Here is a 90177-nt window from a genome sequence, read left to right on the forward strand (position 1 = left end):
GGTCGGCGAGGCCCGGGCCAAGGAACTGCTGTTCACCGGTCGTCGGGTGGACGCCACGGAGGCGCTGCGGATCGGGCTGGTCAACCGGGTGGTGGACGAGCCCGCCGAGCTGCTGCCCACCGCGCACGGGCTGCTCGACGAGATCGCGAAGGGCTCCGCCCTGGCGCTGCGGCTGACCAAGCTGGCCGTGGACGCGCCGCCGGCCGCCCACCCGCACCTCGACCTGGTAAGTCAGGCGGTGCTCTTCGAGGACGAGGAGAAGCAGCGGCGGATGACCGAGTTCCTGGAGCGCCGCCGGCCCCGCTGACGGCGCGTCGCAGCCGGACCCGGTGCGCCGAATGCGCGACGGCCGCCCCCGCGAGTCTGCCGGGGCGGCCGTCGGGCGTCGGGCGTCGGATCAGTGCTGGATCTGCACCCCGTTGTCGGCGAGCGCCCGGATCACCTGAGCGGACTCGGCGAAGCCGATGACCAGCACGGCATCCGCGCCGTACTTCTTGATCTCCTGGGCGCCGGCGGTGAAGTCGAGCGGCGGAGCCTTCGCGTCGGCCGGCGGCACGTACGTCAGCAGCTTCACCCGGTCGTTGCCGATGCCGGCCCGCTCCAGCTCGGCGCGGACGTTCTCCTGAAGGCCCTCGCCGTAGGAGTCCTTCCGGGCGACCACCACGATCTTGTGTGGTCCGTCGCGCAGTATCACGTCCGCCAGCGCCCGCCCCTGGAGGCTGTCCGGCGGGGCGGTGCGGAAGTAGAGGCCCTTGTCCTCCACCGAGGTCAGCCCCGCGTCCGTGTTGGACGGTGCGAACAGCACCCGGCCGGCGGCCACCACGTCCGGCAGCACGACGCGGGAGATGCTCGACGCGCCGGCGCCGATGATGACGTGCGCGCCGTCCCGAACGTGCTTGGCCACGGCGGCCTTGGCGACGTCCGGGTTGGTGCCGTCGTCGCCGTCGAGCCAGACCACCGGCTTGCCGAGCACCCCGCCTGCGGCGTTGACATCCTTGACCGCCAGGGCGGCCCCGGCGGCCAGCGGCGGGTACGCCAGTGCCAGGTCGCCGGTGCGCGGCAGCAGGCCGCCGAGGACCAGTGGCGCCGAGGGGACCCTCCCGCCGCGCTGCCGGTACGGCCGGGGCGGGTTCTTGGTGCTCGCGGTCGACTCGTCACCGGCACCGACGAACTCGGTCTTACCGTCGTCGATCTTGCGGTCCCCGAAGGTGAGGGTGGCGTAGCTGGCCGTGGCCGGCTCCCCGGCGTCGGTGAACCCGGCCCGGTTGAGCGACACCCCCCGGTACTCGATGTCCTGGCCGGCACGGGCCAGCCTCAGACACTCCGCCGTCTTCTCGCACCGCTGGCCGTTGTTGGTGACGCCGACGATCTGCCTGGCGATCTCCGCCGGCTTCGTGCTGCCGGCAAGCTGCGTGGCCAGCGCGGTGATGACCACCGCGTCGTACGCCTCGGCCGCGTAGAGGTAGTCGTTGAGCTTCGGGGAGACGGACCGGAGCCGGCTCTTGAAGGCCTCCGGCAGCGGCGTGAGCGGGGTGGTGCCCTTCATGCCGTCGATCAGATCGGCGCGCTCCTTCAGCTCCGCGGCGTACCCATTGATCATGTTGCCGTCGGTGCCGTAGAGGCGGACCTGTGGGGTGGTGGTCGCCTCCTCGGGCTTGCCGGTGCCGCAGGCGGCACCGGCAAGGAGCAACGCCCCGCAGGCCACCAGGGCGGCGGCGCGCGAGCCGTGTGATACGAGCATGGTCGTCCTTCCTCCGGCGAAGGTCCGCTGCGCACATTAGCGTGCCGGGCTGGGCGGCGGGACCGTGGAGCCCGGCCAATTTGCCTGCTAGCCGTGCAGTCGCACGCAGCGTCATCGGGTCGGTGCTCTCGGGTGGTCACGGGTTGACCACCCGTCGTACAGTGCGCCGGGTGACGGACGTACCGCAGCAGACGCTGGACGACGCGACCGCCGTGCTCCACTCGGCCCTGGCCGGAGACGGCGACGCGGTGGTGGGCACCTTCGACGAGGTGGTCGACCGGGCCGGCCTCGCCGGGGCGTACGGGGTGGCCTGGTGCCTGGCGGCCACGATGGTCGGGGACGTGCCCGCTCCCGGCGGCGCGGCGCTGGACTTCCCGGGCATCGACGAGGCCGGCTACGACACCCGCTGGGTGGCCCGCTTCGTCAGCGCGTACGCCAATGCCGACGCCGACACCGGCGAGGCCCTGTTCGGCGCGGCGGCCGCCGACGGCCTGCTGCCGGACTGCCTGCTCACCCTCGCCGGCTCGACGGTGGCCACCCTGCGCAGCCGGGCCGCCTGACGCCCCGGCGCCGGCCCTGGTGGCCGACCGCCGGGGCGCCGCCGCTCAGAACGCGTGGTACGCGGTCAGCGGCTCGTACTCGTAGCGCAGGTTCGAGAAGCGGACCCGGAAGTTCACCCCGTCCCGGACGTTGGTGGCGACCGTGATCCACCCGGACTTCGCCGGGAGGTAGGTCCAGTAGTTGCAGCTGTTGGTCCTGTCGACGAACACCACGCAGGCCTGGGTGCCGAAGCTGCTCGCGTTACGGACGTTGACGTCCGCGCAGCGGCTGGTGGCCCGGTAGGTGCCGGCCTCCCCGCCCCAGCTCCCGGTCTGGAAGTACGAGCGCACCGCGCCGCCGTAGCAGGTGGCATAGGTGCCGGCGAGGTTCACGGCGGGTGCTTCCGCGCCGGGACTGGCGGGCGCGGGGGCCGCCTGGGCGGGGGCACCGAGGGCGAGCAGCGACACCGCTGCCGTCGTCGTGGCCAGCAGGCGGACGACCGGGGATGACATGGGTGCCTCCAAGTGTTGACTGACCGTCCGTACCGGACGGTTGACCAAGGGCAACGATGATACGGGTCGATCGATCTCACCGCTGGCCCGGCGGTGTCCTGGGCGGTGTGATAGCTCTGGTGCATGTCGGAGGTCATGCTCGCCAAGGTGCGAAAGCTGCTGGCGAAGGCCGAGGACCCGGCCTGCACGCCGGAGGAGTCGGCCACGTTCACCGCCAAGGCCACCGAGCTGATCGCCCGCTACGGCGTGGACCGGGCCCTGCTGGCGGCCCGCGACCCGGCCACCGACCCGGTCGGCGACCGGGTGGTCGAGGTCGTGGCCCCGTACGCCCGGGACAAGGCCGGCCTGCTCGCCGCCGTCGCCGACCCGCTGCGCTGCCGCTGCGTCCGTCGCCGGCACGGCAGCGGCTTCGCGATGCACCTGTTCGGCTTCGCCAGCGACCTGGAGCGGGTCGACCTGCTCTTCACCTCGCTGCTGGTGCAGGCGGCGCACGGGTTGGCGGGGGCGGTCGTCCCGGCGGGGGAGCATCCGGCCGCGTTCCGACGCTCCTGGCTCGCCGGCTTCGCCCAGGTGGTCGGCACGCGGCTGGTCGAGGCGGAGGCCGGGGCGGTCGCCGACTCCGGCGGGTCCTCGGTCGCGCTGGTGCTGGCCGACCGCTCGGACCGGGTCCAGCGCCGGGTGGCCGAGGCCTACCCCCGGCTGCGCACCGCCGCGCCGCGCCGGCTCGCCGGCACCGGTTTCGGCTCGGGCGCCGCAGCCGGCCACAGCGCCGACCTGGGCGGCCAACGCCTACCCCCCACCCGAACCCGACAACTCCCCCACTGACCCCGCGCGCTGGCCCCCTTCCCCCGCACTTTCAGTGAAAGCGTGGCCATCCGCCGCCCCATGGGCACTCTTTCTTCGAAAGTGCGTGCGGGAGCGGTCGGGTTGACGGGTCAGGGTCGGGTGACCGAGGTCAGGTAACGGGAGAGCAACTCGTGCCAGCCCGCGGTGAGCGCCTGCCGGTATCCCTCGGCGGCCTCGCCGTGCCGGTCGAAGTGCCGGTGCTCGACCTCCACTCGGGTCCGCTCTGGCCCTTCCGGCAGGAACAGCACCTCCACCTCGCTGGCCTGCGCCGGGTCGGGAACCGGCACCCGGTCCGGGCCGATCTGCCAGATGAACACCAGCCGCCGGGGCGGGTCCCAGGTGAGCACCCGACCCCAGTCGCTCCGGAAGCCGTGCGGGCCGATCTCGTAGAGCATGCCTCCGGCCCGCGGCTCGACGCCCAGCTCCGCCAGCGCCGCCGGGCCGGACCAGGTGTACTCCCGGACCCACCAGTCGGTCAGCCCGCCGGTGAACACGGCGAAGGCGCGCTCGGCGGAGGCGGGGACGAGGAGACTGCTGCGCAGCGAGTACTGTGCGACGTCCTGCCGGACGTCTGCCGGCTCGGTCATCTCCTGTCCCATAGGCCCGGACCATACCGGCTGATGCCCCAGCGTGCAGCTTCGTACGTGCCCTGAATCGGACAAGTCGCGTCCGGATTGCGGACAGTCGCGATCCACGGAAGCAAAGCGACTCCGGCCAGCGGAGGCTAGGGGGATACCGTCGCCGGAGGCACCACGGGCTGGCGGACGTCGCCCCCTTCCTTGTGACGACCATTAGCCCGCCCTCTCCTCCAGCCATCGAGCGGTCGGCCGCTCGCGTCCCCAGGCGGCCAGCGGCTGGAGTGCGTCGTTGAGGCGCATGCCGTCCTTGGTCAGCGAGTACTCGACGCGGGGCGGCACCTCGTCGTAGGAGACGCGGTGCACGACGCCGTCCGCTTCCATCTCGCGCAAGTGGGAGGCGAGCACCTTCTCGGTGATTCCCGGAAGCAGTCGGCGCAGCTCGCCGAAGCGGCGGTAGGGGTGCTCGTGGAGCGCCCAAAGGATCAGCACCTTCCACTTGCCGCCGATCACCTCCATCGCAGTGTCGATCCCGCAGGCGTGTCCGTCTGGTGCGCCCGGCCGGTTCAGCGTCGTCATGCCCCACCCCTCTGACGTGCTCGCTCACCCCGGGGTAACCACTCACTCCGAAGTGCGTACTTGATCATCTCCGGGCTTGCGACCAGCCTAATCGGCATGGCACAGAACACTGTTGAGAAGACCTCCGTCACGCTGTTGGGCCTCGGCACGATGGGCACCGCGCTGGCCCGTACCTGGGTTGCCGCCGGCCACCCGCTCACCGTCTGGAACCGCACCCCGGCCCGCGCCGCGGCGCTCGCCGCTGAGGGGGCGAGGGTCGCGGACAGCGCCGCTGAGGCGGTCGCAGCGAACGCCCTGGTCGTCGTTTGTCTGTTGGACGACGCCTCGGTCGAGGAGGTGCTGGCCGGAACCGACCTGGCCGACAGGGACCTGGTCAACCTGACCACCAGCACCCCTGCCCAGGCCCGCGCCCGCGCCGAGTGGGCCCGCGAGCGCGGCGCCCGTTACCTGGACGGCGGGATCATGGCTGTCCCTCCAATGATCGGTGTCCCAGAGGCCGGCGGCTACATCTTCTACAGCGGCTCACGGGAGCTGTTCGAGCGGCACCAGGAGGCGCTGAGCGTCCCGGCCGGCACCACCTACGTCGGCAAAGATGCGGGTTTCGCGGCCCTGCACGACGTGGCCCTGCTCAGCGCCATGTACGGGATGTTTGCCGGGGCCGCGCACGCCTTCGCCCTGATCCGCAAGGAGGACATCGACCCCGCGTCGCTCGCCCCGCTGCTCGCCGACTGGCTCGTCGCGATGGCCCCGGCAGTTCACCAGACCGCCGACCAGCTGCGCAGCGGCGACTACACCAAGGGTGTCGTCTCCAATCTCGCCATGCAGGTGGCCGGCACGCCGACCTTCCTGAGCACCGCCGAGCAGCAGGGCGTCAGCCCGGAACTGCTCAGCCCTTACTTCGAGCTGATGCGCCGCCGCCTAGCCGAAGGCAGCGGCGAGGAGGACCTGACGGGCGTGATCGACCTGCTGGTGCACTGACCGGTCGCTTGCCGCCCAGAGGCGGCCGTGCTGGTCGCAGTCCTCATTGAGTGGCTGTGACCAGCGCTTTCACACCACGCTCCAGTCCGCGTGCGAGCCCGCATGAGGCGGTACCTCGGAACAGGGATCGTTGACGCGGCGGGACAATCCGGGCTCGGGCCACCTTGTCCTGAGAGTTTCGGGGGCTCATCGGGGATCGTAAAGACCTTCTCGGCAGTTCGCAGGCCTCAAGTGATCGAACCGGCACCTGAGGGACAAGGGGGGCGGGACTACCCTGAGCAGGGCGCCGCGCTACCGAGGAAGCCGCGCCCTGCCGACGTTGGCCTCTCAAGGCTGGCCTCGGGTGTGCACGTCTCGCAGGACCGGCCGGCCCGTCGAACGGAAAGCTCCTAGCCGTCACGCCGTTCGGTTCGCGACCGGGTCGGTGGCATCCGCGAGGCGCGCCTCCCGACGTGCACCCAGGGGTGCACGTCGGGTGCACGAGCAGGAGGGCTCTTGTCGATGAATGCGTCGGATGCAACAAGAGGGCGGTGACCGCGTTTCCGCTGGTCACCGCCCTAATAGCCCGGCGAAAGGCTATGTGGCCAGGGGCGGGGTCGAACCGCCGACCTTCCGATTTTCAGTCGGACGCTCGTACCAACTGAGCTACCTGGCCGTGCCGCTCGGCTCATGGTACCCAAGAGGCGGGATCACCGCCGGCAGGGAACCTGCTCCGATACGCAGAACGCCGCGCATGGTACGCGCGGCGATCAGCGCTTGCGGTCCTGACGGGACTTGAACCCGCGACCTCCGCCTTGACAGGGCGGCGAGCACTCCAACTGCTCCACAGGACCTGGCTGGTGTTGCTCCGGCTTGCGCCGGTCGTGCCCCCAACGGGATTCGAACCCGTGCTACCGCCTTGAAAGGGCGACGTCCTGGGCCGCTAGACGATGAGGGCGGCCCCGCCATCATTGCACACTCGCAACTTCAAGCGGACTTGCTCCCATCCGGCCCCGCCGGAGGCTTCGAAAGCATACGTGACGGGCGGCCCCCGAGCCAAATCGGTATGGCCGAGGGCCCGCTCGCCCGCAAAACCGCAGGTCAGGGACGTTTCAGCTGAGCCGGACCAGCCCGTAGCGCCGCTTCAGGTCGCCGATGAGGTGGGTGCAGGCGGAGATCGTGGCGGCCCGGTTCCCGCCGCCGTCGTGCATCAGCACGATCGCGCCGGGCCGGACGGCACCCGTCACCCGACGGGTGATCGTCTGGGCGGAGGGCTTGGCCCAGTCCTGCGGATCGACGCTCCAGTGCAGCGGTCGCATGCCGAGCTGCCGGCCCGTCGCCACGACCTCCGGGGTCCACTTCCCGCCCGGCTGGCGGTAGAACGGCACCTTGGCGCCCGGCACCGCCGCCTGAATGGCGCGGTTGGTGCGTACCAGGTCGGCCCGGATCTCGGCGACCGGCCGCCGGCCGAGGTCCAGGTCGTGCCGCCAACTGTGGTTGCACAGTTGGTGGCCCTCCCGGACGATCCGCGCGATCAGCTCGGGGTGTGCCCGGGCCCGGGTGCCGATCACGCAGAAGGTGGCCTTCGCCCCGGCCCGGCGCAGCTGGCCCAGGATCTTCGGCGTCCAGACCGGGTCGGGACCGTCGTCGAAGGTCAACGCGACCGCCCGCCCGCCGCTGGTCCGGTGCAGCCCGGCCGGGAGCGTGGTGGGCTGCGGGCGCAGCCGCGGCGGGACGGCCTGGGTCGGCTTGGCCGAGGCGCTCGGCTTCGGCTTCGGTGTCTGTTTCGGCGATGTCGAGGCCGCCGGTGAGGGGGCGGCGGCCTCCGGGGAGCGGCCGGTTGTCTGCTCGCCGCAGCCGGCGAGGAACAGGATCAGGCTGATGCCGAACGCCAGGGCGGCGCGTTCACTCATCGTCACTCCGAGGGGCCGGGTACGCGGGCCACCCGACGCTAGTGGACGAAACGTGAAAACGGCCAGTGCGGTCAGTCTCCTGTCGGCCGGTCCAGGGAGTCGCGTACCGCGAGTGCGAGCGAGACCGCCTCGGCGAGGTCGACCGGGCGGACCATGCCGGCCGGCAGGGAGTCGGCCCACCAGCCCGGGCCGGCGGCCAGCACCAGCAGCGGCCGGCGCGGGCTGGCCAGCAGCACGGCGAGCTGGGCCGGGTCGGCGGTGGCCGGGGTGTGCGACCAGACCACCACGACGGCCGGGCCGGTGCGGTTGACCGCCTCGACCAGGGCCGCCGCCGGCACCCGGGCACCGAGCATCCGGTACGCCATGCCGGCCTCGGCCAGCGCGGCGGCCAGCGCCTCCAGGGGCAGGGTGTGCTGCTCCTCGTCGGCGCAGGAGAGCAGGATCCGGGCCGGACCGGCGGCCGTCCCGACCCGTGGGACAGTGGCGAGCGTCTCGGATATGCATCGGGACACCAGGTGTTCCACCTCGATCAGCCCGGCCGTGGCGGCGTGCCGCTCGCCGATGCCGACGAGCACCGGCCGCAGCAGTTCGTCCCAGGTGGCGACGACGCCGTCGGCGGCCAGGGAACGGGCGATCGCCTCGCCGATCGCCACCGAGTCCAGCCGCATGGCGGCCCGGGCCAGCCCACGGGCCGCCGGGCCGGCTCGACCGACCGGGATGGCCTGGCCACCGCCGTCGCGGACCCCCACGGGGCGGACCTCGGCGAGAGTGCCGGTGGGCACCTTGCCGGCCGGTCCCGGTGTCGGTGCCTGCCGGGCCCAGCGGGCCGCCTCGGCCGGGGTGACCCCCTCCGCGGTCAGCCTGCGCATGGTTTCCAGGCGGGCGAGGTCGACCGCCGTGTACCGCCGGTGGTGACCCGGCACGTGCTGGCTGGGGCCGAGCCCGTAGCGCTGGTGCCAGGTGCGCAGCGTGGTGACCGCGACGCCCAGTCGGCGTGCCACGGCCCCCGCGCTCAGCGCCTCATCGGCCACCCGGCCGCTCCGACGCGTCGTCCGCCGGAAGGCCGGCCGGGGCCGTGCTGGGACCGGAGACGCCCGCCGCCGGCCCGGAGGGACGCAGCAGGCGGTTCACCACCCCGCCCAGCCAGGGCGCGTACGCGCGGGGGTCGACGTCCAGGTCGGTCTCCAGCGTCGCCGGGTCGACCCAGCGCAGCTCGGCCACCTCGTCCGGGTCGGGCCGCAGGGACACGTCGGCCGGCACGTCGGCGCGCAGCACGTGGTCGTACTCGAACTCGACCCGCCCGGTGGTGGGGTCCTCCGCGTAGTAGACGTACACCCCGACCTCGGTGAGGTCGACGGGCCCGGCGCCCAGCTCCTCGCCCAGCCGCCGGTTGGCGGCCTCGACCAGCGACTCGCCCGGCGCCGGGTGGCCGCAGCACGAGTTGGCCCAGCGCAGCGGGAACCGGGTCTTGGCGGCGGCCCGGCGTTGCAGCAGCAGCCGGCCGCCCGGGTCGACCAGCAGCACCGAGAAGGCCCGGTGTAGCCGGCCCGGCGGCTGGTGGGCGGCGGCCACCGAGGCCTCGCCGTGCGCCCGTCCGGCGTCGTCGACCAGCTCGACCAGGTGGCTCTCCCGGCCGCTCACCGGACCGACCCGGTGATGCGGGCGGCGGCCAGCTTGCCGGAGATCAGGACCATCGGCACGCCGACGCCCGGTTGGGTGCCGGAGCCGACGAACACCACGTTGTCGAGCGTCCGGTGCAGGTTCGACGGGCGGAACGGGCCGGTCTGGAAGAGGCTGTGCGCCGACGCGAAGGGGGTGCCGGCCGCCATGCCCTGCTCGGCCCACTCGGCCGGGGTGACCGCGCGCAGCACCTCGACGCCGTCGCCGAAGCCGACGTACCCGCGCTCCTCCAGCGTCCCGACGAGCTGGTCGGTGTAGCGGCGGGTCAGGTCACCGCGCCAGTCGAACGGGGCCCGGTCGAGGTTGGGCACCGGGGCGAGCACGTAGTAGGTGTGGCGGCCGGCGGGGGCGACCGACGGGTCGGTGCGGCTGGGGTTGGTGACCAGCAGCGACGGGTCGGTCATCAGCTCCCCTCGCCGGATCACCTCGTCGAACGTGCCCTTCCAGGACCGTCCGAAGTGGATGTTGTGGTGGGCGATTTTCTCATAACCCTGCCGCGAGCCGACGTGCAGCACCACGCAGGACGGCGAGTAGGTGAGCCGGCGCTGCCGGGCCGGGGGGAGCAGGTCCCGGTAGGCGACCGGCAGGTCGGGGTTGAGCACCACCACGTCGGCCGGGATGAACTCGCCGTCCGTGGTGAGCACGCCGGTGGCCCGGCCGTTCGCGGTCTGCACCCGGGTCACCGTGGTGCCGTACCGGATCTGCACGCCGTGCTTCTCCGCCGCGCCGGCCATCCCCCGGGAGACCGCGTGGATGCCGCCGCGGGGGAAGTAGACCCCGGCCACCGAGTCGAGGTACGCGATGACCGCGTAGATGGCCAGCGCGTCGTGCGGGGCGAGCCCGGCGTACATCGCCTGGAAGGAGAAGATCCGCTGGGTGCGCGGGTCCCGGAAGAACTGGCCGATCTTCGTCTGGAGCCGACGGAACGCGCCGCTGGCCAGCAGCTTCAGCAGGTTGCCGGTGAGCAGGTCGGTCGGGGCGTCGAGGTTGCGCTCGATGAAGTCCGCCCGCTCCAGCCGCCACAGCTCCCGGGCGTAGTCGACGAAGCGCAGGTACCCGTCGGCCTCCCTGGGGCCGCAGACGGAGGCGATCTCGGCCGCCATCCGGGTGGTGTCGGTGATCACGTCCAGCGTCGAGCCGTCCGGGTAGTACGCCCGGTACGCCGGGTCCAGCGGCATCAGCTCGACCCAGTCGCGCAGCTCCTCGCCGACCGCGCCGAGCGCCTCGTCGATCAGTTCGGGCATGGTGAGCACGGTCGGGCCGGTGTCGAACTCGTACCCGTCGACGCCGAGCCGCCCGGCCCGGCCGCCCGGCACCGGCTCCCGCTCGACCACCGTCACCTGCCGACCGCCGCCGGCCAGGTGCAGTGCGCAGGCCAGCCCGCCGAGCCCGGCGCCGACGACCACCACCTGGTCTGTACGTCCCGTCACGGTCCGCACGCGACCACCTCCTTCGAAACGTCGCTCATCATGCCCGCCGGTCGGTGGCGGCGGTGGCGAGGCCCGTCAGCGCGGTGCGCGCGGCCCCGTCGATCGGCGCGGTGTCCAGCGCGGCCAGCGCCTCGCCGACCCGGTCGGAGATCATCCGCTCCACCCGGGCGACCGCCCCGGTGTCGGCGACCACCTGGGCCAGCCGGGACACCTCCCGGGCTCCGGTGACCGCGCCGGCCCGGCCCAGCGCCTGACGCTGCGCCGGGGTGGCGAGCTGCCGGGCCAACATCAGCAGCGCGGTCGGCTTGCCGGTGCGCAGGTCGTCGCCGGCCGGCTTGCCGGTGGCCACCGGGTCGCCGTAGACCCCGAGCAGGTCGTCGCGGAGCTGGAACGCCTCGCCGACGGCCAGGCCGTAGCGGGTGTACGCGGCGGTCAGCGGCGCGTCGGCGCCGACGCCGGCCAGGTGGGCGCCGAAGAGCAGTGGCCGCTGGACGGTGTAGCTGGCCGTCTTGTAGCGGGCCACCCGCAGCGCCCGGTCCACCGACCAGTTCGCCGCGTCGTCCTCGCCCAGGATGTCGAGGTACTGCCCGGCGATCGTCTCGACCCGCATCCGGTCGTAGCAGCGCCGGACGTCGAGCAGCCGCGCCGGCGGCACGGCGGCGCGGGACATCAGCCGGTCGGCCCAGACCATGCAGAGGTCGCCGATGAGCACGGCCACCGCCTCGCCGAACCGGTCGGGGTCGCCGACGTGCCCGGCGGCGATGTGTCGTCCGGCAGCGGCCCGGTGCACGGTCGGCCGGCCGCGCCGGGTGTCGGAGGCGTCCATCACGTCGTCGTGCACGAGTGCGAACGTGTGCAGCAGTTCCAGGGCCGCCAGGGCCGGCAGCACCGTCTGGAGTGGTTCGTCGCCGCCCGCGCCGCCCCGCCACCCCCAGTACGCGAAGGTCGGGCGGACCCGCTTGCCGCCGGCCAGCACGCAGTCGCGCGCGGTCGAGGCGAAGCCGCCCATCGCCGCGTCGATCTCGGTGAGCGAGGCGACCTCGGCGGACAGGAACGCCGCGAGGGTGTCGTCCACCCCCTGGACCAGGTCGTTGGCGAACGCGGCCAGCACGCCGCGGACCGGATCGTCCGTCGCCTCCGGCTGTGCCGGTGCGACGCGGAGCGCGTTATCCGCAACTGCGTCGTTGGCCATGTGGGCGAGCGTACCCTAGGGTTACGAGTTGCGTCGATTCCTGCGTCGATATCCGAGGAGGGCCGGTGGACGTCGACCTCACCGCTGCCTATGACCGCTGCCGTGAGCTGCACAAACGTCATGGCCGCACCTACTATCTCGCCACCCGGCTGCTTCCCGCCTGGAAACGGCGGCATGTGCACGCCCTGTACGGCTTCGCCCGGTACGCCGACGAGATCGTCGACCGCACCGAGGACCTGCCGCCCGCCGAGCGGGCCGCCCGGCTCGACGACTGGTCGGCCCGTTTCCTGACCGGGCTGCACGGCGCCCCGGTCGGCGATCCGCTGCTGCCCGCCGTGCTACACACCATCGCCGTGTTCGACCTCGACCGGGCCGACTTCGCGTCGTTTCTGCGCAGCATGGCGATGGACCTGACGGTCACCGCATACCCGACCTACGACGACCTGCTCGACTACATGGAGGGCTCGGCCGCCGTCATCGGCACCATGATGCTGCCGATCCTCGGCAGCTCCGACCCCGCCGCCGCCCGGGAGCCGGCCCGCCAGCTCGGCCTCGCCTTCCAGCTCACCAACTTCATCCGGGACGTGGCCGAGGACCTGACGCGCGGCCGGACGTACCTGCCGGACGAGGACCTCGCCAAGTTCGACGTCACCCGCGAGGACCTGCGCGCCGCCGCCGCCCGCCGCCACGCCAGCCCGAAGATCCGCGAGCTGATCGAGTACGAGGTGACCCGCGCCCAGGCCCACTACGAGGCCGCCGCCCCGGGCGTCACCCTGCTCTCGCCCGCCTCGCAGGCCTGCATGCGCACCGCGTACATGCTCTACGGCGGCATCCTCGACGAGGTGGCCGCCCAGGCCTACGACGTGTTCACCCGGCGGGCACTGGTGCCCCGGCGGCGACGGATGGCCGTCGCCGGACGCGCCCTGTTCACCCCGGCCGGCACCCCGGTCGTGGTCCCCGGGCCGGGCCGGGCCTGACGGTTGGCGGCACCTGAGCCCGGTGCCTCCTCACAGGCAGGAGTGCAGGGCCTCCACCAGCTCGTCGGCCGGCCGGCCGTCGTACCAGACGGCGAGGCCGGCCCCCGTCTCCCGGCCGGCGGCGAACAGGTCGTGGAAGCAGTCCCGGACCGGGCCGAAGCGTGCGCGCATCCGGCCACGGTAGGGGAACTACGCGGGCGCCGGCACGGCGACATGGTGCGGTGCGGTGGTCGCCGGTCGCGCGGTGCGGAATGCTGGCGGCATGGCGGAACCGGAATCGGAACTGGTGGACGTGGTCGTGGTCGGGCTCGGCGTCGGCGGTGAGGAGGTGGCCGGGCGGCTCGCCGAGGCGGGCCTCGACGTCGTCGGCATCGAGCGGAGCCTGGTCGGCGGGGAGTGCCCGTACTGGGGGTGCATCCCGAGCAAGATGATGATCCGGGCGGCGAACTCGGTCGCCGAGGCCCGGCGGGTCAACGAGTTCGCCGGCACGGCCCAGGTCCAGCCGGACTGGGCGCCGGTGGCGAAGCGGATCCGTGCGGAGGCCACCGACACCTGGGACGACCGGGTCGCCGTGGAACGGTTCACCGGCAAGGGCGGCCGGTTCGTGCGTGGCAGCGGCCGGCTCGACGGCCCCGGCCGGGTACGCGTCGGCGACCAGGTCTTCCAGGCCCGGCACGGGATCGTGCTCGGCACCGGCACCCGGCCCTCCACGCCGCCGATCGCCGGGCTCGCCGACACGCCGTACTGGACGAACCACCAGGCCGTCGAGGTCGAGGAGCTGCCCGGGTCGCTGCTCGTGCTCGGCGGCGGCGCGATCGGGCTGGAGCTGGCCCAGGTCTTCGCCCGGTTCGGGGTGGCCGTGACGGTGGTCGAGGCGGCGGACCGGGTGCTCGCCGTCGAGGAACCCGAGGCGTCCGAGGTGGCCGCCGCCGCGCTGCGCGCGGACGGGGTGCGGATCTCCACCGGGGTGAAGGCCGAGCGGGTCGACCACGACGGGCGGGTGTTCACCCTGGTCGCGGCCGGCGGCGTCGAGTTCACCGCCGAGAAGCTGCTGGTGGTGACCGGCCGGCGGGCGCACCTCGACGAGCTGGGGTTGGACGGCGTCGGAGTGGACCCGTCCCAGCGGTACCTCGCCGTCGACGACCGGATGCGCGCCGCCGAGGGCCTCTGGGCGGTCGGCGACCTGACCGGCGAGGGCGCGTTCACCCACATCGCCATGTACCAGGCGGCCATCGTGGTCGCCGACGTGCTCGACCACGTCCGGCGGGCGCGATCCGGCCCGGACGCCAGCGGCACCGCCAGCGCGGTCGGCGGCGCGGCGAGCGCGGCGAACACTGCGGGGGCCGGGATCGCCGGCGGCGTGCCGCACGCCGACTACAGGGCGCTGCCCCGGGTCACCTTCACCGACCCCGAGGTGGGCGCGGTCGGGCTGACCGAGCGGCAGGCCCGCGAGCGGGGCATCAACGTGCAGGTCGGCGTGAGTCAGCTCGGCTCGTCCACCCGGGGCTGGATCCACCGGGCCGACGGACTGATCAAGCTGATCGCCGACGCCGACCGGGGTGTACTGGTCGGCGCGACCTCGGTCGGCCCGGCCGGCGGCGAGGTGCTGTCGGGCCTGGTCGTGGCGGTGCACGCGGCGGTCCCGCTGCCCCAGCTCCGAAACATGATCTACGCGTACCCGACGTTCCACCGCGCCATCGAGGACGCCCTGCGCAACCTGAGGTAGCGCCGCCGACGGCACACACGGGCGGGGCGTTAGCATCGGCGACGGCACGATCATGTGAGGTGCCCCGCGGCTGCGGGGAGAATCGGGAAGCCGGTGGGAATCCGGCACGGGCCCGCCGCGGTGACCGGGGAGCCGCCGTCCACGCGCGTCACGCGCAGCCACTGGCCACACGGCTGGGAAGGCGGACGGTCGGGCGTCGATCCGGGAGTCCGAAGACCGGCCTCGCGTCGGTGCCCACCACCGTGGTGGGCCGAGCGCAGCGGGAGCCTGCCTGTGGACATCTACGACACCATCCACCGCCGCCGGGACGTCCGGGCCGAGTTCACCGGGGATCCGGTGCCGGCGGACATCCTGCACCGGATCCTCGACGCGGCACACGCCGCGCCCAGCGTCGGATACTCGCAGCCGTGGGACTTCGTCCTGGTCCGGGACGCCAAGACCCGCCGCCGGTTCCACGAGCACGTCCAGGTCGAGCGGGACACGTTCGCCGCGACCCTCGACGGCGAGGCGGCCGAGCGGTTCGCCCGTATCAAGATCGACGGAGTGTTGGAGTCGACCCTGTCGATCGTGGTCACCTACGACCCGGCGCGGGGTGGCCCGGCCGTCCTCGGGCGGCACGCCATCGCCGACGCCGGGCTCTACTCGGTCTGCCTGGCCATCCAGAACCTTTGGCTCGCCGCCACCGCCGAGGGTCTCGGCGTCGGCTGGGTCTCCTTCTACCGGGAGCAGTTCCTGGCCGGGCTGCTCGGCATTCCGGACGGCATCCGGCCGGTGGCGTGGCTCTGCCTCGGACCGGTCACCCACCTGGCAACCGTGCCGGACCTGGAACGGCACGGGTGGCGGCGGAAGCGTCCCCTCGTGGAGGCGGTGCACCGCGACCGTTGGTCGGCAACCGATCGGCGAACGGGTGATTCATGAAGCTCGATTACTGGGATAGCGTGACCATCACCCTCAGTCCTCAACCCGCTACGTTCGGGAGGATCTTCATGCGTGTCACCGTCCGGGTCCTGCTCGCCTCCGCCCTCACCACCCTCGGCCTGACCGTCGCCGTCGCCACCCCGGCCCTGGCCGGCGCCCCCGCGCCCTTCTGCGAGTCCGGCGCGTCGCAGTTCTACTGCGACGCCACCAGCACCGGCACGACGACCTGGACGGTCACCTGGTACTCCGGCAGCGTCGGGACCTTCACGACCGCCGGACCGACCCTCTTCGCCAGCTGCCCCTACTCCAACATCGGCCTGCCGGTGCGGGTCAACTACAGCTACTTCGACGGCAGCGTGACCCAGTACAGCGACACCGGTAGGTTCACCTGCCGCAGCGGCCCTTGGCAATAGCGGCCGGGTCCCGCGCTGCCGGCCGGTCGGCGGCGCGGGAACCCACCGCCGGCCGGTCGGCGCGCGGGACCCACTGCCGGCACCCCGGGCCGGCGACGTGCGGGTACGGGGTCGGCGGTGCCGGCCGCGTCCCCGGACGACCCGTCGACGCGTACGACGACGGGCTCGTCACCGCCGACCGGTTTGCGCCCGCTCCTGCCGGGAAGTCGGGCGGAATGCGGGCAATCTTGACGAGAATCGAACAGAACCCGGCGTTGGACGGGGTCGGGGACCGGTTGCAGCGCGCCGTCCAGGCCACCATCCGCCCGCAGCGGGTGCGCGACCTGCTGCACGGCGTCCTCCTCGGGCATCCGCTGCACCCGGCGCTGGTGCAGGTGCCGGTGGGTGCCTGGATCAGCGCCGCCGTGCTGGACCTCATGCCCGGTCAGCGTCGGGCGGCCACCGCGCTGGTCGGGCTGGGCACGGTCAGCGCACTCCCGGCGGCGATCGCCGGGCTAAACGACTGGGCGGCCCTCACCCGGGACCAGCGCCGGATCGGCCTGGTGCACGCCGCCGCCAACACCGTCGGCCTGGCCCTGTACGCAGGCTCGCTGGCGGCCCGGCTACGCGGGCGGCACGGGACCGGGCGGGCGCTGGCCTACCTCGGGCTGAACGCGGTGAGCGCGGGGGCCTACCTCGGGGGGCACCTGGCATACAAGCAGGGGGCACAGGTCAACCAGAGCGTGCCCGAGCTGCACCGCATCAGCGACGGTTGGCACCCGCTGGCGGACCTGGCCGGGCTGCCGCAGCGGAGGCTGGTCACCCGCGAGATGGACGACGTCTCGGTGATCCTCTACCGGCATGGTGACGAGGTCACCGTGATGCTGGAGCGCTGCCCGCACCAGGGCGGCCCGCTCGGCGAGGGCGAGGTCGCCGAGATCGACGGGCACGCCTGCGTGGTCTGCCCGTGGCACGGCAGCGCGTTCCGGCTCAACGGCGGCGAGGTCATGCACGGGCCGTCCGGGAACGACCAGCAGATCCTGCCGACCCGGGTGGTCGACGGGGTGTTGCAGGCCCGGCTGCCCTGATCGTTCCCGAGCCGGTCATCACCCCGCCCCCGCCGCCCGCCCTGGCGGTCCGCACTTTCACGGAATGTGTGGCCATGGCGAGCTCCGATGCCACACATTCCGTGAAAGTGCGCGCAGGGGAGGGGTGGGTGGCGGGGGCGGCCGGCGTCAGTTCCGGCGGTGCCGGCCGGAGACCAGGGACCGCGCGCCGGCGGCGGCCCGGGCGACACTCGGGCGGCGGCGCAGCCCGAGCACCGCGCCGATCTGCGCCCCGACGATGCTGGCCACGGCGAGCACCGCCGAGACCGCGAGCGGGCGGTTCAACTGGTCCTCCTCGCTCGCCCGGGACGCCCCGGCGGCCATCGCCGGCTGTGACCCGGAGGGCGGCTGGCCCACCTGCTGGGTGTCGCGGGTCGACTCGGCCGACGGCTGGGTGGTCGACGGCGCGGGTGCCGGGCGGGTGGCCCGCGGCGTCGCGGGCGGCGTCGTCGCCGGGGTCGCGGGCGCTTCGGCGGCCGGCGGGGTGGCCGGGGCCGCCGGCGGGGGAGTGACCGCGCCGCCGGGGGCAGGGGTCGTGGGCCGGGCCACCAGCCGGCCGGTGGCGTGCGTACGGGTCCCGGCGTCGCCCGCGCCGTCGGGCAGCCTGATGAGCTGCCCCGGGCGGATCCGGTCGGGGTCGTGCAACCGGTTCAGCCTTGCCACGTCCCGGTACCGGTCGAAGTCGTCGAGGTAGCGCTCGGCGACCTCGCCCAGGTAGTCGCCCTTCGCCACCCGGTACACCACCGGCTCCACCGGCTCGGGGAGCTGGGCCGCCGTGGTGACCACGACCGGCGACGCTGTCCGCGCGTGGGCCGGGAGCGTGGCGCTGACCGGCCGAGCCACCGGGGCCGCCGCGGCGACGGCCGGCTGCGCCACCGTCGGGTACGGGCCGGCCAGCACCGTCGCGGCGCTGGCCGCCGCCGGGCTCGCCGCGATGATCAGGGCCACCGAACCGACCAGCGCAGCCGCGGCCCGCTGCTGCCGGCTGATCCCGGGCAGCCGGGGTGCCGGCCGGCGCAGCGACTGCGCGCCCAGCTCCACGAGCACCGAGAAGGCGAAGGTGGCCCAGCCGAACCAGCCGACCAGGGCCAGCACCCGCAGGAAGAGCTGGCCGTCGTCCCTGCTGGTCAGCGTGGCGCCGATCTCGGCGAGGGTGGGCACGTGGTCGGGGAGCGGGTTGCCGGCGAACGCGAGCAGCGCCACCGGCCCCCCGACCAGCACCGCGATCAGCACGACCAGCGCGCCGAACCCGGTGAGGACCTGTCCGGTCCGCCGTGCGGCGGAGCGACCCGGTACGGCCATGGCGTTCCTTCCCTTCCTACGGGTCCTCGGTGAGGGCCCGCGCGGTGGCCTCACCGGAGACGGTGACGGTGTTGCCGAAGCCGAAGAAGCCGAGCATGTACCGGTCGTAGGTGACCGTGACGCGTACCCGCACGAGGGTCTCCCCGCCGACGACCGGGAACTCGACGGAGGAGGCGGTCACCTCCGTCGCGGCGAGGTAACTGTTCACGGCGGCCCTGGCGGCCACCTGGTCGATCACCTTGGGCCCGCCCTCGATGGCCTTCGCCCGGTCGATGGACTGGCCGCCGGTCCGGGCCGCCTCCGCGGCCAGGTTGTCGGCCCGCTGCATGGACCGCAGCTGACCGGCACCGTCGAAGGCCAGCCCGATGATCGCGAGGACGCCGATCATCCCCGCCGCGAGGAACAGGCTGACCCGGCCGTGGTCGCCACGCAGCCGGCGGGCGACGGCATGAGCAGACCCCGCACCGTCCCGGGTTCGGGAACCGGGCCTGATCGGTGCGCTCATCACACGCCACCCGCACCCGGGTTCGCCGCAGAACCCGCTGCTGTAGTCCCGAACCCGAGAGTTCTGCTCCGGTAGCGGTCCAGCGGGGAGGTGAACGCGGCCGAGACCGTCCGGGTCGCCGGCATCGCCGGCAGCAGCGACAGGTCGATGTCGGCGAAGGAGACCGTGCAGGCCACCCGCACGGTGACGGCGGCGGGCTGGCCGGGATCGCTGGCGAAGGCCGCGTCGAAGCTGACCGTATCCCCGCCAACGGAGCCGCTGAAGGTGAGCGTGGGCTGGCCTGCGCAGTTCGCCCGCTGCCAGTCGAGCTGGTTGCTCGCGGCGGCCCGGGCCTGCCGCCGGGCGGTGGTGGCGTCCCGGGAGATGGAGGCGGCCCGGGCGGCATCGTGCGCCGCCGACTCGATCGCCTCCTGGGCGATCGCCGTACGCCCGGCCACGCCGGCCAGCACGAGCAGCGCGAGAAACGCCGGGGCGAGCACGGCCACCTCGACGGCGACCGAACCGCGATCGTCCCGCCTCGGGCGGTGGGCGGCGTTCGGATCGACGCCGGGGCGGCGTCGGGCGCGGACCGCGTCCCGCGCGTGCCGCAGGAGCCGGGCTACCCGGATTCGGCGCCGGTCGTCGTCCGGCACCTCACGTCTCCGCATGCCGCTCATCCCGCCGTCCACCGTTCGACCGTGCCGTGGGCGGTCTGCCGCACCGGGAAGCTCACCCAGGGGACGACCGAGAGGGCGGTGCCGGTCACCGTGCAGGTCACCTCGGTGGCGCCCGTCACGCAGTCGGGCCCCGGCGAGTCCCAGCCGACCAGCCAGTCGCCGGCCGAGGTGAGGAAGTCGGTCGCCCGCTGTTCCCCGGCCCCATCGGGAGCGCGCAGGACGCGCTGGGCGTTGACCGCGCTCTGCGCGGCGTTCAGCGCGGTGGCCCGGGCGACGAACCAGGCGGCGGCCTGGATCGAGGCGAAGAGCAGCACCAGGATCGCCGGCATCACGACGGCCAGCTCCACCGGGTTGGCGCCCCGCTCGGCCCCGCCGCCGGCGAGTCTCCCCCGGGCCCCGGCCAGCAGCCCCCGGGGCGCCTCCCCGGATGGCCGCCGTACGCCGTCGCGCGCCCGCCCCGGCGCGCGCAGGCCGGTGGGCCGGTCGGCGGGTGCCGACCGGCTCCGGTCCGTGCGTGCGGGGCGACCCGTCACGGCCTCGGCGCCTGCGGGGCGGTGTTGTTCGGGATGGCGCTCATCCAGTCGTTGGCCTTGGCCAGGGCGAGGCCGGTGACCGCCATGGCGACGGCGACCAGGCCGAAGATGATCACGGCGGTCGGCACCGGGCTGTCGCCGCGCTCGCCGTCGCGGCGCAGCTCGGTCAGCCGCGTCGTCAACGCGATGTGCAGATAGGCGATGAGTTGCATGACATGCTCCTTCGAACTGGGGACGGGTTTCACAACCGGGCGAGGAACGGGTAGACGGCGAAGCCGAGCAGCACGAAGACCAGCAGCGAGCCGGGGATGTCCAGCCGGCTGGTGACCCCCTCGGCGCGGGCCAGGTTGTCGGTGCGGATCTGGTCGCGCAGCGAGTCGGCCCTGCTGCGCAGCGTCTCGTGCACCTGCGCCCCCTCGCTGCCCGAGGAGCGCATGATCGCCCCGACGTCGCCCAGCTCCGGGATGCCGATCTTGTCGGCCAGCTCGCGCAGCTCGTCCCAGGGCGAGTGCATCTGCATCTGGGCGATCCGCAGGGACTCCCGGATCCGGTCGAAGACCCAGCCGTCGCAGACCGCCGCGGCCCGCTCCAGGGCCTGCACCGGGCCGTGCGCGGCGGAGAGCTGCAACGCCACCAGGTCCAGGTAGGTGCAGACCGCCTGGCGGAACTCGTCCCGGGCGGCGTCCGCGCGGGCCAGCACGCTGCGGTGCGCCAACAGGGCGGCGACCAGCGCCATCCCCAGGCTCCCCAGCAGCGGTACGAACACCGGCACGGACACCCCGCCGAGGAAGAGCACCGCACCGGCCAGGGTCGGGGTGGCCAGGCCGACCAGCGCGGAGAGCAACAGGGACAGGGCGTACTGCTCCGGGGTGCGGTCGATCAGGGCGAGCTGCCGGTGCGGCGGACGCAGCCAGCGGGCCAGCCCGCCGACCCAGTCGAGGCGCTGCCCACCGTTCGCGGCGGCCCGGCCGGTGCCCGGCGGCTGGTGCAGCCGACGCAGCGCGGGGCCGAGCGCCGGGGCGGCCGGCAGCGCCTCCCGGACCACCAGGAAGACCCCGAGCCCCACCGCCGCGCCGCCGCAGACGGCGATGGTGAGCTGCCAGTTGAGGATCACCGGCGCCTCCTTCCGTTCGCGACTGCGGGGCTCGCAGGCTCACTCACGCGATCGCCTCCGTCGGGTCGGGGGCGGGCAGGAACCGCGCCGGCCGGGGCGGCTGGCTCATCGCCCGCACCCAGGCCAGCAGCCCGATGAACGCCCCGCCGAGCACGGCCATCACGAGCTGCCCCGTCGGAGTGCCGTACGGGCGGATGTACTCGGTGTTGACCAGGCCGTACGCCAGGGTCAGCAGGGTCATCCCGGTGAGGAACCGGACCGCGAACCGTGGCTGGGTGCGCTTGGCCTCGATCTCCCGGCGGGTGGACACCTCGGCGCCGGCCGCGCCCGCGATGGAGCCCAGCACGTCGCCGAGCCGCTCGCCCCGGTCGGTCAGGTGCAGGATCAGCGCCGCCACCACCTGGTCGCAGACCGGGTCCCCGATCTCGTCGGCGAACGCGAGCAGGGCCATCCGGGCCTGCCAGCCGGCCTGGAGCCGGGCGGCGAGCAGCCGAACCTCCTCCGCGATCTCCTCGGGTGCGGTGGCGATGGTGCCGAGGATGGCCTGCTGGAGGCCCTGACCCGTGGACGAGACGTCCTTGAGTCGGCGGGTCCACTCGCCGACCGCCTCGATCCGGGCGATGGCCCGCTGCTCGGCGCGGCCGACCGCGAACAGCCACGGCGTGCCGGGCACCGCCACGGCGACCAGCAGGCCGACCACCGGCAGCCCGGTGAGCAGGAACGCCAGCGCGCCGCCGAGCACCGCGCCGCCGAGCAGCACCTGGTGGTTGCGCTGTTCTCGGACGGTGGTGCCGGAGCCGAGCCAGAGCCGGCGCAGCCCGCCCCCCGGGCCCGCTCCCGGCGCCGGGCCCGCGGGTCGGGTGGTGCCGACCAGCGCCACCACCGCCAGCACCAGGCCGGCGACGCACGCCGCGCCGGACACCACGGCGATCAGCTCGATGTTCGGGGTCACCGGGTCACCGGCCTGCCGCCGAGCCGGCTGTGCCGGGGACGCTGCCACGCCCCGGCCCCGGCCTCGATCCACCGACCCAGCAGCCGGGCGTCATAGCCCACCCGCAGGAGCTGGTCGCGGACGCGTTCGGGCAGGTGACGGGGGACGGCCCGGCCGTCCGGCCCCGGGCCGAAGACGCTGGTGGTGGTGATCCGGCTGCCCTCGCCGACCCCGATCACCTCCTCCACGTGGGAGACGAAGCGGTACTTGCGGCCACCGATCGCGGTCTCGTCCTCGACGGTGACGTAGACGATCAGGTCGAGGGCGTTGCCGGCCATCCGGCGGGCCTGGTCGACGGTCATCTCCCGGCCGTGCGCCAGCGCCAGCTCGACGATCCGCTCGCCCACCCCGCCCGGGCTGCGGGCGTGGATGGTGCACATCGATCCGCGGCTGGTGGTCATCGCCTGGAGCATCGGCACGATCTCCCGGGACCGCACCTCGCCGACGATGATCCGCAGCACGCCCATCCGCAGCGACACCGGGATCAGGTCGGCGATGCTCACCTCGCCGGCCGGGCGGCCGTCCAGCCCGCGCTCGCCGTGCCCCTCCCGGGCCTCGAAGCTCATCACCGCCCGGTGCTTGTGCCCCCGGCGGGCGGGCAGCAGCTCCCGGCTCTCCTCCAGCAGCACGTACGGCTCGTCGGCCGGGATCTCGTCCATCAGCGCCCGGATCACGGTGGTCTTCCCCGCCCCGGCCAGCCCGGCGACCATGATGTTCAGCCCGGCCCGCATGGACGCCCGCAGGAAGTCGCGCAGCAGCGGGTCGATCATCTCGTCCAGGTCGCCCCGGCTGCCGGCGATGTCGTCGAGGCTCACCTCAAGGGTGTTGTGCTTGCGGATCACCGCGTACGGGCGGTGGCTGACCAGGAAAACGGCGGCCAGCCGGCTGCCGTCGGGCAGTTGCAGGTCCAGGGTGGGCTTCGAGGTGGACAGGGACCGCTCGGTCGCCCCGGCCCGGCGGGCCGCCGCCTGGAGGATCTCCACCAGCTCGGCGTCGCTGTCGGCGATCGGGTCGGCCCAGTCGAACCCGCCGCCGTGCCGGGTGATGCGCACCTGGTCGCAGCCGAGGATGTGCACCTCCTCGATGGTGTCGTCGACCAGCAGCGTCTGGAGCCGCCCGAGGCCGACCAGCTCGGCGGTCACCTGGTCGAGCAGCAGCCGCTCCTCCCCGGCGGGCATCGGGGTGCCGGCCCGGCGGACCGCGTCGGCGTACTCGGCGACCACCGCGACGGCGAGGCGGGCCCGCTCGACGTCCTCGGCGTCGGCGTCGAACTCCCGGCCGCGCTGCCACAGCGTGAGCCGTTCACTCAGCTCCCGGCGCAGCTCCCGGACGACGGCGAAGTCGACCCGGGGCCGGGGCGGCGTCGGCGGGACGGGCGGGGTCGCCGCCGGCGTGACGGGCGACGGCGGGGCGGCGCCCACCGGCGGGGCGGGCTGCTGGTGTCGCCCGTTCGGGGCCGGCGGCAGCGGCGGGGCGATGGAGGTCGCGCCCGGCTGCTGCGGGACCCGGGGGTCGTGCGACACCGGCTCAAACCGCATCCGGCACCCCTTGGGCGGCCGGCCAGGCCAGCCGGGCCCGGCGGCGGTCCAGTAGCGCCCGGATCGGCACCTCCAGGGCGCCGGCCGCGCGCATCAGCGGCCGGCCGGCCCGCACGGTGCCGCCGAGGGTGAGCACCTGCGCGGTACGGGGATCCTCCGGCAGCCGCGCGATCACCGGCAGCCGCAGCGCCTTGCTGATCTCGCCGCGCCCGTGTCCGTCGCCGATCGGCAGCAGCCGTAGCGTGCCGGGCGGCACCCGGTGCTCGGTGAAGTCCCGCTCGACCGCCCGGATCATGGACCGGGTGGCGGAGAGATCGGGCAGCTTCGCCCGGGTGACCAGCAGGACCACGGCGGCGGCGCGCAGGATCGGCCACGGCGGGCCGGCCACCTGGAGTCGCCCGCAGTCGACGAGCACGTCGTACGGGGGTTGGCCGCGCTCCAGGTCGAGGAAGAAGTCGGCGAACCGGTGCCAGAGCGGGGTGACGCTACCGGCCTGCGCCGGGTCCACGACGCCGGGCAGCAGCAGCCGCTCCCGGCGGGGCGCGTCGAGGTCGACGAGCTGGGACCAGAACGCGGACTCCAGGCTCCCGTCGCGCAGCTCCCCGACGGCCAGCTCGCCGATGCCCCGGGGGCCGTCCAGCGTCCCGCCGAGGTAGCCGGCGAGGACCGACCCGCCGGACGGGTCGCACTCGGCGAGCACCAGCCGTCGGTGCCAGGTCAGGGCGCAGGCCAGCGCGGTCGTGGTGACGCCCGGTGAGCCCTTGGCCGAGACCAGCGCGATGATCGCCATGGTCAGGCCGCCCCGGTCAGCACGACCGCGATCCGGTCCTGGGCGGCCAGCGCCACGATGGCTGGCACGTCCCGGGCGGTGAGCGCCACGTAGACCACGACGCTGCTGCTGCTCGGCGTGGCCGTGTCGATCACGGTGGCCTCGAACCGGGTGCTGCCGGCGCTCTGCCCGTTGGCGTTGCGGTTCGGGGTGCTGACCAGCAGCACCCGGTCGCCGGGGTGCAGCCGCTTCGCCGGCACCTGGCCCGGGGAGAGGTCGAGGGAGATCTGCTGCTGGCCGGGGCCGAGCAGCGGGTCATCGGTGAGCTGGGCGGGGGTGAGCAGGGTGCCCGGGGCCAGTGCGACGGCCGCCCGCTTGCCGACCACCTCGTTGAGCTGTCCAGCCGGCACCGGCCGCAGCCCCTGTCCGCCGGCCACCTGCACGGTGACCAGGTCGTCGGCGCTGAGCGTCCGGCCCACCTCTACCGGCCGGGCCACCGCGAGGTAGCTGCCGGTGGCCCGGACGGAGGTGACCGCGAACGCCGCGCCGAGGCCGCCGAGGGCGATCAGCAGCACCGCGAGGCCGAGCAGGCCGGGGCGGACCCGGCGCTGCCGGAGCACCTTGGGCGGGGCGATGGGGGCGTCCACCGGCCCCGTGCCGTTGCGCGTCGCCAGACTCACCTGGTCACCACCTGAAGCTCGTCGATCTCGATCTGGACCGTGCCGCTGGTCCGGGTCTGGGGGATGTCGCCGCTCTGGTCACCGCCGACCCAGTGCACGTTCCAGAAGGTGGTGGCGCTGACCTGGTACGTGTCGGCCCTGGTGTAGCCGCTGTGGTAACCGCAGTCGGGGGAGGGGCCGCCGGCCTGCGGGCCGTCCGCCGCGTACGGGGTGCCGGGGCCGTCGCACTCGACCTGCTTGCCGTTGTCCATGTCCCAGACGATCCGGTCCACCCTGGCGGTGATGGTCACCGTCAGCCCTCGGTCGGAGGCCGAGGCGGTCAGCGGGCCGAAGTAGTCGTCACCCGGGCTGGCCCACATCCACACCGGCAGGCCGACCAGGCCGGGGCCCTTGCTCTTGCGCGGGGCGACCGCCGCCCGGGGTGGGAGCAGCGAGATCGAGGCGAGCGCCCGGCGGGCCAACTCCTCCGGGTCGGGCGGGGTGCCGTAGCCGGGCGGCGGGGCGTCCCGCAGTTCCGGGTGCAGGGTGCCGAGGTCCCCGCCTTCGCAGGTGACCTGGTACCACTGCTTGCCCTCGGGGGTGCCCGGCCGCTGCGGCTGCTCCAGCTTGTAGTAGCAGCCGTTGTCGTTGTTGAACCAGCCGAGGATGGCGTCGTAGCAGGGGATGACCTTGCCGCCCCACTGGCACTTGCCGGCCGGCCCGTCGTTGCCGCCCCCGCCGCCGGGGTTCCCGCCGCCACCGCCCGGGGTGCCCGGGTCGTCGTCCCAGATGTTGCAGTCGTTCTGGCCGATGGGGCACTCCACCCCGCCACCCCGGGCCGCCGCCGCGACGGTGGCGGTGGGCGGGGCAGCCGCGACCGCGAGCACGAGGGCCAGGCCGATCCCGGCGAGCAGCCGTCCGGGTCGCGGATCGCGGAGCCGGCGGTGGGCGGACCGTGGACGCTCCGGCGGTGCGCCGGACCCGCCCGGCGCGGCGGCGGTACGCCCGCCCCGGGTCAGCACGGCTGGTCCTCGTGGGCGGCGCCGGAGCTGATCAGCCAGCGGCCGTCCGCATACCGGGTGGCCGTCGCGGTGGCCAGGTGCCGCCCGCCGCCCGAGCCGGGCACCACCTTCTTCGTCTTCGTGTAGACCAGCCGGTAGCCGGTGGCGTCCACACAGTCCTGGATCTCCACTGTGGCCGGGACGCCATCCAGGCTCACGGAGGTGACGGTGGGATCGGAAACGAGCGTTCCGGTACGCATGGCACCGTGCTCCTTCGCGTCGCGAATTGCCAGTCGGACCCGGGTCAGCAATGGATCTGCCAGGAACCTGGTCAATTCCGGGTGGAACGGATCGCTTCGCCGGCTCGCCGCCCGGGACGCCGCGAGATATCCGGAATAGGCGGTGAGCGCCGATTCTCGGGCCGCCCGTTCCTCTGCCGCGGATTGGGCCGGGGTCGTCTTCGGTGGTGCCGACAGGGGCTGCGCTGTGGCCTCGGGTTCCGTGCCGCAGGCGGCGACCGGGCCGGTTGCCAGGGCTGCGACCAGGAAGATCATCCATCGGCCGGGGTGCTGTGCTCGCAACGCCGCGCCTCCTTGCTGGCGACCCGACCGGGCGGCGTGCCGACCGCCCCCGGGCGTGCGGCAACGCGGCCGGATGATGTCAACCGGCCCCTGTTACGTCACCGCGATATTCGCCTGTTCTGATCTTTGAGAAGCCGTTGATCGATGTCCTCGTGTTGCCTCCGACGCGGCTTGCGGGGTTGCGTCGTGCTCAAGGGGCGAGCATAAGCTGACGCCTGCCGATGCAACAGAGGCAATTCATACGAACACTCTCGGTGACAGGTGGATGGTGGTGGGGGATGCCGCGTGCGAAGTCGGACATCGCGGGGCAGGGTCGTCGGCGGGTGGAGCCGTGACGACCGTCACATCGGCCGCGGGTGCGGGGCGCGTGGCCCTTTCGGCCGGTCAACCGGCCCGCTCCGGGAGGGTGGGTCCGAAATGCCCACCGGTCGGGGTGCCCCCCGCGCCCGTCCGGCCGCCCCGCCGGCCCGGCAGGTCGGCCGGGTCGTGGCGGGGTGTGGCCGGGTCGGATTCGGCGTCATCCGATACACGAGGGCGACCCGAAGGTGACTTACCGTGGCCTCCCCGACCAGGCCGCCCGGCCGGCCCGGGAGCCGGCCATGCCCGCTGACCCCCCGCCCCGGCCGCTCGCGGCACCCGTCGAGCCGGTCCTGCCCGTGTCGGTCGAGCCCGAGCTGGTCGAGTCCGTGTCGGTCGTGCCCGTGCCGGTTGAGCCTGGGCCGGTCGTGCCCGTGTCGGTCGAGCCTGGGCCGGTTCCGTCGGTGCCGCTGGCCACGGCCGCGCCGGGGACCCCCGGGTCGCGAGGGCGGCCGTGGGCGCGACTCGCGGCGATCCTGGCCGTCGCCCCGGTGCTCCGCCTCGCGGTCGCCCGGTACGCCGTGCCGCCCGGGGAGCCCGACCGGACGGCCTGCCCGACCTGCGGCACGCCGCTCACGCTCGACCGGCCCTGGCCGGCGCTCGGGCCGGCGGCCCGCTGTCCGGCCTGCCGGTCCCGGGTCGGCGCGCCGCCCGGCACGGTCGAGGTCGCCGTGCTCGCGGCGCTGGCGGTGCTCGTGTCGGCGGGCGGGTCGCCGGCCGAGGGGGCGGCCCTGGCCTGGTGGCTCGGCTGGGCGGTGCCGCTGGTCTTCGTCGACGCGGCCGTGCACCGGCTGCCCGACCGGCTCACCTGGCCGGCGGCCATCGGGGTCCAGGCGCTGCTCGGGGTGGCCGCGCTGGCCGCCGCCGGGCCCGCCCCCTGGCTGCGGGCGGCGGCGGCCGGGGTCGGCCTGGCACTCTGCTTCGCCGCCACCACCCTGGTGCTCGGGCGACGCGGCTTCGGCCTCGGCGACGCCAAACTGGCGCTCGGGGCGGGCGCGCTGCTCGGCTGGTACGGCTGGCCGGTCCTGGTGTTCGGGGTGCTGGTCACGTTCACGCTCTCCGCGCTGACCAGCCTGGCGCTGCTGCTGGCCCGCAAGGTCCGCTGGTCCAGCCACCTGCCCTTCGGCCCGTTCCTGGTGCTCGGCACGGTCGTCACCCTGCTCCTCGCCCGCTGACCAGCGTCCTTCCGTCAGTGGCCCCGGGTGGCGTCGGCCACCGGCCTTTCGGCCCGGCGTTCCCGGCGGCGCAGCACCCCCGCGACCGGCCGGGCCAGCAGCGGGGTGCCGACGGTGACCACCAGCGCACCGAGGAGCAGGCCGGCGACCACGTCGTGCGGGTAGTGCACGCCGACGAAGGTGCGGGAGAACGCGGCCAGCGCGGCCAGCGGGATCGCGTACCAGGCGAGTCGGGGGGAGAGCAGCAGGATCGCGGCGGCCAGCGCGCCGGCGATCGTCGAGTGGTTGCTCGGGAAGGACCAGTCGCCGACGGGTGGGCAGTGCCCGGCGACGATCACCAGGTCGGCCGGGGTGCGGCAGGGGCGCTCCTCGTCCACCACCGTCTTGAGCAGCTCGCTCCCGCCGTACGCGAGGACGACCGCGACCGGCGCGGCCAGGGCGAGCGCGAGGCCGCGCGGCCCGGCACCCAGCCTCGGCAGGGCCGCCGCCACGAACAGGAGCCCGAGCAGGATGATCGACCATTCGGTGAAGTGCCCGGCGAACCACTGCACCGGCTCGGGCGTGCCGTCCGCGAAGTCGACGATGTCGCGGTACCAGTCGACGCTGAACTGCGGAACATCCGACAAGAGGCCCTCAATCATGCCTCAACCTACCAAGTGTTCACCTTCCGTTCACCTGATCACACGCCGCCCGACATCCGCTCGACGACCGCCTCCAGGGCCTCGAACGCGTACGCCCAGTTGTGGCACTTGAAGCTGCGCAGCCCGTCGATGGGCGTCCGGCAGTCGGCGCAGTGCACGCCGGCGATCGCGCCCGGCACCTCCGTGTTGACGTACCTGCGGTCGCCGAGGATCACCCGGGCGATCATCGCCGGGTCGTGCACGCCGTGCAGCGCCGACGAGACGATGTCGAGCCAGGTCATCCGCCGACCGCACTTCGGGCAGTCCGGCTCGTCGCCGCTGACCCACAGCGGTGCCCCGATGCTGCGCGCCGGCATCCCGAGCAGCTTCTCGATCCGGCGGACGTCGTGCTCCGGCGTCACCCAGCGGTGCCGGCCGGGCAGCGAGGCCGGTGAGTCGTACACGGCGCGGAACAGCACGGGGTCGACCTCGACGGTCTCTCGCTGACGGGTCATCGCGTACCTCCTCGACCTGGCGGCGCCGACCCGGCGCCGCAGCCCCACCGTCGCCGCGGGCGGACGACGGACACAACCGGATCAACGACACGCGGGGTCGATAGCGGTCGTACGGGGTGCTAGACATTCAGGACGCGAACCGAGCCGCCCAGTGGAGGGACACCGTGACCAGCGAGCCGGCACCGACCGCACCCGGCGCGGGAGAGAGCGACGCCACCAGCGCCGGGGCGACCGGGGCGGGCGCCGAGAACCGGCCGAACGTCGCCCGGATGTACGACTACTACCTGGGCGGCTGCCACAACTTCGCCGCCGACCGGGCCGCCGCCCGGCAGGTGCTGGAGATCTTCCCGGACACCGGCGTCGCCGCCCAGACCAACCGCGCGTTCCTGCGTCGCGCCGTCAGGTACGCCGCCGAGCGGGGCGTGCGGCAGTTCCTCGACATCGGCGCGGGGCTGCCCACCCAGGGCAACGTGCACGAGGTCGTGCAGTCGGTGGCCCCCGACTCGCGGGTCGTCTACGTCGACTACGACGAGGTCGCCGTCGCGCACGCCCGGCGGCTGCTCGGCGACGCGACCCGTACGGTCGTGGTCCGGGGCGACCTGCGCCGGCCGGACGAGCTGCTGACCCACCCCGACGTGACCGCGTCGATCGACCTCACCCGCCCGGTCGCCGTACTGCTGGTGGCGGTGCTGCACTTCGTGCCGGACGCCGAGGACCCGTACGCGGCGGTTGCCCGGCTGCGGGACGCCACCGCCCCCGGCAGCCAACTCGTGCTGTCCCACCTGACGCTCGACGGCGCACCGCCGCTGCCCGCGCAGCGGAGCCGGGCCGTCTACCAGCAGAGCACCGCCCCGCTGGTGCCCCGCACCCGCGCCGACATCCTCCGCTTCTTCGACGGGTACGACCTGGTCGAGCCGGGCCTGGCCTGGCTGGCCGACTGGCGGCCCGACGGCGAGCCACGGGACGGGGTGTCGCACGGCTTCGGCGGGGTGGGCGTCCGCGCCTGAGGCCCCACGGGCCGGGACCCGACACACCGGCGGGTCAGTGGCGGCGGGTCAGTGGCGCCGGGTCAGGGCGTGGCCGACTGCTGGCCGGGCAAGCCGCGGCGCACCGCCTCGCTGGCCAGCCGCGACCGACGCCGGTCCTCGTTGGAGGTCAGGTCGAACTTGTCGTACAGCCGGGACAGGTGCTTCTTCACCGCGCTCTCCGTGACGTGCAGGGCGGTCGCGATCGTGCGCACCGAGGGCGGCTCGGGGAACGGCTGGCCGCCGGAGACGTACGGGCGGCAGAGCACCGTGAGCACCTCCTGCTCGCGCGGGGTCAGGGCTGGCGGCGCGGGCGGCGGCTCGACGTGCAGGGTCCGGGTGCCGGGGTGCTCCGACGGGGCATGGAAGAGCAGCCGGGCCGGGCCGATCTCCACCCGGTCCCCGTCCCGCAGGATCTGCGCCTGACGCACCGGGCTGCCGTTGACCGTGGTGCCGTTGGTGCTGCCCAGATCCCGGATCGACCAGCCGGACGGGTAGCGCTCGACCAGGGCGTGCAGGCGGGAGACGAGCCTGCTGTCGATGGGCAGCTCGTTGGTCTTCGCCCGTCCGATGGTCAGCGCGTCGGCGGTCAGCGGCACCAACCGGACGCCGCCCGGGCCGTACACCTCGAAGTACCCCTCCGCCACCCGCGCCTCCGAACGGTCAGTCGCCGCAGTACGGCTCGGTCGTCGCGCTGGTCGGCACCCCGGTCCGCACGCTCGTCACGGTGGCGGTCGCCGTGGTGCAGCCGCCCTCCACCGGGAGCGGCTCGGTCCACAGCTCGAACGGCTGCCCCGTCGCCCGCTGCCGCACCCCGACCGGCCCGAGCGCGTCGGCCGCCCCGGGGCGGACCGTGAGGTCGACGTCCCAGGTGCCGCCGTTGGTCCCCGCGTTGTCCCGGTACTGCTTCCACACCCAGATGTACGCCATCGCGGCCCGGCAGGCAGGCGACCAGTACTGCTTCACGGAGATCGCGCGCAGGCCGCCGGCGTACCCGTACGACGACGTGCCCACCTGGTAGGCGTCGTCGTAGCAGCGGCCCGGCGGCGCGTCGTCCCGGCTCGCCCGGCGCGGGTGGCCGGTCCCGACCATCCGGACGGTCACCGGGTCCGGCGACCCGGCCACGGTCAGCGCCAGCACCGGCCGGCGCGGCCCCGGCGCGCGGGGGGCGAAGACCAGCCGCACCTCGCAGGCCAGCCCGGGTGCCAGCGGCCGGGCCGTGCATCCCTCGGCGGCGACCCGGAGGTCCCCACCGTCCGCCCCGGCCCCCGCCACCCGCGTCACCCGCACCGCCCGGTCGCCCGGGTTGCGCACGGTCAGCGTCTGCTCGGCGGAGTCCACGTTGACCTCCTGGTCACCGAAGGTCAGCTCTACCGGCACCTCGATGGGAGCCGGTGCCGGCAGGGCCGCCGACCAGCCGGTGGCCAGCACCGACACCAGTGCGACCAGCAACCCGACGGCACGGGCCAGCGTGCGCCGGGGCACCCCGGGCGGCTGCCGGCCCTGCATGGTGGCGGTGAGGTCCAGGTCGAGGGCCGCCCGGCGGCGCGCGCTGAGCGAGAACCGGGGCCGGGGCGGCGCATGGTCGTCGTCGGTGGACGGGGCGTCGTCCGGGCGCGGGCCGGCGACCCCGTCGTCCCCGCCGCCGGGCACGAGCGGGGTGACCGGCTGGCCGGCGGCGTGCTGTGCCCGCTGGAGGTCCTCGGCGAACGCCACCGCCGTCGGATGGCGCAGCGCCGGGTCCTTCGCCATCGCCCGCTCCAGCACCACGCACACCGCATCGGGTACGCCGTCCGGCCGCAGGTCGGGCACCGGGTCGGCGGCGACCCGCCGGAGCAGCCTCGCCAGCGGCTCCGCCTCGCCCGACGGTGCCTCGGCGAAGGCGGGCGTGCCCCGGATCCAGTGCAGCACCGACGACGCCAGCGCGTACACGTCCGAGGCGACCGAGGCCGGCTCGCCGCGCAGGATCTCCGGCGCGGCGTGCAGCACGCTCGTGGTCACCCGGCGTCGCCCGGGGGCAGGCTCCGCCGCCCGGGGCCGGGCCAGCCCGAAGTCGGCCAGCTTCGGCTCGCCGTACCGGGAGATAAGGATGTTCTCCGGCTTCACGTCGCGGTGCAGCACGCCGGCCCGGTGTGCGGTCTCCAGCGCCCCCGCCACCGTGATCCCGCCGGCCACCGCCGCCGGCCATCGCTGCGTCGCCGACTCCGCGTCGGGTGCGCCGCCCGCACCGGCGGCGGCCAGCCGGTCGGTCAGCGAGCCACCCTCCTCGTACGCCATCAGCAGGTACGGGTTGCCGGCCGCCGTCCGACCGGCCTGGTGCAGGGTGACGATGTGCGGGTGGTCGGAGAGCCGCCCCAGCACCTTCAGCTCGCGCTCGAAGCGGGCCCGGGACGGGCCGTGCCAGTCGGCGGCGAGCACCTTGACCGCCACCCAGCGGGAGAAGTCGGGCTGCCAGGCGCGGTAGACCACGCCGAAGCCGCCGCGACCGATCTCCACCGCGTCCGTGCAGCCGGCCACGCCGAGGTCGAGCCCCGGGACTGCGTCAGCCTCCCCGGGGCGATGGGGTGCCGACTGCTCTGTGTGGACCATGGCGGCTCATTATGACCGAGGGGTGTGCCAGGATTTTCGTCCGCTACCGACCGGTCACCTGGGCCGGGTCGTGTCGCGCGCCGGGAGGCGCCAATCGGATGGGGCCCGGTCGAGGCCGAGCCCCATCCGGCCGTTACGGCAGGTTCGGGGGGCAGGTCGTCCGGTGCCAGGTGGAGTAGCGGGTACGGACGCCGTACTGGAAGTCCTCCAGGCAGTTGCCGTACACGTACATCCCGACCTCTACGGTCTTGCTGGCGTCGGAGTAGTAGATGAAGGTGATGCTCTCGTTGTCATTGGGGTATGGCAGGGCCATGGCCGGGCTGGCCACGACCGCCGTGGTGCCGGCGACGGTCAGCAGGGTGGCCAGGACGGCGTTCCGCACGAACTTCTTCAACTTGGGGCCTCTCGATCGGGCGGACGGGATGGATGAATGATAGTCGTCGATCTATCGCCCGCCCAGAGGTTCCCACCTCGCTCCGAATTCCTAAAGGGCTCGCCGATCCGGCAAACTGGGTGGATGGGGCCACCACGGGTCGGATCGGAATGACCGGCCTGCCACTGCGGGCCACGGACGGGCAGGAGTGAACCGGCTGGCATGACCGATCCAGACGACGGAGCACGGCTGGCCGCGTCGATGGCCGGCCGACTCGCCTGCCTGACCTTCGTGGACCGCACCACCGAACAGGTCACGGAACTGCTCATCGACGTGATCGCCGACTGGGGCACGGCGCAGGGCTGGCGGGTCTACCGGCGGGCGGCCAGCGTGGTGCCGCTTCCGCCGCCGATGTCCGGGCAGCAATCCGTCATCGACATCGCCTGCGCCCGGCCCGCCGCGCCGCCCGTGGTGATCGAGGTCGACCACACCGACCGGCGTCGTACGGTCGAGAAGCTCCTCGCCGAGGCCGACGCCGGGCGGGTGCCGATCTGGGTCCGGTGGGGCTCCCGTGGCTTCGTCGAGCCCCCGGAACCGGTCCGGATGGTCACCGTCCCGGTCACCGCGCGGCGCGGCGAGGCCGGCGCGCGGCTGCACTCCCGCCAGCCGGCGCGGCAGCTCCCACCGCCGGAGCACCGCGCCGGGCCGGTCACCGCCGGCCCGCCGGACTCCCTCTTCGACCCCGCTGGCGAGAGCTGACGCGGCTGCGTGGTGCCCCGGGCGGTCGCCGGTCGCGGAGGAGCCCCGGCCGGAACGGGCTGCCCGGCGGCTTCAGTCGGCAGGCGGGTGACGGTGGGCAGGGGCGATCCTTCAGCGATCGGCTTGCGGGGGGCGGGACGGGCGCGGGTCGACGTCGTGGGCGGGGGCGAAGGCCCGCAGGGTGGCCTCGACGAGCGCGTCGGCGTACGCCTCGTCGAGTGGCCCGGCCCGGTGCAGCCAACGTTGGGTGAATGGGGCGTAGAGGAAGTCGAGGCAGAGGGCGAGATCCGCATCGGGGTGGAGCTGTCCGGCGCGTTGTCCGGAGCGCAGCCGGGCGAGCTTGGCCTCGGTGAGCGGGTGGTCGACCTTCTCCCGGTAGAGCGTGGCCAGCTCGGGATCGACGGCGATCTCGGCGTACAGGGCGCGGAGCAGGGCCGACAGTGCCGGGTCGGTGAATTCGGCGGCGGTGGCCCGTAGCACCGTCTTCAGGTCGGCTTCCAGGTCGCCGGTGTCGGGCAGGGTGATGGCGCCGCCCTCGCCCTCGCTCAGAGCGCGCACCGCGTCGAGCGCCACGGCGCCCTTCGACGGCCACCAGCGGTAGATCGTCTGCTTGCCGACGCCGGCCCGGCGGGCGATCGCCTCGATCGACACGCGGGGATATCCGACCTCGGCGACAAGGTCGCGGGCTGCGGCCAGGACCGCCAGGCGGGACCGGTCGCTGCGGCGGGCTGCGTCAGGTGGCATGGGGCGAGCATATATCGAGACGAGACGGTCCGTCTTGACATGACTCGGGGCGCGGGTGAGAATTGATGCGAGACGGAACGGTCCGTCTCGTTAAGGAGAATGATCATGCGAACCTGGTTCATCACCGGAGCCTCCCGTGGCCTCGGGCGGGCGTTCACCGAGGCCGCACTCGCCGCCGGAGACCGAGTGGTCGGCGTCGCGCGGGATGTCGGCCCACTCGACGACCTGATCGCCGAAGCGGACGGGCGGCTCGTCGCGTACCCGCTCGACGTCGCCGACCGTGCCGCCGTCGTGGCCGGCGTGCGACGGGCGACCGACGAACTCGGACGGATCGACGTCGTCGTCAACAACGCCGGCGGCGCGCTGCTCGGGATGGTCGAGGAGGTCACCGAGGAACAGGCCCGAGCACACTTCGACGTCAACTTCTTCGGCGCGCTCTGGGTCAGCCAGGCCGTGCTTCCGGTGCTGCGCGAACAGGGCAGCGGGCACCTGTTGCAGGTGTCGTCGATGGGCTCATCCGGGGGATTCGCCTCGACGGGCCTGTACGGCGCGGGCAAGGCGGCACTCGACGCCGTCAGCGAGGCCCTCGCGATGGAGGCCGAGTCGTTCGGGGTCCGGGTCACGATCCTCAACCCCGGCGGGTACGAGACCGGGCTGTTCACCAAGGGGCTGACCCAGACCACACCCCACCCGGCGTACGACCCGCTACGCGCGAAGCTGAACGAGATGTGGAGCGCCGCCGAGGACTCCGACCCGGCACTCGCCGCCGACGTGGTGATGCGGGTGGTGGCGCTGCCCGACCCGCCGAAGCGGATCGTGCTGGGCGGGGCGGCGTTCGACATGGTCCGCGAGTTGGACGCGGCACGCGCCGCCGAGTACGCGCGCTGGGAGGACCTCAGCCGGCTCGGCGACCGACCTACCGCCGCCCAGGGGCGGTAGCCCGTGCCTACGGAACGCCTGGCCGGGCACCTTCATCATCAACCCGTCCCCGCAACTCGGCGGCCCACCGGCTAGCCGGGTGGCGGCGGTGGTGAGCGGTAGCCGGGCGGGGATGGCGGTGGCCCGTAGCCGGGTGGCGGCTGTGGTGGGCGGTAGCCGGGCGGTGGTGGCGGTGGCCCGTAGCCGGGTGGCGGGGGCGGTAGGGCGGCCCGAGGGCGCCGAGCCTGCCGGGCCAGTCGTGCGGTCCGGAAGTACCGATGCGAGGCCGGCAGCCCGAGCAGAATGGTCGAACCCACCGTCAGTGCCAGCGACACGATCGTCAGGACCCGGGTCATGTACGCGTACCAGGGCACGGATTCGTATCCGCCGACCGCTAGCAGCGCGACGTTGAAGCAGACGGCCACCATGCCCACGAGCCAGGTCAGCACCCGGGCGGGGTTCATCCCCTGCCCGTCGAGGATGGCCAGCAGCAGGCAGACGACGCCGAATACGATCGCCAGCAGTGCGTACCCGAGCAGACCGAACGCGGCGAGCGAACCCGCCGCACCGTCGCCGGCACGTTCGCTGTGATAGGCGCTGAACTCCGGAATGGCGAAGAAGGTGCCGATCGCGGCGACCAGAGCGAGCGCGGCCACCCCGGCGAACAGGTAGCTCGCCGCGAACACGACACCCGGAACCGCCGGTGACGGTTGCACCCTCATCGTGGTCACCGGTCAGGCCCTGCTCGGCTCGACCTGCGCCCGGCGTCGGCGGAGCAGCAGGCCGCCCGTCAGGAGCCAGGCGATGAGGGGCAGGGCCGCGAGCGGGTACAACAGGGGATTCGAGGTCGCCGACGCGGGTCTGGCGAAGGCCTCGGACAGCGGCTTGGAGGTGGTCAGGCCGCCCAGCCAGACCTCACTGCCCTGGCCGACGGGTCCGTACAACGCATCGCTCACGGAGCCGGCCAGTGTGGGGTGTTCCTTGGCGAACGCGTCGGCGCTGACCGGGTTGCGGTTGATGCGGCTGAAGTCCACCCCGCCGTAGACGAAGGTGCTGGTGTAGATGAAGTTGCCCCTGGTCGTGGTGCGCTTGACCTTGAATTCGCCGTTCTTGTACGACTTGACGTAGCGATCGAAGACCTCTCGCGGGCTCCATGACTCACGCGATGTCCAGCGACTGATGTCACCCGTGTCGATCAGGTCCGAGTAGGCGGTGTGCTTGGTGGCGCTGCGCTGACGGAACCACTCGGCGGCTACCCGGCTTGCGTAGACCCGGCGCAGGTCGGCGTACTCGGGTGCGTGGTTCACCGCGTCCTGGACCTGGGGCAGGATCATCGTGCGATACACGGACTCGTTGTGTTTGATGGTGGCCTGGCTCTCCTGGCCGCATCCGGCGGTGCCCCCGACTCCCTGGGCCTTGACGACGTCGGACTCCATCTTCACCTGTAGCGGGGCGCTCAGGATGTACAGCTCGTTGCCATTGTCGCGGACGGTCGCCGTGTCGGGCACGATCCACTGCCTCATGGACACGCATTTGGTCTCGCCGCGTAGGGCGTCCCAGTACTTCTGGCCGCCGCGGGTGTCCGGGTGAATGAACTTCGCGACCGACTTCTTCATTGTCAGGTCGGCCTCGAGCAGCACACGCCCGGCGTCGGTCCTGCCGAACTGGGCGTCGAGGATCCGGTCGGGCTCGTCCGGGTTGAGGTTCACGGTGAAGCTGGACGGTCGCAGTGACAGCCATACGAAGAACGAGTCCGAGGCGAGTTGGGCCGCGTGCCGGCCGCCGAAGGACTGCTGGTCGGCGGCGGGCAGTTCGTCTGCCTTGAAGGCGTACTGCACGCCGGAACCGTTGTGGTAGGTGTCGGAGACGTAGCGCAGCTCCAGGGTGGAGAAGTCGACTCCACCCAGGTCCTGCGCCAGCTCGGGGTGGCCGGACTCCGCAGCGAGCTGCGCGTCGACCCGCGCCAGCTCGGCCGCCTCCTCGGGCGTGTCCGGTGAATCGGCGAACCCATCGAGCGCCGCGCCCTGGCTGCCGCGCTGGTCCGGGGCGCGCAGGATGTCCGAGGCCGCGCCCGTCGGGCCGCCGTCCTTGGGGCCGCCGTCCTTCGGACCGCCGGTACCGGCGCCGCCACCGCCCGAATCGCCGCCACTGGTGATGAGGTTCTTCAACGCGGGCACCACGAAGTACGACACGCCGGCGTCACGCAGCTTCGCCTTGGCGCCCTTGGTCGGCTCCTCAGCGAAGAGGTACACCAGCCTGCGAGGGTTGGGCTTCGCCCTCTCCAACTCGATGAGCTTCTTGTCTCTCGCCAGTTCGGAGTCGTCGACGCCCCTGCCGGATTTGATCTCGTAGAACAGGCCGAGCTCTTCGTTACCCAGGTCGTACCACCGGTTGACCTCCGGGACGTGGACCTCGGAGCGCCAGCCGTGGTTGGCGCCGAGCCGGAGCCGCTGCGCGACGTGCAGCACGAAGGCCTTGCCCTGGTTGTCGTTGCCCTGGTTGGGGATGTACCTCCGGAGCCAGGTCCTCCAGGGCAGCGGTGGGCTGGTCTTTTTACCCGCCGCCCTCTCGGCGGCCTTCTTCTCCTGGTACTCCAGCCAGCGCTTCTGGCAGTGCTCCCAGGTGCCCGCCTTCTCGGCCTCCGGGCTCAGCGCTGCGATCTGTGCTGCCCCGTCATCGGGCGCTGGCTCGTTCTCATGCGTTCGGAGCGCTTCGGCCGGATTCTCGTAGTCGTAGCGCTGGCGCTTCCCGGGGTCGGTCGGGTTGCTACCGCCCGGCAGGGTGTCCGGGTCCGGCGAAGATCCCTTGATGTTGGGCAGCGGAATCGGTTTCGGCGCCGCCAGAGCCGGGCTCGGCCAGCCGATCGAACCGGCCGGTGTCGCCAACAGAAAGACGATCAGTGCTACGAACACCAGACGAAGCCTGTTCACACCCGGCTCCCCTCGGAGGGCACTTTCTGGCGTCAATGTATCTACATACGCCAGATGTGAGAGGGCATTGCCAGATATGGGACAGAATTTAGGTCAGCCGCTCGGCCACTTTGCGGAGCAGGCCCGGCTCCCGCCTGGCAAGCACGCCCTTGAGCAGCACGAACGGCACGACCGTCCGCCCGTTCGGCACCGGCTGCTTTAGGAACGGCCGGCCGATGAACATGTTCTCCCCGTCCGGATCGCCGGGGAAGTAGCACCAGTGCGCGGACAGCACCGGCCGAAGCACCTCGCCGAGGTACCAGGCAGCGCCCTCGGAGAGCTCCGCTCGCGCCGCCAACTCCTCCGGAGCGGACACCAGCCGGAGCAGCAGCGCCTCCAGTTCGTCCAGCGAGGCCACGGAGAAGTCCCAGCGCTCCGGCCGCTCTCCGTACTCAGCCAGCCAGGCCGCCCAGGTCTCCCTCCGGACGGCCAGCCAGGTGTCGAGCTCCGCCGACGGCATGGCACCCGGGACCTCGTCCAGGCCCGGGGTCGGCTCCTTGTGCGGTTCCCAGCCTGGCTCCGCCGCCCGCCGCTCGGCCACCGCAAGTTCCAGCGCCCGGTACGCCCGGCCGAACTCGCCACCGTCGGCCGCCGCGAGGGCCCGCTCGACCAGGTCGGCCGGGCAGATGGGCGGCAGAGCCAGGGCCTCGTCGGGAAGCACGAGAGGCAGGCCACGCTCCGGTTCCCAGGCCCAGCGTCCCCCGCCCGCCGTCAGCAGTGCCTCGCCGAGATAGCCGGACACCCGCTCCAGGAAGTCGGGCGTCGGTACGAAGCGGGACAGCATCTCCGCCTCCAGCCGGGCGAGCGAGGCCGCCGAGTAGTCCCAGGCGTCCCCCTCGGACAGCTCGAAGTCCAGCAGCCCGGTGAGCCGGGGCTGCATGCCCTCCAGCCAGTCCTCCAGCGGATTCACGGCTTCCTCCTACACGCCCAAGACCCCGACGACCCCGACCTTTGCGGATTGTCCCATTGCGCTCAATGACCCAGCATCGCGTCGCACCCAACGGTGCTCGCACCCAACGACGCTCGCGGATGATTTCACGACCTCGATGAGGAGACCGTGATGGGACAGAAGGGCGGTACCCGCGCCGCGGGCCTGTCCACCGCCGAGGCGCTCCCTGCTCACCGGGCCGATCGTTGGTAGGAGCAGTTAGAACCGTCCTCTGCCGTGTGCCGTCCGAACCCCGGAACGGTGGTGACGGGCGGGACCAGGGAAGACGGCCGGACGGAGAGCTTGAGATGGTGCGTCAGGGCTACCTCGCGACGCTGATCGCGTTCGGTGTGCTGCTCGCTGGATGCGGTAGGCAAACCGGTTCGGGGTCGGTAGACCCAGGGCCGGTCCCGGGTGCCACCGAGGCTTCGCGGCCGCTGGCACCGGAGAAGCTGGTCGGCTCTTGGACGATCGCCGACGTCGACGACCCGGGCGCGGGCAAGAATCTGCGCCTCGCACCTTCTGAACTGCACCTGATCGGCAGCCGCTGCGGCACCTTGGGCGGGTCCTGGCGGGCCGACGTCGACGGTGTCTTTCTCGCGGACATCGACTCTGCTTCCAGCCTCGTCGTGGAGGGCATTCCGGGCTGTGAGAGCGCCGGCCAGGACGTTCCCGGCTGGCTGCGGCGTGTGACGGCGTACCGGCTCGACGGAAGAGGGCTGCCCGTGCTTCTGGATGATCTGGCGCGGCCGGTTGCCCGGTTGATCCCCGGCGCGACGCCGACGGCCGGGCCGGACACGGCGGCCTCCGAGCTGGCGCCGCCGGTGGTCACCGACGCGGCCCGGCGGGCCCTCGCGCCGGCCGCCCCGCTACCGGCGGCGCTGACTCCCGTCGATCGGCGCCGGCTGGTCGGTCGCTGGGCGCCCACCGACGGGCACAAGGAGGCGTACGTGGAGTTCACGGCGGACGGTGAGTGGCGCGGGTCCGACGGCTGCAACGACGATAGCGGCCGGTGGATCACCGCGGCCGGGGGTACGCTGCTCGCCACCGCCGGGGCCGTCACGCTGGCGTACTGCGCTGCCAGCGTGCCGGTCGGGGCCTGGCTCTGGACGGCCAGGCGAGCAGGCTTTGAAGGCGATGTCCTGGTGCTGCTCGACGCTCAGCGCAAGGAGGCAGGCCGGTTACGCGCCGCCGACTGAGGGCGCTGGAGGCGGTACGGCCGAGGGGCTGTCTCCCGGGCCGCTGAGTTCGTAGCGATGTCGTCCTACTCACGGCGGACGATCAGGAACTCTCTGCACGGCGTGAACGACTGCCGGTGTCTGCGCAAGCGCTGCACGCCGTGGCATCCGCCGTCCGCCGCGGGATCGGCGGCGGTTAGTCGGTGTGAACGCCGCTCAGGATCTGCATGGCGTGGCGTTCCCTGTTCGCGAGTTCGGTGAGGACTACCGAGGCGCGGGTCAGGTGGTCTGGGTCGCCGGTTTCTCCGGCGGCCGTGAGGTGGTGGGAGACCTCGGTCCATAGCGGGGCGATCTCGTCGTACAGCCGGTGACCGAGGCGGACGTTGTCGTCGTCGACGATCGTGGCGCATTCGGCGAGGAAGTCGCGGTACATGGCGCGGAACAGGGCGCCGCCGGTCCCGCCGCGCTCCATCAGCATCGCAGCCAGCGGGAGGTCGCGGGACGGGTCGCTTGAGCGGTCGAGCCACCGCGCCACCTGCCGGGCCGCCTTGTCGATGCCGCGGTGGCCGAGGTTGGCGATGGGCGGGTTGAGAAAGGCGTGTGCGTTGTTGCGGATGGCTGCCCGGACGGCGTCGCCTAGGTCGGGCCGGACGGTGGGGCCGGCGATGGTGTAGGAGAGGTTGCGGGCGGTCATCGGGCCGCGTTCGTTGCGGGCCCGTTCCAAGCTCGTCAGCGTGGTTGTCACGGTGCCGCCCTGCTGGGCGGTGTCGATCAGGTAGGCGTGGGTGTCGTCGTGGCCGTACATCGCGACGAGGTGGCCCCCGAAGTGGACTCTCGTGGTGAAGTAGTCCAGGTGGTAGGAGTCCAGTTGCAGGCCGACCGGGCGTCCGGCGGTGAGGGCGTCGGCGACGTTCTGCCAGGCCCTACGGGGCGAGGCGGTCTCCTGGACGCGCAGCGTCAGGCCCAGCCGGTCGGCCACGGTCCGGGTGATCGTGGTCGGCTTGGTGCGGCCGCCGAGGAACGGGAAGTCCATGCTCTTGGCATCCCAGTAGACGAAGGCCAGACCTTCGCCGAGGCCGAACAGCATGGGCTCGGACAGGTCGAGGCCCTCGTGGCGCAGCAGGGCGCCGAGCGTGGTGGTCTCGCAGTGCTGACCGGCTGGGAACGCCACATTTTCGATGATCATTCGGCTTCCTGATTCGCTGGTTGAGGCGGGCCGGACCGGGGTCGGACCGGCCAGGCGATCTCCGTACGGAGCGCGGCCATGGGTACGCCGGGCGCGGGCGGGACGAGGTAACGCTCCTCGGCCGGGCCCGCCAGCACCCGGTCCTGCTCGGCGATCCAGCGCCCCAGTGACCGGTAGGCGGTCTCGATGTCGTCGTAGCCGCCCTCGTGGACGGTCGCGGCGAGCAGACAGCCCGCCCGTTCCCCGGCTGCGATCGTCGCGGTCGGCCGGGGTGGGCGGGCCACCGGCACGAACAACTCCACCTCCAACTCCGCCGCGTCGAGGTCGTCGCTGAGGTAGCGGGTGCCGGCCGGCCCCGCCGGGGCGATCCCCTGCTCGGCGAGGCCGGCGAACAGCCGCGCGAACCCGGGCGCCAGCGCCTCGGCCAGCCCGCTCAGCGGGGTACGCACCAGCGTGCGGGCGGTGGGCTGGGCGGCGCTCCACCGTTCGTACACCTCCAGCCAGCCCGACACCCGCCCCGGCTCGGCCAGCACGGCCCCCAACCGCCCGGCGATCTCGCCCAGCCGGGCCGCCCGCGCTGCCACGCGTTCCCGGTGCCGCTCGATGACGGCGCCTGCCTGCTCCGGGGTGTCGGCCGCCAGGATCTCGGCGATCTCGGGCAACGGCACCTCCAACTCTCGCAGCCGCCGCACCAGCCCCGCCCGGGGGAACTGGTCGACGCCGTACCGGCGGTAGCCGGTATCCGGATCGACCAACGCCGGGACGAGCAGACCCAGCCGGTCGTAGTTACGCAGCACTCGAACGGACAACCGGGTCGCTCGCGCGAACACCCCGATCGGCATCAACCCCGTCACCCGACGCCTCCAACAGCCTCGACCCTCCCCCTGGGAGAGGGTCAACCGCGCCCGGCACCTGCCGCACCGGCCACGGAACGAATCATCATGGAACGTCGACCTGATCACCTACCACGGCTGGGTCTGGCTAAAGGGCTGCCGCTGGATGGCAAGGGTGACGCGGTCGCCCGTCGCGAGCTGCTCGTCATCCGCGAAGGGCATCAAGAAGATGAACCGCCCGACGGCTAATCCCGCCCAACGCGTGCGGCAGCCAGCCCGGCCGCCGGGCCGTCAATCAGTGCCCGTTTGAGGCTCCACCCATCGGCACACCGGAGCGGCCGACATGGTTACGGCGGGCCGTCAGCATCCCCCGGCGCCCCGCCCGGATGCCCAACACTCACGACGGCCGCACCTGGCGAGATCCACACGACGACCACCGGACGCGGTCACCGCATCGGCGCGCTGCAGCCACGGGCAGCCGACGTCGATGAACCCAAGTGGCGGCGTTCGCCTATGCCCGGGTCGGCCTCCATACGTCTGACGGTAGAAGTCGGTGTCTGGGGGCCGACGGCAGGCACCGCCGGCCCCCTTTCCATTGGCGCGCTACCGCCGGAACTCGACCAATCGGGCCGTCACGAGGACGTCGACATCGGACGCGTGGAGGGCTTGGCCTGGTCGGCGAACTTTAGCGGACCTTCTTTCCAGGTCAGGTGAAGCACCGCAGCAGTTCCCAGCAACAGCACTCCCAGATTCGACATCCCCTTGAACCCGTGGGACATGTAGAAGTCCCACACCGGGTACGGCAGAACAGGCGGTGAAGCAGCGGCGTTGGACTGGATGATCGACACCACGACTGCCAGTGCGTTCGGGAGCAACAGCACGGTCCCTATCGATACCAGTGGCCGTAGCCGCAAGCGGGACTTCATCCGGGCTGATAGCCGATTCATCAGCAGGTATCCGAGCGCTGCTCCAGAAATTAGCCCGGTGATCGCGAGCACGCCTACCAGGTCAGGTTCGACTCGGACAAATTCCAGCACCGGTCCAGGCCGCGAATCGACGCTCGATGCCGGCAGGACATGCAGCGACCAGTCGCCCTTGGTTCCGACCACCCCACCCGCACTGGCCCGGTCGACCGTCCAGCCGTTAGCGACGAGGCGTTCGGCTATCTCGGCGAAATCGGGCAACGGAGCAGCCAGCGTCACCTCGGTGGATCCGATGCGATAGTCGTCCTCGCCAAGCAGGGCAGCCGTGACCCCGCTAAACTCTGGCTCTCCCTCGTGCTCGTAGTAGAAGAGTTGCTGATGTCGGCCGATTTTAGCGATCGGCGCAGCGGGAAAAAGCTCCGCTGAAACGGTTCGGGCCTGTGTAACTGTCGGCAGTGGCCCCGCAGCATACCAACCCAGCCAGGCGCCTAGCATCGCAGCAGGCGTGGCCGCAGCGACGATCGCCACGACGGCCAGCAAGAGTTTCCTGTGAAGTCTCATGGAGGCTCACCCTACCGTTGTCAGTCGACTCATCCTCGGTCCGCAACTGTGACCGGCCGGTTGATGTCGATCCAAGTCCCCAGGCGGTAGTAGTGGAAGTTGTAGCGAAAGTTGCGCCTCCAGCACGTGAATGAGTCGACATCCGTGAACAAGCTTCTCGAGTTCCGGCCGGGGCTGAGCGACTTCTGGTTGCCCCTCCCCCCCTTGTTGTCGGAAACCATGTAAGTGGTGTCGCTCTTGTTAGTGACCACCCCGCACGGCTTCCACCACTTGGAGGCGCAGTCCGTCGTGCCGTACCCGGTCAGGTCCGTGCAGTTAACTCCGTCGCCGGAGCAGTACTCGTAAGGGTTCGAGCTTCCGCCGTAAACCCCATCCACCGAGAAGAAGCGGGCGGTGACGGTCGAATAAAGTCGGACACCCATCAGCAGGACACCTGACGGAGTATCTGCCGCGCGCTGCTCCGCCCCAAGCCAGCCATACCGGCGCAGGCTTATCTCTTGTACGTCGCGAGGAGCGCCATATTCCGTGGCTTCGCTGGTCCGCGACAACCCATCGTCACCTTCGTTGATGGTTGCCACCAAATCCCCATGGAGGCTGGCCACCTGCCACTGGACCTCTCCGCTTTCGCTGTTGTAGATACCAGCCATCGCCGCGACGCCGATGACCGGCCTGGTGAACATATCGAGCGTCTCCTGCGTCCACGAAGGGTTGTCCCCGTCATCGCTGTAGTGGTTGACCGCTTCGACTGCGATGCCACTGACGTTGTCAGTCCATGACCGGACACGCTCCCAGCCGACGTCCGGCGTGTAGTCCGTGGTCCGGCCATTCTGGGTAATCTGGTCGACCAGGTCTGTGGCGTGGTAGGTCACGGTGAGGCTGCCACTAGTTGGCGTTCCCGTGTCGATGGCTGGGACTGTCTTCGTTCGACCTAGCGCGTCGTAGGTGTAGCCAGCGCTGTTCACCCGATCTGCGACGTCGTAAGTCCAGTTCCGGGTGGACGGTGCAGTCGCGGTTTGACATGTTCCGCCGGCTGCCGGGGCGTGCTCAGAGAGTGAGTTACGGTTCGTCGAGTTACTAAACTCGTAGGAGCGGGTCGAGCGGGAGAGCGGATGACTTGGCCGGTCGCCGTCCTGTTCACCTCCTCGCGGGGAAAGCTGCTGAACGACACCTACTGGTCACAGTTGTGGGCGGACTGGCGCGAGGCTGCCGGATGGCCGAAGGAAGGCACCTTCCACTCCCTGCGCCACTTCTTCGCCACGACGCTGATGAGCAACGGTGTCGAGCCACAGGAGGTGCAGAAGGCGCTGAGGCATGCCAACCTGCGAATCACGCTGGAGATCTACGTTCACTGGCTGCCGAAGAAGGACCGGCCGCGCGGCCTGGTCGGCAACCTCCTGCGGCAAGCAGACGGCAAGCTGCCGAAGCATCCCACCGGTCAAGATCAAACCTGAGCTGTGCCCTGGTTGTGCCGGATGAGCTTCAGCCGGAGTTCTTGCAGCTCAGAGTGGGTACGTGGTGGGCCGCCTGGGACTCGAACCCAGAACCTAAGGATTAAAAGTCCTCAGCTCTACCATTGAGCTAACGGCCCGCCGTACCAGGCTACCGGAACCCCGCTTCTGGGGCCGGCTGGGAGGGTTTCCCTGTCAGGTCAGGCCGGTGCGGACAGTGGACGCCGCCGGGCCGGGCATCGCCCGTGCCGGTTGGCGGCTCAGCCCTGCACCAGCAGCGCGTGTCGATATACGCCCGGTGTGTACACGCGGGGTATACCCTCGGGGTATGGTCTCGGCATGAGTGTTCCCATGACCCTTCTCGGCCTGCTCGAACGCGAGCCCAGCCACGGCTACGACCTGAAGCGCGACTACGACACCTTCTTCAACCGGAGCAAGCCGCTGCCGTTCGGCCAGGTCTACTCGACCCTCGGTCGGCTCGCCCGCGACGGCAAGATCGTGGTCGGCGAGGTCGAGCCGGGCGTAGGTCCGGAGCGCAAGCGCTACGTCATCACCGAACGGGGTGCGACCGAGGTCGAGTCCTGGCTGACCGAGCCGGTCGAGGCCGAGCCCAACCTGCAGACGGTGCTGTTCACCAAGGTCGTGCTGGCGCTCATGCTCAACCGCCCCGCCGAGGAGTACCTCGACATTCAGCGCGCTGCGCACCTGCGGCGGATGAAGGATTTCACCGAGGTCAGGCGCAGCGGCGACCTGGTCGACGCCATGTTGGCCGACCACGGCCTGTTCCACCTGGAAGCCGACCTGCACTGGATCGACACCACGGTCGCCCGGTTGGACGCCCTCCGAAAGGTGGTCCGGCGATGAAGGCGATCGAGGCGCGGGACGTCGTCCTGTCCTTCGGCGAGACCCTGGCGTTGCGGGGCGCCAGCATCTCGGTGGCTCCGGGCGAGATCGTCGCCATCATGGGCCCGAGCGGCTCCGGGAAGTCCACCCTGCTGCACTGCCTGGCCGGGATCCTGGTGCCGGACTCCGGCGAGATCCACTTCGACGGCCGCCGGATCGACACCTTGAACGAGAACCAGCGCAGCGTCCTGCGCCGGGACCATTTCGGGTTCGTGTTCCAGTTCGGTCAGCTCGTGCCGGAGTTGACCGCCGAGGAGAACGTCGCCCTGCCGCTGCTGCTCGGCGGCGTCAAGCGGGCCGCCGCGCTCAAGGAGGCGCGGCCCTGGTTCGAGCGGCTCGGCCTCGCCGGGCTGGAGCGGCGCCGGTCAGGTGAGCTGTCCGGTGGGCAGGCGCAGCGGGTCGCTCTGGCCCGTGGCCTGGTCGCCCGGCCCGGGGCGCTGTTCGCCGACGAGCCGACCGGGGCCCTCGACTCGCTGACCGGCGAGCAGGTCATGGATCTCCTGGTCTCCTCGGCGCGTGAGCAGGGCACCACCGTCGTTCTCGTCACCCACGAGGCCCGCATCGCCGCGTGCGCCGACCGGCAGGTCATCGTGCGCGACGGCAAGGTGAACGCGCTGGTGCACTCATGATCCGGTTCGCGGTACGACTGTCCGTGGCCGGCGGGCGCGAAGCCGCCACCCGGCTCGTCATCATCGCCACCGCAGTGGCGCTCGGCGTCGGCATGCTCCTGACGGCGCTCGCCGGCATGAACGCGGTCGGCACGCAGAACGAGCGGTACGCCTGGCTCAACACCACCGTTGCGCCAGCGTCGGCCGACCCGTCGGCCGACCCGATGTGGTGGCTGGCCCGCAAGGACTACTACCGTGGCGGGTCCATCGGCCGGGTCGAGGTCGCGGCGCTGGGCCCGGACGCGCCCGTTCCGCCGGGCATCCCGCACCTGCCCGGACCGGGCGAGTTCTACGTCTCGCCCGCCCTCGGCGAGCTGCTGCGGACCTCGCCGGCCGTGGAACTCGGGGACCGCTTCCCCGGCCGCGAGATCGGTACGATCGGCCGGTCGGCGCTGCCTTCCCCCGAATCCCTGCTGATCGTCATCGGCCGTACCCCGGCCGAACTGGAGCAGTTGGGGGCCCGGCAGGTCACCCAGATCATGACCACCTCCCCAAGCGACTGCAACGGCTGCTACGTCGGCGTCAGCGGCGACGGCATGGCACTCGTGCTCTCCGTCACCGCCGCCGCACTGCTCTTCCCGGTGCTCATCTTCATCGCCACCGCGACCCGGCTGGCCGCGGCCCGCCGGGAGCAGCGCTTCGCCGCGATGCGGCTGATCGGGGCGACACCACGGCAGATCACCCTCATCTCGGCCGTGGAGTCCACAGTCGCCGCCCTGGCGGGCACAGTCGTCGGGTTCGGCCTGTTCCTCGCGTTCCGGCCGGGACTCGCCGCGATCCCGTTCACCGGCGAACCATTCTTCGCCGCCGACCTGTCACTCAACGTCATCGACGTCGTGTTGGTCGCGGTCGGTATCCCGCTCGCTGCGGTCGTGGCCTCCTGGCTGGCGCTGCGCCGGGTGCAGATCTCGCCGCTGGGCGTGAGCCGACGCGTCACCCCGAAGCCGCCACGCGCCTGGCGGATGATCCCGCTGGTCGCCGGGCTCGCCGAGCTGACCTACTTCATCGGCCGGCGCCCCGACACGACCAACGGCCAGCTCACCGCGTACCTCTCCGGATTCCTGCTGATCCTGGTCGGACTGATGCTGGCCGGGCCCTGGCTGACCATGATCGGCGCCCGGGTGCTCGCCGGACGGGCGAGCCGGCCCGCCACGCTCATCGCCGGACGGCGTCTCGCCGACAATCCGCAGGCCGGCTTCCGGTCCGTCGGTGGGCTGATCGTGGCGCTGTTCGTGGCCAGTGTGGCGACCGGCACGATCACCACGTTTGTCGCCAACCGCGGCGCACCGCGCACCGACTCGGTGGCCGCGACCTCACTCGCGAAGAGGTTCTTTCCCGAGGACGGCCCTGCGCCGACCAAGGAGCAGATTCCGGCGGGACTCGCGACGATCCCCGGCGTACGCAGTGTGACCTTGGTGCGCCTCAACCCCGACGCCTCCGATTCCGGCGGATGGCCCGGCTTGATCACGTGCGCCGAGCTGGACCGCCTGGCGGTGTTCGGCAGTTGTCCCTCCGGCGCTCAGGTTGCGTCCGTGTACCCCGACCTCATCGGCCCGCGCGCGTTCGACCTGACCAGCGATCCGTACGTCTGGGAAGCCGCCGGCATCGCCCCCACGGAGGTCGACCGGCAGCCGATCCTGTCGGTGGTCGTCGACACGACCAGCCGTTCCGCCTTCGAGCAGGCCCGGACGCTGCTGGTGAATGCGCTTCCGGCCGGGCGCTTTCCGGCGAGCGTCGGCGAATGGGAGGCGGACTCCGCGCAGCAGATGGTGCAGTTCCAGCAGCTGGCCAACGTGGTCATGCTGGCCAGCCTGCCGATCGCGGGCTGCAGCCTGGCGGTGAGCATCGCCGGCGGGCTGAGTGACCGGAAGCGGCCGTTCAGCATGCTGCGGCTCACCGGGGTGCAGCTGCGCACACTGCGCCGGGTGGTCGCGCTGGAAACCGTCGTGCCGCTGCTGACCGTCTCCGTGGTGGCGATCGGGATGGGGTTCCTGGCCGCGCAGCTCTTCCTGCGGGCGCAACTGCACTACACGCTGGTACCGCCGGGCCTGTCGTTCTACCTCATAGCCGTCGGAGGGCTGGCGGTGTCGCTGGGAATCATCGCCTCGACGCTGCCGCTGCTGCGCCGGATCACCGGCCCGGAGGCGGCCCGGAACGAGTGAGCCACGCTCCCCGTCACACCGACCTCACTGGGGCTGGGCGATGGTGGCGCCGCTGACGGTGTCCACATACCACCGTTGGTACTGCTCCGGCGGCCATCCGCGCTGCCGGACGAGCCAGTCGAAGTTGCGGACGTCCTGGGCCAACCAGAGGATGTCGGCCACCTGTTCGACGTCCAGGTCGGGGCGGAGGGCTCCCGTGCCGACGAGTTCAGCGGCGAACATGGCCATGCCACGGCGGCGCTCGTCGATGTTCTTGCGCCAGATCTCGGCGGCGTCCGGGTCGGCCGTGGCCGCTCCGGCCAGCGCGAGCATCACCTGGGCCTGCCGGGCGTTGACCTCGACCAGATGGCGGGCGTAGCGGGCGAGCTTGGCGCGGGGGTCGGCGAGCGCGCGGATCTCGGCGACGAAGGGCCGGTCGGGCAGGGCCACCGGTTCGTCGTCGCCGGCCAGGGTGACGTCAACCAGTTGGGAGAGCAGTTGGCGCTTGCTGCCGAACACCGCGTACAGCGTCTGGACGGCGACGCCGGCCTCCGCGGCGACGACGGTCAGTGGCGTGGCCGCGTAGCCGGGGTCGACGAACAGCCGGCCGGCCGCTTCGAGGATTGCTCGCCGGGTCTGTCGGGACTGCTCCTGCCGCCGGGACGAGTCATAGCGCCTCTTGACAACCACGGTTCGAGTGTAGTGCTCTATTGGATAGAATCCCACTCTATCGAAAGGGCGCGGCCATGCCGTTCGGTGTGTTGCAGGAGATGCCCGGCGTCAGCGAGGCGGAGTACCGGCAGGTGGAGCGACACCTCGGACCGGACCGGCCGCCGGGGCTCGTCGCCCACGTCGCCGGCCCGACCGAGGGCGGCTGGCGGATCATCAACATCTGGCAGGACGAGGCCGCGTTCCGCCGGTTCCAGTCCGAACGGCTGGTCCGGGCCGCAGGCCTGGCGGCGCAGGAGGACGGCTTCGACCCGGCGAAGGCGGCCGGCTTCCGATCGGTGAGCGTCGACGGCGCCGAGATGCCGTTCTGATGGCCGACGCCGCCACCCTGCGGTCCCGCAACGCCGCCTTCTGGGCGGGCGCGGCAGCCGGCTGGATCCGCCACGCCGATCGGCAGGACGAGCTCGGTCGACCGCTGGGCGCACCGGCCATGGATCGGATGGCCGCTCGGCCGGGCGAACGGATCCTCGATGTGGGCTGCGGCTGTGGCGGCACCACGGCCGAACTCGCCGGGGCGGTCGGCGAGACCGGCGCGGCGGTCGGCATCGACATCGCCGAGGCGATGGTGACCGCCGCCCGGCAACGGTTCCCCACCGATCGGTACCCGGGTATCCGGTTCCACGCGGCCGACATCGAGACACTCGACGTCGTGCCGGGGGCACCGTTCGACGCGGCGTACTCGCGGATGGCCCTGATGCTGTTGGCGGATCCGGTCGCCGGCTGCACCGCGATCCGGCGGTCGCTACGCCCGGGAGGGCGCCTCGCCGCGACCGTCTTCCGCGACGGCGGCGTCAACCCGTGGATGTCCGCGGCGCTGCTCGGCGCAGCGCCACACCTCGGGCCGTTGCCATCGCTGCCGGTGGGCGACGAGCCCGGTCCGTTCTCCTTCGCCGAGCCGGCGCGGCTCGCCCGGGTCCTCACCGTCGCCGGCTTCACCGCCGTCACGATCACGTCGTGTGACGTCGAGATGGATGCTCCGGACGACGCCGATGCCGTGGCCGAATGGCTTGTCGAGATCGGCCCCGCCGGTGCCGCGTACCGGGCGGCTCCGCCTGCGGGGCGGGCTTCGGCCCGGGCGGGGGCAGCCCGGCTGCTCGACCGGTTTCGTGAACCCGGCGTCGGCTACCGGCTGCCCGCCGGCCTGTGGCTCGTCACCGCGATCGCCTCCAGGGCTGATGGCGAGTCACGCGTTCCACCCCTCCGCTGACGAGCCCTCCGCTGCGGCCCGACCGCCGGTCACCAACCACCGACAACCACGTCAGGACGGGAACCGATGAGAACGATCCGAATGGTCGCGCCGACCCTCTGTCTTGTGCTCGCCCTGACGGCGTGTGCCGACGCCGATGCGCCCGAGCCCTCCGGGGCGGCGGCACCGGGCACCCCCGCAGCAGCCGACGCCGCGTCCAGCGCGGCCGGATCCGCTCCGGCCGGTGGCTCGACGCCGGTGTCGGCGAAGGAGGTGTGTGCCTACCTGGACGGCCAGTTGCCGACGCTGAGGGGGATCGGGTCCGAGACGGGCACGATGGCCAACCTCACCGTGAACCTCTATTCCTGGTACGAGAAGCAGGGTGCCGTGCCGACCGGCCGTCAGATCGACGACCAGACCCGGCAGGAATGCCCGGCGACCCGGACCGAGGTGCTCGAACTCGCCGGTATGGAGAGCTTCGAACGTTTGTAGCCGCCACGAGCGGGCGGTCAACGGCCGCGGCGCATGACGGACGGCGAATCCGGGTATGGTGCGGTGTGTCGGTGTCGTCGGGCTTTCGCCAGTAATCGAGACACTGATCGGGCCCAGGGCGAGCGCCGGGTCTGTCACGAGGTCGTCGGCACGAGATGCCGGGCGACCTGATCTGCCTCTCTTTCGAAAGACAGGACTACCGCATGGCATCGAATGCTAACGATCAACCGACGTTTTTCTTCGCCACGGCGAGCACCGACGGGCTCGACGGTCCGGGCGTGACCTTCGACGGCAGCGAGGAGGCGATGCGGCGACTGCGCCATCCGTTCGCGGTGCAGCAGACCCAGCCGCCGGCGGGCCGTAACCCGGAGCAGCGCGCCTGATCCGGTGGCGGCGCCACGACATACCCACCGCAGTCCGGGTAGCACCGCGCCGGCCCGCTGTCGGCCGTTGTGCCTGCCCCGGGCGCCGGTGCTCTCAGTCGGCCGGGCGTAGCCGGCCTGCCTCCCTGCCCTGGGCGTCGAGCAGCACCAAAGCCTCACCGTCCAGACCTGCTCGCCGGGTCGTCCGGAGCCAGCTCCAGACCGGGACCTGGTCGGGGCACCCGATCTTCGTGACGGGCCCGGTGGTGGCGAGTAGCGCGCCCCCGGTCGCGGTGATCCACCGGCCACCTCCGCCGTTGCAGCCGTCGGACCCGCGCCACTCTCCGTCTGTCGTGAACTCCAGGTACGCCCCCCGGTGTCCGACGGCGGGCGTCCAGCGGCCGGTCAGTCGGTGCTGGTCGGCGGGGTTCAGCGTCGGCGGTAGGGCGGCGGCCGGAGCGAGGGCGCGTCGGGCCTCGTCGGTTACCGTCGGCGGTTCCAGCAGGGAGGCCGCCATGTCCGGCCCGGCGGTCGGCGTCGCGCCGGGGAGCAGCCGGGCGACCGGCTGCGCCAGGTTGTCCAGGAGCACCGGCCGCCCCGAGCCGTCGATTCGATACGCGGTCACGCGCCGCAGCCAGCCGGGGGTGTCCTGGCTGACCCGCTTGCAGTCGGGAGTGCCCTCGACGGCGGCGCTGACTGTGGAGTTCACCTCCGCGAGGAAGTTCCCGTCGGTGTCGGCCCGCCAGGACCCGCGCAGGATGCCGCAGCGGCTGCCCACGAGGTACAGCTCGTGATCAGCGAGCCGCAGGATCGTGCCCACGCCGGGGTCGGCGAGGTCGGCGATCGTCCAGGAACCGATCAGCCCTTCCGGCGCCGACGGCCCCGAGGATTCGTTGGCAGCCGGGCCCGGCCCGAGGTCTGCGGCCCCCGGCCCGGTCTGCCCGTCACACCCGGTGAGTAGTACACCGCACGCGACCATCGCCGCGAGGTAGCCCCGATTCGCCATCCCAGCCCCCGGTCCTCTCCGCTTCTACCGTCGTTCCACTGCTCAGACGGTACGGATTGAGAGGCGGTTCCACCTCCGTCGGCGTCGGCTGGGTGGGGCCGACGCTGCGACGGTCACACGGGGGATGACGTGGTCGGGAACGGCGTCACGTCCGATGCGTCATGGGTGAGTCAGGCCGATGATGGCGGCCAGGCGGGTCACGTCGGCACCGGCGGGACCGTCGCGGAGCAGGGCGGTCAGCACCGTACGGGCGGCGGGGCGGATGCGGGTCTCGGCGGGGGCGATCTGGTCGGCGGTGACCAGGGCGTGGCCGGCGGCACGCGAGTTGCCGGAGCCGAGGTGGATGCGGGCCATGTCGATCAGGTGGGCCGCCCGGTGTTCGGCGGGGAGCCGGTTCCAGGCATCCCCGGTGGCGGCGCGCTTGTGGATGATGACGGCCTGGTGGGGGTCCCCGAGGTCGGCGGTGATGAGGGCACGGGCGAGGGCGACCACTGTTGGGCCGTACTCGATGTCGTCGTTGTCGCGGTCGGGGCGGTGGCCGGGGCGTCGGCGAGGCGGGTGGCGTGGTCGATGAGGTCGCCGGCGGCGGCCGAGTCGGTGCGGGCGGCGGCGAGAGCGGCCTCGACCAGCAGGGTTCCGGCCAGGGCGAGGTGGTCCGGCGGGAAGTCGTGGGACGGGTGCGGGGCGAGTCGGCGCACGGCGGTGCTGGCGGCGATCAGCGCGAGCTGGCCTTCTTCCAGGGCGCGTAGCGCCTGGACCAGGGGGATCGTCGCAACTGCCGTGCGTCGGGGGTCACCGGCGGCGGTGGCCATCGCCCGGTCGGCGGCCAGCCATGCCAGGTTCGCCTCGCCGAGTTTCACCAGCATCTGAGCGGCGAGCCGATACATGCGCACCAGCAGGTCGGCGGCGCGCGCCGAACCGGTCGGTGCCCCGTGTTCGCGGGCCTGACGGGCGTCGGCGAGCAGGTCGGGCAGCATCCGCAACACCTGCGAGTGATCAGCGCGCCGGTACGCCAGCCACGCGTACGTCACCCGGCGGTCCAGCTCCTCAAGCGACCTCGGCGGTCGCCAGCCGGCCTCGCCGGGGCCGGGGGTGTGGTAGCAGGCGAGCGCCGCTCGGACCCGTTCGACGGCAGCGGCGACGCCCGCGACCAGCTCGCCTCGCCGGGCCTCCCGGGCGAGCAGCACCTCCGGGGCGACGCCGAGGACCGCGGCGACCGTTTCGAGGACCGAGATCCGATCGAGGGTACGCAGACCGCGCTCGACCTTGTCCACCCAACTCTTCGACCGGCCGACCCGGCTGGCGAAGATCTGCTGGGTCATTCCCCGTCGGGTACGCAACTGGGCCACCCGCCGCCCGATCGGCGGCTGCCCGCTGTTGCGCCGGTTCGGCCCGTTCATCGGTCCTCCGTGTGGTGCATGGCCTCAGTGGACGCGCCGCAGCGCGGGCACCACCTCGACTTGACCCGGAACGCGAGGATCCCGAGCAGGAACCCCGGCACCAGGCCGCCGAACACGATCGACACGGTCTCGGCAATCACAAGCAGTCTCGCCCTTCTGGTGGAGGCCGGCGGCGGGCGTTGCCGCGCCTGCGGCGCTCCCGGCCGTTGGTGTGTCCAGCAGCCTGCACACGCTGCGGAGTTGATCGGTGGTGCGCTGTAGTCAGACTTGCGCATCAAGTGATGGAGCACAAGCCCCATGAATAAGATCAAAGCCGGATATGCAGGCGAGCCGGGGCAGACGAGCTAGCGGGTTTGGTGCAGAATCACGACATGCCTCGATTCACGCCAGCGACTCCCCGCTCTCGACGGCTCGGCCGGGAGCTGCGCAAGATCCGCGAGACCAAGGGTCTTACCGGCGAGGAGACAGCGAAGCTCGTCCGCTGCTCCTCGTCACGGATCAGCCGGATCGAATCCGGCGAGATCAAGCCTCGTGCCGGCGACGTCATGGAATTGCTGGTCGCGTACGGCATCAGGATCGACGAGGAGCCCGGCACGTCGCTGCTGGAACAGGCGCGCGACCTGCGCGAGGAAGGGTGGTGGCAGCGTCTCGGCGGCCGGTACGCGACGTACATCGCCTACGAGGAGGAGGCCGCCGAGCTGAAGAACTTCGAGCCGATGTTGGTGCCGGGGCTGTTGCAGACCGAGCGGTACGCCCGCGAGGTCAACACCATCGGCCGCGAGTCCGACAAGGACACCATCAACCAGCGAGTTGCCGCCCGGATGACCCGACAGGAGGTGCTGCACCGGCAGCCGACGCCGCTGCGGATGCACGCCATCCTGTCCGAGGCAGCCGTGCGCACGGAGGTCGGCGGCCCGGATGTCCTACGCGAGCAGCTTGACCACCTGGTCACGCTGAGCCGACTGCCCAACGTCACGATCCAGGTCCTCCGCTTCGAGGCCGGCGCGCACCTGGCGGACAGCAGCGGTTTCGCCCTGCTGACTTTTGAGCAGGACGATCCACCGCTCGGCTACATCGAAACCCTGGCCGGGGAGCTGTTCCTCGAATCGAACCGCGACCTGGCGCGGCTCGCAGCCGCGTACGACAATCTAAGGATGCTGGCCATGTCACCGGCCGAATCCGTAAAGTGCGTCGTCAAGGAGCTGAGCAAGCATGGAACGCAACACTTGGCGTAAGTCGAGCCGCTCGGGCAGCAACGGTCAGTGCGTCGAGGTGCGCGACCGGGGCGCTCGGGTCGACGTACGCGATTCCAAGGCCCCCACCACCGGGACGCTGAGCTTCGACCCGGCCGCGTGGACCGCCTTCACCGGCAGCCTCAAGGCCGACAACGTCCGCGCGTAGCTGACTCACCCGTCCCGGCGGCCCTCTCTGAACAGGGAGGCCGCACCGGGATCGCACCGCATCTCGACGCCGCCGACGAATGTGAGGGCGACATGCGCCGACGGGCGTTGCTCACACTGCTCGGTTCCGCCCTGACCTCACCGGCCCACGAGTGGCTGATCGCCCAGCCGCCGCAAAGCGTCGCCTCGGCCGCCGGCCGACCGCTCTCCGCTGAGGTCGTCGACCACCTGGACGCCGTAACGGCGAGCCTGCGACGTATGGACGACCACCTCGGCAGCGGGCAGACCCTCGGCCTGGTCCGCCAACACCTCAGCACCGTTGTCGGAGCGCTGCGCGATCGCCGCTACACCGACACCGTTGGCCGGCGACTGCACGCTACGGCCGGTGAGTTGCTGCGCCTCGCCGGCTGGCTCTCCTTCGACGGCGGTCACCACAGCCAAGCGCAGCGGTTTTGGATCGCGGGCCTCTACCAGGCCCAGACCGCCGGCGATCGCGGACTTGGCGCGAACCTTCTTGGCTTCATGTCCTGTCAGGCCAAGGACCTCGGACAGCTCCGGCAATCCGTCACCCTTGCCGAAACCGCGCGGGCGAGTTACCCGGCCACGAGTCCGAAGGTCGCGGCCATCCTCGACCTGCGGGCCGCCGAGGCGTATGCCAACAGCGGGTCGACGACTGATACCCGCCGCGCCCTCGACAGCGCCTTCGGCAGACTCACCGACAGCGGCCCCCAGCACGGTGACCCCGACTGGGCGTACTGGATCAATGAGGCGCAGGCCCAGGCGCAAGCCGGCTACTGCTACGTCAAACTCGAAGACTGGCCACGGGCCCGCGAGCATCTACGAGCAGCGCTGCGGTTGCAGGGTGACGAGTGCACCCGCGAGGGCGCACTGCGGAACGCCCTTCTCGCCACCACCTACGTTCGGCAGCAATCCGCCGACCTGGATCGGGCGCTTGCCCTCGGTGACCAGGCCGTTGAGACCCTCACCGGCCAGGTCACCTCCGCGCGGTGCGTCAAACACGTACGCAACTTGGTCGGCAACCTGACGCCGTACCGACGTACGCCTGCCGTCCGACAGTTCTGTCAGGACGCAAAAGATCTCATCAGTACCTGACCACGCTATGTCAGCAGTGGGGCCGAGAATGGATCAAGGGGTGAGTAGGCATGGAGCAGAACCGCTGGCGTAAGTCGAGCCGGTCTGGCGGCAACGGTCAGTGCGTCGAGGTGCGCGACCGGGGCGCTCGGGTCGACGTACGCGACTCCAAGGCCCCCGCCACCGGGATGCTGAGCTTCGGCCCGGCCGCGTGGAGCGCCTTCACCGGCAGCCTCAAGACCGACAGCACCCGCCCATAACTCGCACCTACCTGACGGTCGCGGCGAACAGGCGACCCGGGGGATTCACGACCGGCGCAACGGGTACCGGCCAGGCATGCGGATCGTGGTGGTGGGTGCGAGCGGGAACGCCGGGACCGCGCTGGTGCGCCGGCTGCTCCGGGAGCGGGACGTGGAGCTGGTCGGGGTGGCCCGCCGGCTGCCCGGCCCGGGGGCCGGCGAGCCGTACGACCGGCTGGAGTGGCACTCCTGCGACGTCGGGGCGGCGGGCGCGGCCGACCAGTTGGCGGCGGTCTTCGCCGGGGCGGACGCGGTGGTGCACCTGGCCTGGCAGATCCAGCCCAGCCACGACCAGCGGGCGCTGCACCGGACCAACGTCGGCGGCAGTCGGGCCGTGGTCGACGGGGTGCTCCGCGCGAAGGTGCCCGCCCTCGCGTACGCCTCCTCCGTGGGCGCGTACGCCTCCGGCCCGAAGGACCACCCGGTCAGCGAGCGCTGGCCGGTGACCGGGGTGCCCGGCTCGTCGTACAGCCGGGACAAGGCGGAGGTGGAGGCGCTGCTCGACCGGGTCGAGCGGGAGCATCCGGAGCTGCGGGTGGTGCGGATGCGGCCGGGGCTGATCTTCCAGCGGGACGCCGGCACCGAGATCACCCGCTACTTCCTCGGGCCGCTGGCCCCCGTGCGCCTGCTCCGGTACGGCCGCATCCCGCTGGTGCCCAGCCACCGTCGGCTGCGGATGCAGGCGGTGCACGCCGACGACGTGGCCGACGCGTACGCCCGGGCGCTGCTCGGCGACGCGCGCGGCGCGTTCAACCTGGCGGCCGATCCGGTGCTCACGCCGGAGCTGGTGGCCCGGCACTTCCACGGCTGGACGGTGCCGGTGGCCGCACCGCTGCTGCGCGGCGCGGCCGCGCTGACCTGGCTGGCCCGGCTGCAACCGGTCGACGCCGGCTGGGTGGAGCTGGGCCTGAACGCGCCGCTGATGTCCAGCGCGCGGGCCGAGGCCGAGCTGGGCTGGCAGCCGAGGGTGGACGGGCTGACCGCCCTGCGCGACCTCTTCGCCGGCATGGCCCACGGCGGCCACAGCGGCAGCCCGCCGATGTCCGCCGCCCGGGATCTTCCGGGCCGCCCGGCCGGCCTGCTGAAGGCCCGCCCCGCCGGGCACGGCAACCCGTACTGACCGCCCGTCGCTGCCCCTCCACGCCGGGGGTTCAGGCGTGGGACAGGGCGAAGGCCACCAGGAAGCCCAGCACCGTGATCAGGCCGACCAGCAGGTGGGCGTCCTCGAACGCCTCGGGGACCATGGTGTCGGTGATCATGGCGAGGATCGCGCCGGCCGCCAGCGCGGTGATTGCGGCGAGCACCTCCGGCGGCGCCCCGCCCAGCAGGGTGTGCCCGGCCAGCGCCGCGAGGCCGCTCACCAGGGCGATCCCGGTCCACAGGAGGAAGACGTACCGGCGGGTGCGGCCGGCCCGACGCATCCCCGCCGCGCTGGACAGCCCCTCCGGCACGTTGCTGAGGAACACCGCGATCACCGTGACCGCGCTGACCGTGCCGCCGGTGAGCAGGCTCGCGCCGATCACCACGGACTCGGGGATGCCGTCGAGCAGCGCCCCCACCGCCATCGCCGACCCGGACCCCGGCTGCTCCCCCTCCGAGGGCTGGTCGCCGGAGCGCTTGCGGTGCCGCGCGCCGCGCCGGGCCAGCAGCACGTTCGCCCCGGTGTACGCCAGCGCGCCGCCCGCCGCCCCGATCGCCGTCGGCAGCAGCCCGCCCTGCTCGTGCGCCTCGGCGACCAGCTCGAAGGAGACCGCGGAGAGCAGCACCCCCGCCCCGAAGGCCATGACGGACGCGACGACCCGTCGCGGCACCGGCACGAACCAGCCCAGCGCCGCCCCGACCAGCAGGGCCGACCCGGCCAGCAGACCCCAGCCACCCGCCTGTAACCACTCCGGCATTCGCGGAACGGTACCCGGGGGGCGGGCGGCGAAAACAGGGTCAGAAGTCGGCGTACAGGTAGGGCAGCCGGCGGGGGAAGAGGCGGCGCAGCTCGACGGCGGCGTCGGCCGGCACCTGGCCGAGGCCGCGGACGTCCACCTCCGCCGGGTCCAGCACCCCGTACGCCAGGGCGGAGAGCCCGGCCGCGGTGAGCGTCGCGGTCGGCGCGGCGCCGGTGGCGGAGTCGGGCATCAGCTCCAACCGGCCGGTCGTGCCGTCGAGCAGGTGACTGCCGCCCAGCCAGCGGTCCCCGGTCAGCGCGATCCGGGCCCGGCCGGGCCCGGAGGGGAGGCCGGCCAGCGCGTCCAGCGAGAGCAGCCGGGCCATCGGCGCCGCCGACCCCGGTCGGGCGACCCGGGCCTCGACGTGCACGGCCAGGTCGGTGAGCCACAGCTCGGGCATCTCGTCGGCGGCCACCCGCAGCCGCACCCGGCCGACCTGGTCGACGTGCCGGGCCAGGAACTGAAGGATCAGCGCCCGGGCGTACGGGTCGGCGACCAGCAGGTCGTCGCCGGCCAGCTCGCCACCGTGGTCGTCGATCCGGTACGTCAGGACGCCGACCGTCGCGCCGTCGACCCGGGCGGTGACCAGCCACCGGTCGTCGTCGTCGCGCAGCGACACCGCCCGGGTCTCGGGGAAGAGCGCGAAGCCGTGCCGCTCGGTCAGGCAGCGCTCGGTGAAGGCGCGGTGGGTGGCGTACCCGGTGCCGGTCCGTTCCCAGCTCAGCTCGCCGGGCAGGTCGGCGCGCAGCAGCGGGGCCAGGTCGGCCGGCGTGAAGGTGACCGTGCGGGCCCGGGGCAGCCCGACGTAGCCGAACCGCTCGTAGAACGAGGCGCGGAACGGGTACAACGCGCTCACCAGGTGCCCGTCGTCGCGCATCTCGTCGAGCAGCCGGTGCAGCAGGGCCCGGACGTGCCCACGCCGGCGGGCCAGCGGATGGGTGGCCACCCCGGCGACGCCGGCCATCGGCAGCACCGTCCCGCGCAGGTTCTGCCGCATCGGGATGGCGGAGACCACGGCGAGGGTCTCGCCGCCCTCCTCGGCGACCAGGGTCCGGTTGGCCTCGTTGTACGGCAGGTAACGGCCGAACTCCTCGGCCCGCTCGGGTCGCATCGGCGACGCCTCGAAGGCGTACGCCTGGAGCGGGAAGGACGTGCTGGAGCGCTCGGTATTGGTCACCCGCCGGATATGCATCCCCCATCCCAACCCGCCCGCCGGGCCGGCGCAACCACATTCGCCGGTCGCCGGGGTGGCCCGATTCCGTGGGGGCGGGTCAGCCGACCGGCAGATGCCGCAGGTGCCGGCGGCGACGCAGCCGGACGCTGAACACGGCCGCCACCGCGAGAACCATCCCGACGGTGACCAGCACCCCGTGTACCGAGCCCCGGGCGAGGTACCCGCCGTCGGTGTGGTCCACCGCCCAGGTGGTGATCTCCCGGCTGGACCAGAACGGGGTCAGCTTCGCCCCGGTGCCGGCCGGATCGATCAGCATCTGCACGGTCACGATGACCAGCAGCAACAGGGTGCCCTCCAACTCGCGGGGGAGCAGGGCCCCGATCAGCATGCCCAGCGGCGGCGCGATGGCCACGCAGCAGAGCATCCCGGCGGCCACCCCGCCGTATCGCAGGTTGGGCGCGTCGAACACGACGAGCAGGAAGAACGGCAGGGCGATGGCCAACCCGGCCGCCCACAGGCCGAGCATCCGGCCCAGGTAGAGGTGGCGCGGGCCGTAGCCGGCCAACCGCAGCCGTGGCTCCAGCTCCCGGGCGGCGCTGGTGGCGAAGAGGGCGGCGGTGCTCACCGCCCAGCTGATCCCGAGCATCAGCGAGCGCACCGACTGCCCGACGTAGGCGTCCCGTCGGATCAGGTAGAAGGTGAGCGGCAGCAGCAGCATGAGCGCCAGCACGCCCCGGCGGCGCAGTAGCTCCCGCAGGGTCATCTCGGCGACGGTCAGCATCCGGTTCACGCCCGTCCTCCCCATCCGGCGTCGCCGTCGCGCACCGTCCCGCCCGCCGGGGTGAGGTCGAGGACGAGGTCCACCCGGTCGAGCTGGTTCAGCAGGTGGGTCACCACCACGATCGCTCTGCCGGCGTCGCGTAGTCGGCCGAGCTGATCCCAGAAGTCGACGTACGTGCCGCGGTCGAAGCCCTGGTACGGCTCGTCGAGCAGCAGCACGTCCGGCTCGGTGAGGGTGGACATGGTCAGGTTGAGCTTCTGCCGGGTGCCGCCGGAGAGATGCCGGGTGAGGACGTCACCGGGGGCGTCCCAGCCGAGTTTCCGGGCCGCCGCCCGGCCCGCCCGCCGGGCCGGGCCCCGGGCCAGGCCGCCCCCGGCCCCGACCAGCACGAAGTGCTCGTCGGGGAGGAGGAAGTCGGCGGTGCCGCCCTGCTGTGGGCAGTAGCCGAGCCGGCCGGTGACGGTCACCTCGCCGGCGTCGGGGGAGATCAGGCCGGCGCAGATGCGCAGGAAGGTGCTCTTGCCGCAGCCGTTTGCGCCGACGATCGCCGCGATCTGGCCGGCCCGGACGGTCAGCCCGGCGTCGCGGAGCACGGTGCGCCGGCCGTACCGCTTGGTGATGCCCCGAGCGTGCAGCCGGACCGGGCCCGGGGCCGCCGGGACGGGCGGCGGGGTCGCGCCGATGCTCTCGGCGATGGCGGCGGCGTACCGGCCGGGGAGCCCGAACACGACGGCCGGATCGCCGCCGCCGTCGCGTAGATGGGTGGCGGCCTCCGCGACCACGTGCCGGGCGTCGTCGTCCCGCACCCGCCGTTGGCGCAGCTCGGCCGCGAACGCGCGCAGCCACTCGTCGGCGTTCATCCGTCGACCCTTTCGGTCACTAGGCCGGTCACCGGGGCGACGAAGGCGAGCCAGTCCTGCCCGCCCCGGCGCAGCTCCGCCCGGCCGAGGTCGGTGATCCGGTAGTACTTGCGGGCCGGGCCGGCCGCGCCCTCCCGCCACTGCGCGCTGACCAGTCCCGTGCGTTGCAGGCGCAGCAGCACCGGATAGAGGGTGCCGCCCTGGATGGACCCGATCCCGGCCGCCTCCAGCGCCTGGGCCAGCTGGTAGCCGTACGACTCCCGGTCGCGGAGCAGGCCGAGCACGCAGAGGTCGAGCACGCCCCGCAGCCATTGGCCCCGACGCTCGATGTCCACGCGGAGACACTAGCGGCGCTACCTAGCTTGCACAACTACCTACCTGGTGGCGGCGGGGTCGCACCGGGCCGCCCAGACCGTCCGAGTCGGCCCGATCAGCCCGGTCGGAACACTGAGCCCGGTCGGACCGATCAGCCCGGTCGGACCGATCAGCCCGGTCGGACCGATCAGCCCGGTCGGACCGATCAGCCCGGTCGGACCGATCAGCCCGGTCGGACCGATCAGCCCGATCAGCCCGGTCGGGGTGAGCGGTCAGGCCGCGGTGACGTCGGAGACGACGACGGTGACGTTGTCCGGGGCACCGGCCTGGTGGGCGAGCTTCACGAGCTGCTCGCCGCAGTGCTGACGGTCGCCGTACATGGCCAGGGCGGCGGCGATCGACCCGTCGTCCACGTAGTCCGACAGGCCGTCGCTGCACAGCAGCAGCCGGTCGCCCGCGAAGACGGTGAGCGCGCCGACCGCCGGGGGCGCGTCCGCGCCCTGCACGGCCCGGGTCACCAGCGAGCGCTGCGGGTGGTGCCGGGCCTGGGCCGGGGAGAGCGCGCCCTGGTCGACCAGCGTCTGGACGAAGGTGTCGTCCCGGGTGAGCTGGGTCAACTCGTTGCCCCGCAGCAGGTAGCAGCGGGAGTCCCCGACCTGGGCGAGGACCAGCACGTCCCCGGCGAGCAGGCCGGCCGTGAGGGTGGTGCCCATGCCCTCGCGGGCCGGGTCGACGGAGATGGCGGCCCGGATGCGCCGGTTGGCGGTGCTCACCACGGACCGTAGCGCCTCGGTTGCCCCGTCGGTGGTGGTCGGCGGGTTCAGCTCGTCGAGGATCCGGATGACGATCTCGCTCGCCACCTCGCCGGCCGGCAGGCCACCCATGCCGTCGGCGACGGCGACCAGACGGTCACCGGCGAGGGCGGAGTCCTCGTTGTTGGTCCGCACCAGGCCGACATCGTTGAGGATTGCCGAGCGGAGGATCAGTTTCATACGACAAGCTTGCCAAGAAGACCCTGCCGCCGTCTCTACGCACTACTGCGTAGGGTGAAAAGAATGATGCCGGTCTCCATGGTCGGGCGTGCCGGTGAGCGTGCCGAGCTCGACCGGGCGTGGTCCACACTGACGCGCGGTGGCCGGCCCGGCCCTGCGGTCGCGGTGCTCACCGGCGCGGCGGGCGTCGGCAAGAGTCTGCTGGTGGCGGCAGCCCTGGACGGCTTCGCGCCACGCCCGGCGGTGGTGCTCAGCGGTGTCGCGCGGGTGCACAGCCCGGCCCCGTACGACTGGCTCGCGGCGGCGCTCAGCGGGCGGGACACCAGCCGCCTCGACCTGCCGCCCGACGCGCTCGCCTGGCTCGCCCAGCAGCCCACCGCCCCACGCGAACGGTACGCCCCGGGCACGCTGCTGCGGCTGGCCGTGCGTACGGTCCGGCTGCTGGTCGGCGCCGGCCCTGCGGTGCTGGTGGTGGAGGACCTGCACGCCCTCGACCCGGCCAGCCTGAACCTGGTCGGCGAGCTGGCCACCGCGCCCGACCTGCCGGCGCTGCTGCTGGTGGCGAGCCGGCCTGCGGCGGACGCGGTCGCGCCGGACCTCGCCGCCCGCGTCCTGTCCCGGTTCTGCGGCGTACGCGGCGCCGTCCGTCAGCACCTCGGCCCGCTCGGCCCGGCCGAGGTCGCCGAGGTGCTGATTCAGGTGTACGAGGGGACGCGCCCGTCCCGTCGGCTGGTGACCGCTGTGTGGCGGCGCACCGGCGGCAATCCGTACGTGCTGATGGAGTTGCTTGCCGCGCACTCCGGCCAACGGCCGGACGCCCTGCTGCGCCGGCCGCTGCCGGAGTACCGGGGCACCCCCGCGCCGCGCACCGCGTCCCCGCCCGACGCGGCGTCCCCGCCCGCTGCCGCGCCTCCACCCGGCGCTGTGTTCCCGCCCGCTGCCGCGTTTCCGCACTCTGCCGCGCTTCCGCCCGGTGCCGAGCTGACCGGCCGGGAGGTCGAGGTGCTCGCCTGCCTGGTCGCGGGGATGTCCAACAAGCAGGCCGCCCGGGAACTGGGGATCTCGGTGCGGACGGTGACCGTGCACGTGTCCAACCTGCTGCGCAAGACCGGGTCGGCGTCGCGCACCGAGGCGGCGCTCTGGGCCGTCCGGCACCGGCTCCCGGCCCGGCAGGCCTGACCTCGGCCTAGGGCCTGTGCCGAGGTCATCGGCGCAGCCGCCCTTTGGTGGCGACGATGTGCGCGGGTGACGTCGGGGTGCAGGGCGGTCTGTCGTGGCGTGATCGTCTGCTGATTTGTGAGACGACACGCCGGGCGGGTTCTCCGAAATCAGCAGACGATCGTGAAGTCCGCCCCCTACCCCAAGGGCGGGGCGGGGGTGGGAACGTCTCCGCCGATGTCGTCGCCGACCGGCGGGCAACCCCGCCGCGCTCCCTTTGCGCTGCTGCCCCCGGCGCAACGCTCGCGGAGCGTGACGGTTCTGCCGACCCCTCGTGCTGGCACCCGACGCGAAGTGGCTGCGGGAAGTGGCTGCGTGTAGTGGCTGCGCGACGCTGGTGCTGGTGCTGGTGCTGGTGCTGGTGCTGGTGCACGGTGGCTAGGCGGCTGGGCGGCGGTGCTGGGCGGCGGCGGTGCTGGTGTTGCGGTGGCGGCAGCAGCGCAAAGGGGCGAGGTGGCATTACCCGCCCGGCACCCCGGCCGCCCGGCACCCCGGCAACCCCGGCACCCCGGCACCCCGGCACCCCCGGCCGCTCGGACGGCGGGCCCGCTGCCCCACCTCACCCGCCCACCCACAACGGCCAGGGGCGGGCCGAAGGTGCGGGCGGGGTGGCCGCAGGGCCGGAGCGGCGGGCGGTCAGCGGCGGGGGTAGCGCAGCAGGAGGCTCGCCGACACCTCCTCGTCGCCGACCGCCGCGTAGCTGTGCGGCACGTCGGAGGTCCAGCGCAGGTGGCCGCCGACGCCGGCGGTCAGCGGGGCGTCCACCGGCCCGGCGCGGAGCACTCCGGCGAAGACCGTGACGTGCTCGGTGACCCCCGGCTGGTGCGCGGGCGAGAGCTGGCCGGGCCCGGGGGCGACGCCCATCCGGTACAGCTCGTACGTCGCGTCGGTGTCGGTGAAGACCTCCAGCAGGGTGCCGCTGACCGCCGCGCCCCGGACCGTCGGGGTCGCCGCCGGCCCGGCGAGTACGGCGGTCAGCGGCACCCCGAGCTGGGCGGTGATCGCGTAGAGCGTCTCCAACGTGGGGTTGCGGGTGCCGTTCTCCAGGCCGGAGAGCGTGGCCTTCCCGACCCCGGCCAGCCGGGCCAGGGTGGACAGCGACATCCCCCGCTCCTCGCGCAGGGCGCGCACCCGGCGGCCCACCGTCTCGGCGCCGGTGTCGGCGCCCCTTCCCCGTGCTGGTGCTGGCGGTTCCACCCCGCTATCGTGCTACACGCTCCGTTCCGTAAACGGAACGCCGGAGGGGGAGACGTGTCTGGCCTGCTGCAACCCGTGCTCGCCGGGCTGGTGACCGCGCTCGTGGGCTTCGCCAGCTCGTTCACCGTGGTGCTCGCCGGGCTGCGCGCCGTCGGGGCCGACGAGAGCCAGGCCGCCTCGGGGCTGCTCGCGGTCAGCGTCGCGTCCGGTGTCTGCGCGGTGTGGCTGGGGCTGCGGCACCGGCTGCCGATGGCGATCGCCTGGTCGACCCCCGGCGCGGCGCTGCTGGCGGCCACCGGTCCGGTCCCCGGGGGCTGGCCGGCGGCGGTCGGCGCGTTCATCGTGTGCGGGGTGCTGATCGTCGCCGCCGGGCTCTTCCCGGCGTTGGGTCGGGCGGTGGCCGCCATCCCCGGCCCGATCGCCAGCGCGATGCTGGCCGGGGTGCTCCTGCCGCTGTGCACCGCGCCGGTCCGCGCCTTGGTCGAGGTGCCGGCACTGGCCGCGCCGGTGGTCCTCACCTGGCTGCTCCTGCACCGGTTCGCCCGCCGCTGGGCGGTGCCCGCCGCGCTGGTGGTGGCTGCGGTCGCCATCGCGCTGACCGCCCCGGGCGGGATCGGCGCGCACGGGCTGAAGCCGGTGTTCACCCTCACCACGCCCGAGTGGACGGTCCCGGCGGTGGTCGGGCTGGCACTCCCGCTCTTCCTGGTCACCATGGCCGCCCAGAACGTCCCCGGGATGGCGGTGCTGCGCGGCTTCGGCTATCGGCCGCCGTTCGGCGCTGCGCTGCGCGTCACCGGCCTGGCCAGCGCCCTCGGTGCCCCGGTCGGCGGGCACGCGGTCAACCTGGCCGCGATCACCGCCGCGCTGGCCGCCGGACCGGACGCCCATCCGGACCCGGAGCGTCGCTGGGTCGCCTCGGTCACCGCCGGGGCGGGGATGGCCCTGCTCGGCCTCGGCGCGGGCGTCGCCACCGCCCTGGTGCTGCTCTCCCCGCCGGTGCTGATCGAGGCGGTGGCCGGGCTCGCGTTGCTCGCCGCGCTGGCCGGTGCGGTGTCGGCGGCGGTCGCCGACCCGCAGGCGCGGGAGGCCGCCGTGGTGACCTTCGTGGTGACCGCCTCGGGCGTGAGCCTGTTCGGCGTCGGCGGCGCGTTCTGGGGGCTGCTCGCCGGCTGGCTGATGCTGCTCCTCTTCCGCCGCCGCCCGACCCCGGACGCCCCGACCCCGCCCGTCCCGGCCTCGGACGCCCCGACTCCGCCCGTCCCGACCTCGGCCGGCCGGGCGGGCGAATAGGCCGATCGCAGCGCGCGGGCGTGCTCGGGGCTGGCTTATTCCTCTGCGGGGAGGCTCGTGGCGGGGACGTCGAGGCGTACCCGGCCGTCGGTGACGCCGGCGATCTGGTCGGCCAGCACGTAGACGGCGCCGGTCGGGGCGAGGTCGGTGGAGACCTTCAGGTAGCCGGTACGCAGCAGGCGGGCGGCCAGGTCGGCCGGCACGTCCGGCTCCTCGACCGCCGCCGACTCGATCAACTCGTCCAGGCTGCCGCCGGGGTCTGCGGCGGACGCCTGCACGGTCACCGCGTTCGGGTCGCCCCGCTGGACGAGGTCCACGGTGCCGACCTCCGCTCCGCTCACGTCGACCACCGGCATTCCGGTGGTGACGCGGGAGATGGTCGCCTGCTGATCGGTGCCCTGCTGCTTCATCCTGGCGCGGTTCCCGAGTCGCCCGCCGGCTAAACGCCGCCCCGGTCAGGGGCGGGCGTCGGTCGTCGGCTGCCACGCTCCCGGCGGGCGGGGGGACAGCTCGCGCCAGCCGTCGGCCCCGGCGAGCAGCGCACGGACGGTCTCCTCCGCCTCCTCGACGCTCGGGTACTCGTAGAACTGGGAGACGCCCTCGGCGCCGCCGGCCCGCTGCTCGACGTGCCACCGGTCGCCGTTCACCCGGAGGAAGACGTCCCGCCGCGCCAGCCGCCCCCATTTGCCGTTCCACCAGTGCTTCCGCTGCTCCATGACGGGACTCTATCGAACATGTGTACGAAGCAGGCCGGCCCCCACGGGAATCCCGTGAGGGCCGATGTGCTTGCCGGCGGACCGGCGCGGGGCCGTGGCTCGGCGCCGATCAGGGTCTCAGCGTCGATCAGAGGGCTCAGCGTGGGGTCAGGGGCTCAGCGCGGGGCCGGGGGCTCCGTGCGGCGGCCGAGCACGTCGTCCAGGGCGCCCCGCTGCTGGCCAGGGGTGGCGTGGCCGGCGGCGACCAGCGCGTCCCGGATCTCGGTGAGCAGCTTGACTTCCTCGCTGGGGGCCGACGGCGGCGGCTCCTCGCCGCGCTTGCGCCGCTCGGCGAGCCTGTTCATCGGGTAGACGACCAGGAAGTACAGCGCCGCCGCGGTGAGCACGAAGGTGATCGCCGCGTTGACGAACGCCACCCAGTCGAACGGGATGTCCCGGAACTTCGGCGTCGAACCGCTGAGGCCCTTCGGGTTGCCGGTGATCAGGACGATCAGGACCCGGACCAGTGGTTCGAGGAACGACTTGGTGAGCTGGGTGACCACGCCCGTGAACGCGGCGCCGATGACGACGCCGACCGCGAGGTCGACGACGTTCCCGCGCATGATGAAGTCTTTGAAACCCTTGAGCATCCGTACTCCCGTGGTGTCCGGTTTACCGTCCGGGGCAACCTATGCCCCCGGGGAGGGCTCCAGAAAAGCACCGGCCTCCCGGGCTGCTGAGCCGGGGTCGCCGTCGCGGATCGCGTCCACGAGCCGGGCGTGGTCGACGTACCGCTCGGGCTCCAGCGCGTCGCCCATCGCCTGGGTGATCGTGCTGCGCAGCGCCGCGCCGACCGAGGCGTACAGCTCGGCGAGCATGGCGTTGTGCGCGGCGGCGACCACCGCCGTGTGCAGCGCCGCGTCGGCCTCGACGAACTCGCCGACCCGGCCCGCGCGCCAGGCGGCCTCCCGGGCGGCGAGCGCGCCGTCGAGGGCGGCCAGGTCCTCCGGGGTACGCCGCAGCGCGGCGAGCCGGGCGGCCTCCACCTCGAAGGCCCGGCGCACCTCGACCACCTCGGCCATCCGGTCGTCGGTGAGCCGACGGGCCACCACCGGGGCCAGCTCGTCGGTCGACACCACGTACGTGCCGGAGCCCTGACGGCACTCCAGCACGCCGCCGTGCACCAGGGCGCGGACCGCCTCGCGGACGGTGTTGCGCCCCACCCCGAGCGCGGCGACGAGCTGCGGTTCGGTCGGGATGCGCCCGCCCACCGGCCACTCCCCGCCGAGGATGCGGGACCGGAGCTGCTCGATCGTCTGTCGGACCCGGTGGCCCCGGGGCGGCACGGACACGGAATTCACCGGCGGTGTCACTGGTTACATCACCCGTCCGAAATTCATCCCATGATTGTAGGTTGAAGGCCATGACCCCGCCACCGACCGCCACCGAGGACCCCGTCACCGTGCCCGACCGGCCCAGCCCGACCGCCGACGTGACCCCGGCACCCGACGCCGCAACGGCACCGGTCCCGAAGCGGCGGCCGGCCACCGGCGGGGCGCTGGTGCTGGTCGGCATGCTGCTGGTCGCGCTCAACCTGCGCGCCGCCGTGACCAGCCTCGGCGCACTGCTCGACGAGATCCGCACCGGCCTCGGGCTCTCCGGGACGATGGCCGGGTTCGTCACCACCCTGCCGACGATCGCGTTCGCCGGCCTCGGCGCGCTGACCCCGTGGCTGGTCCGCCGGTTCGCCCCGGCCCGGGTGCTGGTGGTCGCCATGCTGGCCCTGGCCGTCGGGCAGGTGCTTCGGGTGGTCACCGACTCGGCGCTGATCTTCGTGGCCACCAGCGCGCTCGCGCTCGCCGGCATCGCGGTGGCGAACATCCTGCTGCCCATGCTGGTCAAGCAGCACTTCGCGCACCGCACCGGGCTGGTCACCGGGGCGTACACGATGGCGTTGACGGTGGGCACGACGGTGGCCGCCGCCTCGGCCGTGCCGATCGCGCACGCCTTCGGCTCCTGGCGGGCCGGGCTCGGCGTCTGGGCCGCGCTGGCCGCGGTGGCCGTACTCCCGTGGGTGCCCCTGGCGCTGCGGGCCCGCGCCGCGCGCCGGGCCGGGACCCCGACGGTGGCCGCCACCACGCCCGCCCGGGTCCAGCCGGCGCGGACCCGGCTCGGCTGGGCGATGGCGGTCTACTTCGGGGCGCAGTCGCTGAGCGGGTACGCGATCATGGGCTGGCTGGCCCAGCTCTTCCGGGACGCCGACTTCGCGCCGGAGACGGCCGGGCTGCTGCTGGCCGGGGTGACCGCGCTCGGTGTGCCGGTCGCGCTGCTGATGCCGGCGCTCGCCGGCCGGCTGCGGACGCTGCGCCCGCTCGTGCTCGGGCTGACCGCGTTCTCCACGGCGGCCTACCTGGGGCTGGCGCTCGCGCCGCACGACGCCGCGCTGCTCTGGGTCGCCCTGCTCGCCCTCGGCCAGGGCGCGTTCCCGCTGATCCTGACCACCATCGGGCTGCGCGCCCGCACGGCCGAGGGGACGGTGGCGCTGTCCGCCTTCGCGCAGAGCACCGGGTACGTGATCGCCGCGCTCGGCCCGCTGCTGGTCGGCATTCTTTACGAGGCGACCGGCGGGTGGACCGCGCCGATCGGGTTCCTGCTCGCCGCCCTGGCCGTGCAGACGGTCGCGGGCCTGGCGATCGCTCGTCCCCGGTTCATCGAGGACGAGCGCTGAGAGGGTGGGTCAGGAGGAAGCCGGCGTGGGGTCGCCCGCGACGGCCTGCTCGACCGTCGGGTAGGTGTGCAGCACCTCGACCAGCCCGCTGACCTCCAGGATGCGCAGCACCCCGCGCTGCGGGGCGGCCAGCCGGACCACGCCGCCGGCCTCGTCGCAGCCGTTCTTGGCGCGCACGAACACGGACAGCCCGGTCGAGTCGCAGAACGAGACGTCGGCCAGGTCGAAGACGAGGCGGCTGCGACCCTTATCGAGCAGGTCCGTGATCTGGTCCTGGAGCTGCGGTGCCGTCGCCATGTCCAGCTCTCCCGCGACCGACACGACGACAACGTCGTCGTGCTGTTCCGTGTGCACCGTCAAGGACATTCAGACCTCCTGTGGTCGGTGAAACCGTATCCCACGTTCGGGGCCCGCCGCTGAACGGAGGCGGCAGCCGTGTCCGTGATCATTTCTTTGTCCTGTGGCAACTAGTTGCTGGGTACCCGATGGTAGAGTCCGGCCGGTCCAGGTCAGAGGGAGGATGCCGTGGCATTGAACGCGGAAGAAAGCGGTCGGCTGGCCGGTTTGCTGAGCGAGCATGCCGAGCGGGTCACACAGCGCTGGACGGAGATCGCCACCGGTTCGCTGCGCGGCCGACTCAGTCAGGCCGAGCTGCGCCGCCAGGTGCAGGAGCTGCACCGTAGCATGGTGGAAGCGGGGCGAAACGGCGTATTCGATCTTGAGTCGGAGTCGGCCGGTGAGCTGCGCGCCGTGCTCGCCGAGCTGTCCAGGGGCCGGGCCCGGCAGGGGTTCACCGCCACCGAGACGGCGGTCAGCGTGTACGCCGTCAAGGACGTCCTGCTGGAGCTGATGGAGGCCGACGGGGGCGACGCCAGCCTCCGCGACTACGTGGCCTTCTCCTCCCTGGTCGACCAGATGGGGCTGTTCACCTTCGAGAGCTTCGTCCGCACCCGGGAGGGCCTGATCGCGGACCAGGCCGAGCAGCTCCTCGAACTCTCCACCCCGGTCGTCAAGATCTGGGAGGGCGTGGTGGCCGTGCCGCTGGTCGGCACGCTCGACTCGGCCCGGGCCCAGGTGGTGATGGAGCGGCTGCTCCAGACGCTGGTCGACACCGGCTCGCCGTACGCGATCATCGACATCACCGGCGTGCCGGCGGTGGACACCCAGGTCGCCCAGCACATCCTCAAGACGGTGGTGGCCGCCCGGCTGATGGGCGCAGACTGCATCATCTCCGGCATCCGCCCGCAGATCGCCCAGACCATCGTCGCGCTCGGCATCGAGTTCGGCGACATCGCCACGAAGGCCAGCCTGGCCGACGCGCTGCGCCACGTACTGCGGCTGAGCGGGGCGGCGAACGCGCGCCGGCCTCCGCGCCGGGAGTCCTGATGGAGCGAGTGCCGGTCCTGAAGATCGGTGACATCCTGCTCGTGTCGATCCAGCTCGACATGTCCGACCAGACGGCGATCCAGCTCCAGGATGACCTGGCCGAGCGGATCGTCGCCACCGGCTGCCACGGCGTGATCATCGACATCACGGCGCTGGACATCGTCGACTCGTTCGTCGGCCGGATGCTGTCCACCATCGCCTCGATCTCCAAGGTGCTCGACGCCGAGACGGTGGTGGTCGGGATGCGTCCCGCCGTCGCCATCACCCTGGTCGAGCTGGGCCTGTCGTTGAACGGCATCCGTACCGCCCTGAACGTCGAGCGCGGCATGGAACTGATCGCGGCGACCCGGCCTGACGACCAGGGGTACGACGTCGACGACGAGGCGGACGACGAGACGACGGCCACGACATGACCGCCGGCATCGACCTGGGCCACCCGCAGGCGCAGGCGATCCAGAGCGACCAGGACGTGGTGCGGGTCCGCCAACTGATCCGGACGGTGGCGGTGGCGGCTCGGCTCTCCCTGGTCGACCAGACCAAGCTGGTCACGGCGGCCAGCGAACTGGCGCGCAACACCCTGATCTACGGCGGGGGTGGCGAGGCCGAGGTGACCACCGTGGACAACGGCCTGCGGCGCGGCGTGCGGATCGTCTTCGCCGACGACGGCCCCGGAATCGTCGACCTGGGCCTCGCCCTCACCGACGGCTACACCACCGGTGGCGGTCTCGGCCTCGGCCTGAGTGGCGCCCGCCGACTGGTCGACGAGTTCGACATCGTCACCGGGGCGGGTCAGGGGACCCGGATCACGGTCACCAAGTGGTCCCGATGATCTTCGAAGCCGTGTCCGACCACGGGTTGTGGTTCCGGGTCGAGAGCGGCAGCGCGGCCAGTGCGGTCCGGCGGGCCGCCGAGCGGTTGGGCCAGCAGCTCGATATCGGTGAGGGCCGCAGGGCCGACCTGGCGATCGTCGCCGCCGAGCTGACCAGCAACCTGGTCAAGCACGCCGAGGACGGGGTGCTGCTGCTGCGCCCGGTGCGCCGGGGCGGGCAGGCCGGCGTGGAGCTGGTCGCCATCGACTCCGGGCCCGGCATGGCCGACCTGACCGTGTCCTCCCGGGACGGGCACTCCACCGCCGGGACCCTCGGCATCGGTCTCGGTGCCATCATGCGTCAGACCGACTGGTTCGACGGCTACTCCCGGCCCGGCAAGGGCACTGTCCTGGCCGTGCAGGTCTGGCCGCGCGGGCCCCTCCCGGAGCTGTCCTGGGTGGGCGCGCTCACCCGGCCGCTCACCGGCGAGTCGGTCAGCGGCGACGGGTACGCCGTCCGGATCGTCGAGGGGCGGCACCAGGTGCTGACCTGCGACGGCCTCGGCCACGGGCCGCTGGCGGCGGCGGCCACCGACGCGGCGCTGGCCGCGTTCTGGGCCGCCCCGGCCGGGGCGCCGGCGGCGGTGGTGCAGCACCTGCACCGGTCGATGTCGCACACCCGGGGCGCGGCGCTGGCCGTCGCCGAGCTGGACAGGGACGCCGGGCTGCTGCGGTTCGCCGGGCTCGGCAACATCTCCGCCTCGGTGGTGGCCGAGGGTGAACGGCGACGAGGGCTGGTCTCCCTGCCCGGGATCGCCGGCCACCAGCGACCCGTCATCCGCGAGTACGACTATCCCTTCCCGGCCGGAGCGTCGCTGGTGATGCACAGCGACGGGGTGGTGGACCGCTGGCAGCTCGACGACTATCCCGGGCTGCTCGGCAGCAGTCCGCTCGTGATGGCCGCGACCCTGCTGCGCGACGCGGGACTGCGCCGGGACGACGCCTGCGTCCTGGTCGCCCGGGCGGCGTGGTGACCGGGCCGACCGCCGGTGCGCCGCTGCTCCAAATGGCGCTGCGGGTCGAACACGACATCTTCGTGGTCCGGCAGCGCGGCCGGGAGGTGGCCGCGGCGGTCGGCCTGGAGCACCAGGACCAGATCCGGCTCGCCACCGCCCTCAGCGAGGTGGCCCGGGATTTGCTGCACACCGTCGGCGGTGCGGACGTCACCTTCGCCGTCGACCTCGACGAGCAGGGCCCACAGCGGGTGCGGGTGGACCTGGCCCCGGTGCGCCCGCTGCCCGACGGCCGGTACGAGCCGCACTCCGGCGCGGTGGCGCGACTGGTGGACATGTTGAGCGTGGTGGACCGCGAGGGCGATACGGTCGTGAGGATGTCCCGACGTGTCCCCGCAAATGCGCAGGCGCTGACCCCGGAGCGACTTGTCGAGCTGCGCACCCAACTCGGCAGCAGCGCTCCCGGCAGCGCCCTGGACGAGCTCGCCTCGCAGAACGAGCAGCTCATCGCCGCCCTGGACGAGGTGCGCAGCCAGCGCGACGAGCTGGCCGTGCTCAACGAGGAACTCCAGGAGACCAACCATGGCGTGATGGCCCTGTACAACCAGCTCAGCGAGGAGCTGGAGGAGACCAACCGGGGCGTGGTCGCGCTCTACGCCGAGCTGGACGAGAAGTCCGTCCAGCTCCGTTCGGCCAGCGAGTCGAAGAGCCGGTTCCTGGCCAACGTCAGCCACGAGCTGCGCGCCCCGGTGACCGCGGTCATCGGGCTGAGCCGGCTGCTGGCCGACTCCGCGTCCGACCCGCTGACGGCGGAGCAGGCCCAGCAGGTCGGGCTGATCCGGTCCTCGGCCACTGACCTGCTCGCCCTGGTCAACGAGCTGCTCGACCTGGCCAAGGCCGAGTCCGGGCGGCTGGAGCCGAACTGGGCCGAGGTGGACCTGCGGGCGGTCTTCGGCCAGTTGCGCGGCACCCTGCGCGCGCTGTCCAACAGGACGGATGTCGAGCTGGTGGTGGAGGAACCGCCCCCACCGGGGATGGTCCGCTCCGACGAGGTGCTGCTCGCCCAGGTGCTGCGCAACCTGCTGCACAACGGGCTCAAGTTCACCGAGCGGGGCGAGGTCCGGCTGCGGGCGGAGCTCCGCGACGAGTGGTGGCGGCTGTCGGTTGCCGACACCGGTGCCGGCATCGCCCCGGAGCTGCATGAGCGGATCTTCGAGGAGTTCTATCAGGTGCCCGGGAGCACCCGGATCGGCGGCACCGGCCTCGGCCTGCCGTACGCCCGCCGGGTGGTGCGCCTGCTCGGCGGCACCCTGGAGATGACCAGCGAGCCGGGTCGGGGCAGCACGTTCACCGTCACCCTGCCGGTCGGCAGAGGGTGACTGTGGAGGGCGGCCCGGCGACCGTGCTGGTGGTCGACGACAGCCGCACGAAGCGGTACCTGCTGGTGAGCTGGCTCAGCCGGGCCGGCTTCGCGACGCTGGAGGCGGAGACCGGCGGGGAGGCGTTGGCCCGGGTCGGGGTGGACCAGATCGACCTGGTCGTGCTCGACGTCCGGCTGCCCGACCTGATGGGGTTCGACGTCTGCGAACGGATCAAGAAGGCCCATCCGGCGATGCCGGTGATCCACGTATCGGCGCACGCCGTCGACGTGGCGGACCGGGCCCAGGGCCTGACCCGGGGCGCGGACGCCTACCTGGCCGAGCCGATCGAGCCGGAGGAGCTGGTCGCCACCGCCCACGCGGTGCTGCGCTACTACCGGGCCCGGCAGCGCGCCGAGCTGCTCGCCGAGCGACTCACCGGGCTGGCCGAGACGACCGTGGCGGTGCACGCCGCGCCGAACTTCCCCCGGCTGCTGAAGGCGGCGGCGGCCGGTGCCGCCCGGATCTTCAAGGGCCCGGCGGTGGTGGTGGCGGAGACCTTCGACGGTGACTGCATCGCCGGGGTCTGCGTCGGCCCGGGAGACGAGCCCCGGATCGTGCCGTGGGTCGTCGACGACACCGGGGTGCCGACCGGCTCCACGGTGTGGGTGGACGACCCCGGCAACTGGGGGCTGGCCGACTGGCCCGACGGAGACCGGGTGACCGTGGGCGCGGCGAAGCTGCGCGAGGACCGGGCACCGCTCTACGTGGTGGTGCCGACGAGCACTCAGACCGCCGGGACGCCGGTGCTGGTGCAGGTCGCCCAGGCGGTGGCGGCGGCGGTGGAGGCGCAGCGCTCCTTCGACGAGGAGCACCGCATCGCGGTCACCCTGCAACGCAGCCTGCTGCCCCGCCGGATCCCGGAGATCGCCGGGCTCGACCTCGCCGTCCGGTACGAGCCGGCCAGCGTGCAGACCGAGGTGGGCGGCGACTTCTACGAGCTGGTGATGCTGGACGGCCACCTGCTGATGGCGATCGGCGACGTCGCCGGGCACTCCCTGCACGCCGCGACGGTGATGGCGGAGCTGCGGCACGCGGTACGCGCGTACGCGGTCGAGGGGCACCAGCCGGGCGCGATCCTGCACCGGGTCAACGAGCTGATGCTGACGCTGCTGCCCAACGAGCTGGCCACCATCTGCCTGCTGATGCTGGAACCGAACTCCGGCCAGGTCCGGCTGGCCAGCGCCGGCCACCTGCCGGCGCTGATCAACCTGAACGGCACGGTGGAGTACGTCCAGCACTCGGCCCCGCTGCTCGGCGTCCGCGCAAAGCGCCCCGACGACCTGGAGTTCGTGCTGCCGGCCGGGGCGACGCTGGTGCTCTACACCGACGGCCTCATCGAGCGGCGGGACACCACGATCGACGAAGGGCTGGCCGCCCTGGCCGGCTGCGCCGAGGTGGTGGACGCCGACCTGGACGCGTTCTGCCAGCGGCTGCTGGTCGAGCTTGCCCCCACCGAGATCAGCGACGACGTCGCCGTGGTCGCCCTCCGCCGCCGGCCGCCTGGCGGGCCTTCCTCATCGGACTGACGCCGGCCGGCTGAGCGACCGGGCGTACGCGGTCGGGGAGATCCCGATGGCGGCGGTGAACTCGCGGACCAGGTGGGCCTGGTCGGCGTAGCCGAGGTCGGCGGCGAGGGTCGCCCAGTCCACCGGCCCACCGGCGGCCTGCTCGATCGCCTCCTGGACCCGGTACCGGCGGATCACCCACTTCGGGCCGACGCCCACCTGGTCGAGGAAGAGCCGTTGCAGCCTCCGGGTGGTGGTCCCGTGCCGCCGGGCCAGGTCGTCGACCCGCAGCACGCCCCGGTCGACGCGGATCTCCTCGGCCAGCGCCATCGCCTCCGCCGTCGACGGGTCGGGGTGCGGGTCCCAGGCGAGCAGGAGGTCGTCCAGGGTGGCGCAGCGTTCGTCGTCCGTACCGGCGCAGGGTCGCCGGCCCGCGACGACGCCGGCGGCGAGCGGGCGGCGCACGCCGGTCAGCTCGGCGACCGGCCGCCGCCAGAACGGCCGGAACCCGCCCGGCCGGAACTGCACCCCGCTGACCCCGCCGGTGCCGGTCAGGGTGATCCGGAACAGCGTCCGCCCGACGCCGGCCACCTCGGCGGTCTCCCGACCGTCGCCGCCGCCGTGCTGGAACACCACGTTGACCGCCGGGTGCGGGAGCACCCGCTGCTCGAACGGCTCCGCCAGCTCCCAGTCGATCAGCCAGTAGAGCTCGACGTACGGGCGCAGCGCGGCGGCGGGCAGCCGGCGGCGGAAGCGGACGTCGCGCAGCAGCCGGCCAGGGTCGAGGATGCCCCGGCTGTCCCCGCGCGGCTGCTGTCGCATTTCTTCAAGACCACCCTCATACGCTGCCCCTATGGCCACGAAGACTAGTGAACTGCTGTCCGAAGCCGCGCCGCGCGCCGTCGCGGTGGTCCGGGCGCTCCATGACGACCAGCTCGACCTGCCGACCCCGTGCGCGGACTACTCCGTCCGGGACCTCATGAACCACCTGTACCAGGTGGTGGTCAACTTCCAGGAGTTGGCAGCCAAGCGGCCGGCGAACTGGGACAAGACCGACTACCTGACCGACGGCTGGCGGGACCGGTTCGCGGCCGAGACCGAGCGGCTGATCGGGGCGTGGGCGGACCCGGCCGCGCTGGAGGGTGTCTCGCCCGGGATGGGGCTGCCCCCGGAGACCGTCGGGGAGATGGGGCTGATCGACCTCACGGTGCACGCCTGGGACCTGGCCCGGGCCACCGGCCAGCCGTTCGACGCCGCGCCGGACGTGCCCGCCGTCCTGCACGCGTTCATGGACCGGATGGGCGACACGGGCCAGCAGATGGGTGCCTTCGCCGCCCCGGTCGCCGCCCCGGTCGCCGCCCCGCCGGACGCCTCCCCGCTCGACCGCGCCCTGGCCCGCATGGGCCGCCACCCCGCCTGGTCCCCACGCTGACCCACCACTCCCGCCCACCGAAGCCCGCCCACCGAAGCCCGCCCACTTTCACGGAAAGAGTGGCTATTTCCCGTTGGAAAGCCACTCTTTCCGTGAAAGTGCGAGCACGTTTCGGCCCGCGGTGGGGGACGGGCACCGGGGTGGGGGGAGGGGGGAGGGGGGAGGGGGGAGGGGGGTTGACTGGGCTATTCGCTCGGTGAATAGTTATTGGGGTGTCGACTCCGCATGTGCTGCTTGGCCTGTTGGCGCAGGGGAGCAGACACGGTTATGAGCTGAAGCGGGCCCATGACCAGCGGCTGCCCCGGGCCCGGCCGCTGGCGTTCGGGCAGGTCTACGCCACGCTCGGCCGGTTGCAGCGGGACGGGCTGGTCGCGCCCGCCGGCCAGGACCGCGACGGCGGGCCGGACCGCACGACGTACGCGCTCACCGGCGCCGGCCGCGACGCCCTGGACCTGTGGCTCGCTGAGGTCGAACCGCCCCTGCCATACGTCACCAGCACGCTCTTCACCAAGGTGCTGGTGGCGTTGCTGGTCGCCGACGCCGGGCGGGCGAGGGAATACCTGGTCGCCCAGCGCCGGGCGCACACCGCTCGGCTGCGTGAGCTGACCGCAGTCAAGACGGACCCCTCGGCCACCCTCGACGACGTCGTCGCGGCCGACTTCGCCATCGCCCACCTCGACGCCGACCTGAGGTGGTTGCACACCACCCTGGAGCGGGTCGCCGACTGGCACCGGGAGGTGCACTCGTGACGGAACTCCAAGCTCGCGGCGTGGTGAAGGCGTACGGCCCGACACCCGCGCTGCGCGGGATCACCCTCGACGTGGCCGAGGGGGAGATCGTCGCGGTCACCGGCCCGAGCGGCTGCGGCAAGTCCACCCTGCTGCACTGCCTGGCCGGCATCCTCCGTCCGGACGCCGGCCAGGTCACCTGGCGGGGCGAACGGATCGACACCTGGTCCGAGGCGGCCCGGTCGAAGCTGCGGCGCACCGAGTTCGGGGTGCTCTTCCAGTTCGGCCAGCTCGTGCCCGAGCTGACCGCCGCGGAGAACGTCGCCCTCCCGCTCCTCCTCGCCGGCACGGGGCGGCGAGCGGGGCGGACGGTGGCGATGACCTGGCTGGACCGGTTGGGCGTGGCGGACCTGGCCGACACCCGGCCCGGCGAGATGTCCGGCGGGCAGCAGCAGCGCTGCGCGTTGGCCCGGGCGCTGGTCACCGAGCCCCGGGTGCTCTTCGCCGACGAGCCGACCGGCGCGCTGGACACGCTGGCCGGCGAGCAGATGCTCGGCCATCTCGTCCGACTGTCCCGGGAGCAGCGCACGTCGGTCGTGCTGGTCACCCACGAGCCCCGCATCGCCGGGTACGCCGACCGCGAGGTGATGCTCCGCGACGGGGCTGTCGACGGCACGGGTCTGGGGGTCGACGTTCCGTCGCCAGGCGGCCCGGGCCGGTCGTCGGGTGGACTCGGCCTGCTGGTCGGCGACGCGGGGGCCGGCTCGGTGCCGGACGGGCAGCGGTGAAGCCCGGCACCCTGGTCCGGCTCGCCCTCGCCGGCACCCGGACCGACACGGTACGGGTGGTGCTGACCGCGCTCAGCGCCGCGCTGGCCACCCTCGCCGGGCTGGCGGCGCTGACCGTGCTGGCCATCCCGACGCCGCTGCGCACCGACGGCAACTTGGCCCGCTGGTCCCTCCAGTACGCCAACGCGCTGCTGCGGGAGCCGGGGCTGCGCGGCGGGACGGCCTTCGCGCTGCTGCTGCTCGCCGTCCCGGTGCTGGCGCTGGCCGGGCAGTGCGCCCGGCTCGGTGCCCCCGCCCGGGACCGCCGGCTGGCCGCCCTGCGACTGGCCGGGGCCACCCCCGGTCAGGTGACCCAGCTCGCCGTGCTGGAGACCGGGGTGGCCAGCCTGTTCGGCACAGTCGCCGGCCTGGTGGCCTTCCTGGCGGCCCGCGGGCTGCTCGACCGGCCCGACGCGCACGGCCAGCTCGCCCTCCCCACCGACGTGCTTCCGTCGCCGGTCGCGCTGGCGGCGGTGGTGCTCGGCCTGCCCGCCGTCGCGGCGGCGGGCACCGCGCTGCTGCTGCGCCGGGTCGCCACCACGCCGTTCGGGGTGGTCCGCCGCGCCGGTCGGGACCGTGCGCCACGCCCCTTGTTCGCGCTGCTCATCCTGGTCGGCCTGGCCGCGTTCGCCGCCTATCCTCCGGTGAGCTCCTGGTACAACCGCCGGGACCTGGAACCGCCGGTGCTGCTCCTGCCGGGGCTGCTCGTCGTCGGCGGGCTCGCCGCCCTGGTCGGGTCGGTGCTCGCCTCCGCCTGGTTCTCGTACACCGCCGGCCGGCTGCTGCACCGCCTCGCCCGGCGGCCGGCGGCGCTGTTGGCCGCCCGCCGGCTCACCGCCGACCCGTGGGCCGGCAGCCGCACCTTCGCCGCGCTGCTGGCCGCCGTGCTGTTCGGCGGTGGCGCGGCCGGCATGCGGGCCAATGCCCAGGCCAGGTACGACATCGAGCGGGCCGAGCGCCGGCTGATCGGGGACTTCACCGACCCGGACCCGTTCTACCTCCAGACCATCGGCCTGGTCGACCTCGCCGTCGCGATCGCCGTGGCCATCGCGGCCGGCGGGTTGCTGGTCGCGCTCGTCGAGGGGATCGTGGCCCGCCGTCGGGCGTACGCGGCGCTGGTCGCCCAGGGCGTCCCCCGGGGTGTGCTGGGTCGGTCGATCGCCTGGCAGGCGCTCGCCCCGGCGGTGCCGGCGGTGCTGCTCGCCCTGACCGTGGGGCTGCTGCTCGGCCGGCGCCTCTCGGGTCCGGTGCGCACCGGCGTCGTCGGCGGCCAGGTGTGCGAGGCGACCGCCGAACTCTGCGCCGACCCGGCCACCCGGGAGCGGTACCTGCGCACGATCGGCCAGCCGGAGCGGTACTTCATGCCCGACGTACCGCTGGAGCACCTGGCCCTGTTCGGGGCCGGCGCGCTGGCCGCGGTGTCCCTCACGGTCCTGGTCGGTTTGCTCTTTCTGCGCGTCAGCACGACGGTGGAGGAACTGCGGGCGACCTGACGGGTGCGCCGGTGCCGAGCGGCCGGTGCACAGCCTCGTCGGCGGCGGCAGGATGGCGGGATGGACCTCGTGACGCTCGACGACATCCGGGTTGCCGCCGCCGACATCGCCCCGACCGTCCTCCGCACGCCGCTGCTGCGCGCCCCGTGGGACGACGCGCTGTGGCTGAAGCCGGAGAGCCTGCAACCGGTCGGCTCGTTCAAGCTGCGCGGCGCGACCCACGCGGTCGCCCGCCTCGATTCGGCCGGGCGGGGCCGGGGCGTGGTCACCCACTCGTCCGGCAACCACGGCCAGGCCCTCGCGTACGCGGCGCGGGCGGCCGGCGTGCCGTGCACGGTGGTGGTGCCGGAGGGCGCCCCGGAGGTGAAGATCGCCCGGATGCGGGCGTTCGGGGCGACGGTGCTGCTCGTTCCGCCGGCCCAGCGGCTGGCCGAGGCGCAGCGGATCGCCGCCGGGTCCGGGGCGGCGCTGGTGCCGCCCTTCGACGACCGGCGGATCATCGCCGGCCAGGGCACCGTCGGCACGGAGATCGTCGACGACCTGCCCGACGTGGACGTGGTGCTGGTGCCGGTCGGCGGGGGCGGCCTCGCCTCCGGGGTCGCCACGGCGCTGCGGGCGCTGCGCCCGTCGACCGCCGTGATCGGCGTCGAGCCGGAACTCGCCGCCGACGCCCGGGAGTCGCTCGCCGCCGGCCGGGTGGTGCCCTGGGACGTCGAGCTGACCTACCGCACCTGCGCGGACGGGCTGCGCACCAACCTGTCCGAGCTGACCCTGGCCCACCTGCGGGACCGCCTCGACGGCATCGTCACCGTGACCGAGGCGGAGATCCGGGCGGCGGCCGCCCGGCTGATCAACGAGGCCCGGCTGGTGGTCGAGCCGAGCGGGGCGGTGGCGACGGCCGCCCGGCTGTTTCGCTTCGGCGAGCTGCCGGCGGGCCGTACCGTCGCGGTGGTGACCGGCGGCAACGTCGATCCGGCCCTGCTCGCCGACCTGGTCACCGCCCCCTGACGGCGTCCCCGCCGGCCTCCGCGGGGTAACGGAGGCCGGCGGGGAAGGGCTTTCCCCTACGCCGCCTTCAGGCGGTCGAGGACCCAGGCGTTGATGAACGCCTCCTCGCGCCAGGAGTCGTACCGGCCGCTGGGGCCGCCGTGGCCGGCGCCCATCTCCGTCTTGAGCAGGTAGTCGCCCCGGGGGGCGACCGCCCGCAGCCGGGCGATCCACTTTGCCGGCTCGTGGTAGAGCACCCGGGTGTCGTTGAGGCTGGTCACCGCGAGGATGGCCGGGTAGTCCACCGCCGCCACGTTCTCGTACGGGGTGTACGACTTCATGTACGCGTACACCTCGGGGTCGTCGAGGGGGTTGCCCCACTCCTCCCACTCGGTGACGGTCAGCGGCAGCGACGGGTCGAGGATCGAGGTGAGCGCGTCCACGAAGGGCACCTGCGCGACGATGCCGGTGAACGCCTCCGGGGCCAGGTTGGCCACCGCGCCCATCAGCAGGCCGCCGGCCGAGGCGCCCCGGGCCACCAGCCGGTCCGGCGACGTCCAGCCCGAGCCGGCCAGGTGCCGGGCGCAGGCCACGAAGTCGGTGAAGGTGTTCTTCTTGGCCAGCATCTTGCCCTCGTCGTACCAGCGGCGGCCCAGCTCGCCGCCACCCCGGATGTGCGCGACCGCGAAGATGACGCCCCGGTCCAGCAGGGAGAGCCGGGCGATGGAGAACCACGGGTCCATGCTCGCCTCGTACGAGCCGTACCCGTAGATCACGCAGGGGGCGGAGCCGTCGCGCGGGGTGCCGGCCCGGCAGACCAGCGAGATCGGCACCCGGGTGCCGTCGTCGGCGAGCGCCCAGTCCCGGTGCTGCTCGTAGTCGGCGGGGTCGTACTCCCGGCCGTCCGGACCGGGCCGGACCGGCTTGCGCCGGCGCAGCACCAGCTCCCGGGTGACCAGGTCGTAGTCGTACACGGAGTCGGGGCTGACCAGCGAGGCGTAGCGCAGCCGGACCTGCCGGGTGCGGTACTCCGGGTTGCTGTCGAGCCCGACGCTGTAGATCGGCTCCGGGAAGTCGATGTCGTGGCCGTCGCCGCCGCCGACCGGCAGCACCCGCAGCCCGGTCAGCCCGTTGCTGCGCAACGAGACGACCAGGTGGTCGGCGAAGGCGTCCACCGACTCCAGCCGGGTGCCGGGGGTGTGCGGGATCAGCGGCACCCAGTCGCCCGGCGCGTCCGCCGAGGTGAACGCCAGGGCGAAGTCCTCGGCGTCGTGGTTGTGCAGGATCAGGAAGCGGTGCCCGTGGTGCTCGACGCTGTACTCGACGCCCTGCCGGCGGGGGGCGACGAGGGCCGGCTCGCCGGTGGGGTTGCCGGCCGGGATCACCCGCACCTCGCTGGTGATCTTGCTGTGGCTGTCGATCAGGATGAACTTCTCCGACCGGGTTAGCTCGACGCCCACCCAGAAGCGCTCGTCGTCCTCCTGGTGGACCACGACGTCCTCGGCGGCCCGGGTGCCGATCAGGTGCCGCCAGACCCGGTTTGGCCGCCAGGCGTCGTCCACGGTGACGTAGAACAGCACCGAGGCGTCCGCCGACCAGGCGGTGCCGTAGGAGGTGTCGGGCACCTCGTCGGGCAGCACCTCGCCGGTGCTGAGATCCTTCACCCGCAGGGTGAACCGCTCGTCGCCCGAGAAATCCGTCGAGTACGCCAGCCACCGGCCGTCGGGGCTGACGTCGAACGTGCCGAGCGAGAAGAAGTCGTGCCCCTCGGCCAGCAGGTTGCCGTCGAGCAGCACCTCCTCGCCGTCGAGCGGGGCGCCGTCAACGCTCACCGGGGGCTCGGTCTCGCCGTCGCGGACGGCCCGGCGGCAGTGCACGCCGTACTGCTGGCCCTCGACCGTGCGGGTGTAGTACCAGTGGGTGCCCTTGCGGGTCGGCACCGACAGGTCGGTCTCCTGGGTGCGGCGCCGGGTCTCCTCGAACAGGGTTCCGCGCAACTCCTCCAGGTGCGCGGTGCGCGCCTCGGTGTACGCGTTCTCCGCCCTCAGGTGGGCGATCATCTCCGGGTCGTCCTTGGCGGCCAGCCAGGCGTACTCGTCGACGACCGCGTCGCCGTGGTGGGTGCGCTCGCTGGGGACCTGCTTGGCGACGGGCGGGATCTCGGTGGTCACGCCGGTCAGGTTACCGGCCGGCCGGGTTGCCGTCGGGGCGCTGCGGCGGCCCGGCGAGGTGTTCCCCCTGCGCCCGGCTCCTTCGCGGGGGCCGGTGGCCCGACGTCGCGCGCGGCACCCCGCCGCTTCTTTCGAACACCTGTACGATAACCACCATGGCGGCAGCAGCGCGGTCGACCGGCCGGTCCGGGGCAATGGGCATCACTCGTCGACTCACCGAGATCTGCGGTCCCTCCTTCGCCCGCTTCGCCGGGGCGGCCGACGAGGTCGCCGGGCGGCCGGCCCGGTGGGTGGCGGTGCCCGGCGATCCGTCCGCCGCGGCCGAGGTGCTCCGGCTGGCCGCCGCCCACGACCTGGCGGTGGTGCCCCGGGGCGCCGGCACGAAGATCGACTGGGGTGCCGCCCCGGAGCAGGTCGACATCATGCTCGACACCGGCCGGCTGGCCGGCATCGGCCATCAGCCGGCGGGCGCCCAGGTGGCCGAGATCGGCGCGGGCACCCCGCTGCGCGCGGCCCAGGCGGCCCTGGAACGCACCGGGCAGCGCCTCGCCCTCGACGCGCCCTCGCCCGGGGCGACGGTCGGCGGGGTGCTCGCCGCCGACGAGTCCGGCCCGCTGCGGCACCGCCACGGCGGCCCCTGCGACCAACTGGCCGGGGTGCGCTACCTGGGCGCCGACGGCGAGCTGACGAGCGCGGGCGGCGGCGCACCCGGCCTGGAGCTGGCCCGGCTGCTCTGCGGCTCGCAGGGCGGCCTCGGGGTGCTGGTCTCGGCCACCCTGCGGGTGCAGCCGGTGCCGGCCTGCCAGTCCTGGGTCACCCGCCCGGTGGGGAGCCCGCTGGAGCTGCCCGACCTGGTCCGGTCGGTGCTCGCCGCCCGGCTCGACCCGGCGGCCGTCGAGCTGGACCTGCCGGCCCGGGCGAACCGGGTGCGCCCGGCTCCGCACCCCGACGACCCGGCGGCGGCTGCCCGCGCCCGACACCCCTCGATGTTCCGCCGCGCGGCGCCGCCAACCGGGGCGGGCACCCTGGCGGTGCTGATCGAGGGCGGCCCCGCCGACGTCTCCGAACGGGCGGACAGCCTGCTCGCCCTGCTCGGCGACGAGGCCACCGTCGGCCACTCGCCGCCGCCGTGGTGGCGGAGCTATCCGTTCGGCCCCGGCGAGACCGCGCTGCGCATCGAGGTGCCGACCACCGACCTCTACGCGGCCGTCTACGCGCTGCGCGACGCGGCCGGCGGCCCGGTCCCGATCCGGGGCTCCGCCGGGCAGGGCGTCGTGCACGCGGCCCTGCCGGGCTCCCTGCCCGCCGAGCGGGTGGCGTCGATCGTCACCGGCGTGCGCCGGGTGCTGCTCGCCCGGCGCGGCCGGTGCGTCGTGGTGGCGGCGCCGCCGCCGGTGCGCCAGGCGGTCGACCTCTGGGGCGAGCTGGCCTCGCTGCCCCGGCTGCGGGCGGCGAAGGAATACCTCGACCCGCACCAGCGCCTGGCCCCCGGCCGCCTCCCCGGCGGCCTGTGACGCTGGGCGGCGTGACCCGAAGCCGCCGTCCCCGGGCTCAGAGCCCGTCGTTGCGCAGCACCAGGATGGCGATGTCGTCGCGGGGCGCCTCGACCGAGAACCCGATCGCGGTCGAGCGCAGCCGGGCGGCCACCACGTCGGCCGAGTACCCGGCCAGTGGCGCGGCGGACTCCCGCAGCCGATCGGTGCCGAACAGCTCCCGGCCCCGCCTGCGCTCGGTCACCCCGTCGGTGTAGAAGATCAGCGAGTCGCCCTGGGCGAGCGTGACCTGCGCCGTCGGCGAGCTGATCGCGTCGAGCAGGCCGAGCGCGGTGCCGCCGGCGCCGACGAAGTCGGCCCCGTCACCGGCCCGCAGCAGCACCGGCCGGTCGTGCCCGGCCAGGTGCAGGGCCACGTCCAGCCGGCCGCCGTCGCCCGGCCCGACCGCCGCCAGCGCCAGCGTGCAGTAGCGCCCGCCGCCCCGCTCGACCAGCGTCTCGTTGAGCCGGCTCAGGACCTCCGGCAGTGGCTTGCCGTCGCCGACCAGCACCCGGATGACGTCCCGGACCAGGCCGGTGACCGTAGCCGCCTCGACCCCCTTGCCGGACACGTCGCCGACCACCACCAGCCAGCGCCCGTCGGGCAGCGGGAGCACGTCGTAGAAGTCGCCGCCGACCTCCGCTTCGTCCCCGGTCGGCACGTACTCGGCGGCGAAGCCGATGCCCTCGACGACCGGCAGGGCCGGCGGCAGCAGCGACTGCTGGAGGGCCTGCGCCACCCTGCGCCGCTCGGCGTGGATGCGGGCGTTCTCGATGGCCAGCGCGGCCCGCCGGGCCACGTCCTCCAGCACGGCGACCTCGTCGGGGTCGTGCCGGTGGCGCTGGTGCCGGCCGACCGCGAGGGTGCCCAGCCGCTGGCCGCGCGCCACCAGCGGGACGGCGAAGCCCTCCATCGGCCCGCCGAGCGGCACCTGCGACCCGGTCCGGGACGCCTCGCGCAGCCGGGCCTGCACCGAGTCCGTCCCCGTCTCCCGGAGCACCTTGTGCAGCTGCGGCAGCACCGACTCGTCGGCGTGGGTGGCCGCCGCGAGCCGCAACTGCCCCCACTCGTCGGCGGTGTGCACCGCGCACCACTGGCCGAGGCGGGGGACCACGAGCTGCGGGATCAGCGCCATGGTCAGCTCGACGTCCAGGGACTGGGCCAGCAGCTCGCTCGCCTCGGCCAGGAACGTCAGCCAGGCCTGCCGGCGGACGTTGGCCCGGCGCAGCCGGTCGTTCTCCAGGTGCAGCGAGAGCCGCTCGGCGGTCAGCACCGCCAGCGGCCGGGCGTACGTCGAGGGGGCGGCGTCCAGCTCCAACTCCCCGGCGTACGGCCGGTGCACCGCCAGCGGAACCTGGAGCAGCTCGTTGCCGGCGCGCGGGGCGCGGCCGTAGCGGGCCAGCACCTGCGTGCCCTGCCCGTCGCCCCGGTCCAGCCGGACCACGCCACCGGCCGCGCCGACCATCTCGGCCAGCCGGGTGAGCAGTTCGGTGGCGAACTCGGGCAGCGGGTCCTCGGCGTACTGGTCGGGAGCGGTCTGCATCAGCTCGCTCATCGCCCCGGCGCTCGGCCCCGGGTGCTCGGTGACCGGTCCGCCGCCGGAGCGGGCGGTCGCCGGTCCCCACCCGCCGGCGGGCGGCGGGCCGGCGACCGGCTGCCCGGCGGCGTCGCGCCGGTCGAGCCGGAACCACACCCCCTTGCCCGTGGGCAGGTACGTGGTGCCCCACCGGCTGGCGAAGTGGTCGACCAGCAGCAGCCCGCGGCCCCGCTCGGAGACCTCGTTGATCTCGGAGCTGTCGTTGCGGACGCCCACGGTCAGCTCGTCGACCGAGCCCGCGGCGAAGTCGGAGACGGTGACGGTGAGGCCGGTGTCGTCGGCGACGACCTCGATGTCCAATTCCGTGCGGGCGTGCTCGACGGCGTTCGTGGTCAGCTCGGTGGTCAGCAGCAGGGCCTCGTTGAGCAGGTCGTCGAGGCTCGCGGCGGCCAGCACGGACCGGACCAGGGCGCGCGCGGCGGCCGGGGTCCGCCGGTCGGCGGGCAGCCGTACCCGGCGGATGCGCTCGTCTGGACCGCCTGAGGTCGTCGGTCCCGCCTCCGCTGACACCTTCGTATCCTCCACCTCGGCCCGGCCGTAAGCCAATCCGACCCGGATGACGTGTCGAGGACCGTCGCCCGCCCGGGGGATCGCCGGGGCGGTGCGGGCTCCGGCGGCCGTCGGCCCGGCCGGCCGGGTTCCCCAAGCCGTGAGCTGCTTCGACGCGAGGGCGGTCCGGCGGGCGGCGCGGCGCGGCATCGACGCTCGGCCGGGCACAATGATGGGATGGCCGGTGTGCCGGCAGGCCCCGGCGGCCCCGAACTGAGCGAGGAATGATGACCACGGCGAAACACTCGGTAGCCGCGGACCCGTCCGCGCCGGACCAGGCCGCCCTGCTCGGCGAGCTGGCGGAAGCGCTGCGCCGGATGCGCGGCGGTGACCTCAAGGTCCGCCTGCCCCGGCGGGCGGGCGCGGCCGGCGAGGTGGCGGACGCGTTCAACGACGTGGTGGCCCTCCAGGAGCGGCAGCACCTGGACCTGCGCCGGATCAGCCGGATCGTCGGCCGGGACGGCCGGCTCACCGAGCGTCTCGACGAGGAGGGGCTGGAGGGCTCCTGGGCGGAGGGGCAGCGCGCGGTCAACTCGCTGATCGACGACCTCGGCCGCCCGACCACCGAGATCGCCCGGGTGATCGTGGCCGTGGCAGACGGCGACCTCTCCCAGCACATGGCGCTGGAGATCGATGGCCGGCCGCTGCGCGGCGAGTACCTGCGGATCGGCCGCACGGTCAACACGATGGTCGACCAGCTCTCGTCCTTCTCCAACGAGGTGACCCGGGTGGCCCGGGAGGTGGGCACCGAGGGCAAGCTCGGCGGCCAGGCCGACGTGCGCGGGGTGGCCGGCACCTGGAAGGACCTCACCGACTCGGTGAACACCATGGCGTCGAACCTGACCGGCCAGGTGCGGTCGATCTCCCAGATGGCGACGGCGGTGGCCAAGGGCGACCTGTCGCAGAAGATCACGGTCGGGGCGCGCGGCGAGGTCGCCGAGCTGGCCGACACCATGAACTCGCTCACCGACACGCTGCGACTCTTCGCCGAGCAGGTGACCCGGGTGGCCCGGGAGGTGGGCACCGAGGGCAAGCTCGGCGGCCAGGCGGAGGTGCCGAACGTCGCGGGCACCTGGAAGGACCTCACCGACAGCGTCAACTCGATGGCGTCGAACCTGACGGCCCAGGTGCGCAACATCGCCCAGGTGTCCACGGCCGTCGCCCGGGGCGACCTGTCGCAGAAGATCACCGTCGCCGCGCAGGGCGAGATCCTGGAGCTGAAGGACACCGTCAACACGATGGTGGACCAGCTCTCGTCGTTCGCCGACGAGGTGACCCGGGTGGCCCGCGAGGTCGGCATCGAGGGCAAGCTGGGCGGCCAGGCCCAGGTGCGCGGGGTCTCCGGCACCTGGCGGGACCTCACGGAGAACGTCAACCAGCTCGCCGGCAACCTGACCAGTCAGGTCCGCAACATCTCCCAGGTCTCCACGGCCGTCGCCAAGGGCGACCTGAGCCAGAAGATCACCGTGGACGCGCAGGGCGAGATCCTGGAGCTGAAGAACACGGTCAACACGATGGTGGATCAGCTGTCGTCGTTCGCGGACGAGGTGACCCGGGTGGCCCGTGAGGTGGGCACGGAGGGCAAGCTGGGCGGCCAGGCGCAGGTGAAGGGCGTCTCGGGCACGTGGCGGGACCTGACGGACAACGTGAACTCGATGGCTTCGAACCTGACGTCGCAGGTGCGCAACATCGCGTCGGTGACCACCGCCGTGGCGAAGGGCGACCTGTCGCAGAAGATCACCGTGGACGCCCGGGGCGAGATCCTGGAGCTGAAGTCGACGGTGAACACGATGGTGGATCAGCTGTCGTCGTTCGCGGACGAGGTGACCCGGGTGGCCCGTGAGGTGGGCACGGAGGGCAAGCTGGGCGGCCAGGCGCAGGTGAAGGGCGTCTCGGGCACGTGGCGGGACCTGACGGACAACGTGAACTCGATGGCTTCGAACCTGACGTCGCAGGTGCGCAACATCGCGTCGGTGACCACCGCCGTGGCGAAGGGCGACCTGTCGCAGAAGATCACCGTGGACGC

Annotated in this window: 99 protein-coding genes, 4 tRNA genes and 1 riboswitch (1 of these 104 cut by a window edge); of the genes, 44 read left to right on the forward strand and 59 right to left on the reverse strand. The window is 73.1% G+C overall.

What is annotated here, in order from left to right; translation table 11 throughout:
- Positions 1 to 307: the final stretch of an enoyl-CoA hydratase/isomerase family protein gene (locus tag GVV04_RS16445; RefSeq protein ID WP_161688906.1), read on the forward strand. It extends 437 nt beyond the left edge of the window; the window shows 307 of its 744 coding nt (coding positions 438-744); its start codon lies off the left edge, out of view; its stop codon occupies positions 305 to 307.
- A 90-nt stretch (positions 308 to 397) separates the two neighbouring features.
- On the opposite strand, the gene GVV04_RS16450 is transcribed toward GVV04_RS16445, so the two are convergent.
- The gene (locus GVV04_RS16450; RefSeq protein WP_161688907.1) at positions 398 to 1741 is read right to left on the reverse strand and encodes an ABC transporter substrate-binding protein; all 1344 of its coding nucleotides are present in this window, start codon (positions 1739 to 1741) and stop codon (positions 398 to 400) included.
- A 170-nt stretch (positions 1742 to 1911) separates the two neighbouring features.
- Between GVV04_RS16450 and GVV04_RS16455 the strand changes: the two genes are divergently transcribed.
- Entirely contained in the window at positions 1912 to 2301 is a 390-nt protein-coding gene (locus GVV04_RS16455) for a hypothetical protein (RefSeq protein ID WP_161688908.1), read from the forward strand.
- A 45-nt stretch (positions 2302 to 2346) separates the two neighbouring features.
- On the opposite strand, the gene GVV04_RS16460 is transcribed toward GVV04_RS16455, so the two are convergent.
- Positions 2347 to 2793 carry a hypothetical protein gene (locus GVV04_RS16460; RefSeq protein ID WP_161688909.1) on the reverse strand — a complete coding sequence of 149 codons (447 nt, stop codon included), beginning with the start codon at positions 2791 to 2793 and terminating at the stop codon, positions 2347 to 2349.
- Positions 2794 to 2916: 123 nt separating this feature from the next.
- Between GVV04_RS16460 and GVV04_RS16465 the strand changes: the two genes are divergently transcribed.
- Entirely contained in the window at positions 2917 to 3618 is a 702-nt protein-coding gene (locus GVV04_RS16465; protein ID WP_161688910.1) for a DUF2786 domain-containing protein, read from the forward strand.
- A 110-nt stretch (positions 3619 to 3728) separates the two neighbouring features.
- On the opposite strand, the gene GVV04_RS16470 is transcribed toward GVV04_RS16465, so the two are convergent.
- Positions 3729 to 4238, reverse strand: coding sequence for an SRPBCC family protein (locus GVV04_RS16470; RefSeq protein WP_161688911.1), 510 nt, complete (start codon positions 4236 to 4238; stop codon positions 3729 to 3731).
- A gap of 192 nt (positions 4239 to 4430) precedes the next feature.
- Complete coding sequence (locus GVV04_RS16475) at positions 4431 to 4793, reverse strand: winged helix-turn-helix transcriptional regulator (protein WP_161688912.1); 363 nt, start codon at positions 4791 to 4793, stop codon at positions 4431 to 4433.
- Positions 4794 to 4889: 96 nt separating this feature from the next.
- Here GVV04_RS16475 and GVV04_RS16480 point away from each other — a divergent pair, with 96 nt between their 5' ends.
- Positions 4890 to 5771 carry an NAD(P)-dependent oxidoreductase gene (locus GVV04_RS16480; protein WP_161688913.1) on the forward strand — a complete coding sequence of 294 codons (882 nt, stop codon included), beginning with the start codon at positions 4890 to 4892 and terminating at the stop codon, positions 5769 to 5771.
- Positions 5772 to 6352: 581 nt separating this feature from the next.
- Here GVV04_RS16480 and GVV04_RS16485 read toward each other — a convergent pair.
- From GVV04_RS16485 to GVV04_RS16520, 8 genes are all read right to left on the reverse strand, one after another.
- Positions 6353 to 6426 (reverse strand) — tRNA-Phe (locus GVV04_RS16485).
- A 104-nt stretch (positions 6427 to 6530) separates the two neighbouring features.
- Positions 6531 to 6604: transfer RNA gene (locus GVV04_RS16490), tRNA-Asp, on the reverse strand.
- Between the two features lie 31 nt (positions 6605 to 6635).
- Positions 6636 to 6708, reverse strand: a tRNA-Glu gene (locus GVV04_RS16495).
- Positions 6709 to 6862: 154 nt separating this feature from the next.
- Positions 6863 to 7663 (reverse strand): polysaccharide deacetylase family protein, encoded by an 801-nt coding sequence (locus GVV04_RS16500; RefSeq protein ID WP_161688914.1) that lies wholly within the window; start codon positions 7661 to 7663, stop codon positions 6863 to 6865.
- 71 nt (positions 7664 to 7734) lie between these two features.
- Complete coding sequence (locus tag GVV04_RS16505) at positions 7735 to 8694, reverse strand: MerR family transcriptional regulator (RefSeq protein WP_161688915.1); 960 nt, start codon at positions 8692 to 8694, stop codon at positions 7735 to 7737.
- Entirely contained in the window at positions 8684 to 9304 is a 621-nt protein-coding gene (gene idi / locus GVV04_RS16510; RefSeq protein ID WP_161688916.1) for an isopentenyl-diphosphate Delta-isomerase, read from the reverse strand. Before idi ends, GVV04_RS16505 begins: the two co-directional genes overlap by 11 nt.
- Positions 9301 to 10782: a phytoene desaturase family protein gene (crtI, locus tag GVV04_RS16515; RefSeq protein WP_161688917.1), complete on the reverse strand. Its 1482-nt coding sequence runs from the start codon at positions 10780 to 10782 to the stop codon at positions 9301 to 9303. The genes idi and crtI overlap by 4 nt, the downstream gene beginning before the upstream one ends.
- Positions 10783 to 10810: 28 nt before the next feature.
- On the reverse strand, positions 10811 to 11965 hold the full coding sequence (locus GVV04_RS16520) for a polyprenyl synthetase family protein (RefSeq protein ID WP_161688918.1): 1155 nt from the start codon (positions 11963 to 11965) through the stop codon (positions 10811 to 10813).
- Positions 11966 to 12030: 65 nt separating this feature from the next.
- Here GVV04_RS16520 and GVV04_RS16525 point away from each other — a divergent pair, with 65 nt between their 5' ends.
- A complete protein-coding gene (locus GVV04_RS16525; RefSeq protein WP_161688919.1) occupies positions 12031 to 12942 on the forward strand; it encodes a phytoene/squalene synthase family protein in 912 nt (303 codons plus the stop codon).
- 30 nt (positions 12943 to 12972) lie between these two features.
- On the opposite strand, the gene GVV04_RS16530 is transcribed toward GVV04_RS16525, so the two are convergent.
- Positions 12973 to 13113, reverse strand: a complete 141-nt coding sequence (locus tag GVV04_RS16530) for a hypothetical protein (protein WP_235966238.1) — start codon at positions 13111 to 13113, stop codon at positions 12973 to 12975.
- A 91-nt stretch (positions 13114 to 13204) separates the two neighbouring features.
- Between GVV04_RS16530 and GVV04_RS16535 the strand changes: the two genes are divergently transcribed.
- The 4 genes from GVV04_RS16535 (at position 13205) to GVV04_RS16550 (ending at position 17066) form a co-directional block, all read left to right on the forward strand.
- Positions 13205 to 14668: a dihydrolipoyl dehydrogenase family protein gene (locus GVV04_RS16535; RefSeq protein ID WP_161688920.1), complete on the forward strand. Its 1464-nt coding sequence runs from the start codon at positions 13205 to 13207 to the stop codon at positions 14666 to 14668.
- A gap of 40 nt (positions 14669 to 14708) precedes the next feature.
- Positions 14709 to 14907, forward strand: a riboswitch (cobalamin riboswitch).
- Between the two features lie 34 nt (positions 14908 to 14941).
- Positions 14942 to 15586, forward strand: a complete 645-nt coding sequence (gene bluB, locus GVV04_RS16540; RefSeq protein WP_161688921.1) for a 5,6-dimethylbenzimidazole synthase — start codon at positions 14942 to 14944, stop codon at positions 15584 to 15586.
- A gap of 68 nt (positions 15587 to 15654) precedes the next feature.
- Positions 15655 to 15999 carry a hypothetical protein gene (locus GVV04_RS16545; protein ID WP_161688922.1) on the forward strand — a complete coding sequence of 115 codons (345 nt, stop codon included), beginning with the start codon at positions 15655 to 15657 and terminating at the stop codon, positions 15997 to 15999.
- A gap of 215 nt (positions 16000 to 16214) precedes the next feature.
- Positions 16215 to 17066: a DUF2231 domain-containing protein gene (locus tag GVV04_RS16550; protein WP_161688923.1), complete on the forward strand. Its 852-nt coding sequence runs from the start codon at positions 16215 to 16217 to the stop codon at positions 17064 to 17066.
- Positions 17067 to 17213: 147 nt separating this feature from the next.
- Here the strand turns inward: GVV04_RS16550 and GVV04_RS16555 are convergent, their stop codons facing one another.
- The 12 genes from GVV04_RS16555 to GVV04_RS16610 form a co-directional block, all read right to left on the reverse strand.
- On the reverse strand, positions 17214 to 18386 hold the full coding sequence (locus tag GVV04_RS16555; protein ID WP_161688924.1) for a LysM peptidoglycan-binding domain-containing protein: 1173 nt from the start codon (positions 18384 to 18386) through the stop codon (positions 17214 to 17216).
- A 16-nt stretch (positions 18387 to 18402) separates the two neighbouring features.
- Positions 18403 to 18774 carry a hypothetical protein gene (locus tag GVV04_RS16560; protein WP_235966343.1) on the reverse strand — a complete coding sequence of 124 codons (372 nt, stop codon included), beginning with the start codon at positions 18772 to 18774 and terminating at the stop codon, positions 18403 to 18405.
- A 116-nt stretch (positions 18775 to 18890) separates the two neighbouring features.
- Complete coding sequence (locus GVV04_RS16565; protein WP_407938816.1) at positions 18891 to 19481, reverse strand: TadE/TadG family type IV pilus assembly protein; 591 nt, start codon at positions 19479 to 19481, stop codon at positions 18891 to 18893.
- A 62-nt stretch (positions 19482 to 19543) separates the two neighbouring features.
- Positions 19544 to 19954, reverse strand: coding sequence for a TadE/TadG family type IV pilus assembly protein (locus tag GVV04_RS16570; protein WP_235966346.1), 411 nt, complete (start codon positions 19952 to 19954; stop codon positions 19544 to 19546).
- A gap of 122 nt (positions 19955 to 20076) precedes the next feature.
- Positions 20077 to 20292 carry a hypothetical protein gene (locus GVV04_RS16575; RefSeq protein WP_161688928.1) on the reverse strand — a complete coding sequence of 72 codons (216 nt, stop codon included), beginning with the start codon at positions 20290 to 20292 and terminating at the stop codon, positions 20077 to 20079.
- A gap of 29 nt (positions 20293 to 20321) precedes the next feature.
- Complete coding sequence (locus GVV04_RS16580; protein ID WP_161689421.1) at positions 20322 to 21191, reverse strand: type II secretion system F family protein; 870 nt, start codon at positions 21189 to 21191, stop codon at positions 20322 to 20324.
- Positions 21192 to 21237: 46 nt separating this feature from the next.
- Entirely contained in the window at positions 21238 to 22194 is a 957-nt protein-coding gene (locus tag GVV04_RS16585; RefSeq protein ID WP_407938807.1) for a type II secretion system F family protein, read from the reverse strand.
- Positions 22143 to 23723 (reverse strand): CpaF family protein, encoded by a 1581-nt coding sequence (locus GVV04_RS16590; protein WP_161688930.1) that lies wholly within the window; start codon positions 23721 to 23723, stop codon positions 22143 to 22145. Before GVV04_RS16590 ends, GVV04_RS16585 begins: the two co-directional genes overlap by 52 nt.
- Positions 23713 to 24513, reverse strand: coding sequence for a P-loop NTPase family protein (locus tag GVV04_RS16595; RefSeq protein ID WP_161688931.1), 801 nt, complete (start codon positions 24511 to 24513; stop codon positions 23713 to 23715). The genes GVV04_RS16590 and GVV04_RS16595 overlap by 11 nt, the downstream gene beginning before the upstream one ends.
- A 2-nt stretch (positions 24514 to 24515) precedes the next feature.
- Positions 24516 to 25172 carry an SAF domain-containing protein gene (locus GVV04_RS16600; protein WP_161688932.1) on the reverse strand — a complete coding sequence of 219 codons (657 nt, stop codon included), beginning with the start codon at positions 25170 to 25172 and terminating at the stop codon, positions 24516 to 24518.
- A complete protein-coding gene (locus GVV04_RS16605; protein WP_161689423.1) occupies positions 25169 to 26065 on the reverse strand; it encodes a hypothetical protein in 897 nt (298 codons plus the stop codon). Before GVV04_RS16605 ends, GVV04_RS16600 begins: the two co-directional genes overlap by 4 nt.
- Positions 26066 to 26166: 101 nt before the next feature.
- Entirely contained in the window at positions 26167 to 26706 is a 540-nt protein-coding gene (locus GVV04_RS16610; protein WP_161689422.1) for a hypothetical protein, read from the reverse strand.
- A 626-nt stretch (positions 26707 to 27332) separates the two neighbouring features.
- On the opposite strand from GVV04_RS16610, the gene GVV04_RS16615 reads away from it, so the two are divergent.
- Positions 27333 to 28265: a prepilin peptidase gene (locus GVV04_RS16615; protein WP_161688933.1), complete on the forward strand. Its 933-nt coding sequence runs from the start codon at positions 27333 to 27335 to the stop codon at positions 28263 to 28265.
- Between the two features lie 14 nt (positions 28266 to 28279).
- Here the strand turns inward: GVV04_RS16615 and GVV04_RS16620 are convergent, their stop codons facing one another.
- Together GVV04_RS16620 and GVV04_RS16625 are read right to left on the reverse strand one after the other, a co-directional pair.
- Positions 28280 to 28906 (reverse strand): phosphatase PAP2 family protein, encoded by a 627-nt coding sequence (locus tag GVV04_RS16620; RefSeq protein WP_161688934.1) that lies wholly within the window; start codon positions 28904 to 28906, stop codon positions 28280 to 28282.
- Between the two features lie 38 nt (positions 28907 to 28944).
- Entirely contained in the window at positions 28945 to 29400 is a 456-nt protein-coding gene (locus GVV04_RS16625; RefSeq protein WP_161688935.1) for a hypothetical protein, read from the reverse strand.
- 164 nt (positions 29401 to 29564) lie between these two features.
- Here GVV04_RS16625 and GVV04_RS16630 point away from each other — a divergent pair, with 164 nt between their 5' ends.
- Positions 29565 to 30407, forward strand: coding sequence for an SAM-dependent methyltransferase (locus tag GVV04_RS16630; RefSeq protein ID WP_328822425.1), 843 nt, complete (start codon positions 29565 to 29567; stop codon positions 30405 to 30407).
- A gap of 62 nt (positions 30408 to 30469) precedes the next feature.
- Here GVV04_RS16630 and GVV04_RS16635 read toward each other — a convergent pair whose 3' ends face one another.
- The 3 genes from GVV04_RS16635 to GVV04_RS16645 form a co-directional block, all read right to left on the reverse strand.
- A complete protein-coding gene (locus GVV04_RS16635) occupies positions 30470 to 31072 on the reverse strand; it encodes an FHA domain-containing protein (RefSeq protein WP_161688936.1) in 603 nt (200 codons plus the stop codon).
- A 16-nt stretch (positions 31073 to 31088) separates the two neighbouring features.
- Entirely contained in the window at positions 31089 to 33014 is a 1926-nt protein-coding gene (locus GVV04_RS16640; protein WP_161688937.1) for a protein kinase domain-containing protein, read from the reverse strand.
- Positions 33015 to 33147: 133 nt separating this feature from the next.
- Positions 33148 to 33396, reverse strand: a complete 249-nt coding sequence (locus GVV04_RS16645) for a DUF6289 family protein (protein ID WP_161688938.1) — start codon at positions 33394 to 33396, stop codon at positions 33148 to 33150.
- A 213-nt stretch (positions 33397 to 33609) separates the two neighbouring features.
- On the opposite strand from GVV04_RS16645, the gene GVV04_RS16650 reads away from it, so the two are divergent.
- Positions 33610 to 34146, forward strand: coding sequence for a hypothetical protein (locus GVV04_RS16650; protein ID WP_161688939.1), 537 nt, complete (start codon positions 33610 to 33612; stop codon positions 34144 to 34146).
- 111 nt (positions 34147 to 34257) lie between these two features.
- On the opposite strand, the gene GVV04_RS16655 is transcribed toward GVV04_RS16650, so the two are convergent.
- Positions 34258 to 34890: a TetR/AcrR family transcriptional regulator gene (locus GVV04_RS16655; protein WP_161688940.1), complete on the reverse strand. Its 633-nt coding sequence runs from the start codon at positions 34888 to 34890 to the stop codon at positions 34258 to 34260.
- Positions 34891 to 34995: 105 nt separating this feature from the next.
- On the opposite strand from GVV04_RS16655, the gene GVV04_RS16660 reads away from it, so the two are divergent.
- Complete coding sequence (locus GVV04_RS16660; protein ID WP_161688941.1) at positions 34996 to 35829, forward strand: SDR family NAD(P)-dependent oxidoreductase; 834 nt, start codon at positions 34996 to 34998, stop codon at positions 35827 to 35829.
- 71 nt (positions 35830 to 35900) lie between these two features.
- On the opposite strand, the gene GVV04_RS16665 is transcribed toward GVV04_RS16660, so the two are convergent.
- The 3 genes from GVV04_RS16665 to GVV04_RS16675 all read right to left on the reverse strand — a co-directional run bounded on the left by GVV04_RS16665 (position 35901) and on the right by GVV04_RS16675 (position 39687).
- The gene (locus GVV04_RS16665; protein WP_161688942.1) at positions 35901 to 36530 is read right to left on the reverse strand and encodes a hypothetical protein; all 630 of its coding nucleotides are present in this window, start codon (positions 36528 to 36530) and stop codon (positions 35901 to 35903) included.
- Between the two features lie 12 nt (positions 36531 to 36542).
- Positions 36543 to 38738, reverse strand: a complete 2196-nt coding sequence (locus GVV04_RS16670) for a hypothetical protein (RefSeq protein WP_161688943.1) — start codon at positions 38736 to 38738, stop codon at positions 36543 to 36545.
- An 88-nt stretch (positions 38739 to 38826) separates the two neighbouring features.
- Positions 38827 to 39687: a hypothetical protein gene (locus tag GVV04_RS16675; protein WP_161688944.1), complete on the reverse strand. Its 861-nt coding sequence runs from the start codon at positions 39685 to 39687 to the stop codon at positions 38827 to 38829.
- Positions 39688 to 40013: 326 nt separating this feature from the next.
- Between GVV04_RS16675 and GVV04_RS16680 the strand changes: the two genes are divergently transcribed.
- The gene (locus GVV04_RS16680) at positions 40014 to 40904 is read left to right on the forward strand and encodes an META domain-containing protein (protein ID WP_161688945.1); all 891 of its coding nucleotides are present in this window, start codon (positions 40014 to 40016) and stop codon (positions 40902 to 40904) included.
- Positions 40905 to 41079: 175 nt separating this feature from the next.
- Here GVV04_RS16680 and GVV04_RS16685 read toward each other — a convergent pair whose 3' ends face one another.
- Together GVV04_RS16685 and GVV04_RS16690 are read right to left on the reverse strand one after the other, a co-directional pair.
- Positions 41080 to 42069 (reverse strand): BtrH N-terminal domain-containing protein, encoded by a 990-nt coding sequence (locus GVV04_RS16685; RefSeq protein ID WP_161688946.1) that lies wholly within the window; start codon positions 42067 to 42069, stop codon positions 41080 to 41082.
- Positions 42066 to 42923, reverse strand: coding sequence for a MerR family transcriptional regulator (locus tag GVV04_RS16690; protein WP_161688947.1), 858 nt, complete (start codon positions 42921 to 42923; stop codon positions 42066 to 42068). The genes GVV04_RS16685 and GVV04_RS16690 overlap by 4 nt, the downstream gene beginning before the upstream one ends.
- Before the next feature lie 87 nt (positions 42924 to 43010).
- On the opposite strand from GVV04_RS16690, the gene GVV04_RS16695 reads away from it, so the two are divergent.
- On the forward strand, positions 43011 to 43151 hold the full coding sequence (locus GVV04_RS16695; RefSeq protein WP_161688948.1) for a hypothetical protein: 141 nt from the start codon (positions 43011 to 43013) through the stop codon (positions 43149 to 43151).
- Between the two features lie 383 nt (positions 43152 to 43534).
- Here GVV04_RS16695 and GVV04_RS16700 read toward each other — a convergent pair whose 3' ends face one another.
- Together GVV04_RS16700 and GVV04_RS16705 are read right to left on the reverse strand one after the other, a co-directional pair.
- Complete coding sequence (locus GVV04_RS16700) at positions 43535 to 44386, reverse strand: hypothetical protein (RefSeq protein ID WP_161688949.1); 852 nt, start codon at positions 44384 to 44386, stop codon at positions 43535 to 43537.
- Between the two features lie 29 nt (positions 44387 to 44415).
- Positions 44416 to 45348, reverse strand: coding sequence for an RHS repeat-associated core domain-containing protein (locus GVV04_RS16705; protein WP_161688950.1), 933 nt, complete (start codon positions 45346 to 45348; stop codon positions 44416 to 44418).
- A 147-nt stretch (positions 45349 to 45495) separates the two neighbouring features.
- Between GVV04_RS16705 and GVV04_RS16710 the strand changes: the two genes are divergently transcribed.
- Positions 45496 to 45837, forward strand: a complete 342-nt coding sequence (locus tag GVV04_RS16710; protein ID WP_161688951.1) for a tyrosine-type recombinase/integrase — start codon at positions 45496 to 45498, stop codon at positions 45835 to 45837.
- Positions 45838 to 45899: 62 nt separating this feature from the next.
- Here GVV04_RS16710 and GVV04_RS16715 read toward each other — a convergent pair.
- Positions 45900 to 45974, reverse strand: a tRNA-Lys gene (locus tag GVV04_RS16715).
- A 199-nt stretch (positions 45975 to 46173) separates the two neighbouring features.
- On the opposite strand from GVV04_RS16715, the gene GVV04_RS16720 reads away from it, so the two are divergent.
- From GVV04_RS16720 to GVV04_RS16730, 3 genes are read left to right on the forward strand one after another with little or no spacing between them, the layout of a single operon-like run.
- A complete protein-coding gene (locus tag GVV04_RS16720; RefSeq protein WP_161688952.1) occupies positions 46174 to 46698 on the forward strand; it encodes a PadR family transcriptional regulator in 525 nt (174 codons plus the stop codon).
- Entirely contained in the window at positions 46695 to 47366 is a 672-nt protein-coding gene (locus GVV04_RS16725; RefSeq protein ID WP_161688953.1) for an ABC transporter ATP-binding protein, read from the forward strand. The genes GVV04_RS16720 and GVV04_RS16725 overlap by 4 nt, the downstream gene beginning before the upstream one ends.
- The gene (locus GVV04_RS16730; RefSeq protein ID WP_161688954.1) at positions 47363 to 49567 is read left to right on the forward strand and encodes an FtsX-like permease family protein; all 2205 of its coding nucleotides are present in this window, start codon (positions 47363 to 47365) and stop codon (positions 49565 to 49567) included. The genes GVV04_RS16725 and GVV04_RS16730 overlap by 4 nt, the downstream gene beginning before the upstream one ends.
- A 24-nt stretch (positions 49568 to 49591) precedes the next feature.
- On the opposite strand, the gene GVV04_RS34390 is transcribed toward GVV04_RS16730, so the two are convergent.
- A complete protein-coding gene (locus GVV04_RS34390) occupies positions 49592 to 50236 on the reverse strand; it encodes a TetR/AcrR family transcriptional regulator (protein ID WP_328822426.1) in 645 nt (214 codons plus the stop codon).
- Positions 50237 to 50292: 56 nt separating this feature from the next.
- Here GVV04_RS34390 and GVV04_RS16740 point away from each other — a divergent pair, with 56 nt between their 5' ends.
- The 4 genes from GVV04_RS16740 (at position 50293) to GVV04_RS16755 (ending at position 52336) form a co-directional block, all read left to right on the forward strand.
- Entirely contained in the window at positions 50293 to 50586 is a 294-nt protein-coding gene (locus tag GVV04_RS16740) for a hypothetical protein (RefSeq protein ID WP_161688955.1), read from the forward strand.
- Positions 50586 to 51482: a class I SAM-dependent methyltransferase gene (locus GVV04_RS16745; protein WP_161688956.1), complete on the forward strand. Its 897-nt coding sequence runs from the start codon at positions 50586 to 50588 to the stop codon at positions 51480 to 51482. The genes GVV04_RS16740 and GVV04_RS16745 overlap by 1 nt, the downstream gene beginning before the upstream one ends.
- 81 nt (positions 51483 to 51563) lie before the next feature.
- Positions 51564 to 51953, forward strand: coding sequence for a hypothetical protein (locus GVV04_RS16750; protein ID WP_161688957.1), 390 nt, complete (start codon positions 51564 to 51566; stop codon positions 51951 to 51953).
- Positions 51954 to 52108: 155 nt separating this feature from the next.
- On the forward strand, positions 52109 to 52336 hold the full coding sequence (locus tag GVV04_RS16755; protein ID WP_161688958.1) for a hypothetical protein: 228 nt from the start codon (positions 52109 to 52111) through the stop codon (positions 52334 to 52336).
- Positions 52337 to 52430: 94 nt separating this feature from the next.
- Here the strand turns inward: GVV04_RS16755 and GVV04_RS16760 are convergent, their stop codons facing one another.
- The 4 genes from GVV04_RS16760 to GVV04_RS33975 form a co-directional block, all read right to left on the reverse strand.
- Positions 52431 to 53321 carry an META domain-containing protein gene (locus GVV04_RS16760; RefSeq protein ID WP_161688959.1) on the reverse strand — a complete coding sequence of 297 codons (891 nt, stop codon included), beginning with the start codon at positions 53319 to 53321 and terminating at the stop codon, positions 52431 to 52433.
- 159 nt (positions 53322 to 53480) lie between these two features.
- Entirely contained in the window at positions 53481 to 53675 is a 195-nt protein-coding gene (locus tag GVV04_RS16765) for a hypothetical protein (RefSeq protein ID WP_161688960.1), read from the reverse strand.
- A gap of 5 nt (positions 53676 to 53680) precedes the next feature.
- Positions 53681 to 54721, reverse strand: a complete 1041-nt coding sequence (locus GVV04_RS16770; RefSeq protein WP_161688961.1) for a helix-turn-helix domain-containing protein — start codon at positions 54719 to 54721, stop codon at positions 53681 to 53683.
- Positions 54718 to 54846 (reverse strand): hypothetical protein, encoded by a 129-nt coding sequence (locus GVV04_RS33975; RefSeq protein ID WP_268926282.1) that lies wholly within the window; start codon positions 54844 to 54846, stop codon positions 54718 to 54720. Before GVV04_RS33975 ends, GVV04_RS16770 begins: the two co-directional genes overlap by 4 nt.
- Before the next feature lie 246 nt (positions 54847 to 55092).
- Here GVV04_RS33975 and GVV04_RS16780 point away from each other — a divergent pair, with 246 nt between their 5' ends.
- The 5 genes from GVV04_RS16780 (at position 55093) to GVV04_RS16800 (ending at position 58632) form a co-directional block, all read left to right on the forward strand.
- Positions 55093 to 55956 carry a DUF5753 domain-containing protein gene (locus tag GVV04_RS16780; protein WP_161688963.1) on the forward strand — a complete coding sequence of 288 codons (864 nt, stop codon included), beginning with the start codon at positions 55093 to 55095 and terminating at the stop codon, positions 55954 to 55956.
- Complete coding sequence (locus tag GVV04_RS16785) at positions 55934 to 56122, forward strand: DUF397 domain-containing protein (RefSeq protein ID WP_161688964.1); 189 nt, start codon at positions 55934 to 55936, stop codon at positions 56120 to 56122. Before GVV04_RS16780 ends, GVV04_RS16785 begins: the two co-directional genes overlap by 23 nt.
- A 92-nt stretch (positions 56123 to 56214) precedes the next feature.
- A complete protein-coding gene (locus GVV04_RS16790; RefSeq protein ID WP_161688965.1) occupies positions 56215 to 57234 on the forward strand; it encodes a tetratricopeptide repeat protein in 1020 nt (339 codons plus the stop codon).
- A gap of 50 nt (positions 57235 to 57284) precedes the next feature.
- On the forward strand, positions 57285 to 57473 hold the full coding sequence (locus GVV04_RS16795; RefSeq protein WP_161688966.1) for a DUF397 domain-containing protein: 189 nt from the start codon (positions 57285 to 57287) through the stop codon (positions 57471 to 57473).
- A gap of 76 nt (positions 57474 to 57549) precedes the next feature.
- A complete protein-coding gene (locus GVV04_RS16800; protein WP_161688967.1) occupies positions 57550 to 58632 on the forward strand; it encodes an NAD-dependent epimerase/dehydratase family protein in 1083 nt (360 codons plus the stop codon).
- Positions 58633 to 58663: 31 nt separating this feature from the next.
- Here GVV04_RS16800 and GVV04_RS16805 read toward each other — a convergent pair whose 3' ends face one another.
- The 6 genes from GVV04_RS16805 to GVV04_RS16835 form a co-directional block, all read right to left on the reverse strand.
- Positions 58664 to 59410, reverse strand: a complete 747-nt coding sequence (locus GVV04_RS16805; protein WP_161688968.1) for a ZIP family metal transporter — start codon at positions 59408 to 59410, stop codon at positions 58664 to 58666.
- A gap of 40 nt (positions 59411 to 59450) precedes the next feature.
- On the reverse strand, positions 59451 to 60644 hold the full coding sequence (locus GVV04_RS16810; protein WP_161688969.1) for a GNAT family N-acetyltransferase: 1194 nt from the start codon (positions 60642 to 60644) through the stop codon (positions 59451 to 59453).
- 79 nt (positions 60645 to 60723) lie between these two features.
- Entirely contained in the window at positions 60724 to 61407 is a 684-nt protein-coding gene (locus tag GVV04_RS16815; RefSeq protein WP_201753705.1) for an ABC transporter permease, read from the reverse strand.
- 5 nt (positions 61408 to 61412) lie between these two features.
- Positions 61413 to 62267: an ATP-binding cassette domain-containing protein gene (locus tag GVV04_RS16820; protein WP_161688971.1), complete on the reverse strand. Its 855-nt coding sequence runs from the start codon at positions 62265 to 62267 to the stop codon at positions 61413 to 61415.
- Complete coding sequence (locus GVV04_RS16825) at positions 62264 to 62602, reverse strand: PadR family transcriptional regulator (protein ID WP_161688972.1); 339 nt, start codon at positions 62600 to 62602, stop codon at positions 62264 to 62266. Before GVV04_RS16825 ends, GVV04_RS16820 begins: the two co-directional genes overlap by 4 nt.
- 252 nt (positions 62603 to 62854) lie before the next feature.
- Entirely contained in the window at positions 62855 to 63574 is a 720-nt protein-coding gene (locus tag GVV04_RS16835) for a PP2C family protein-serine/threonine phosphatase (protein WP_161688973.1), read from the reverse strand.
- A 63-nt stretch (positions 63575 to 63637) separates the two neighbouring features.
- On the opposite strand from GVV04_RS16835, the gene GVV04_RS16840 reads away from it, so the two are divergent.
- Positions 63638 to 64753, forward strand: coding sequence for a response regulator transcription factor (locus GVV04_RS16840; RefSeq protein ID WP_161688974.1), 1116 nt, complete (start codon positions 63638 to 63640; stop codon positions 64751 to 64753).
- 675 nt (positions 64754 to 65428) lie between these two features.
- Here GVV04_RS16840 and GVV04_RS16845 read toward each other — a convergent pair.
- Positions 65429 to 65896 (reverse strand): helix-turn-helix domain-containing protein, encoded by a 468-nt coding sequence (locus GVV04_RS16845; RefSeq protein WP_161689426.1) that lies wholly within the window; start codon positions 65894 to 65896, stop codon positions 65429 to 65431.
- A 147-nt stretch (positions 65897 to 66043) separates the two neighbouring features.
- Here GVV04_RS16845 and GVV04_RS16850 point away from each other — a divergent pair, with 147 nt between their 5' ends.
- Entirely contained in the window at positions 66044 to 67279 is a 1236-nt protein-coding gene (locus GVV04_RS16850) for a benzoate/H(+) symporter BenE family transporter (protein WP_161688975.1), read from the forward strand.
- A gap of 35 nt (positions 67280 to 67314) precedes the next feature.
- Here the strand turns inward: GVV04_RS16850 and GVV04_RS16855 are convergent, their stop codons facing one another.
- The 4 genes from GVV04_RS16855 to GVV04_RS16870 form a co-directional block, all read right to left on the reverse strand.
- Complete coding sequence (locus tag GVV04_RS16855; RefSeq protein WP_161688976.1) at positions 67315 to 67689, reverse strand: hypothetical protein; 375 nt, start codon at positions 67687 to 67689, stop codon at positions 67315 to 67317.
- A 45-nt stretch (positions 67690 to 67734) separates the two neighbouring features.
- Entirely contained in the window at positions 67735 to 67995 is a 261-nt protein-coding gene (locus GVV04_RS16860; RefSeq protein ID WP_161688977.1) for a hypothetical protein, read from the reverse strand.
- Positions 67996 to 68150: 155 nt separating this feature from the next.
- Entirely contained in the window at positions 68151 to 68624 is a 474-nt protein-coding gene (mscL, locus tag GVV04_RS16865; RefSeq protein WP_161688978.1) for a large conductance mechanosensitive channel protein MscL, read from the reverse strand.
- A gap of 39 nt (positions 68625 to 68663) precedes the next feature.
- Positions 68664 to 69347 carry a FadR/GntR family transcriptional regulator gene (locus GVV04_RS16870; protein ID WP_161688979.1) on the reverse strand — a complete coding sequence of 228 codons (684 nt, stop codon included), beginning with the start codon at positions 69345 to 69347 and terminating at the stop codon, positions 68664 to 68666.
- A 50-nt stretch (positions 69348 to 69397) separates the two neighbouring features.
- Between GVV04_RS16870 and GVV04_RS16875 the strand changes: the two genes are divergently transcribed.
- Positions 69398 to 70702 (forward strand): CynX/NimT family MFS transporter, encoded by a 1305-nt coding sequence (locus GVV04_RS16875; protein WP_161688980.1) that lies wholly within the window; start codon positions 69398 to 69400, stop codon positions 70700 to 70702.
- Between the two features lie 9 nt (positions 70703 to 70711).
- On the opposite strand, the gene GVV04_RS16880 is transcribed toward GVV04_RS16875, so the two are convergent.
- Positions 70712 to 71068 carry an STAS domain-containing protein gene (locus tag GVV04_RS16880; RefSeq protein WP_161688981.1) on the reverse strand — a complete coding sequence of 119 codons (357 nt, stop codon included), beginning with the start codon at positions 71066 to 71068 and terminating at the stop codon, positions 70712 to 70714.
- A 159-nt stretch (positions 71069 to 71227) separates the two neighbouring features.
- Between GVV04_RS16880 and GVV04_RS16885 the strand changes: the two genes are divergently transcribed.
- From GVV04_RS16885 to GVV04_RS16910, 6 genes are read left to right on the forward strand one after another with little or no spacing between them, the layout of a single operon-like run.
- Entirely contained in the window at positions 71228 to 72088 is an 861-nt protein-coding gene (locus GVV04_RS16885; protein WP_161688982.1) for an STAS domain-containing protein, read from the forward strand.
- Positions 72088 to 72501 (forward strand): STAS domain-containing protein, encoded by a 414-nt coding sequence (locus GVV04_RS16890; protein ID WP_161688983.1) that lies wholly within the window; start codon positions 72088 to 72090, stop codon positions 72499 to 72501. Before GVV04_RS16885 ends, GVV04_RS16890 begins: the two co-directional genes overlap by 1 nt.
- Entirely contained in the window at positions 72498 to 72917 is a 420-nt protein-coding gene (locus tag GVV04_RS16895) for an ATP-binding protein (RefSeq protein ID WP_161688984.1), read from the forward strand. Before GVV04_RS16890 ends, GVV04_RS16895 begins: the two co-directional genes overlap by 4 nt.
- Complete coding sequence (locus GVV04_RS16900) at positions 72914 to 73930, forward strand: SpoIIE family protein phosphatase (protein ID WP_161688985.1); 1017 nt, start codon at positions 72914 to 72916, stop codon at positions 73928 to 73930. Before GVV04_RS16895 ends, GVV04_RS16900 begins: the two co-directional genes overlap by 4 nt.
- 32 nt (positions 73931 to 73962) lie before the next feature.
- Complete coding sequence (locus GVV04_RS16905) at positions 73963 to 75288, forward strand: ATP-binding protein (protein ID WP_161689427.1); 1326 nt, start codon at positions 73963 to 73965, stop codon at positions 75286 to 75288.
- Between the two features lie 2 nt (positions 75289 to 75290).
- The gene (locus GVV04_RS16910) at positions 75291 to 76856 is read left to right on the forward strand and encodes a SpoIIE family protein phosphatase (protein WP_161689428.1); all 1566 of its coding nucleotides are present in this window, start codon (positions 75291 to 75293) and stop codon (positions 76854 to 76856) included.
- On the opposite strand, the gene GVV04_RS16915 is transcribed toward GVV04_RS16910, so the two are convergent.
- Positions 76845 to 77657, reverse strand: coding sequence for a helix-turn-helix domain-containing protein (locus GVV04_RS16915; RefSeq protein ID WP_161688986.1), 813 nt, complete (start codon positions 77655 to 77657; stop codon positions 76845 to 76847). The two genes, GVV04_RS16910 and GVV04_RS16915, sit on opposite strands and share 12 nt — an antisense overlap.
- 31 nt (positions 77658 to 77688) lie before the next feature.
- Between GVV04_RS16915 and GVV04_RS16920 the strand changes: the two genes are divergently transcribed.
- The 5 genes from GVV04_RS16920 to GVV04_RS16940 all read left to right on the forward strand — a co-directional run bounded on the left by GVV04_RS16920 (position 77689) and on the right by GVV04_RS16940 (position 82323).
- Positions 77689 to 78267 (forward strand): TIGR03086 family metal-binding protein, encoded by a 579-nt coding sequence (locus GVV04_RS16920; RefSeq protein WP_161688987.1) that lies wholly within the window; start codon positions 77689 to 77691, stop codon positions 78265 to 78267.
- 212 nt (positions 78268 to 78479) lie between these two features.
- Positions 78480 to 79016: a PadR family transcriptional regulator gene (locus GVV04_RS16925; RefSeq protein WP_161688988.1), complete on the forward strand. Its 537-nt coding sequence runs from the start codon at positions 78480 to 78482 to the stop codon at positions 79014 to 79016.
- A complete protein-coding gene (locus GVV04_RS16930; protein ID WP_161688989.1) occupies positions 79013 to 79783 on the forward strand; it encodes an ABC transporter ATP-binding protein in 771 nt (256 codons plus the stop codon). Before GVV04_RS16925 ends, GVV04_RS16930 begins: the two co-directional genes overlap by 4 nt.
- Entirely contained in the window at positions 79780 to 81315 is a 1536-nt protein-coding gene (locus GVV04_RS16935; protein WP_161688990.1) for an ABC transporter permease, read from the forward strand. The genes GVV04_RS16930 and GVV04_RS16935 overlap by 4 nt, the downstream gene beginning before the upstream one ends.
- Positions 81316 to 81375: 60 nt before the next feature.
- Positions 81376 to 82323 carry a threonine ammonia-lyase gene (locus GVV04_RS16940; RefSeq protein WP_161688991.1) on the forward strand — a complete coding sequence of 316 codons (948 nt, stop codon included), beginning with the start codon at positions 81376 to 81378 and terminating at the stop codon, positions 82321 to 82323.
- Between the two features lie 56 nt (positions 82324 to 82379).
- On the opposite strand, the gene GVV04_RS16945 is transcribed toward GVV04_RS16940, so the two are convergent.
- The gene (locus tag GVV04_RS16945; RefSeq protein WP_161688992.1) at positions 82380 to 84473 is read right to left on the reverse strand and encodes a S9 family peptidase; all 2094 of its coding nucleotides are present in this window, start codon (positions 84471 to 84473) and stop codon (positions 82380 to 82382) included.
- Positions 84474 to 84628: 155 nt separating this feature from the next.
- Between GVV04_RS16945 and GVV04_RS16950 the strand changes: the two genes are divergently transcribed.
- Positions 84629 to 85987 carry an FAD-binding oxidoreductase gene (locus GVV04_RS16950; protein WP_161688993.1) on the forward strand — a complete coding sequence of 453 codons (1359 nt, stop codon included), beginning with the start codon at positions 84629 to 84631 and terminating at the stop codon, positions 85985 to 85987.
- Between the two features lie 37 nt (positions 85988 to 86024).
- Here GVV04_RS16950 and GVV04_RS16955 read toward each other — a convergent pair whose 3' ends face one another.
- Positions 86025 to 88112, reverse strand: a complete 2088-nt coding sequence (locus GVV04_RS16955; RefSeq protein WP_161688994.1) for a SpoIIE family protein phosphatase — start codon at positions 88110 to 88112, stop codon at positions 86025 to 86027.
- A gap of 263 nt (positions 88113 to 88375) precedes the next feature.
- On the opposite strand from GVV04_RS16955, the gene GVV04_RS33165 reads away from it, so the two are divergent.
- Positions 88376 to 90177, forward strand: a 1802-nt coding sequence (locus tag GVV04_RS33165) for a HAMP domain-containing protein (RefSeq protein WP_407938808.1), incomplete at its 3' end; no start/stop codon positions are given.

The sequence above is a fragment of the Micromonospora rubida genome, assembly GCF_009908295.1.
Classification (GTDB): Bacteria; Actinomycetota; Actinomycetes; order Mycobacteriales; family Micromonosporaceae; genus Micromonospora; species Micromonospora rubida.

What these genes read in the sequence shown, in the direction of transcription:
- GVV04_RS16450 (WP_161688907.1), bottom strand. Translation starts at nt 1,741, where the DNA reads ATGCTCGTATCACACGGCTCGCGCGCCGCCGCCCTGGTGGCCTGCGGG.
- GVV04_RS16460 (WP_161688909.1), bottom strand. Translation starts at nt 2,793, where the DNA reads ATGTCATCCCCGGTCGTCCGCCTGCTGGCCACGACGACGGCAGCGGTG.
- GVV04_RS16465 (WP_161688910.1), top strand. Translation starts at nt 2,917, where the DNA reads ATGTCGGAGGTCATGCTCGCCAAGGTGCGAAAGCTGCTGGCGAAGGCC.
- GVV04_RS16470 (WP_161688911.1), bottom strand. Translation starts at nt 4,238, where the DNA reads ATGGGACAGGAGATGACCGAGCCGGCAGACGTCCGGCAGGACGTCGCA.
- GVV04_RS16475 (WP_161688912.1), bottom strand. Translation starts at nt 4,793, where the DNA reads ATGACGACGCTGAACCGGCCGGGCGCACCAGACGGACACGCCTGCGGG.
- GVV04_RS16480 (WP_161688913.1), top strand. Translation starts at nt 4,890, where the DNA reads ATGGCACAGAACACTGTTGAGAAGACCTCCGTCACGCTGTTGGGCCTC.
- GVV04_RS16500 (WP_161688914.1), bottom strand. Translation starts at nt 7,663, where the DNA reads ATGAGTGAACGCGCCGCCCTGGCGTTCGGCATCAGCCTGATCCTGTTC.
- GVV04_RS16520 (WP_161688918.1), bottom strand. Translation starts at nt 11,965, where the DNA reads ATGGCCAACGACGCAGTTGCGGATAACGCGCTCCGCGTCGCACCGGCA.
- GVV04_RS16530 (WP_235966238.1), bottom strand. Translation starts at nt 13,113, where the DNA reads ATGCGCGCACGCTTCGGCCCGGTCCGGGACTGCTTCCACGACCTGTTC.
- GVV04_RS16535 (WP_161688920.1), top strand. Translation starts at nt 13,205, where the DNA reads ATGGCGGAACCGGAATCGGAACTGGTGGACGTGGTCGTGGTCGGGCTC.
- GVV04_RS16545 (WP_161688922.1), top strand. Translation starts at nt 15,655, where the DNA reads ATGCGTGTCACCGTCCGGGTCCTGCTCGCCTCCGCCCTCACCACCCTC.
- GVV04_RS16550 (WP_161688923.1), top strand. Translation starts at nt 16,215, where the DNA reads ATGCGGGCAATCTTGACGAGAATCGAACAGAACCCGGCGTTGGACGGG.
- GVV04_RS16555 (WP_161688924.1), bottom strand. Translation starts at nt 18,386, where the DNA reads ATGGCCGTACCGGGTCGCTCCGCCGCACGGCGGACCGGACAGGTCCTC.
- GVV04_RS16560 (WP_235966343.1), bottom strand. Translation starts at nt 18,774, where the DNA reads ATGATCGGCGTCCTCGCGATCATCGGGCTGGCCTTCGACGGTGCCGGT.
- GVV04_RS16575 (WP_161688928.1), bottom strand. Translation starts at nt 20,292, where the DNA reads ATGCAACTCATCGCCTATCTGCACATCGCGTTGACGACGCGGCTGACC.
- GVV04_RS16590 (WP_161688930.1), bottom strand. Translation starts at nt 23,723, where the DNA reads ATGCGGTTTGAGCCGGTGTCGCACGACCCCCGGGTCCCGCAGCAGCCG.
- GVV04_RS16595 (WP_161688931.1), bottom strand. Translation starts at nt 24,513, where the DNA reads ATGGCGATCATCGCGCTGGTCTCGGCCAAGGGCTCACCGGGCGTCACC.
- GVV04_RS16610 (WP_161689422.1), bottom strand. Translation starts at nt 26,706, where the DNA reads ATGATCTTCCTGGTCGCAGCCCTGGCAACCGGCCCGGTCGCCGCCTGC.
- GVV04_RS16615 (WP_161688933.1), top strand. Translation starts at nt 27,333, where the DNA reads ATGCCCGCTGACCCCCCGCCCCGGCCGCTCGCGGCACCCGTCGAGCCG.
- GVV04_RS16620 (WP_161688934.1), bottom strand. Translation starts at nt 28,906, where the DNA reads ATGATTGAGGGCCTCTTGTCGGATGTTCCGCAGTTCAGCGTCGACTGG.
- GVV04_RS16625 (WP_161688935.1), bottom strand. Translation starts at nt 29,400, where the DNA reads ATGACCCGTCAGCGAGAGACCGTCGAGGTCGACCCCGTGCTGTTCCGC.
- GVV04_RS16640 (WP_161688937.1), bottom strand. Translation starts at nt 33,014, where the DNA reads ATGGTCCACACAGAGCAGTCGGCACCCCATCGCCCCGGGGAGGCTGAC.
- GVV04_RS16650 (WP_161688939.1), top strand. Translation starts at nt 33,610, where the DNA reads ATGACCGATCCAGACGACGGAGCACGGCTGGCCGCGTCGATGGCCGGC.
- GVV04_RS16655 (WP_161688940.1), bottom strand. Translation starts at nt 34,890, where the DNA reads ATGCCACCTGACGCAGCCCGCCGCAGCGACCGGTCCCGCCTGGCGGTC.
- GVV04_RS16660 (WP_161688941.1), top strand. Translation starts at nt 34,996, where the DNA reads ATGCGAACCTGGTTCATCACCGGAGCCTCCCGTGGCCTCGGGCGGGCG.
- GVV04_RS16665 (WP_161688942.1), bottom strand. Translation starts at nt 36,530, where the DNA reads ATGAGGGTGCAACCGTCACCGGCGGTTCCGGGTGTCGTGTTCGCGGCG.
- GVV04_RS16680 (WP_161688945.1), top strand. Translation starts at nt 40,014, where the DNA reads ATGGTGCGTCAGGGCTACCTCGCGACGCTGATCGCGTTCGGTGTGCTG.
- GVV04_RS16685 (WP_161688946.1), bottom strand. Translation starts at nt 42,069, where the DNA reads ATGATCATCGAAAATGTGGCGTTCCCAGCCGGTCAGCACTGCGAGACC.
- GVV04_RS16695 (WP_161688948.1), top strand. Translation starts at nt 43,011, where the DNA reads ATGGAACGTCGACCTGATCACCTACCACGGCTGGGTCTGGCTAAAGGG.
- GVV04_RS16700 (WP_161688949.1), bottom strand. Translation starts at nt 44,386, where the DNA reads ATGAGACTTCACAGGAAACTCTTGCTGGCCGTCGTGGCGATCGTCGCT.
- GVV04_RS16710 (WP_161688951.1), top strand. Translation starts at nt 45,496, where the DNA reads ATGACTTGGCCGGTCGCCGTCCTGTTCACCTCCTCGCGGGGAAAGCTG.
- GVV04_RS16720 (WP_161688952.1), top strand. Translation starts at nt 46,174, where the DNA reads ATGAGTGTTCCCATGACCCTTCTCGGCCTGCTCGAACGCGAGCCCAGC.
- GVV04_RS16725 (WP_161688953.1), top strand. Translation starts at nt 46,695, where the DNA reads ATGAAGGCGATCGAGGCGCGGGACGTCGTCCTGTCCTTCGGCGAGACC.
- GVV04_RS16730 (WP_161688954.1), top strand. Translation starts at nt 47,363, where the DNA reads ATGATCCGGTTCGCGGTACGACTGTCCGTGGCCGGCGGGCGCGAAGCC.
- GVV04_RS16740 (WP_161688955.1), top strand. Translation starts at nt 50,293, where the DNA reads ATGCCGTTCGGTGTGTTGCAGGAGATGCCCGGCGTCAGCGAGGCGGAG.
- GVV04_RS16745 (WP_161688956.1), top strand. Translation starts at nt 50,586, where the DNA reads ATGGCCGACGCCGCCACCCTGCGGTCCCGCAACGCCGCCTTCTGGGCG.
- GVV04_RS16750 (WP_161688957.1), top strand. Translation starts at nt 51,564, where the DNA reads ATGGTCGCGCCGACCCTCTGTCTTGTGCTCGCCCTGACGGCGTGTGCC.
- GVV04_RS16755 (WP_161688958.1), top strand. Translation starts at nt 52,109, where the DNA reads ATGCCGGGCGACCTGATCTGCCTCTCTTTCGAAAGACAGGACTACCGC.
- GVV04_RS16760 (WP_161688959.1), bottom strand. Translation starts at nt 53,321, where the DNA reads ATGGCGAATCGGGGCTACCTCGCGGCGATGGTCGCGTGCGGTGTACTA.
- GVV04_RS16765 (WP_161688960.1), bottom strand. Translation starts at nt 53,675, where the DNA reads ATGGCCCGCATCCACCTCGGCTCCGGCAACTCGCGTGCCGCCGGCCAC.
- GVV04_RS16770 (WP_161688961.1), bottom strand. Translation starts at nt 54,721, where the DNA reads ATGAACGGGCCGAACCGGCGCAACAGCGGGCAGCCGCCGATCGGGCGG.
- GVV04_RS16780 (WP_161688963.1), top strand. Translation starts at nt 55,093, where the DNA reads ATGCCTCGATTCACGCCAGCGACTCCCCGCTCTCGACGGCTCGGCCGG.
- GVV04_RS16785 (WP_161688964.1), top strand. Translation starts at nt 55,934, where the DNA reads ATGGAACGCAACACTTGGCGTAAGTCGAGCCGCTCGGGCAGCAACGGT.
- GVV04_RS16790 (WP_161688965.1), top strand. Translation starts at nt 56,215, where the DNA reads ATGCGCCGACGGGCGTTGCTCACACTGCTCGGTTCCGCCCTGACCTCA.
- GVV04_RS16795 (WP_161688966.1), top strand. Translation starts at nt 57,285, where the DNA reads ATGGAGCAGAACCGCTGGCGTAAGTCGAGCCGGTCTGGCGGCAACGGT.
- GVV04_RS16800 (WP_161688967.1), top strand. Translation starts at nt 57,550, where the DNA reads ATGCGGATCGTGGTGGTGGGTGCGAGCGGGAACGCCGGGACCGCGCTG.
- GVV04_RS16805 (WP_161688968.1), bottom strand. Translation starts at nt 59,410, where the DNA reads ATGCCGGAGTGGTTACAGGCGGGTGGCTGGGGTCTGCTGGCCGGGTCG.
- GVV04_RS16810 (WP_161688969.1), bottom strand. Translation starts at nt 60,644, where the DNA reads ATGCATATCCGGCGGGTGACCAATACCGAGCGCTCCAGCACGTCCTTC.
- GVV04_RS16815 (WP_201753705.1), bottom strand. Translation starts at nt 61,407, where the DNA reads ATGCTGACCGTCGCCGAGATGACCCTGCGGGAGCTACTGCGCCGCCGG.
- GVV04_RS16820 (WP_161688971.1), bottom strand. Translation starts at nt 62,267, where the DNA reads ATGAACGCCGACGAGTGGCTGCGCGCGTTCGCGGCCGAGCTGCGCCAA.
- GVV04_RS16835 (WP_161688973.1), bottom strand. Translation starts at nt 63,574, where the DNA reads ATGAAACTGATCCTCCGCTCGGCAATCCTCAACGATGTCGGCCTGGTG.
- GVV04_RS16840 (WP_161688974.1), top strand. Translation starts at nt 63,638, where the DNA reads ATGATGCCGGTCTCCATGGTCGGGCGTGCCGGTGAGCGTGCCGAGCTC.
- GVV04_RS16845 (WP_161689426.1), bottom strand. Translation starts at nt 65,896, where the DNA reads ATGTCGCTGTCCACCCTGGCCCGGCTGGCCGGGGTCGGGAAGGCCACG.
- GVV04_RS16855 (WP_161688976.1), bottom strand. Translation starts at nt 67,689, where the DNA reads ATGAAGCAGCAGGGCACCGATCAGCAGGCGACCATCTCCCGCGTCACC.
- GVV04_RS16860 (WP_161688977.1), bottom strand. Translation starts at nt 67,995, where the DNA reads ATGGAGCAGCGGAAGCACTGGTGGAACGGCAAATGGGGGCGGCTGGCG.
- mscL (WP_161688978.1), bottom strand. Translation starts at nt 68,624, where the DNA reads ATGCTCAAGGGTTTCAAAGACTTCATCATGCGCGGGAACGTCGTCGAC.
- GVV04_RS16875 (WP_161688980.1), top strand. Translation starts at nt 69,398, where the DNA reads ATGACCCCGCCACCGACCGCCACCGAGGACCCCGTCACCGTGCCCGAC.
- GVV04_RS16880 (WP_161688981.1), bottom strand. Translation starts at nt 71,068, where the DNA reads ATGTCCTTGACGGTGCACACGGAACAGCACGACGACGTTGTCGTCGTG.
- GVV04_RS16890 (WP_161688983.1), top strand. Translation starts at nt 72,088, where the DNA reads ATGGAGCGAGTGCCGGTCCTGAAGATCGGTGACATCCTGCTCGTGTCG.
- GVV04_RS16895 (WP_161688984.1), top strand. Translation starts at nt 72,498, where the DNA reads ATGACCGCCGGCATCGACCTGGGCCACCCGCAGGCGCAGGCGATCCAG.
- GVV04_RS16900 (WP_161688985.1), top strand. Translation starts at nt 72,914, where the DNA reads ATGATCTTCGAAGCCGTGTCCGACCACGGGTTGTGGTTCCGGGTCGAG.
- GVV04_RS16905 (WP_161689427.1), top strand. Translation starts at nt 73,963, where the DNA reads ATGGCGCTGCGGGTCGAACACGACATCTTCGTGGTCCGGCAGCGCGGC.
- GVV04_RS16915 (WP_161688986.1), bottom strand. Translation starts at nt 77,657, where the DNA reads ATGCGACAGCAGCCGCGCGGGGACAGCCGGGGCATCCTCGACCCTGGC.
- GVV04_RS16920 (WP_161688987.1), top strand. Translation starts at nt 77,689, where the DNA reads ATGGCCACGAAGACTAGTGAACTGCTGTCCGAAGCCGCGCCGCGCGCC.
- GVV04_RS16940 (WP_161688991.1), top strand. Translation starts at nt 81,376, where the DNA reads ATGGACCTCGTGACGCTCGACGACATCCGGGTTGCCGCCGCCGACATC.
- GVV04_RS16950 (WP_161688993.1), top strand. Translation starts at nt 84,629, where the DNA reads ATGGCGGCAGCAGCGCGGTCGACCGGCCGGTCCGGGGCAATGGGCATC.